Raw genomic sequence first — 115343 nt, forward strand, 5'->3', positions numbered from 1 at the left:
TTGAAAGCTCAAGTGAACCGTCATCCGGAATGAATTTCATCGGGTCGGTGTGCATAAATTCGCTAATCATCATTTCGTATGGTTTTTGAAGCACATGAGTGAGTACATTCAAGCGGCCGCGGTGAGCCATACCAATTTGGAGATTAGGGATATTTTCGTCTGCCATTAATGTGAGTAAATGATCCAGCATTGGGACCATTGTGTCCACACCTTCGATTGAAAATCGTTTGGCACCGACGAAGTTTTTGTGGAGATACTTTTCAAACCCCTGAACTTTTGAAAGCATTTTAAACAATTCAATTTTTTCATCTTTGCTGTAGTCAATCTTAGGTTGGTTCTCAATCGTCTCTTTCAGCCATTGGCGTTCCTTAGTATCATTAATATGCATATATTGGTATGCAATTGGACCAGTGTACACTTCATACAGATGTGTCACTGCATCATTCGCATTATCATAAAGACCACCTAAATGTGGACTGACTAGAGATGCAGGGAGTTTCTTAAGCTCTTCTGTTGAAATACCGTATTCTGCTGCATCAAAATTTGGGACATTTTCAAATTTAGGACGATAGACCGGATAAATATCAGCTTTTAAATGACCAAACAGCCGAATATCATCGAGTAATCTAAGCATCCCTTTCACACTTTGTTGATTATCTTTTGTCAGTCCGCCACCGCCTGCATTAAGTTCCCTGAACAATGTCTGCATTTCTTCTGAGACACTGTTCGGATCATCTTGATACATATCGTAAAGTTCCAGAACCATACCTAAGTTTGTTCCGAACCTCAGCGGGGCTTCTTCAAAGGACTTACCTTCCATTTTCACTGCACCCTCTTTTGTATATTCTTTAATTTATACAATACTATTTTAGCATTATATCTGCCCGTTTTAAAGCCGATGTATTCACTATTTTCTCATTCTATTGATTATTCGGGGAAATCTTACAATTACTTTTGTAAACGCTCCCTTCTCTGATTCAACCCAGACACTTCCGTTGTAATTTTCAACTAATTTTTTAGCAATTGACAAACCGAGACCATTCCCGCCCTGCTGTCTGCTTCTGGATTTATCAACCCGGTAAAACCGGTTGAATACATTTTCAATATCCTCTGAAGGAATGCCGATGCCGTGATCTTTAATGATGATATCAAAAGTATCTTTCCCGCTTTCTGTGGAAATCTCAATATACTTATTTTGCTGATCGTATTTAACCGCATTATCGAGGAAAATTGTCAGCATTTGTTCAAAGTGATGAGTTGCTGTTTTTAAATAAATTTCATCTCCATCAAGGTTAATATCAAAAGTGTAATCCGGATGTACCTTTTTCAGTGAATTAACTCTGCTTTCTATTTCTCTGTTCACATTGACTTCATCGAGAGATTCAGCGACCTTCTCCTCGTTTTTGGTTAATATTAAAAGTTCTTCAACAAGTTTATTAATCCTGTGAAGCTCATCAATCGAAATATCCAGGGATTCATCAAGAACTTTCGGATCATTCTTACCCCATCTGCTGATTAATTTCAAGTGTCCCTGAATAATCTGCAGCGGTGTTCTTAACTCATGAGAAGCATCTTCAACAAACTGTTTCTGCTGATTATAGGATCCTTCCAGGCTGTCCATCATATTGTTGAATGACTCGACCATATAATCGGTCTCAGAAGCACCGGTTTTGAATTTCAGCCGTTCTGAAAATCCTTCATTTTCAATCCTTTTCAACTGGTTTGTAATACTTCTTAGAGGTCTCACCATCTGCGTTGAGAAAAAATAACTGATAATGGATGTAAACAAAATAGATAGAAATCCTATAAATAATGCAATCAGAATCATTGTACGGATAATCAGATTGTAATTATCGAGTGGATGAATGATAGTAACATAGCCGTCCCAGAACCTGGAATCTATTCTTGCGCGGCCGATTAAAAAGCTGCCCTCAGAAGTTTCCAGAGATTCAATTGTGTTTTCAAGCACCGGGACGAAACGTATTTCATCGGCATACTCAAAAGTTGACGGTTCAGTCTCTACCACATCCCCGCCGGCAGTATACAAAATCATAATTTGATTGTCGTAAAGACTCGTAATAATTTCATTTCTTGATATGGTGTTGCTGAACTGCGACTCATACAAATTTGTCACTTCATTGAGACTTTGATTCAGAAAGCTTTCTTCCTGATCCTTCAAATAAAGGCTCATAAAATAAATCAGAAGTGAGCTGAATATTAAGTAAGTAAAAGAAATGATTAAGGTCGACAGGCGCAGCCATTTATATTTAAGAGAATTTTTATTCATACCGAATCACATACCCTACACCACGTACTGTTTCGATTACTTTATGTTTGTCAAAAGGTTTTAACTTATTTCTTAGATACCTGATGTAGACATCGACAACATTCGTTTCGACCTCACTTTCATATCCCCAGACATGTTCCAGAATCTGCTCGCGCCGCAGAACGATTCCGACATTCTGTGCTAAAAGGTAAAGGAGCTCATACTCTGTTTTGGTCAATTCAAGTTCGTTATTATCGATCGTCACCCGATATGCCGAATGGTCAATGGTAATTCCATGTATTTCTATAGTGTCCGATGTATCTTCAGGGACCGGAGAACGTCTCAGAATCACGCGGATTCTTGCGAGAAGTTCCTCGATTTCAAAGGGTTTGACAATATAGTCATCGGCACCGTAATCAAGGCCGATGACTTTATCATATGTCTCCCCTTTGGCAGTAATCATTATAATCGGTGTATTTTTTGTTTTTCTCAATCTGCGGCATACTTCAAGGCCGTTTAATTCAGGCATCATTAAATCAAGAAGGATACAGTCATAATCATATGCGAGTGCTTTTTTTAAGCCATCCTCACCGTCTGCGCTGAGCGTGACCTCGTATCCTTCATGAGTCAGCTCAAGTTCTATAAAACGTGATAAGTTCAATTCATCTTCAACAACGAGTATATGTTTCATATAGTTCAACTCCTCCTAGCTATAGTACCATTTTTTTCTGATTACAAATAATAAAGACACACAGCATACGCACGGAAAATTTCCGTTGTGAACTGCTGTGTGTCCTGCATACTATTTAAATTTATTATGGAGCAGCCAGCTGGTACCGAAAACGACCGCTGTTCCAAGTGCGATTCCTGCCAGAATATCTGTCGGATAGTGTACACCGAGGTAGACCCTTGATGAAGAAATCATCAGGATAAAAAATCCGCATAAGGCATAAAGTATACTCTTGTGCTGCAAATTGGTTTTATTAATAATTGCAATTAACGATCCGAAAAATATTGTTGACCCTGTGGCATGGCCGCTTGGGAAGCTGAAGCCGGAAATCTCTATCAATCTTAAAAGTGACGGACGCTCTCTGTCGAAAGTGTTTTTCAGCAGTGGAATCAGTACACTTGAAGTGATCATGGAAATGACCAGAAATAATGTATGTGTTTTCAAACGGTATAACATTAAAATGGTAATCATAATCAGTGACAGGACAATCATCGTGAGAACTTCACCAATCTGGGTAAAACCAAGCATTACAGCAGTAGTAATAAAGCTCTCGGATGCATAAATGAACTCATATACTTCCCGGTCAATCCACTGGCCGATTCTGGATTCATGAAATACGGCAATGACTCCGAAAATTAGAGTAAAGACTAAAAATAAGGACAGTTTTTTCAACCGGCTCATTTAGTCACCCCCATGTTAAGCAGCTGGTTTACTAAGTCTTCTGATTTAAATCCGCCGTTAAATTGTTTCATTCTTTTAACGATTTCACTGCGGTTATTTTGAAGACTGTCTATTTTATTCTGGAATTCCTGAATTGTAAGATTTTCTTCATGAATTACTGCGGCATAGCCTTTTTCTTCAAAGAAAGAAGCATTTTCAATCTGATCGCCTCTGCTTTGTGAGAGCGGCAGCGGGATTAAAATCATCGGTTTTTCATTCAGCAGAAATTCAAAAATTGCGTTTGATCCGCTCCGACCGACCACAAAGTCTGATATTTTCATCAAATGTGCGAGTTCATCTTTTACAAATTCATACTGCACATACCCTTTTCGTCCTTGCAGGGATTCATCAATATTGCCGTGACCGCACAAATGAATTAGCTGCATTTCCTGTGTTAGTGTATCTATGTTTTCTCTGACAAATTGATTGATGGACTGTGAACCGAGAGAGCCTCCCATAATCAGCAGCACAGGTTTGTCAGGTGTGAAACCAGTCAGTTCGTAACCCGTTTTTTCAGAGCCTACAACTAAATCGTCTCTCGTGACAGGGCCAAGGTATTCTGTTTTTCCTTCCGGCAGCAGATCCATGGTTTTTTTAAAAGTAACGAAAATTTTGGTTGCGAATTTAGCCGCTATTTTATTCGCGAGTCCGGGTGTCAGATCTGATTCATGTATATATACCGGAATGTTGAGTGATTTACTCGCCAGTACAACAGGGACACTGACAAAACCACCTTTAGAGAAAACAAATTCGGGTTTTTCTTTTTTTAAGATTTTTCGTGCATCGAGAACCCCTTTTAATACTTTAAACATGTCTTTAAGGTTTTCAAGGGATAAATATCTTCTTAACTTTCCGCTCGATATTTCACGATACCGGATACAGGTTGAATTAATGATTTCTTTTTCAATTCCATCTTTTGAGCCGATATATACCGGTTCAGTATCCTGATTGATAAAATCCGGAATTAATAATTTGTTTAACATGACATGACCGACAGTCCCTCCGCCGGTGAGTACTACTTTTCTCTTCTTGGAATTCATGATATCCCCCATACTTTCTTTATGCTATTACTTTATCCTATTTAACTATTTAGCACAATAAAAAGCCGCACAAACTTTAAGAAGTCTGTACGACATATTTATTTATTCGGAATCTTCGTCTGAACTGCTGTCTTCTGTTTCTGCTGCTCCATCTTCAGAATTTTCATCGTCAGGATTGAATCTCTCAATTTCAATATATCTGGCGTTCTCTTCAGCGAGCGCTTCAATTTCAGGTTCTGTATATTCACCGTTAATGAAATCTACCAGGTAATCAACCTGTGCATCATTATCCCTGATATAATGGCGCAGTTCACTCATGAGAGTGAGTGTTGTCTCGCCTGTGACATCACCTGTCTGTTCCAAATTGTTATCTTCCTGGAAGTTTTCAACGGCCTCGGTTAATGATGAATCGAATGTTTCATTAATATCTCCCGGGTCGTAGCCAAGTGCTTCCAGTGCGACTTTAATCGAAATGACAGCTTCATTTGACTGATCTTCAGTATATACGTCTTCATCATTCAAAATCTGTACACGGGCATAATCCGGATTAACAAGTCTGACATCCGGTGTAATACCGGTACCATGTATCCATTCACCGTCAGGTGTCAGCCATTTAGTGTTGGTATATTTCAACATTGACTGGTCACTGAATTCATTTGTCTGTTGAACGACCCCCTTACCAAAGGACTGTGTTCCTGCAATAACCACTTCATCAAAATGATCCATCATTGCGCCTGTAAATACTTCAGAAGCACTGGCAGAACCCTCATTGATCAGGATGTAGACGTTAAAGTCTTCGGTATTCGGATTGCTGTCGTTCTCTGTTGGCACTTCTGTTTGTTCTCCGTCACTATTTTCGAAAAGAAGCGCAGTTTCTCCTTTGTCAACAAATTGATTAATCATTGCAACTGCTTCATGAAGCAGTCCGCCGGGGTTAAAGCGGAAATCAATAATGACATCTTCATTCTCGTTATCATGTGCGGTGTTCAGAGCATCCTCGAACTCCTCAGAGGTACCTTCCTGGAATCTGTTGATACTGATATAACCGATATTATCTATTTCTTCATATGTCACACTATCCACATGGATCTTATCCCGTGTAATGGTGATATCGACAGGGTCATCACTGCCCTTAACAATCGTCAGGACAACATCTGTGCCCTGCTCACCGCGGATGAGCTGAACAGCCTCATTGGCAGTCATACCCTCTACAGATTCACCGTCGACAGCAATAATTGAATCGCCCGGTTCTATCCCCGCTTCTTCAGCAGGTGATCCGCGCATCGGGGAAGTAACAACAATGCTGTTACCCTCCTGCATCACTTCAGCACCAATTCCTTCAAAGTCCCCGGTAACAGTTTCTTCAAAATCCGCTGTTTCATCAATATCCATATATTCACTGTATGGATCATCGAGTCCTCTTACAAGTCCGTCAATCGCCGATTCGATTAATTCATCTCTGTCAACTTCTTCATAAAAATCAGAAGTAACAGTATCATAAACTGTATATAATTTAGCGAATTCACTTCTTGTGTCTGTGCCGACATTTACTGCCCGCTCAGAACCAGCTTCCAGACTGAGTGCTGTAATAAGCGCAGTTGCGATAACCGCTGTCATAATAGTGATAATAAACCAGAACAGACTGATATTCACTTTGCGGCCGCCGCCGACTTTCTCCTCTTTTTTCTCTTCGTTCAAGTTAAACACCCAATTTCCAACTAAATAATAATTAATAGTCTATCAGTTTATGTAAATATTTAAAAGAAAAGAACAGTGGAAAAACACCACTGCTCAAATCATCACTTACTCACCTGCAAAAGGCAGTGCGGCATCAAGTGCCACTTCTATCATATCATTGAAAGTGGTCTGACGTTCTTCACTGGAAGTGACTTCACCGGTAAGAATGTGGTCTGAAACAGTTAAAATCGCGAGCGCCTTTGCATCAAACTTTTTGCTGATTGTAAATAACGCTGCAGATTCCATTTCAAGAGCAAGAATGCCGTATTTTGCCATTTGCTCGATATCACCGTTCTCATCATAAAATGAGTCTGCTGTAAAAACATTTCCGACCTTTACATCGAGACCTTTTTTCTTTGCTTCATTATAGCTTGCAAGCAGTAAATCAAAATCTGATGTCGGTGCGTACTCAATATTTTTAAACAGCTTTCTGTTTTGATTTGAATCTGTTGAAGCACTTTGAGCGATGATTACATCTCTGACTTTTACATCTTTTTGAATCGCACCGCATGTACCGACACGAATTAAGTTTTTAACACCGTATTCTTCCATTAATTCATGGATGTAAATAGATATTGACGGAACGCCCATCCCTGTACCTTGGACGGAGATTCTTTTTCCTTTATATGTTCCTGTAAAACCGAGCATATTTCTTACTTCATTGTAACAGGTCACATCTTCAAGGAATGTTTCAGCAATATATTTAGCACGAAGCGGGTCTCCAGGAAGTAAAATAGTATCTGCAATGTCACCTTTTTTTGCATTAATATGAACGCTCATCTTCATTCTCCTTTTGGTTGTTAATATAAAAGCCAGTTTTCAAAATCATTAAACGATGCATCAAAAATAGAAAGGGAGATACCGGGATACGGATTTTTTTCCAGATAGTCTGAGATTTCATCGTAATCCTGTGTATATTTTGGAAACATCGTATCACGGGTAATATATGATGCGAATGTTCCGATGTCCCCTTTCTCGCCGATACGGGTTTTCATATATTGATAATATGAACGGTCTTTCATTATTTCAATTCAACTTTCATTACTGAAGACTCTCCTGCGGTCACATCTGATGTAGAAATAAAGTCATAAGATGCAACAACATCATTGCTGTTTGTAATAATCACCGGAGTAATCGTACTGTTGGCTTCTTCTTTAACGAGTGATAAATCTACTTCCACAAGTGTATCACCCGCTTCTACACGGTCTCCTTCAGATACATGGCCTGTAAAGCCGCGGCCTTCCATTGCCACAGTTTCAAGTCCGATATGAATCAATACTTCAACACCGCTGTCGGTTTTAATGCCGACGGCATGGTTGGTTTTAAAGACCTGCACTACTTCTCCTGAAACAGGTGCAACGACTTTCCCGTTAGACGGTTCGATACCAAAGCCTTCCCCCATCATTTTCTCCGAAAATACAGGGTCCGGGATATCTTCGATTTTCACATATTTACCGTTAACAGGTGATTTAATTTCCAGTGGTTCTTTATTCGCTTCTTCTTTCTTTTTACCGAATAAATTTTTAAACATATCAAATCATCTCCTCAGAAATTTAGTTGTTTTCAAAATGTTTAAGGTATTCTCCGTAGCCCTTCTCCGACAGTTCTTCTTTCGGGATGAATGTCAGTGCTGCAGAGTTGATGCAGTAACGCATTCCACCGAGTGACTCAGGTCCGTCCGGAAAGACGTGACCAAGGTGGCTGTCTGAAGATTCACTTCTCACTTCAGTTCTTCTCATGCCGAAAGAGTCATCAAAATGTTCCGAAACATCATCAGAAGATGTTTTATAGAAACTCGGCCAGCCGCATGATGAGTCAAACTTATCATGGGAGGTAAATAATACTTCACCACTTATTTTATCAGTATATACACCTTCTTGAAAGTGATTCCAATATTCATTTTGAAACGGCGGCTCTGTGCCGGATTCTTTCATAACATTATATTCGTTCCCGGTTAGTTCTGAAATGTCTTTTTTTTGAGTCATTTTAATTCCTCCAGTGTGATTCGATAAATGCTTTTCTGCCGGACCCCTGGTAATACGCATTATAATGACCTGAGTTTTTTAAATAAAAATCCTGGTGCTCAGGTTCAGCGTCATAAAAGTTTTTATACGGCAGTACCGGTGTGTTGATTGGTGCATTAAATATACCTGCATGATTCAATGAATCAATGACACGTTCTGCTGATTCTTTCTGCTGCTCATTATGGTAAAAAACAGCGGGCATGTACTGCGGTCCCCTGTCACCGAACTGGCCGCCGGTATCTGTCGGATCGAATGTCTTAAAAAATACGTTTAAAATTTCTTCGTAGGATATTACAGATTCATCAAAATCAATCTGTACAGCTTCAATGTGACCGGTCGCCCCGCCTGCTACTTCACGATAGGTTGGGTCCGGTTCGTCACCGTTGGAATATCCGGAGACTACTTTATTGACACCGTCCCATTTGTGGAACGGTTTAACAAGGCACCAGAAACAGCCGCCTGCAAGTGTTGCTTTTGCCATTCTTATCACCTCAATTTATCTTTCTATTGAAAAATACCATGCATCACTGCCGTAATCAATTGTTTCAATCTGAATACCCTCAGGGAGGTCTTCTTCGAACAGTGAAGGATCAATGACTAAAGCTTTTGTGTCTTCACTGAAACTGACACCTTCCGGCAGCTCTGCTGCCCGGGTGATGACAGTGTAGAGTGCATCCTGGGATAACGGCAGACTGCCGATATCAATGTTGCTGATATGAAATATGATGTTGTCACTTTCGATATCCGGTTCAATATTAAAAACGGTATTTACCGATGCACCAAAAATCTGATTGACTGAATGAAGTGTGATTTCTTCAGTGCTGATATCAACAGTAATGTTGTCACTGCCCGATGTCCTTAATGCATCGTTGATAAATGTTTCGACTGTTGCATTCGGAAGGATAATCTGAAGTCCTTGTGCCTCACCGTGAGAGTCCCCTGCTTCAGGCTTATCATCATAAGTTCCAGACAGTGCACTGTACAGCCAGACAAAAAAGCCGATGTTCAGGACAATCAGTATAATGCTGAGCCATTTCCAGATATTCATGACTGTGTCTTTCTGACATAGTGAATAAATTCATGCGGATATTTATTCCGCGTGTTCACTTCACCTGTTTCTCTGTCAGAGACTGTCCATTCACTGATGTCATATTCCGGGAAGAAAGTATCCCCCCCGAATGTTTCATATATCCGGGTAACATACATCTCATCCACTAAATGCATCGTCTCTTTGTAAATATTACTGCCTCCGAATATAAATACTTTTCCGTCGAGTGATTTAATATCATCCACACTGTGAATAATATCCACACCTTCTGCAGTGAAATTCTTATCGCGGGTCATTACTACATTCCTGCGGTTCGGCAGCGGCCGTCCGATTGAATCATATGTTTTCCTGCCCATGACGATGGTATTTCCTTCAGTTAAACGCTTAACATGTTTTAAATCATCAGGCAGATGCCAGGGCATACTGCCTTTAAAACCAATAACGTTCTGGTCTGCGTGTGCCACAATTAATGAAACCATACATTTCCTCCTATACCGCAATCGGTGCTTTAATATACGGGTGACTTTCATAATGCTCTATTTCAAGATCTTCAAAATTCAAATCAAATATGGACTGTTCACCGTGTATTTTTAACTGCGGCGGCTGATAGCTGTCGCGCCCGAGCTGGGTTTTTACGGCTTCAAGGTGGTTGCTGTATATATGGGCATCACCCATTGTATGGACGAACTCCCCTGCTTTCAGTCCGCATTCTTTTGCAACCAGGTGTAAAAGCAGTGCATAGCTTGCAATATTAAACGGTACACCGAGAAACACATCTGCACTTCTCTGATAGAGCTGCAGGCTGAGTATGCCGTCATTCACATAAAACTGAAAGAATGAATGGCACGGAGGCAGCGCCATGTTTTCAATTTCCGCCGGATTCCATGCCGTGACGATATGCCGTCTTGAGTCAGGCTGATTCTTAATGCCCTCAATCACATCATTTAACTGGTCAATGACCTGTCCATCAGCACCGACCCAGTGACGCCACTGTTTACCGTATACATCACCGAGGCTGCCGTATTTTTGACTGAATGCATCATCTTCCAACACTTTTTTCTTAAATGATGCCATCTCACCCTGGTAGATCTCATTAAATTCAGGATCTTTTAATGCCCTGCGGCCGAAGTCTGTCATATCCGGGCCGTTGTATTCTTCTGACTCTGTCCATTTTTTAAATGCCCATTCATTCCATATATTATTGTTGTACTCAAGTAAGTATTTAATATTGGTGTCGCCCCGGATAAACCATATTAACTCTGTAGCAATCATTTTAAAGAATACTTTTTTTGTTGTAAGGAGCGGGAATCCTTCACTTAAGTCAAAACGCATCTGGTGGCCGAATACTGAATATGTCCCTGTACCGGTACGGTCGTCTTTATATGATCCTTCATCCAGAATTCTCTGAAGCAGATCATGATAGGCACGATCAAAATTATTCATGGAACCCCTCTTTTCATTTCTGTATAATTTATATATAATAAGTTTAATGCTAAAACTATGAGGTGTTAATAATGGAAATCCTTATGACAATTGGTCTGACATTGATGGCGTGCTATTTTATATCAATGAGTATTTATGAATAAGAGAATATGCATGAAAATCTGGAAAGGCGTGCCTTTCCAGATTTTTTATGAACAATTTTCATCAAATGATGCTTTGATGTCCATCATAATATCATTGATGTCCCGGCCTTCAATATGTTCACGCGGTATAAAATGTACGAGGTCCTGCCCTTTGAATAAAGCCATTGAAGGGCTTGATGGTGCCTGTTTGATATATTCACGCATACGCTCTGTCGCAGGTTTATCCTGTCCGGCAAACACTGTGCCAAGGTAATCCGGTTTTACCGGGTTCTGAACAGCTACTGTTACTGCAGCGGGACGTGCAAGGCCTGCTGCACAGCCGCAGACACTGTTAATGACAACAAAAGCAGTTTCGTCATCTTTAATATCTTTCATAAAGCTGTCCACCGCATCTTCAGTTTCAAGATCGGAAAATGACTGGGAAGTCAGTTCTTCCCGCATCGGTTTTGCGATTTCTTTCATATATTCTTCATACGGATTCATATAATCTACCTTTCTCTTTCCTGAATCTGTTTCCACACACTGCCGAGTGCATCCTCGCCCTGTTCGATTCTCGCGATGGCAATCTCTTTTTGCAGACGAACATCGTACTGATCATCTTTTTGTGATTCGTAAAGGTAAGGAAGGCTCGTTTCATCGCCTGTTTCATAAACAAACATCGCAGCCCGCCATCTGACAATCGGACTCTTGTCCTTCAGAAGCGGATACATATCAGAAAGTCCTTCTTTCAGACCGAGATCACTGTATGCATCTGCGGCAGTTCTTCTGACCGGCACGGACCGGTCGAGAAGCCCCTGTTTTAAATAAGGCAGGGTGCCTGGTACTTCTATCATAGCAAGCAGGCTGACAGCGGCCCTTCTGACCTGCATTTTCTCATCTGACAGTGCTGTGTTTAAAGTATCATAGTCAGACTCTGTCGGTGTTTCCATGTGGTCAAGCAGGTTTAAGCGCTCTTTCCAGTCGGCTGCACGCTTTAAATCAGCTTCCGTTACTTTAAAGTAGCGTTTCGGTTCCGGTGTTTTCCGGGACTTACTTTCAGTGACCAGCGTTTTTAATCGTTCATCATTATACAGCGCATCGATTTCTTCTGTCACTTCAGTGAAAATGTCCTCGACCCGGCCGAAACGCACTCCGAGCCGCTGCCATTTCCGGGCCATGATAATGTTGTCTTCCGGCAGTGTTGCTTCTGCCACAGCTGTGATAAAACGGTTATCCAGCTGGCGGCGGTGTTCTGTACCGTCATTTAGTTTTAACTGGTACGGAATATTTTTAAAGGTCAGCATTTCTACACTGACTTCACCGTAAGGATCTTTATGTTCTAGTTTTTTTTTACATCACCGGATGCTTGATTGAATGTTTCTTCAATCTGGGGAATCACTACTTCCCAGTCTGCACGGGGACTCTTATCGACAGATACAAAGTCAAGTGCATGAAATACGCTTGTTACATCCTCAAGTTCTAAAATACTGTTAATAAAGCCCGGTGCATCTTCAGTAACCTCTTTATAAGTTGATGATTTCATATCACCTTTTTCTTCATTCAAAGTGATTTTCATAGTGTGCGGGTTTGGTGTCGGGTCTATTCTGACAATTTCCATTCTGTTCCTCCTATTGCAGCTGATTACCGTGGCTGCGTATTTTAAGTCCGACAGAACACTCGCTGATACAAAATTTGTGAGCCTGTGTTCTGCTTTCTTCATCACGTTTTATCTTTTTAATCAGACAATTTTTACAGTAACGTGCTTCAAGTTGGTTGATTTTTTCAAGTGTTTTAAAGTTCATGGTCAACCTCCTTTATTAATTATACAAAAGATAGCACTATAAAAAAAGAAATGACTTTAAAAGTCACTTCTTTTTTCTGCTGTACAGTGCATCTTTCGCAAGTCTGTCTGCATTCTTATTGTTTTTACGGGGCATATGACTGACGAGAAATAAATCAAACTGCGGCATCTCTTTTTTTATCCGGTCAAAGTATGGACGAAATTTCTTGTTCTTGACGTGATTTTTTTCAAAGCTGTCACTGATGATTTTTGAGTCCGTATAAATGATTAAAGAACGGATATTGAGTTCCAGAGCCTTTTCCACACCGAGTATCAATGCTGCCCATTCCGCTTCATGGTTATCGAGTGCACCGAAGTATTCTGAGTATTCTATTGTTCCGTCCTCTGTTTTAAATACTGCGGCACCTGCTGCTTCTTTCGGATCAGTCTTTGCGGCCGCGTCGATATATAAGCTTGCGATAACAGACACCTCTTATAAATTTAATGAATGCAGGTACTTCCGGCTGATTTTTAAGTCATGATTCGTAAGGACCTGATCGATATGTCCGGTATCCACTTGGTACGGACTGTGCTGCAGGTACTCATCCACCGGTACCGGTACATCAGTAATAATCGCTGCAAGCTTTTTTGATATCTGCAGTGATTCGAGATCATTTTCAATTTTATTTCTGACACTCGGTGTCAGTGCGCCGAGCGACTCAAGGAGTACATCCACACTGCCGTGTGCCTGAATCAGTTTAAGAGCGGTTTTTTCACCAATGCCTTTAACCCCGGGGTATCCGTCACTGGTATCCCCCATTAACGCCTTCACATCGATGAACTGCGCAGGTGTAATACCGTATTCGCCGGTAAAAATATCCGTTGTATACTGATGGTATTCGGTATAGCCTTTTTTGGTCAGCCAGATTTTATTACGGTTGTCCAAAAGCTGAAGAAGATCCCGGTCACCGCTCACAATGGTCATGTCTGAATCATGATTCATGGTACTGAGGGTACCGATGATATCATCCGCTTCATACCCGGTAATTCCAAGCTGATAAATACCCATGTCGTGAATGATTTCCTTAACATAGTCAAACTGCGGAATCATTTCATCAGGCGGCGCCTCACGGTTCGCTTTATATTCTTTGAACCATTCATTACGCACGGTTTCTCTGCCCATATCCCATGTCATTACAACATTTGTCGGCTGTATGGTCTCTATCAATTTCAGAGAGTGACGCACGACACCCTGAATACCGTTCGTCGGAATATTTTTTTCGTTATACATAAACTGGTTTCTGAAACTTGTGGCATAGAAATGACGGAACAAGAGTGCCATGCCGTCAATGACAAGTGTTTTTTTAGTCATAATAAAAATCCTCTACAATGTATTCTCTTTTGTTTCCACTGTGTTCGAAGCATCGGTAATCCATTCTGAAAAACTGCCGGCATAGAGTTTTACGTTGACGCCGTTTTCATAAAGCAGTGTGAACAGCGGTGTAGCACTCATGCCTGAACCGCAGTAGACAAAGACTTCATCATACTCTTTGATTTGTCCAAGCATATGATCCAGGGCATGCAGATTAAGGATACCGTCTGTATAGATGTCAGTATTCGGTATATTGACCGCACCCGGGATATGCCCTTTTTTGAAATCAATCGGTTCTGTGATGCCGAGATAGCGTTCCCTCGTTCTGACATCAATCAGCAGTACATTCTCTTTGTTGTCGACTGCAGCAGCTACATCTGACATTGAGCGGAAGATATCCGACTTGAATTCAGCCGTGTGTCCTTCTACTTCTTTCGGGCTGCCGTTAAAACGGGCAAATGATTCTTTCGTGTCTTTAATGTCCTGAAAATCCCCGTTATATAAGTAGGATTTTAAGCCGTACAGGTTAAACAGATAATAGAGACGTGTGTGATAGAAACTGCCTGCATCCGAGACGAGCAGAAGTTCATGTCCGCCTGATGTCAGTGCAAGGTGGAGTGATGTCACCTGTTCTTTGTATGGCAGCGGGTGCCGCCCGTTGTTAATTCCGTTCTCTGTAAACATAAACGGTGATTCCGGAATATGAACGGCAGTTTCAAGCGGCTGTTCTTTAATCAGCTCAAGCGTTTTTTCTTTATTGTCCATCACATTTCTGCAGTCAAGAACAATAAACCTCTTTAAATCGAATGTGTGAAGTGTCTCTTTATTTAAGATCATTTGATTCACCCTCTATTTGTTTTAATGACTTCAACAGTTTGCGGTCTTCCTGATAATCAGTTTCCTTAATTTCCTGAAGTGGCATAGTGAGCTCTGTTAATATTGTCTGAATCTCCGGTGTCAGATGACGGTCTTTTTCTTCTAAATAATGATTAATCAGCTGCTGCATTTCAGTTTCCAGTGATTCCAGATGAATTGAGTCAATCAGAGAGCCGGACAGTTCGAGCAGTGTATTTCTAAAGTCGCGGGTATTTTTTCTTGTCTGATACAGCGTTTTTGAAAAATCTTTGAACCTGGATGCTTCGACAGTGATTTGCGGTTCGCTGCCGTCTGTCTCCGGGACAGAAAGTGTATGAGCGGTACCTGCATCTTTCAGTTCATCATTATACTCAGAAACAAGCTGTACTAAAAGGTCATCTGCCAGACGGTAAACGCTGTTGAACACAATTGAAGTTTCCAGTGTTAAAAAGTCATTAATACGTCTTGAAAAAATCGATTCATGCTTCGTCAAATAATTCTTTTCAGCGGCATCTGCTGCGGTGATTAACCCTTTTAAATAGTCATACAGCTTTAATTCAAAACGTTTTTTGATAAATGACAATACCACATCAATCTCTTGGAAAAGCTTCGGAGAGACGTTTTTTGCATGCAGCGTGCTGAGTGAAGACGTCAGCGCCGTCCGTTTAGACATCAGGCGCGCCTGTTCACTTTCCCTGTCCTCATACTGCCGGATATTACTTTGAATGCGGGACAGGAGCTGGCCGGCTGTTTCAGTGAGTGAATGGTACTGGACCATTTTGACATGATCATCTGCGATCTTAATAATATTTTCTTTCGCTGCATTAAAATCTGCATCATCATTATTCAGGGCATTTTTACTGGATACAGGATAGATGACATGGTTAATCTCCATGCCGGTCAATGCATCCGACATGTAGCGCATCACTTTTTCCCTGTCGCTTTCATCCTTCATTAAATCAACGGCATTAATGATGAAAATAATCGGGAAGTCCTTCCCTTTAATGGAACGGATGTATTTAAGAAATGATTCATCACTCCTTGAGAACACATGATTATAGTAGGACACATAAATCACAAGGTCACTGTCTGCAATAATATTCCGGGTCTCTTTTGTATGACGCTGGTTCACTGAATTGATTCCAGGGGAGTCAATCAGATTATAACGGCGCGTCAGATCATTTTTAATCGATACATCCGCTTTATGAATAAATGTCGCGTCTTCATCAGTTGAAATTTTTTGAATTAATTCATCTGTATCAATTTCTACTGTTTTGCCGAGATTATCTTCGTATTCCTGAAGGTGATTTAAAATGCCGTTTAAAAACGGCTTATATGTCTCAGGTACAGTGCCGGCATTTTTCTTAATCCATTTTGTGTAGTCTTTAATATGACTGTACTCAAGGTTCGATAACGTACTCAAGGTTTCAATCAAATCCGCTTCATTTTTGTAAGTGACGCGGCTTGAATCGTAATCATTGATTTCCGTGATGGTGGCTGTCGTTGGATTCGGGCTTGTAGTCAGCCTGTTCTCCCCCATCAGCGCATTGATAAATGTTGTTTTTCCGGCACTGAAACCGCCGAATACACTAATGTTTGCTCTGCCTTTTGTGAGACGCTGCAGTTTATCATCCAGTACTCTCGAAAAATCATTGTAACGCGGTACATCATCAATAATGTTCTTTATCTTCATGATGAGCGACAAATCAAACTTCTCTTCATACTCGAGCTGGAAATCCCTTTGTCCCTGATCCAGGCTGCCTTCAGATTCATCGAGTTCAAGTGTGACCGCTTCAGTCAGATCAAGCTTCTCGATTTCATCATCCATATGAATATAAAAATGACGGTAATTCATCGTATCAATGGACTCGATTAAGTTAAACAGGTTAAGGGCTGCCTGATATAACTCCCGCTCTTCAATCAGATGCTGCCGGTCTTTTATACTTTCCGTATTGGAGTATGTGAGAATGTCTGTATGGCTGACCGCAGCTTTTGAAACGTCCTTAACGAGAAAGGATTTCAGTTTATCCAGATAATTCATTATAAAACTGCTGGAAATCGACGGAATACCGCTGTCGTCAAGGTTTTCATTGGACCATGTGTACTTAAATGGTCTGCCGGTTAAGCCGATGTTTGAAAAGTAACTGTTCACCGGTGCATTGATTTCAGTGGATATTACACTGTCAAACTGTCTGTTAATATTTTCGCGTGCATCCTTAAGGAGCTGTGCTTCTTTTTTCTTTCTGCCGAATAATCCCCCGGCCTTTACTTCGCCGGCCCTGATTTTTAAATATTCCGTGATGGCAGCTTTTACTTCATGCGGGAAGATATAACTGTCTTTAACAATTTTCTTCACAGAATCGGTGACGTGTGACTTTAACACATCTTTGTCCTGATGCAGGGCGTTCACATTGCTTTTTTCAATCTCGCCGTCGAGGAATTTAATCTGTGATGTGCATTTGTCATGTGTCAGAGGCGTATCTGTATCTAAGCGGGATGAAATATCTTCAAGCTCACTCTGTAAGTATTCAATCTGTTCTCTCTCGATAATCGCTGTAATTCTTTGATAGAAGCTGTTCTGGATACGGTCTTTCTCTGATTCAAGACTGTGAATGAACGATTTGAGGTTTTCTATTTCATTATAAGGTGAACTGTAGATAGAAGTCGTAAAAATATTCTCAAGCTGGATACCCCAGTCACTGATTGTCTCTTTAATCCGGGATAAAAAGGTTTCAAATGACAGTTCACTGTCATCATGCTTATCCACCTGATTAATAATGAGCGACACCGGTATATTTAAGTCGGATATATTTTTCAACATCTTCAGGTTCTGTTCACTCTGTACATGATTATATTCCACAGTAAAGAAAATATAGTCACTGTTCAGAAGGAAGCGGTTTGTTGTTTCCTCATGGGCATCGGTTTTGGAATCCACCCCGGGTGTATCCTGAAAGACTGTCCGGTGATTGAAATCATCATGTACAATATCCATGTTGATTGCCGTAATGTCGATGTCTTTTGTGTTCAGACGCTTCAACTCATCATAATTATCGAGCGGTACATACTGATACTGATTTAAAAAGGCTTGAATGTTTTCATCCGTATTGACCTGTACCTGGACAGTATTACTTGTCGTCGGCACAGGAGATGACGGTAGTATTTCTTTTTTGAGAAGATAATTAATCAGACTTGATTTACCGGCTGAGTAATGGCCGATAAAGCTCATGACCAGCTGATCATTATATGTTTTCATAATCGCATGATCAATCTGGGATACCAGTGTTTCATTATCAGATTTCAGAATCTCTTTTTTCAGTTTATAGATTGTATTCAGTGCTTCTGTGTTAAAGGACAAATCGATTACCTCTTCCCCCAGTATTGATAAAAAGTCGTCTCGATATAACCGTTAAATAATTTTCTGCGCTTCGTCGCTTTTTTGCCGACGATATGTTCGAATTCCTTATTCGATGTCATTAAATACACACTCAGTGAGGCATCATGGGACATGAAGCGGCCGATAGTCCGGTACATCTCCTCTACTTCTTTAGCCTCCCCGATACGTTCTCCGTAAGGCGGATTTGTTACGAGCTTTACATGGTCGTGTTTAATGTTCAAGTCATGGACATCTTCAACTTCAAAATGAATGTTGTCCAGCAGTCCGATTTCAAGTGCATTTTCTTTTGCGGTTTCAATCATTTGAGGGTCGATATCTGATGCATAGATCACAAATTCCTTATCATATAATACATTCTCTTCAAGGGTGTTTCTTCTGTTGTCCCACTGTTCGAGCGGGATGATATCCCATCTTTCACAGTCAAATGAGCGGTTGACGCCGGGTGCCATATTGAGTGCGGTCATCGCCGCTTCAATTGCGATGGTGCCGGAGCCTGTGAATGGATCATAGAGCGGCTCAGTGCCGTTGTAGTTGGCAAGTTTCAGCATACTGGCAGCAAGGGTTTCCTTGATTGGTGCATCACCCTGACGACGGCGGTATCCTCTTTTATGAAGGGCGTCTCCGCTTGTATCAATGGTAAGAAGTGCACGGTCTTTTAAAATATTCACATCAATTTTATAACGGGCACCGTTTTCCTGCAGGCGTCCCTTCATATTGAATGCTTCTTTCAGGTGTTCAACAACTGCCTTTTTAACGATTCTCTGTACGTCAGGCACACTGTAAAGCGTCGATTTGTGGGAACGTCCTGTAACTGGGAACAATGCATCAGCTCCCAGTATGTCACTCCAGGGCAGTGCTTTTGTTTGTTCAAATAAATCATCAAAAGTCGTGACGTTAAAATCACCGACAATAATCCGGATCCGGTCAGCGGTTCTCAGCTCAAGATTTGCGCGGATAACCGCTTCTTCATCACCCTCAAAATACACCCTGCCGTTTTCAATTGTCGTTGTATATCCGAGCGCTTCTATTTCATCCGCAACAACACGTTCAAGACCCATCGGTGTTGCAGCAAGCAGTTTAAATTGCATAATGTTTCCTCCATTGGTTAATATGTATCATTTGTTTTTATAAAATAAAAGCTCTCCAATGATGGAGAGCATCTCTAGTCCGGTATCTCTGTAAGCCATGTTCTGTCCCGACGTGCTGCATACGTGTACTAGTCACACTCGCACATTGGTGATAATCATCTGTCTATATTATATATAATATCTTCCATCCGGTTGAATTCCCATTTGGAAGTGCTCCTACCTAATTTGGATTGCTCACTCGAGGGGTTTACCGCGTTCCACCCTGCCCTTTTCAGAACAGGCTCGTCTCTGTGGCACTTTTAAAGTTACTCTAACCGTTTCTTTAGAAGAGGCAGGTTATTTCACAGCCGTCAGCATAAAGCTGCCTTAACTTATTGTTTCGTTAAGCACGAACACTACGCCCGTCTCAGGTGCGTGTGAGCATGGACTTTCCTCTATACTGCATTTAAAGTATAGCGATTATCCGAGATACCGTTGTATTATTTAATTAACTTTTGACTGACCAAACACCTTTTTTTCTAAGTTAGACAGTCGTTTCAAAATATCAATTTGATGATTTTGTGTCTGGTTGTCCGTGGAACGTGAGTTGGTAGCGACACGGATTCTAAGTTCTTCAACTTCTTTTTTCAGTCTGGCATTTTCTTCTTCAAGTCTTTTTACGTTATTGTTCATATCCGCCATTTTTTGATAATCATTGATTACATCATCTAAAAAGCTGTCCACTTCAATGGGTTTAAAACCACGCAGTGACTTTTCAAATTCTTTTTCAAAGATATCCTTGGCAGATAACTTTAAAGTATTATCACTCACTATATCACCTCTTAACTATCATAACTTAATTCTGCGAAAGTGTTGATTTCATCAAATTCTATTCTTTCAATATTATACGGATGATTACCGCTGAATTCAAGTATTTGCTCGTAAAGAAAACGGACTTTTGAATCAGCTGCATCATCGTAGACAATCAGCCCCTGATCGGTATTTGTGACCAGGAAGCGGTTAATCTGTTTGAACATTGCCGGATTCTCATACGGCTTTTTAAAAATATAGTCGTGGAAATCACAGCCGCTGATAATTTTTTGAAGCATTTCAGCATCCTCTTCTTTATACTTCGAATTAAATTCATAAAACGGCATCAATACTGCGAGACCGACTTCATACCCCTCATTTTTCAATTCCAGAATCATTTCACCGGCATAAAGCTCGATACCGGAATAGCCCTGTATAATAAACCACTCCGTGCCGCTCTCAATATATTCAAGCGCCTTATGTCTGAAGAGTGACTTCAGTACGGTGACTTCTTTCTGTGAAGATTTGAAAATTCCCAGTTCATACGGCCGGTAGCCGGCAATCAATGTTCTCATATTAAAGATTCCTTATAGGCATGGTCAATCCATACTTTAATATATTTCATTTTCTCCCTGTAGAGTTTCAAGCTGAATCTTGATACATGACAGGACATCAACAGCTCCATCAGCTCATCGTATACCTTTTCTCTTGATTCCGGGGTGAAGCGTGCATCTGTCTGAAATGAATTGACGGATGCTGCGAGTGTTTTATTTTTATTTAAAAAGGGTTCAATTTCTGTTTTGAAGTCAAACTGATAACCATTCCGTGCTTTTTCATACCGCGTTTCAATTTCCTGTACCAGTGCTTCAAGTTCATCATGAATATGATTTCTTGACAAAACCGTCACACTCCCTATAATAATGAATGTTTATGATATCTAATCTATCATGATATAATATATAATACTATAAACGTATTGTAGGTGCGATATTTATGAAATACCCAAAAGGTGTGAAGCCGAACAAAAATTATACTGTGACGTCCTCAAAGAAACGTACCGGCGAAGTAAAGTACGGCCAGCGGGGAATGACACTTGAAACAGATCTTGATAAAACCAATGCATATTATATAAAAATGAAATATGCAGTCATTCATAAAAAACCGACACCTGTACAGATTGTTAACGTAGATTATCCTTCCAGGAATAAAGCGAAAATCAGCGAAGCTTACTTTAAAGTGCCGTCAACGAGTGACTACAACGGTGTCTATAGAGGAAAGTATATTGACTTTGAAGCGAAGGAAACCAAAAACAATTCACGCTTCCCTTTTATCAATATACATGACCATCAGGTTCTTCATATGAGACAATGTACAGCACATGATGGTATTGTATTTCTAATCATACGTTTTTCCCAGTTGAAGGAAACATTTATGATGCCGTTTGAGCATTTTGATAAGTACTGGCAGAATTATCTGGACGGCGGAAGAAAATCTATTAAATATGATGACATAAAAAAAGACAGTATTTTACTTAAGGAAGGGATTAATCCCCGAGTGGATTATCTTTCGGCAGTAGATGAATTTTATTTTAAGAATGGAGCGTACTAATGGAAAATTATAAAAGGAGCAAAAAGCCGGCGCCTTCGAAAAAGAAGGAGAATAATGAGAAGAATAACGGTTCCAGAAAGAAACTGATCAAACACATTCTTCTTTATGTCGTAATGATTGGATTAATCGGGCTGGTACTTGGTGCCATTTTATTTGCCTACTATGCTTCACAGGCTCCGGCCTTCAGTGAAGAAAAGTTAAAAGACCCGGTGCCGGCGCGTATTTTTGATCAGAATGATGAATTGATTACAACGATACACCAGGGACAGAAACGTGAATTTGTAAGTATCGAAGATATCCCTGAACAAATGACTGATGCGGTACTTGCTGTTGAGGATAACCGTTTCTACAGTCACGGAGCCATGGATTTTATCGGCCTTGGGAGAGCAGTTTTAAATAATATTACAGATGGGTTCGGTTCAGGGGGTGCCAGTACGATTACCCAGCAGGTGGTTAAACGTGTATTCCTGACCGAAGAACAGACACTTGAAAGAAAAGCCCAGGAAGCATACCTCGCCTACAGACTGGAACAGGAATATTCCAAAGATGAAATTTTGGAAATGTATCTGAACAAAATTTATTACTCAGACGGTATTTACGGCGTAAGAACAGCAAGTATTTATTACTTTGGTAAGGAGCTTGCGGATTTAAATTTAGCTGAAGCGGCTTATCTTGCCGGTCTGCCGCAGCTTCCGAACCGGTATAACTTATATGTTGATCCGGAGCACGGGACAGACCGTGCACATATCGTTCTCCGTCTGATGCTTGAGCATGAACGTATCACACAGGAAGAGTATGATGAAGCGGTCAATACTGATATTACGGCAAACCTTGTCGAGCGTTCAGAGGAAGACCGGGCGTCAAATGATCCTGAAGATCCTGAATATGCAGCGTATATTGATGTGATGAAACGTGAACTCGGCCAGAATGATAATTTCGGAAATATGGATGTCAGTGAAATCTTGTCGAGCGGTGTAGATATTTATACAAACATGGATGCTGATATTCAGACCAACCTTCAAAACTTAACGGATAACCGTGATTATTACTATAATCCGAAGTTCCAGCATGATGATTTTGACATTGCGTCAACGATTCTTGATACAGAGACCGGTGCCCTTGTAGCAATCAGCGGCGGACGTGACTATCAGGAAGTTGTGATGCATAACCAGTCACTGACACAGAAAAATACCGGCTCCTCTATCAAACCGTTTACGGCATACGGACCGGCAATTGAGAACTTCGAATGGCGTACTGATCAGACGATTCAGGATGCATATGAGTATACACCTGAAGGAACCAACAATACGATTTACAATTATGATATGCAGAACCACGGCAATGTTACCATCAGAGAAGCACTCAGCCGGAGTTATAATGTACCGGCAGTCAAAGCTTTTGAAGAAGTGAGTGATGAATTTGGTGCCGATGTGCCGAAAGAATTTGCCGAAGGTGCCGGCTTGAATTACTCCGCAAAAGACGGCGGCGAAGATTACCAGCTGACATTTAACGATGTACTCGGCGGCGGCGATTATTCATTATTCAGCCCGCTGCAGATGGCTGAAGCCTACGCTACACTTGGTAACGGCGGTGAGCATAATACTGCACAGTCCATCAGACAGGTCGTTACAAGTGACGGAGATACGATTGAATTTGAAAATGACTCCGAACAGGTAATGGAAGACTCGACAGCATTTATGCTGACAGATATACTGAAAGATACTTTCAGAACAAACGGCAGTGCAGATTATATTCAGATGGACGGATTGAATATAGCAGGTAAAACAGGTACGACATCATATTCACGGGAAACACGTGAGCAGTATAACCTTCCGGATAATGCAGCGAAAGATGCATGGATTATCGGTTATACACCTGAGTATACGATGAGCGTATGGACCGGATTCACATCGACCCAGGAAAACGGTGAAACATCACTGGTCGGCACAGATGAACACATTACACCACAGTGGTTCTTCCGTGATATTATGCAGACCATCAGTTCATACAACGGCCAGGATTTTGAACAGCCTGACAGTGTCGTTGCTTTAAACAACGGTGAATTTGCGGTTGCAGGCAGTGAAGATATGCAGAATATCAGTAATTCCGGCGGCCGGAGTCAAAACAATCAAAACCAGAACAATCAGAATAACCAGGGGGGAAATGAAAGCAGCAATGACGGCAATCGTAACACCTGGTGGTATAGAACAGATGAAGACGGAAATGTGACAGAGTCTTCTGAAGATAGTGAAGAACAGCCATCCCCTGAGGAAGAGGTGCCGGTGACAGAAGAGGACCCTGAAGCGGCTGAAGAAGAAACACCTGCTGACGGGGAATCAGATAACGGCACATCAACAGAACAGGAAGAACAGAATAATACGACAGAACCTGATAACAGCGAAGGTTCCGATACCAATACGGATGATGGTACTGAAGAAACAACTGAAGAAGACGATGCAGCATAAAAATAACCCTGGATGAAATTAATCATCCAGGGATTTTTTTATGTTTTTCGTTAGATTTTATAGTAATTAACCATTCTTCGCACGGAATGCCGCATAACGTTTAACGAATTCTTCGTGTAGTGCTTTCAGTTGAATGATACTATGATATTGGTTCGGACGGCTTTCAATATATTCAAGCCTGGACTTAAAATTCATCGGATAAATATTTGAGTGAAAATTTTCAGGAATACCTGTAATTTTATTTTCAAAATCATCAATGATACTCTTGTGGAATTGTTGATAGTCAGAAGGATTGATATCTCTTGCAGTTTCGATTAAATGTTCATACTGTGAATCAATATCAATCATGGCAGTACCTTTAATTTTTTCATACGCTTCTGCCCTTCTCTGCAGTCTGCAAGGAGTGGACACTGGGGGCATTTCGGGGCTCTTGCAACACAGTGATACCTCCCGAAAAATATCAATTGATGATGGGTTTTGCTCCATCGTTCCTTTGGAACTTTTTTCATCAATGTCTCTTCTACTTCGATGACAGAGTCTTTGTATCTTGCGATGCCGAGTCTTTTTGATACCCGTTCAACGTGTGTATCAACAGCGATTCTCGGGACATCAAAGGCAACTGATAATACAACATTTGCTGTTTTTCTTCCGACACCGGCAAGGCTCACAAGGTCTTCATAATTATCCGGGATCTGCCCGTCAAAACGGTCGATTAAATCCCTGCACAGTTTTTGAATATTTTTCCCTTTATTTCTATAGAGTCCGATTGAACGTATATCATTCTGCACTTCCTCTAAGGGAACACTGAGAAAATCCTCAGGTGTTTGATATTTTTTGAATAATTCTTTCGTAACCTTATTGACGTGAACATCGGTAGCCTGCGCAGACAACAGGACTGCGATTGTGAGTTCAAATGAATTTTTATGAACCAGCTCACATTCAGCATCAGGATACATTTTATCAATGACATCAAGCATTTCGATCGTTTTTTTCTTAGATACCATCTTTACTCTCCTTTCAGCCAGTTTTTAAACGGCGGCCGTGATGTATGATTGTTATCCGGTTCCGGACTTTTAAGCATATTGTGAAGTACACGTTCTACATATGCGAGTGACGTGACTTGATTTCTATAGGCAATATCCACTGCTTCCTCAATCTTCCGGGCTGAAAATTTCGACTCATTCAGCCAGCTGTTCATCCGTTCAAATTCATTTGGATTCAATGTCCGTCCGTATAAATTTTCTACATAGGAAAACAGTCCCTTAATATCTTCCGGATCCGGTTTTTTTTCTGCCTTGTCGTCTTCTGTGATTGCTATTAATTGAGTGTACAGCGGCTCAAATGATACGACATCCATATATTTATCATTAACTTTGGATGTTTCGAGAGTCATCAGGTCACTTTCAATCAAAGATTGAATAATCCTTGAGATGTCATTTTTAGACAGCGTGGTTCCTTTCTGCAGTACATCCATGTCCGGCAGTGTTGAGGATGTTTTACTGTATTCCATAAGGCGGATCAGGATAATGAGGGATGATTCATTTAAGTTAAGAGCACTGTAGTTTTCAAACAGGATTTTATTCACAGGTATAGAAATGTCTTTAATATATTTTTTTAACATATATACTCCTTTTGAAAGATATAAAAAGTGTGCACTTTAAAATGCACACTTTAATATCAAATAAGATTATGGATATAATCTGTTCAAGAGTCTCGGGAATGGTGAAGTTTCACGTACGTGCTGTACGCCTGACAGCCATGCAACGGTACGCTCAAGACCAAGACCGAAGCCGGAGTGCGGTACACTGCCGTATCTTCTTAAGTCGAGATACCATTCATACGCATCAAGATCAAGTCCGGTTTCACTGATACGAGCTTTTAAAGTCTCATAATCATGAATTCTTTCACTGCCGCCGATAATTTCCCCATATCCTTCCGGTGCAATTAAATCTGCACATAATACTGTGCGCGGGTCTTCAGGATTTTCTTCCATATAGAAGGATTTGATTGCTTTAGGATAGTTGACGATGAATACCGGCTTTTCATAGTGACTTGCAATTTCAGTTTCATGAGGTGCACCAAAATCTTCACCCCATTCAATATCATCATAGCCCTTCTCTTTTAACAGTTCAATCGCTTCTGTATATGTGATACGCGGGAAAGGCGCCTCAATTTTTTCAAGAACAGTTGTATCTCTGCCGAGTGCTTCCAAATCCAGTCTGCAGTGTGTCAGGACTTCTTTAACGAGATAAGAAACGAAGTCTTCCTGAACTTTCAAACTGTCTTCATGTTCGTAAAATGCCATTTCCGGTTCAATCATCCAGAACTCAATTAAATGACGTCTTGTTTTGGACTTTTCTGCTCTGAATGTCGGCCCCATTGTAAATACTTTTCCGTGTGCCATGGCAGCTGCTTCTGCATAGAGCTGGCCGCTTTGTGAAAGGTAGGCATCTTCTTCAAAATATTTTGTATGGAATAATTCAGTAGTCCCCTCAGGAGAACTGCTTGTTAAAATCGGCGGGTCAATTTTCTTAAATCCGTTATTGAAAAAGAAATCGTGAGTGCTTTTAATAATCTGGTTACGGATATTCATTACGGCATGCTGTTTTCTTGAACGCAGCCATAAATGTCTATGATCCATCAGGAATTCAGGTCCATGGTTTTTCGGTGTAATAGGATATCCTTCAGCTGAATGAATAATTTCAATTCCTGTAACTTCCATCTCATAGCCGAATGAAGAACGCTCGTCTTCCTTGATCGTCCCTGTAACATACATAGATGTTTCCTGATGCAGTCCTTTTGCAGCTGCAAATAAGTCCTCATCATTTGCTTTTACGACAACGCCCTGCATAAAGCCTGTACCGTCACGTAATTGTAAGAACTGGATTTTACCGCTCCCGCGTTTTTGAAGCAGCCAGGAGCCGATTGTGACTTCCTGACCAACGTATTGTCCTGCCTGGTTAATTGTAATTTTCATGCTAAACTCCTTCTATTCTTTCAGTTACAAAATTCTTGATTCTTGTCATTGCTTCAGTCATCATCTCTTCACTGATTGAATAACTGATCCGGATATTATCATCGAGTCCGAATGCCGATCCCGGTACAACAGCGACCTGTTTGTCCTCCAGTAAAGCAGTAACAAATTTGTCTACTGTCTGAAAACCGCATTTAACAGCAGTGGTTTTAAAATTCGGGAATAAATAAAATGCACCTTCCGGTTTGATACATTCCACATGTGGCACTGTCATCAGCAGGTCATATGCATGATCCCGTCTGTTACGGAACGTTTCATTATATGAATCGAGAAATGTTTTGTCCATTTCATATGCAGCAACTGCCGCCCACTGTGCAGGAGTAGTCGGGTTTGAAGTGGACTGGGAAGCAAGACCCGTCATCCCTTTAATCAATGCACTGTCTGCACATGCATATCCAATTCTCCATCCTGTCATTGAATGGGATTTGCTGACACCGTTAATTACAACAGTCTGCTTTTTAATTTTCTCACTGAATGATGCGATGGAAATGTGTTCGCCGTCATAGACGAGAACCTCGTAAATTTCATCAGCAACAACGATAATATCTGTCTTTTCCAGATAATCGGCAAGAGCTTTTAGTTCTTCTTTAGTGTATACCATTCCTGAAGGATTGTTTGGTGAATTTAATACCAGCATCCGTGTCTTTTCATTCACATGCTGATCCAGGAGTTCCGGTGTTAATTTAAAGGAAGTGGATTCATCCGTCTCAATAAGAACGGGTGTCCCTTCTGCAAGTTTAACCTGTTCTGTGTAGCTGACCCAGTAAGGTGTCGGAACAAGAACTTCGTCACCTTCATCGAGGACAGCCTGGAAAACATTATACAGGACATGCTTGGCACCATTCCCGACAAATATTTCATCCATTGAATAATCGAGGTTGTTATCACGTGCCATTTTTTTAATGATGGCTTTTTTTAGTTCAGGTATGCCTGAAGCAGGTGTATATTTAGTCTCACCTTTTTTCAGTGATTCATATGTTTTTTCAATAATTTCATCCGGTGTATTGAAGTCGGGTTCTCCGGCTCCAAGACCGATGACATCAAGGCCTTCGGCTTTCAGTTCCCTTGCTTTGGCAGTGATGGCAATTGTTTGGCTCGGTGTTAAATTTTGAACACGTTGTGAGAGTTTCATAGCAGGACTCCTTTATTATTGATATATACATTATAAATGACTTAAGAAGGCTTTGAAAGTCTTCCTGTCCCCTTCTATTACATTTTCTGAAGGAAAATATTTTAAAAAGGCATTTTTATAGCTTTTTGACAATATCCGATTGTCCATCAGCAGTATCAACCCTTTATCATCAGGATGCCTTCTGACTCTTCCGATAACCTGTCTGAACCGGAATACAGCCTCAGGCAGGTCATTTTTGTGGAATGATTTAAAGTGATTGTCACTCGGTACAGGAAACGGCAGCTTCGGCAGCATAACACATTTATCTCCCGACCCTTCAATATTGATTCCTTCACTGAAGCTGGTCGTGGCAAGCAGCAGTGCACGGTCCAGCTGATTATACTGTACAAGGAGTTTGTGGGCAGATGTTGACTTTGTCTGTTTGAGGACAGCAAAATCATTAAACAGGCCGACTTCCTTGGTAAAATCATAAATCTTCTGAAGCAAATCATAGTTTGAGAATAAAACCATCAGTCTGCCGCCGGTTTCATACAAATAGATACTGATATACTCAACCAAAGCATAAAAATACTCTTCATCCTCTGTGTTATATTCAGGAATATCGGACGGAATGAACAGCTTTGTTCTGTCATGCAGTGAATCGAGAGACATCACTTTTGTGTCATACGGCAGGTCTTTGAACCAGAAATCCAAATGCTTAAAGCTTTCTCTGACTTCCAGAGTGCCTGAAATCAATATGATTGATGATAACTGCCCGAGATGATTGTGAATGGTCTCCATATCGGACTCTGTCAATATGACTTTAACCAGCTGAAAATTATGACCGCCTTTAATCTGATATATTTCATTTAAAAGGCCGTCCTTTAGTTCTTCCAGTGATTCACGGTAAAAATGGACATGGTTATACAGGGCCTGATAATTATTTGTACTTCTGATGGTACTTAAAAAGATTGAAGTAAACTGAATTCCTTCATCAAGTACTTTTACAGCCTTTTTAATATTTCCGGCCTGCAGCCGGCTGAAAAGAAAATCCACATTTTGATTCAGTTTATCTATTAAATCGACGAGTAGATATTCAGAAGCTGTCTGATTATCGGCAATATAGCCGGATAACAGGCGGTCCTGATCCGGAGAGCCGATTTGTCCGACAAAAAACTTCATATCCTGATACGTAAATACTCTCTTAAAGCGCTCACTCACGGCATTCTTTAATTGATGTGCTTCATCAACCACAAGTACATCAAGATGATCCAGCACACTGAGACAGTCCTGCAGAAAATAGTGGTTGGTGAATATTAAATGAGACATATTCGATTGATTGAGTGCCCGTTCAAAAAAGATATGCTTTGACGGCTGTCCCGACTGGATTCGTGCGGTTCTGTAATAGGCATTTTCAGGCCCGCGCAGTTCAATTTCCGACAAATCACCTGTGCTTGTTTCCAGAAGCCAGATCAGCAGTCTCATTTTTAATATATTGATTTCATGGTTGCGGTCATCACTGTTTAACAGGGCGTTGAAGGCTTCAAGGTCAATATAATTATCACGACCCTTGAAATTTACAGCAGTTACCGGCAGATCAAGCACTTTTTTCAGTTTCAGAAATGCATCTGTCATCATCTGGTTCTGCAGTATCTTTCTTGAGGTCGATATGAGTATTTTCTTTTGGTACATTGAATGATAACTGACCGCGGCTATTAGAAATGCTGTCGTTTTACCGAGACCGGTGTATGCTTCAATGGCGAGATGTGTTTTATTTTCAAAACGGCTGAATATTTCTCTCGAAAGAATCAGCTGGTCCTCACGGTATGTCTCATCGGATAAATCAATATACTTTTTATACAGTTCATCCACACTGACAGGTTCGAGATTTACATGCTCCACAGCTTCTTTTTTGAAATAAAAACCGCTGTACTGCTCAAGTTCACTGCCCGGCGGACACTGAATGTCTGCAAGAACAGAAAATAACAAGGCCTGCAGATCATATTTTAAATGTTTTGATAAGTGATATAGCTTTTTTAGTGTTTCTGAATTGGTTTCTGTCATTTTTTCAATGATATGTAAGAAAATATGAGCAGTTGCCAGTGCATCCGCATCTGCACGGTGTGCATTTGTCAGCTCCACACCAAGGGCATCCGTGATTTCAGACAACTGATACCGTATGAGTGAAGGAAGAAATATTTTTGATAATTCCACTGTGTCGATAATATTCAACGGCTGATAAGACATATTTACTTTTTCAAAATGACTTTGAAGAAATCTCAAATCAAAATCCACATTATGCGCAACAAAAGTATAGCCGTTCAGCATATCGAAAAGTTCCCCAGCTACTGTTTCAAACTTCGGTGCCCCTTCAAGCATTTCGGGTTCAATGGATGTCAGTTCGCGAATAAACGGAGATAATTCTGTTTCATCACTCAAAAATGTTGTGAATTGAGATGTAATCGTCATTTGGTCAATAAATACAATGCTCAGCTGTATGACAGCATCTCTATCTTTATTGTTGCCTGTAGTTTCTAAATCAACTACAGCAAATTTGCCTTTATACATAAAATCACCAGATTCTTAAAGTTCAATATCTGCACTGATTACTTTATGGGTCTCCCCTTCTTCATCAATGACAACCAGAAACCCGTCATCAGTAATATCCACGGGCTTGCCGTAATACGTCCGGGTCATCTCTGTAATTCTGATTGTTTTGCCGAAGATAATCGAGCGCTCTATCCAATCTTTCTTAATAATATCAAAAGATGAAGATAAAAACAGTTCATAATATTCATCGATTTTGGAAATAAAGGTGGAAAGAAAATGTTCGATATTGATGTTTCCTTTCCCACTTTCATTTTCAATGGATGTTGCGGTACCCAGTGACTTCAAATAATCGTTATCAAATAAATTGATGCCGATACCGCATATGATTGAAGTGACATGATGGTCCTCACTCAGCACTTCAGTCAAAAAGCCGCAGACTTTTTTATCATTAATGTATATATCATTCGGCCATTTAATACCGCTTTCGATATTAAAAGACTGATCGAGTGCTTCACTGATTGCGAGTGACATAAACAGGTTGAAACGTATAATCTCGGACAAACTGATGTCCGGCTTCAGAACGATGGATATATATAAACCATTATTCTTCGGTGATGCCCATGGTCTGTTAAAACGTCCCCTTCCCGCCGTCTGCTCAAGTGCCACAACGATAAACTGCTCATCTGTACGGTTAATCAGCGACTTTGCAAGGAGCTGGGTGGAATCGATACTCTCTTTAAAATGAAGGACATCAAAATGTCTGGAATACTCCACCATATTTAAGAGTGCACTGTGATTAATATGCGATGTTTTTTCTTTTAGAAGGTATCCTTTATTTTGTACTGATTCTATAATGTAGCCTTCGGATTTTAAATTCTGTACTGCCTTCCACACAGCAGTTCTTGATACTTCCAGCTCATCGGCCAGTTTCTGACCTGAAATGTGCTCATGGTTACTCAATAATTTTAATATGTCCGTCTTCAACGATGACATGTCGTTTCACCCACTCTAAAATTTCGTCTTGGTTATTTTGTAATCTGTTAAAGAGCACTTCATCTTCTAAACGGGAGAGAAGTGATTTAATCCACGGCCCGCCTCTGGTGTTAAACACAGTCATTAAAGTACTGCCGTTGACTTCTAAGTCCTGTCTGTTTTGAATCGGCAGTGCAGGATGACTGCTGACAGCAACAGACAGACTTTGAGCGGCAGATGCGTCCAATATATCATTATTATTATTAATGTACTGCAGTCTTTTTAACGTATTAAAATTGTTCTTAAATGCAATCTTTAAAGGATGGATATTGTTTTTAAGATCATCAGCAAGCTTCAACATGTTTGATACATCTGTTTTATCACTGTTCGGAAGTTTCAGTGCATTCAAGGAAGCCGCGAGTGATGACTCGAAATATACTTGAAGAAACAATTCATCCACCAGATGATTCACATCAGTCATTAGCAAATTAGGATGACAGTCTTTGAAAAATGGAATGTATTGTATTAACTTTGTGTCGCTCAGTACCTGCTTCGCATGTTTAATGTCCTCACCGGCATACATTTTTCTCATCTCAACAACAATACGTTCAACCGCCACATAGGAAATCGTCTCACTGTTTTTTCCGATTGCATCTATAACACTGTCCGCAAGCTTGAACTTGAGCGTGGACATAAATCTTACAGCTCTTAACATCCGGAGTGCATCTTCATTAAAGCGTTCTCCTGCACTGCCTACAGTATGTATGATTTTATTTCTGATTGAATCCTGACCGTTGTATGGATCATGAAGTGCATAGTGTTCAGTCATTGCCATCGCATTCATTGTAAAATCACGGCGCTGCAGGTCTTCATTCAAGTGTGAGGTGAACATGACTTTATCCGGCCGTCTGTGGTCGGTATAGTCGGTTTCTGTACGGTATGTGGTAACTTCAAACGGAACATGATCAATCAGGACGATCACTGTCCCGTGTTCTTTACCAACATCAATGGTATGAGGAAACAGTTCTTCCACTGTCTCCGGTTTTGCGTTTGTAGTGATATCCACATCGTGGATACTGCCGGACATCACATGGTCCCTGACGGCACCACCGACAAAATATGCCTCAAATCCTGCATTTTTTAATGTGTAGATAATCGTTTTTCCTGTTTCAAATAGTTGATTCATGAATTATTCTCCAGTTAATAATGCTTTATATATTTCTTCATACTGTCCGATAATATTATCAGAGTTAAAACGTAATTTGACATCTTCCAGCATCCGGCGTGACATGTTTTCGTACAGTGCACTGTCACTCAGCAGTTCAACTACATATTCAGCGGCACCTTTATAATCACCGACATCCACGACAAAACCGGTCTCATCATGCTTAATGACTTCTCTTATTCCGCCTGCTGTAGAACCGATAGGTACAGCGCCGCAGTTCATTGCCTCAAGTAAAGCGAGTCCGAAACTCTCTTTTTCACTCATCAGAAGAAAAATATCCGCGAGCTGAAAATATGGTTTGACGTCCGACTGCTGTCCGACGATATACACCTTGTCTTCAATCATCAGATCTTTAACGAGACTTCGTACACGGCTCATTTCAGGACCGTCCCCGACCAGTATTAACGCACTGTCTATTTTTTTCTGAACCAGATGGAACGTCCGTATGACATCATCGAGTCGTTTAATCGGTCTGAAGTTTGATGTGTGCATCAGTACTTTCGTAGAAGGTTTGATACCGTGGCATTTTCTGAGTTTCTCCCGCGCCTCATCTCTGCCGTCAGTATTAAACGTTGTTTCATCAATGAAATTATACACTGTTTTAAGTTCTTTATCCGGGTTGATTAATTGATAAGTATCTTCTGTCAGACTTTCTGATACAGATGTCGTAACATCAGATGCTTCAATTCCGTACCGGATTGCGGAGACCAGTGACATGTCATGTCCGAGAACCGTAATATCCGTTCCATGAAGTGTCGTGACAATTTTAACGTCTTTTCCTGACATTTCACGCGCTAAAATGCCACATACTGCATGTGGTACCGCATAATGCATGTGTATGATATCAAGATCGTAAAGTTTAATCACGTCCGATATTTTACTGGCAAGTGTAATATCATAAGGCGGATACTGGAAGACACTGTAGCTGTTAATATCAGTTTGGTGAATGAAAATATTTTCATGATTGAGATTTAATCTGAACGGCATATTTGATGTAATAAAGTGAACTTCATGGCCGCGTTCCGCCATTTTAATTCCGAGCTCTGTTGCGATAATCCCGCTGCCGCCGATTCCGGGATAACATGTTATTCCAATTTTCATTTAATCACTCTCTATCTAATTTATCGATTAGTAACAATACTGCCGCTGCCGTACCCTCATTGGTTGCGAGAGGTACATCATAGACATCAGACAGTCTTAATAATGCGGAAACATCCGGTTCATGGGGCTGTGCTGTCAGTGGATCCCTGAAGAAGAATATAGCATTAATTTCTCCGTTTGCAACAAGGGCACCGATTTCCTGATCACCGCCGAGCGGTCCCGATTTACAGCGGGTAACGTTCAGTCCGGTTTCATCAATAACACGTCCGCCTGTCGTTCCCGTGGCATACAGTTGATGTTTATTTAATAAGTCAAAGTTTTCCTGTGCAAATGAGACAAGGGCGTCTTTCTTTTTATCATGTGCAATTAAAGCAATATTCATAAACAATCCCCTCCTGTATTCATATTATCATTAATTGTCTGTCAGTAGAAAATAATTATCCGGGCAGAGAAAGAGCCGGACCAATAGTCCGGCTCAGAATGGGTATTTAGTTTTGGCTTCTTGCGATCAGGATGAATCTTACAAGTTCTGCTACGGCAACTGCTGTTGCTGCAACATAAGTCATCGCTGCTGCATTTAAAACCTTTTTAGCGTGTCTGTATTCTTTTTCATTTACAATATTGAGTGATTCAATCTGGTTCATCGCCCGTTTTGAAGCATCAAATTCGACCGGCAGTGTAACAAGCTGGAATAAAACAGCAAATGCCATTAAACCAATACCAACCCACAGAAGCGTGTTACCGAAACCGGAGTTCATGCCGAATGTTAAAAGCATACCGGCAATGATAATGATATAAGCAAAGTTACTTCCCAGCTGTGCAAGCGGGAATAAAGCAGATCTGAAATTTAAAAATGCATAGCCTGTAGCGTGCTGAATTGCGTGCCCCACTTCGTGCGCAGCAACTGCTGTACCAGCGACACTCGGCTTGTCAAAATTATCCGGGGATAATACAACTTTTTTATTTCTAGGGTCGTAGTAATCACTTAATACACCCTGTCCTCTTTCAACAGATACATCATAAATACCATTCTCGTGCAAAATTTCCTCAGCTACTTCTCTTCCTGTCATGCCACTTGTTGAACGTACTTTAGCGTATTTGTTAAACGTGGATTTGACATTCATTTGAGCAAGCATAGGAACAATCATTAATATGACAAAATAAATTAATATATACATGGCGCCTCCTAATATTACTTAACTTACATATATTTTACTTGAATTAACGGCTGTCAGTCAATCATTATGCCGCACCACAAGGCAGTGTAAAAGTACCAGCACAAAAACAGTCAGCCAGAAAGAAAAGTAACCGATGTGACTGCTGTAATCGGCTAAAGCACCGTATACCGGATATTGATTATACACGTAATCAATGACATCGTTATGAAACAGCCATATTGCAGTAATGTAAAAGTGTACAGGTTTGACTTCCAGGTAAGGAAGGAATAAAAAGGCCTGTACAGCCATGATACCGTGTGAAGCAATCAGCATAAGTCCAACCCATGAGATAAACCCTGTTTCCATAAAGGTGAGCATATTCATCACGACAGCCCATACACCGTATTTAATTAAAGTGGTAAAGGCAAGTGCATCAATCAATCCCCATTTTTTATTAAATAAAATCAGGACGATCAGGATACAGAGAAACAATGTGGCTGTCGGACTGTCAGGAACAAACGGGATAAAATACCAGTCTGTAATGGATAACTGTCCTTTATACCAATAGTATCCGTATATCGTTCCTAAAAAATTAGAAATGAGTAATATCACTAAAAATACTCTGTTAAACATCAGTTCAATTATTTTATTCACATTACACCACCTATTAAAAAAACCCCCTGTTACAGGGGGTTTTAACTATTCAGCTGATTCAGTATTCGTTGCTTCGTCAGCAGAAACTTCTTCCAAGCCTGCAACAAATTCAGCAATTTGTGAAATTTCATCTTCAGTCAGCTGTCCTTCGAACGCCGGCATATCTCCAGAACCGTTAGTTACAAATGCCTCGACTGCTTCCGGAGCAAGTTCCGGTGCGATGAGGTCAGGACCTGATCCTCCTGCAAGCTCACCACCGTGACAGCTTGTACAGTTTGTTCTAATCAGTTCATTAAACACAGGATCATCTGCGTCTAAGTTAGAGAATGTAATCTGCCCCTGTTGATGCTGCTGATCCCAGTCATGGTATGCAACAGATTCCCAGGTTGTGTAGAAAATAATCGCAATAGAAACAAGCATTAAGCCTGTTGCCACAGGACGTTTTTTCCAGTGACGTTCTTTCACACCGTCAAGCCACGGCGCAAGAAGAAGCGCAGTGAACGCGATACCCGGCATAATAATTGCACCAAGTATGTTAAACGGTCCAGAAGCATAAGTGTATTTCAGAATTTGGTACAAGAATAGGAAGTACCAGTCTGGTAAAGGTATATACCCTGTATCCGTTGGGTCGGCAATACGCTCAAGCGGCGCAGGATGCGCTACTGTTAAGCATAGGAAACCGATGAGGAATACAGCACCAGTGATCCATTCCTTTAAAAGGAAATCTGGCCAAAACTCTTCTGTACGACCTGGAAATTCTGAATAATCACGATTAAGTTTAGGTTTTTCATATTTCTGTATTCGTGAATCGCCGACAAATGTCAGCCCTTTTCCACGTTTCATAATCTTTTCCCCCCAATTTCCTATAGTGGTCCTGCAATACCTTGTTTACGTATCATGATGAAATGCACAGCCATCAACGCAAATAATGCAGCAGGTAGGAAGAATACATGGATGGCAAAGAATCGAGTCAATGTTTGAGCACCGATAATTGTAGCGTCACCAGCGAGCAGTGTCTTAATCCAGTCACCAATGAACGGCACACTGCCTGCAATGTCCAAACCTACTTTTGTAGCGAATAATGCTTTCATATCCCAAGGTAATAAATAGCCTGTAAATGCAAGGCCAAGCATTACAGCAAAAAGTAATACTCCTACGACCCAGTTCAGTTCTCTAGGTGCTTTATATGCTCCGGTAAAGAATACTCTAAGTGTATGTAGGAACATCATAACTACAACAAGACTTGCTCCCCAGTGGTGCATACCGCGGACAATCATACCGGCAGCAACATCATGCTGGAGATAATACACGGAGTTCCATGCATTAACGATATCCGGCACGTAGTACATTGTTAAGAACATTCCGGATAAAATCTGGATTACAGTGATAAAAAATGTTAATCCACCAAAACAATAGACGAAAGCTGAAAAGTGATAGGCAGGGTTAACATGCTCTGGCACTTCGTGATCGGCGATATCTCTCCAGATTGGAGTGATGTCCATGCGATCGTCTATCCAATCATAAATCTTATTGAACATTTAGTTTCCCTCCTATACTAATTCGTTTTCAAATACTTGTCCGATTGTAATAAAACCATCAGACACACCTACTTCAAACTGATCTAATGGTCCTAATGGAGGCGTTCCTGGAACGTTTTGTCCATTCTTCTCATATAAACCATTATGACAAGGACAGAAGAATCTCTCTGGATTTGCTGCATCGGCAGCCCATGTAACTGTACAGCCCAGGTGCTTACATACAGGTGAAAGTGCAATGATTTCATCACCTTCTCTGTAAACCCATGCAAAGTCAGTCACTTCACTTGTGTACCAGGCATCCTGCTGCTCAAAAGTAAAGTCAACTTTAGTTGGTTCTTCTGTTATTTCATCAGCAGTTACACTTGTTGTCACCATTGAACCCTCACTTGAATCTTTGAATAAAGGATCCAGGGCGAATCTACCCATCGGCAGAAGCATACCTGCAGCCATAAATGATCCTACACCCATTAAGGAATAGTTTAGGAACTGGCGTCTTGTAACTTTTTGCGACATCTATGTTTCCCCCCTCAAACGCACGCGTACTTTTACATAAAATATAACTAGGACAGTTCAATTTTAGCCTATTAAATTGAGCCGGTCAATAAGCTATCATAATTTTTGGGATAAGTGACTTGCGATTATTGTGTAATTATACTTTATTTTTATCTGTTCCATATCGAGATGATAGATTTCATCACTTTTTTAACTTCATCCCCGACCAGTTCATTGACCATATCAGCAGTCATATTTTCAAGCGGGATTTCATTCAGTCTGATTACGTCATGTTCTTCCAGTTCTGTTTTCAGATGTGTCAGAATGATAATCTTCTTAAAGCCGTATTCCAGGAGCTGCTCTGAATACTGAAGGGCAACATCCGTACGATGATTAATAGTGGTTACGAGCGGCGTGATTAACAGCCGCCCTTTGAATTGCTTTTCAATCTGCATTGTAACCATCTGCATCAATTCAATATTATTTGAATTTACCGGTGCCTGCTGGGTCATATCGATACTGACCAGCGGGATGACAGCAGTATCGATAAATTCTATTTCATCTTTTAATAATTTTATATCTTTAGCTGTATATAACATTTTTATTCACCTGATTTTATCTGTTGTAGTTCTTTTGTTAATTCAAGGAAAAGAGATTCATCACGCGCGCTTAATGCATCATCAATTTCATTTTGGAGGTGCATTATTCTGGCGGAGATTTCAGCATCTTTTTCCAGGATTTCTTCAGCCTTTACACGCTGGTATCTTTCATCAACACCCGAGAGAACAAGTTCGATATAAAGCATCTGATCCTGATGAAGATTAAGTTCATGAAATATGACTTCTCCGTCAGTTGTAATTACGCCGCCTTTTTCAAATACCAGAGTCGGCCGTCTGCTCCCGCTTTCGGCGATTCTGAGTTTTCGCGCAGTATCCACCTGATTAAAAGTAATGTTTTGTGAAATTACAGGGTGTGACTTAATAAAATTCAAAATCCAGACTGCTGCCCGGTCATTAAAGTCATAATGATAGAGCAGATAATTGAAAAAATCTTTTTTATAAGTAATCCTCTTCATCGACTACCCTCTCCTTTTCTAACAACCATTCGTCATTAGCGGGGTCCAACTGTATCAATTTATCCAGTACTGTCGTTCTTAAGGGTGACATAATTTCGGTTAAATAGTGATAATAATCAATGTAAAATTCCAATGAGTCACCGATCAAAGCAGCAGCATCTTCATAAAATTTAGAAGCATTTTCATCATTTTCATTTTCCTGTTCTATTTTCGCAAGGAGATATAATGATTCTCCTGACAGTGCGTGGGTATCAATTCCCGGGAGTATCTCATCAATTGCTTCTGTATCATCCGTCTTAAGCAGGGTTTCAAAAAGCATTAAATAGGCATCATCATAATCTCCGTCAAGCTCGACTGCTTTGAGGAAATAAGAAACAGCACTTTCACTGTTGTTCTGTCTGAAGTTTAACCGTCCGAGATGGAAATATACTAAAGGATTGGTGTCATCCTCTTTTATATAATTCTTGAGAACGGCTTCTGCTTCCGGAAGATTGTGTTCTGTTTCATGAATGTTCATGAGCAGAATGTATCCGCTGATGAAATACGGCTCATTTGAAATGACTTTATCAAGCAGTGACTTGGCTTTCTCATATTCCTTAAGCTGGTAATAAAGTAATGACTGCCTGTAAAAATCATCATTAGAGTAACTGTTGTCATCTGCAGCATTAAAATATGCTTCAGCAGTTTCCAGATCGCCTAAGTTCATGGTGACTTCAGCAAGTCTTAAGTTAATGTCAATATGATTAATATTATCGTGACCGAGTGAAAGAAGCAGTTGATAGTGACGGTTTGCTTCTTCTAAATCACCTTCATTAAAATAAAGTTCAGCAATGGCAAAATCTATCACCGGATCCTCATTCATTTCTTTTGCCAGAAATAAATTTCTTATTGCCACATCGGCCATATTCAGCTGCTGAAATATTTCTGCCTTGATTACAAGTGAGGTTGGTGTCTGTTCTGCACTATTAATCAGGCTTAATGCTTCATCCAGACGGTTATCTGCAATATACAAATCACACAGATACGCAAGAACTTCATCATCATGGCCCGTGAGGTTGTACAAATGCTTATACACTTTTTCTGCGTAATCATTCAGCCCGCTTGATACAAGTGCGTCACCGAGAATAAATAAGTGATCAAGGTCTTCCTCTTTTTTAATATCTTCAAGACTGTGAATGACCTGATTGATTTTTTTCTCGGGATACTCGCCGTTTCTCAGTGCGTCAATCACTTCTAAAATGGTCTGCTGCATTATTTATCTCCCCTAATACTTTTTAAATCATCGAGAAAATTTGGATAAGATATACTGATTGCAGAAGGGTCATCAATGTGAATTTCCTGATTTGAACTGATTGCCATAATAATCAGCATCATGATGATTCTGTGATCATGGTAGCCTTTAAAAGATATCTTTGAAATATCAGGTATCTCCGCCGGTTTCACAGTGTATCCGTCTTCACGTTCATCAAAAGAAACACCTATTTTATTCAGTTCATCAACAACAGCACGAATACGGTCTGTTTCTTTGAACCGGAGTTCTTCTGCATCATCCACCCTGCTCTCACCATCAGCGGATAAAGCGAGTAAAGTGAGGACAGGAATCTCATCAATCAATCTCGGAATCAAATCCCCGGAAATATTAAACGGTTTTAGATTTTCTGTGTATTTAACACGGATATCTCCATACAGTTCACCGGAATTGTTATGACGGGTAATCTCGAAATCAACCCCCATATCTTCAAAAACATCAATGATACCGGACCGTGAATCATTCAGGGATACATTATTCAATGTAATATCAGAGTCCGGAGTAATTGCTGCCAGCACCATTAGAAAGGCAGCAGAAGAAATATCTCCAGGAACGACAATATCACTGTTTACGAGTTCTCTGCCGCCGTTTAGGATAACACTGTTCCCCTCAGTTTTAATATCTGCACCAAACTGGCTCAGCATTAATTCACTGTGGTTACGTGAAGGGCTCTCTTCATGAATAATTGTTTTACCATCAAGAAACAATCCGGCAAATAAAATAGCACTTTTAACTTGGGCACTTGCTACCGGCATAATGTATTCAATTGTATGAAGCGGACTGCTTTGGATTTGAATCGGCGGGTATTTATCATCTTTTAAAGTGATGTCCGCCCCCATTTCGCGTAATGGAGCAGCGACTCTGTCCATTGGACGTTTTTCAATCGAAGAATCACCGTTCATCGAAGCATTGAGCCCGAGTCCGGTAATTAACCCTGTCAGAAGGCGTGTTGTCGTACCGCTGTTCCCTGTGTATAACTGTGCTTCCGGTGATTTCAGCTGGTCTCTTCCGGGTGATGAAATAATATAATCATTTTCTGTTTTCCGGCTTGTTGCACCAAGTGCTTCCATGCAGGCTAATGTTCTTAATGTATCATCACTTATAAGCGGCGCAGTAATTTTTGTTTCACCTTTTGTCAGGGCACCGAGCATCATTGCCCGGTGGGTAATTGACTTATCTCCTGGAACAGAAACACTGCCTGTAAATTTACTGTTTAATAATTCTTTCATATGGACTCCTTTAAAGCATTTAAATATTGACGAATTTTTATCTCCTCAATCTCTTTGAATTCCGGAGTATCATCATTCATCAATATAAAGCCGATATAATCATTTTTTTGATTTTTCTTATCCTGCTTCATTAAGCGAATCATCTCATCTATATCCATTTCTTTCAAGTAATGAAGCGGGTATCCAAGCTGATCAAAATACTCATAATAAAATGGAAGATCAAAAATGGATTTTTGATAGAATTCATTGGAAATAGTCATCATTGCATATAAGCCGAGAATCACTGCCTGGCCATGCGGGAATTTATATTTATATTCGAGTGCATGTGCCAGAGTATGGCCCAGATTCAAAAATTTACGTTTACCGCTTTCGTGTTCGTCTTCCGTCACAATGTCTCTTTTAATCTCTATACCTTTAATCAGATATTTTTTTAAATCCGGAATAAGAATGCCGTTTTCAGTATCTCTGATTAACGTTTTTGCCTTATCCCGGCTGTGCAGAAGCATATGTTTGAATACTTCTCCAAAGCCGCTGAGTAATTCACTCTCAGGGAGTGTGTTTAGAAAGTCCAAATCATAAATGACTGCTTTAGGACGGTGAAAAGTACCGATTAAGTTTTTACCGTGAGCAGAATTAATGGCAGTTTTTCCACCGACTGCAGAATCATGTGCCAGAAGTGTTGTCGGAACTTGTATATAATCCACCCCGCGTAACACTGTGGACGCAGAGAAGCCGCCGGCATCACCAGTAGCGCCGCCTCCGATAACAAATATGAGGCTGTTCCGTTTAATCCCTTTTTCAAGAAGAGACTCCACCACCCGGATATATTCTTCTGGTGTTTTTGAAGCTTCTCCGGATCGTGTAAGTACAGGTGACTTAATGAATGACAAAACTTCTTTATGAAGATCATAAACTCTGGAATCGATAATATAGAAAATACTGTCGTATTTTTTAGAATATGCTTCTATCTGATGATGAAGTATCGATTCACCAACGTGAATTGTATAGTTGTTGGAAGGATATGTTGTTTTTATATCCATCGCTTAATACTCTCTAACACGTGTTTTATACTGTTCAATAGACTGTTTCAGCTCTTCAAAATCATCATGTGGAAATTTATCCAGGATACTTGTGGCAAGTTCAATTGCGACCATATGCTCACACACAACAGAAGCTGCGGGAACGGCGCATGCATCACTGCGTTCAATCGTTGCTTTAAATGGTTCCTTAGTATTAATATCCACACTCATTAATGGTTTGTACAATGTAGGGATCGGCTTCATCACAGCATTTACCACAATCGGCATTCCTGTTGTCATACCGCCTTCAAAACCACCGAGATTATTTGATTTTCGGGTATAGCCTTCAGCTTCATTGTACAGAATTTCATCATGTACTTTTGAACCTGGTGTACTGGCCATTTTAAACCCGAGTCCAAATTCCACACCTTTAAATGCATTGATGCTGATAACACTGCCGGCAATTTTCGCATCAAGCTTACGGTCATAATGTACATGGCTGCCGAGACCGGGTACCGGATTATTTACAATCACTTCAACAATCCCGCCGATAGAGTCACCTTTCTTCTTTGCAGCATCTATTAATGCTTCACATTCCTTTGTCTTCGCTTCGTCAGCCATCCGGACAGATGATACAGCTGCTTTTTCAACAATTTCACTGTATGAATACTCACCTTCATCAACAACTTCCCCGATTTGTTTTACCCGGCTTGTAATATCGATATCGAGAGCATGGAGAAGCTCTTTACAGAGTGCACCAACTGCAACACGTGCTGCAGTTTCACGTGCAGATGAGCGTTCCAGAATATTTCGTAAATCTCTATGATTGTACTTCATGCCGCCGACTAAGTCCGCGTGTCCGGGACGGGGTTTTGTGATGACACGTTTTAATGTATCTTCTTCCTCTGGAGAAAGAGGATCACTGCCCATAATTTTAGTCCAGCTTTTAAAGTCATCATTTGTTAGTTCAATCATGATCGGGCTGCCGAGTGTTTTCCCGTGACGTACACCGCTGCCGAATTCAAAAGAATCTTTTTCAATCTGCATTCTCCGGCCGCGGCCGTATCCACCTTGCCTTTTAAAAAGTTCGCTTTCCATTCTTTCTTTATCTACTGGTAAATTGGACGGGAAACCCTCAATAATTGCAGTTAGTTTTGGACCGTGTGATTCACCTGATGTTAAAAATCTCATAAGTTCCACCTACTCCTTAAAATGATATGAAAAAAAGCTGAGTGACGTACCCAGCTTTAGTTGATTTTTATATTAGTAAATCCAGTTGCTGTTGGATAAATTATAATCGATGATTTCAGATTCATCAAAGAATAAATTAATTTCACGCTCAGCGCTCTCAGGTGAGTCTGAACCGTGAATAATATTTTTACCGACTGTAAGTCCAAAGTCACCTCTGATTGTACCAGGGGATGCTTCCTGAGGATTTGTGGAGCCGACGACGAGACGTGCTGTAGAAATTACATTCTCACCTTCAAGAACCATTGCAAATACAGGACCTGAAGTAATGAATTCTACTAGTTCACCGAAGAAAGGTCTCTCTTTATGCTCCTGATAGTGTGTTTGTGCAAGAGTTTCAGAAACCTGCATCAGTTTTGCACCTACAATTTTGAATCCTTTGTTTTCAAGACGGCTGACAATTGAACCGATTAAATTTCTTTGTACTCCGTCGGGTTTAATCATGAGAAAAGTTTTTTCCATTATGTTAATTGCTCCTTTAAGTAAATTCTATTATATTTTATCATTAAAGTTTTACTGTATTCAATTTTAATTTAAGCGGTTTTTTAATTTTTTTGATATTTCAAGAAAATATGCACGGTAAGGTTCTTCGATATTACGAATTGCATTGTCTGCTTCAGCGATATGATTGTTGCTGATTTCTACTGCATTATCAATCTCACTGCTCTCTAGTACACGTCTGGTTAATTCCTGGAGCAGTGTTGGATTATGCTGATACGACATTAATTTTTCCTTGAAAACATCATCTTTGTCACGGAGAAGTAATACCGGCAGAGTATAATGTCCGTTCTGTAAGTCTGAAAATTTCGGCTTCCCGAGAGATTTCTCATCTCCGATAAAGTCCAGACAGTCATCGATAATTTGAAAGCTCATTCCAATATGATAACCGTATTTAATCAGTGCATCGAGTACGGACTGTTCTACATTACCTGCATAACCGCCGAGCTTAACACTCATTTCAATAAGCAGTGCTGTTTTTCTATATATTTTACGGTAGTAATCTTCCATTGTCTGGAGGGCATCAAACTGCTGATTAAATTGAATCAGCTCACCTTCTACAATACTTTCAATGGCCTTTGAGAAGGTGTTGTGGAATTCATGATGTTTGATGTCACTGACTAAATAAATTGAATTTGCCAGTAGATAGTTACCAGTATTTACAGCCTGAAAATAGCCGTGTTTATAATAAACCGTTGACTGACCGCGCCTTAGATTGGAATCATCAATGATATCATCATGTACAAGAGTAGCCATGTGAATCAACTCCAGAGCAGCACTTGTATTCAGTACCTGCTGGTATTTTTCAGGATCCCCCAGTTTACCTGCAAGTAATGTGAAGGTCGGTCTGATTTTTTTTCCTCCTGATTTAAATAATTCATAGCTTTCATTATTAACAACAGGGCCTTCCGGAGAAAGTGTGTGCTTAATAATCTTGTTGATTTTATTAAAATCGGGAGAGAGAAATTTTTTCAGCGACATTAAAGTCATAAGTAATCCAGCGGCTTGTAGGCGATATGTGTCGCCGCTGTCCCTAAAGTATGGGGGATGACTTTTGTGTTGATATATCCTGTAGTGGTTAAAATGTCGGTTAGTGATTTTTTAGTCAGGAAGTCGCTTGTTGATTCATACAGCCATGTATATTCCTCTTTTTTATGTGCAATGACGCCGCCCATAAACGGCATGATTTTTCCAAAATAAAAATCAAAACCTGTATAGATTAATTTATTATCCGGGATTGATGTTTCCAAAATAACGAGCTGTCCGCCGGGAGCAAGAACACGATAAAATTCTTCGACAGCTTTTTTAAAATCGGGAAGATTTCTAAGACCGAAACCAATAGTTAATATATTAAAGGTATTGTCATCGAAAGGAAGTTCCATTGCATTCCCCTGAATCAGTTTAATATTATCGAATTCTGATACTTTGTTCTCAGCGACTTTCAGCATGTTCTCACTGAAATCAAGACCGGTTATTTCCGCATTGCCGTTTGCTGAAGCAAGCTGGATGGTCCAGTCTCCGGTGCCGCAGCATACATCCAGAACTTTACAGCCATCCTTAACAAAGATTTCAGTCATTGTTTTTTTTCGCCAGATGGTATGCTGATTCAGACTGATCAGGTTATTCATTTTATCGTAGTCTTTGGAAACAGCATTAAATATTTTATGTACACGGCTTACTTTGTCCATTAAATTCACCTTTATTCCTGATATAGTACGGTATATTTTCATCATACAAACGATTTACATACTCATCAATTATACTAGTTAAGTGATGATGTGCATAGCCGTTTTCAACTAAATATAAAAGCGGTGCAAACATAATGTGCTTTATATCATCTTTGGACCATTTTTTGTCCTGTTCAATCATCCGTGATTTTTTTGAAATCATTTCAGTGGATAACTTAGAGACATCATGCAGGACTTGAAATTCATTATTTGCTGATAAAATACTGTAAAATTTACTGAATAAATAGTCGCCGCTCAGAACATGATTTTCCCTGTTATTTCCGTCAGGTTCAAAGTCCAGCATATTCATGGCAACATTGAAGCATAGAACAGCATTTGAAACACCGGTATTATATATGTATTCCTGATTATTTTCGAAATAATTAAAAAAGGGATTTCCTCTTAGTTCTTCTGTAAAGTCATCACCCAGTACAACTGAAATTTCGTTCATCAATTCTTTCATAATATTAATCACCTTATAAATGAATAGGCCTAACAGATGTTAGGCCTATCGAGTGTAATTATTTAACTGCATCTTTGAGTGCTTTACCAGCTTTAAATGCCGGTACTTTTGATGCTGCAATTTCAATTTCTTCACCAGATTGTGGGTTACGGCCTTTTCTTGCTGCACGCTCACGTACTTCAAAGTTACCAAAGCCGATAAGCTGTACTTTTTCACCGTCTTTTAAAGAGTCTTGAATTGAATCAAAAACTGCGTCTACAGCAGCACCTGCTTCTTTTTTAGTTAGATCAGCTTTATCGCTGACAGCGTTGATTAAATCAGTCTTATTCATTAATAGTGCACCTCCTATATTGAGTATAATGATAATGTTTTATCACTATGTTTTGACTTTAACACAGTCGTTTATCGACTGCAATGGATTTCCCCTAGAATTTGGTGCAAAAAGGCTTCACTCAGGGCTTTTGTGTACATTTGTCATAAAAATTGGCTCATTATCCTCGTCGACAGTAATCTCTGGTGAATATATCGGCACAACAGGTGTGTGGTCGTATAATACATGCCGGACATCTTCACCGGTTTCAAACTCGAGCCCCTGCTCTTCAATAATTTGTCCGATATCCGGTCTGTAATCCACAATAAATTCTTCGCCGCCGTTATAGTAAACATTTAATGACTGTCCTGTATAAGGGCTTGTTATTGTCGGATTTTCATTTAAATTATAAAAATCCAAATCAAGCGGATAGACGTTTGGCCCTATTTGTTCACCCATCTGCACGTGTTCACCCATGCCGTTAATCCTCAGTTGAAGAGAACGAACCTCTTCGGTAATACTTAAGTCTGCAAGTTTCACTGTAGGATTATCTTCTGCATCGATTATGATAAACTGATACTTTCCTCCGGATTCAAAAGACAACTCCGGACGTTCATCAAGATACTCAGGTATCAGCCGTTCAAAGTCAACCTGATACTCAAAGTATTCTCTTGTATTTGAAACAGTTCTAATCGGCAGCAGACCGCCGGAGTCTTCTCTGAATGCCTCTACTGCATTTTGAACTGTATCAATTTGTGCCTCATTAGGCATTTGGTTTTCTATGCGTTCTGATTCCGGGTACAGACAGGCACTGAGGATAAATGTCACAGATAGAATTAGTGTAAGTTTTAGTATTTTCATTTATCCACTGCCTCCCAACACGGGAATCATCAGTATAAACGCGAGAATTAAAAGACACCATGCAATAATAGAAACAATGACACTCAGAATTTTAATTTTAATGACATATCTTGCCAGGTAAATTAATACTGCTCCAAGCGCCATTGAACCTATTGATATAAAAGATATCCACATTAAGTCCATTGCTGAAATCCCAAACATTTTATCACTCTCTAGTCCAATCTTTTAATTGATTTTCCAGTAAATCTTTAAGTCCGTCTGTTTCACTCTTCTTTTCACGCTGCATTAGTTTTGAGAATGCTTCCTGCTCGGAAATATCGTGGAATAAATATTGATATAAAACTTTAGTAATCGGCATTTCAACGCCGTACTGGTCACTGAGTTCATATGCTGCCTTTGTTGTATTCACACCCTCAACGACCATGCCCATCTTCTCTTCTGCTTCCGGTAGTGTAAGCCCTTCTGCAAGCATAATACCGCATCTGAAATTCCTTGAGTGTTCACTTGTTGCTGTAACAATTAAATCCCCCATACCTGTCAGGCCGAGAAATGTCAGGGGGTTGGCCCCCATTTTCACACCAAGGCGGGCGATTTCATGAAGACCGCGCGTAATCGTTGCAGCTTTCGCATTGTCACCGAACCCGAGGCCGTGGAGTGTACCAATCGCAAGTGCAATGATATTCTTCAGTGCACCGCCGATTTCAACGCCGACTAAATCTTCATTAACATAGACACGGAAGTTTTCATTCATAAAGACATCCTGGATGGTCTTTACACCTTCATTTTTAATAGACGCTGTACTGACAGTCGTCGGTGATTTTAATGCCACTTCCTCTGCATGGCTCGGGCCGCTTAAAACACAAATATCACTGGCTGTCTGGTCTGACATTTCTTCATTTATAATTTCAGAGACTCTTAAGTGTGTACCAAGCTCGAGACCTTTTGCTACATGGACAATAAGGACTTTCCTGTTTTGAAGCAGCAAAATTTTTTCAAGCTCTCTTGAGACCGCCCGTACGGCCTTAACCGGTACTGCAATGACGATGATGTCTGCATGGCGCACCACTTCTTCAAAATCAGTCGATGCCTTTACAGACGGATTAATTTTAATATTTTCCAAATACCTGCTGTTCGTATGATTTGTATTAATCTCATCCACAGTTTCATTGCTGCGGCCGTACATCATTACACTATGACCATTATCATCAAGTACCATGGATAAGCTTGTACCGAAACTGCCGGTACCAAGTATTGAGATATTCATCAATCAGTGACCTCCTAGTTTCTTGTTCTGCTTATAATATGAATCGGTGTGCCCGTAAACCCGAAGGCACCGCGAAGCTGGTTTTCAATATATCTCCGGTAACTAAAATGCATCAGCTCAGTATCATTTACAAAGAGGACAAATGTCGGAGGACCGACGCTCACCTGTGTACCGTAAAATATATTAAGTCTGTGTCCGCCCTTATCAGTCGGTGTCGGGTTCATGCTGACACTGTCTACAATTACTTCATTCAGTGTACTGGACTGAACACGTTTTTTATGGGAGTCGTTTGCTATTTTAACAAGCGGGAAAATAGTTGTTAAGCGGGATTTTGTTTTAGCAGATACAAACGCTATCGGTGCATAGTCCAGGAACTGGAACTGCTGCCGTATTTTTTCTTTGAATTTCTGCATGGTTTTTTCGTCTTTTTCAACAGCATCCCATTTGTTGACAACAATGACGACCGCACGTCCTGCTTCATGGGCAATACCTGCAATACGTTTATCCTGCTCAATAATTCCTTCTTCCCCGTTAATTACAAACAGAACGACATCTGACCGTTCAATCGCCCGGTTCGCACGAAGGACAGAATATTTTTCAGTATTTTCATAGACTTTACCCCGTTTTCTCATCCCGGCAGTATCAATCAAAGTATACTCATCATCGTCAAATGTATAGTGTGTATCTATAGCATCACGTGTAGTGCCGGCTATGTCGGAAACGATGACCCGGTCTTCCCCGAGGATTGCGTTAATCAAGCTGGACTTCCCTACATTCGGACGTCCGACCAGTGAGACTTTAATAGATGAGTCTTCTTCCTCTTCTATCTCAATGTCTTTAAAATAATCTGTCGCAGCATCGAGTGCATCGCCAAGTCCCAGTCCATGAGAGCCGGAAACCGGGAAAGGATCACCTAAACCAAGCTGGTAAAACTCGTATATTTCATTTCTCATTTCAAAATTGTCCACTTTGTTTACCATAAGAACAGTGGGTTTCTTTGATTTTTGAAGAATCCGTGCTACAAACAAATCATCTTCTGTAACACCTTCACGACCGTTTACAATCATCAGGATTACATCAGCCTCAAGTATTGCAATTTCAGCCTGCATTTTAATCTGTTCTTGAAATGGTTCGTCTTTAATTTCAATGCCGCCGGTATCTATAACGTTAAATTCATAATTCAACCAGTCTCCGGTCGCATATAATCGGTCACGAGTTACGCCTGGGGTATCTTCCACAATCGCTTTTCTCTCACCAATAATTCTATTAAACAATGTTGACTTCCCTACATTCGGGCGTCCAACTACAGCAATTGTCGGTTTATACATAAGTGTTGCCTCCTCTAATAAAATAATTTTAACATACAAACAAAAATAAAGGGCGATATTATATCGCCCTTTAAAAAGATAAATCTCGATTATAAATCCAGGTTTTTAAAACGATCACCGAATACATCTCCAAGTGTTGGACGGTCATCTTCTGTTTCATCGTTATATACTTTAGGTTCGTCTTTTGATTCCGGCTGACGTTCTGTGGTCTCTTTAATGGAAAGTGAGATTTTTTCAGAGTCCTCATTTATTGATAGAATTTTAACTTGAACTGACTCTTCTACTTTCAATACATCAGATGGAACAGCTACATGGTCGTGGCTGATTTCAGAGACGTGAACAAGTCCTTCAACACCAGGTGCAACTTCAACAAAAGCACCAAAATCAACAAGGCGTTTAACGGTTCCTTCTAAAGTATCGCCCACTGAGTTTTCTTTGGCAAAATCATCAAACGGGCTTGTTCCTGCCTGCTTAACAGAAAGGCTGACACGCTCATTTTCAGGATTTACATCCAGGACCTTAACTTTTACTTTATCACCAATGTTTACGGCATCTTCCACTTTTTCTACACGAGTGTAGCTGAGTTCTGAAATATGTGCAAGTCCGTCTACGTCACCAAGGTTGATAAAAGCACCGAAGTTTGTGATTCTCACAACTTCACCGTCAATTACAGATCCTTTTTCCAAGTTGGATAACTGTTTTTGTCTGTCCTGCTTTTTATCTTCTTCAATGATTCGTTTACGGTTTAGAATGACACGATTTTTTTCCTTGTCGATGTCTTCTACTTTAACCTGAACAGTCTGTCCTGCAAACTGCTCGAGATCTTCAACGTATTCATCTGAAAGAAGTGATGCGGGAATAAATCCACGGACACCTACATCAACAACAAGACCGGCTTGTACGACGTCCATTACAGTACCTGTAATTGTTTCATCGTTTTTTGCCGCTTCTTCAAGAGTATCATAGCTTTTCGTCTCTTCTAACTTACGTACAGAAAGGATGACGTTATGACGGCCCTCTTCTTCTTCAACTTTAATTACAACACCTTCAATTGTGTCATCTTCCGACACTACTTCATTCGGGTGTTCAATTCTTTGGTTGGTAAGTTGACTAATCGGGACAATACCTTCATATTCAGAGCCGTCTAAATGTGCTCTTATGAACTTATCCTCGACTTTGTAGACGGTACCTGAAACTTTGTCGCCTACATTATAGCCGCTGGAAGAGTTAACTTCAGTATTTTCATCTACCTCAGTATCACCCTCAGTTTGATTGTTAACTTCTTCGTTGTTTTCTTCATTTAAGATATCTTCTGTCGTCATGTGTCTGCCTCCAATTACATTACTATAAACTATATAACTAACTTCTTATAAAATAGTATATTTGTCAAGTGATTATTCTGAAAATAACAGATTATTGATGTCTTCGCGCAGTCTGAGTGTAATATCTTTGCGATTTTTTCCTTCATTTACCATTTCTTGAACATCGATTGGTTTTCCAAATACAACAGTGACTCCTTCTTTTCTGTTATATTTACCTTTAATCGCAGCAGGAACAATAACAGCACCAGCCTTAACAGCCATGAAACTTGCCCCCTGCTGGAAATCTTTGAGCTCTCCGTCCCTGCTTCTGGTCCCTTCCGGGAAGACAAGCATTGTACGTCCTTCTTTAAGAGCCTCTACAGAGTCTTTAAGCGCCTGCCGGTCACTTTTACCGCGTTCAACGGGAATGGTGTTCAGTCGTGATACGATGTTGCCGAAAACAGGGATTTTGAACAATTCTGATTTAGCAAAAAAGGACATTTCCCCTTTTAAACTGATTCCGATTAACGGTGGATCAAAATCGGAAATATGATTGGAACAGATTAAAACAGGACCTTCAGTCGGCACTCTGTCTTCACCGATTACTTTAATTTTAAATCTGGATTTATAAAATACAGTTACTAATTTTTTTGCCACATTGTACAGCATAATTATTCCCCTTCCACTTTCTCGAGTGCGAGTTTAATAATACATGATTCTACTTCTTCAATTGTCATCTCGCTTGTATCAAGTAAAAAGGCGTCTTCAGCCTGCACCAGCGGGGAAATTTCCCTCGACATGTCGAATTCATCGCGTTCCATAATCTGCTTAGTCAATGTTTCGAGGTCAACTTGATTACCGCGTTCCCGCTCTTCAATTAACCGGCGTTCAGCCCGCACTTTAGGAGAAGCCTGCATAAATATTTTCAGTTCGGCATCCGGCAGTACTGTTGTACCAACATCCCGTCCGTCCATCACAATCCCTTTTTCATCCGCCAGCTGCTGCTGCATATTAACCAGATATGTCCGGACTGCTTCATAGCTTGCAACCTTACTGACATTCGCAGTGACTTCTTTTGAACGAATGGCTTCAGTAACATCCTCATTATTTAATAAAACCCTCTGATTTCCGGAATCTTCATTTTTGAACCGGATATCTATTCGGTTTAAATTGTCGAACATTTGCTCCGTTCCATGATTTAAAGCATACAGAGTGACACTTCTGTACATTGCGCCTGTGTCAATATACATATAATTCAGTCTGCCTGCAACTCTCCGTGAAATTGTACTCTTCCCGGCTGCAGCCGGACCGTCTATTGCAATATTAATTATTTTCATATATACCCGCCTCAATTGATAGTTCCAGTACATTTTATCATATTTGCAGAAAATGAAGAAACGCTATTACTGATAAATAATATATTACTTGAAAATATCATGGAAATGATTTTATGTGTGTGAAACATGTTAAGATAATGAAGTATATTTTTAATTCTTCGAATTTAGTGGAGGTTGATTATGAAAAAGAATATTCTTGCCATCCATACCGGCGGAACAATCAGTATGTCTTCAAATAACGGTGTAGTAAGTGAACAGCAGAAAAACCCGGTCACGGTTGAAAATAACTTGGACCTTCCTGTCAATGTCACAGAAGTGTATCCGATTACGAAACCGTCACCGCACATTACCGTAAAAGATATGGACAGTATTAAAGAAATCATCCAGAAACATGAAAGTGAGTATGATGGATTCGTCATTACTCATGGAACAGATACTCTTGAAGAAACAGCCTATTTCCTCGAGTTATCAGTAAATACAAAACGTCCGATTGTTCTGACCGGTGCAATGCGGTCATTTGATGAACTCGGCAGTGACGGACTGTATAATTATCTGCTTGCTATAAGAGTGGCAGAAAATGAAGCTTCTTTAGACCGTGGTGTACTGGTTGTGTTTAACGATGAAATCCATACAGCCCGGTTTGTTACTAAAACACATACTTCCAATGTTGCGACTTTTCAAAGTCCAAATCACGGACCAATCGGTTTTGTAACAAAAGATGATGTGTATTATCATCACAGCATTCAGACTAAAGAAAAATTTGAACATGTAGATACAGATAAAAAAATTGCTTTAATTAAAGCGCATGTTGATCTGGACTCTTTATTTTTTGAGGCTGTCGTTGAAAATAACTTTGATGGTTTAATTGTAGAGGCACTCGGTCAGGGGAATATCCCGCCTTCAGCACTTGACGGGCTGAGGAAGGTTATCGAAGCGGATATTCCAGCTGTTGTAGTGTCACGGTCTTTTAATGGAATCGTCGGAGGCTACTATGATTACAAAGGCGGCGGAAGAGAACTTAAAAATCTTGGTGCTATTTTTTCAAACGGCTTAAATGGTCAGAAAGCCAGAATAAAATTATTAATCGCTTTATCCAATCAACTTGAATATGAAGAGCTCGCTGAATCATTCAGACAGAATTAAAAAAACGGTGCTATTTTTATAGCGCCGTTTTTTAATACCTTTATCTTTTTTTTACAATGTCTTTTACAATTTGAATACCATGGAACCTGCCGTTCTCTATGAATATTGTGTTGGCGTCATTGCCTGCTGCGATGACACCGGCAATATATAAATTGTCTACATTGGATTCCATCGTTTCTTTATCATGCTTCGGTGCTACACCGAATGCATTCGTATTGAGTTCAATTCCGAATGACTGCAGGAACCGGTAGTCAGGATGATAGCCGATCATTGCAAAAACGAAATCATTCGGCACTTCGAAGGTTTTCCCGTCCTTTTCAAGTACGACATACTTGTCTTTAATATCTTTGACCTCTGTGTTGAAATGCATCGTAATCTGCTCATTTTTAACTAATGAATCAAATTGAGGCAGAACCCATGGTTTCACACTTTTTGAATAGGCATCCTGGCGGTATACGACCGTCACCCCGGCACCGGCTTTTTCGAGTTCAATTGCTGCATCGACACTCGAATTTTTTCCGCCGATTACTAAAACATTCTGGTTGAAATAAGGATGTGCTTCTTTAAAATAATGGAATACTTTATCCTTTTTCTCACCCGGAATATCGAGTAAGTTCGGCTGCCCGTAGTAACCGGTGGCTACAATCAGATATTTACATTTGTACGTGTCTTTCGAAGTCTCAAGAACAAAGGAATCGTCTTCTTTTCTGCCGGAAGTGACTTCCTCATACGTATGAATATTTAAGTCGTAATGTTTAACCACTTCCCTGTAATAAACTAAAGCCTGATTACGTTTTGGTTTATGGGCCTCAGTGATAAAAGGAAAATCTCCGATTGACAGTTTTTCACTTGATGAGAAGAATGTTTGATGTGTCGGATAATTATAAATCGCATCAACAACATTCCCTTTTTCTATTACTAAATAATCAATATTATTTTTTTTAAGTTCTATAGCAGCGCTGAGACCGCATGGCCCCGCGCCGATTACTATTGCTTCAACTGTTGTCATTTCTGCACCTACTCTGGAATTACTATTGTTTGTCCGACTGATAAATCATTACCGCTGATGCCGTTTGCATCCCTTATCTTTTGGACATTATCAGGGTTGCCGCTGCCGTAATATCTAATGGCAATTTGATATAGATTGTCTTCGCCCGTTACTGTATGAGATGTACCACCTGATGGAACATCTTCAGATTCAACATCAACATCTGCATTTTCTTCTGTGTTTTCCTCTTCAGATGACTCTGAAGTACTCTCGTTTACGGATTCACTTTCTTCTGAAGTGTTTTCAGAAGAATCATTCGTTTCTTCTGTGTTTTCTCTGTCTTCTATAGCAGCACTGGCAGCTTCTTCCAGAGCTTCGGACTCTGCTTCACTAAATTCATGCTCTACATTTTCACTTGCAAGATCATCAGAGCTTTCAGAACTTTCTTCCGTATTATCTGCATTATCTGCTTCATCTGCAGAAGTGTCAGCATCTTCAGTTTCGTCTGCATTCTCATCTGAATTGTCATCCTGCGACTCAGCCATGCGGCGTTCCATTTCGAATCTCTGATCTTCAACTTCTTCATTCTCTTCATTACCTGCATCCGCAACTTCTTCCGTCTCATTTTCGGCATTTTCTCCGGCAATATCCATACCGTTATTTTCCGGCCAGAAGTTACTTGCGATCAGGACGAAGAGAATCACAGTAACAGGAACTAAAATAACACCGCCGATAATCATAGGCAGGAGGCTTCTCTTCCCTTCCTGCTTCTCTTTTTTGGGGGTTTCTTCAGACCCGGGGGACTCACCTTTTTGAGAGCGCATATCATTTATCTTTTCTTTAGTGGTATTCAGTTCAGAGCCGACACGTGATTTATAGCTGGAAAATTTCCCCGCAAAAAACGCCTTGGATTTATCGACATTTTCTTTGGAAAATATTTTTTTAGCACCTGCTACAAATTCACTTTCCTTTTTTTCTTCTTTCTCCTTTTCTTTAAGTCGATCTTTTTCCTCACGCTCTTTATATTTGGCGCTTCGACTTAGAGAAGGTTCTTCTTTTTCTGCTTTCCCGTCTTTTTTAGGCTCTTTTTTTGATGCCGCTTTTTCTTTCGACTCCTGAGCACGTTTATGTTCTATTTCTTTGTAAAAATTATCCTTCATTAGAAATTCTCCTCAACAATCCAACTTATATTAATTATATTATGATTATCATATAAATTAAAGTCTTATACGCCGTAAGTTTGAATGTTATTACATTTGTGTGAATTTATTTGAAAAAGGATATGATAGGACTTACAATATAATATGTATTTATGGATAAGAGGTGAAGATGAAAGTATGGAACTGAAGAAGTACACAATTGTGGATATGGATACTTGTATTGCCTGCGGTGCCTGCGGAGCGGCAGCACCTGATATATATGATTACGATGATGATGGTATCGCTTATGTTATTCTGGATGATAATAAAGGAATAAAAGCTGTACCTGAAGAACTATATGAAGATTTGGAAGATGCGTTTGACGGTTGTCCGACAGACTCAATTAAGCTTGCAGAAGAACCGTTTGACGGTGACGCACTCAAATTTGAATAATAAAAAGAGGCCGCACGGCCTCTTTTTTTATAAATTTCTTAACTTAGGGAGTAATTTTAAGTAGATAATAAATCCAACAACAGACACGAGAATTCCTTTTATAATATTAAAGGGGATAATCCCGGCAGTGATAATTACTCTTAAATTATTGATGATATCAGTCTGATCAATAATCATACCGTACATTGGCAGCAGTACAAAATAATTAAGTACAGCAAGCATTACAGTTAAAGCAGCAGTGCCGACGATAAAGCCGGTAATCAGTGCTTTTTTAGAAGGCCTTCTCATATAAATAAAATAAATCGGCAGTAAAAGTGAGAACGAAGCCAGCATATTCGCTATCGGACCAATGGGTTCACTGGCAGCGAGCAGCCCGTAAATCACAATTTTAAATATAATTACAAGTGAACCAGCAGCGCCGCCGAAAAGCATAAAGGCGATAAATGCCGGGATATCTGAAAAATCAACGGTCAGATACGGCGGCAGAAACGGAATCGGGAATTTGATAAGCATAAGTATAAATGATAAAGAAGAAAGTATGCTGATGATAATTAATTTTCTCAAACGTTGTTTCTCCATAGTTTTCTCCTCCTACTGTTTAGGAAATTTGATAATAAATGTAGATCCGACACCAAATTCACTTTCAAGTTTGATGCTTCCTCCATGACTTTCAATGATGCTTTTGACAATGTACAAACCGAGGCCGGTACCGTGTTTTCCGCGTGTTCTGGATTCATCCACTTTATAAAATCTTTCAAAAATCCGGTTTTGATGCTCTTTTTTTATTCCTGTACCTGTGTCTGAAATAAGAATAGTGATATCATCTTCTATACTTACATCTATAGTAATAGAATCCCCGGGTGATGTATATCTTATTGCATTATCAAGCAGGTTGTTCACCACATTTTCCATCTTATCATAATCAAAGTTGAAAATAACTGAGTCGTGAGGTGTATTTATATTAAGTGAAATGTCGTTTTCCTTAATATCATGCTTGAATTTAAAGGCAAGTTTTGAAAGCAGTGCCATGAAATCATTAGACGATTTATGAATCATGCCGCTTTCAGCTTCCATACGTGCGAGGCCGATTAATTCATTAACCATTTTATTCATTCTGTCAGATTCATCTTTAATGATACCGACCATCTCTTTAACCTCTTCCGGATCGGAAACGACATCATCAAGCAGTGCTTCTGAGTAGCCGCTGAGCATAACCATTGGTGTTTTCAGTTCGTGGGACACATTGGCAATAAATTCAGAGCGCATTTTCTCCGTATTTACTTCCTGGGTGATATTTCTGATTAATATGATGACACCATATGATGAATCTGTGATTTCAACCGGTGTGTAGGACAGTTGATAGTGATCTGAGTCTAATTCAATCCGCTCAATATGGCCTGACTTCTCTGTCATTACTTCCCGGACATTATCCTGTACTAAAGGTGCCTCTTCAGGATAAGATTTTAAATTTTCATACATTTCAGCGCCCTTTTGATTAGAGTACAGAAGTTCGAATGAATCATTAAAGTAAAGAACACCTTCATCCATGGAGTTGAAGATTTGTTCCCTCAGGTTTCGTTCGTGGACGACCATCGCAATATTTTTTTCAATATCATCATTCATTTTATTAAATGCGAGGGTCAATTCCCCGATTTCATCTCTGCTCAGAACTTCTAATTTATTGTATGTACCTTGTGCAGTTTTGAAAGATGAACGCTTCAAATTTATCAATGGACGCGTAATTCTGCTGATTAAAAAGAAGGCGAAAAATGTAGTCAGTATGAAAATAATACCGCCGCTGATAATTGTAATTAATGTAATGCCTATTATAGATTCATTAATGACTTCAAGATCCCGGTACTTAATAATTACCGGAGAATCATCCAGAAACGTATCCAAATATGAGATTTTAACCATATACGAATGATCAAAAATATCATCGATAATGACAGTCGTTTCCCTCGTATCGAGCTGCCTTACATAATTTTGAATTTCCTGTTCAATCTGATTTGTCGGGGTGATTGTTCGGTTGTCAGTGTAAAGAATCAGGTTATCTTCATGAAGCAGCTGTACTGAATCGAGCCCGTCTACATCATGCTCTCTCAAAATTAGTTCCTCTACACGGTGTAAATCTTCTTCAAGTATTGATTCGGTTGAGTTCAGCACATAGTTTCTAAAATAAAAGCTTAAAATGATTGTTAATATAATTAAAACTGCAGTTACCATCAGTATGATGGTGAACCACAGTTTTGTAACGACACTGTTGAAAAATTTCATGATTCATTAACCTCAAATTTATAACCGATACCCCAGACTGTATGAATCATACGGCTCGCCTCCGGTGAGACCTTATTGAGTTTTTCTCTAAGCCGTTTAACATGAGTATCCACTGTTCTTAAATCCCCGTAGAAGTCATAGTGCCAAACTTCTTTCAATAATTCCTCACGTTCAAAAACCTTATCCGGACTTTTAGCAAGAAACAGCAGCAGCTCATATTCTTTAGGTGTCAAATTAACTCGTTTATCATCTGCAATGACCCGGTGCGCATCGTTGTCTATAACTAAATGATCATAGACAATGACATCTTTCGCTGTCGCATCTTTTTCTATAAATGCTGTTTCTGATGAGCGTCTTAAAATTGCTTTGACACGTAAAACCACTTCTCTTGGGGAGAAAGGTTTTACGATGTAGTCATCCGCTCCGACTTCAAACCCTTCAACACGATTATTTTCTTCGCCTTTTGCCGTCAGCATAATAATCGGTGTGGATTTTTCTTTTCTGAGACTTTTAGCAACTTCAATGCCGTCAAGTTCAGGCATCATAAGGTCAAGCAGTATACAGTTGAACTCTTCATTTAAAGCAAGTTCAAGCGCCTGTTTTCCATTTTCAGCTTCAGTAATTTCATAATTTTCACGAGCCAAATACATATTGAGCAGTTTGCGGATACGTTCTTCATCATCCACAATTAATATTTTTTCTGTCATTATAACCCTCTTTTCATATTATGCGTATGAATGAAGACCTGCAACGATTAAGTTAATCGCGATTAAATTAAATATGATAAGCAGGAAGCCGATAACAGCAAGCCATGCGGATTTCTCGCCTTCATATCCCCTGTTCAAACGTAAATGCAGGAAAATAGTATAAAACATAAATGTGATAAATGCCCATGTTTCTTTAGGGTCCCAGCCCCAGAATCTGCTCCATGCGATCTGTGCCCAGATTGCAGCAAAGAATATTCCGCCGAGTGCAAATATCGGGAATCCGATAATGACTGAACGATAACCAATTTCATCCATCAAGTGTAAATCCGCTTTATTGGATAAAGGTTTTAACAGGGCAATGATTCGTTTTCTAAGAATCAGGCGGATAATACCATATACGATTACCCCAAGTATAATCGACCATACGACAGTGTTCAATGATTGTGCATTGATAATCGGAGGCAGGTCGATTCCTGTATGGAAGTGCTCAGTAGGTTCATAATTATTTTCCCCTGCATTTTCGACAGCAACAGCATCCTGATAGTTTACAAGACTCGGCAGATGATACTCTGCAACAACGTTTTGTCCCTGCTGGTCAGTGTAGTAGAATTCATCATTGTATCCGACAATTCCCTGCATGACAACAGTCGTAGCGATGTATACCAGAATAGTTACAATCAATGCCATAATCATTTCGAGTGCAGATGCACGTTTTGATTTTTCGTCGGCAGGTATTGCTTTTAAGAGATAAATTAAACCGGCAACAGCACTCATTGAGAGAATACCGTAGGACAATGTCACTGTAATAACATGTATCGCAAGCCAGCTGCTCTGCAGTGCAGGTATCAGTGGTGCTGCATCTGTAGAGAAGAGACTTCCGTATCCGATTAACAGAAGAGACAGCGGAATCGCAAATACACCGATAATTTTAGTCTTAAAATAAAAATAGGTGACTAAAAATCCGCCGATCATCATAATAGAGAACGTTGCGATAAATTCATACATGTTTGAAACAGGCGCATGACCGGTCGCAGTCCATCTCAAAACGAAATACAGTACCTGAAAAATGAAAGCAACTATAATCATTGTGATTGCAATTTTTTCAGGTTTTTTACTTCTGGCTTTGAAGCTTATTCCCAGCGGCACAAGTGACACCAGGAGAAGCAGGAAAGCGGTATATAAAAGCCAGTCGCTGGCTGATAGAAATATTGAATCCATTTGTTAACTACTCCTTACCCTCTTTATTATTTTCTTCTTCCTCAACTTTATCGTGAACCTCATTATAGTTATTTTCAGTAAGCGCAGTATTCAGATCTTTCTTCAATCCAAAATAGTTCTTATTTGTATGCGCACTTAATATAAAGCCGTCTTCAGCATTAATCCAGATTCTTCTGTGATTGACATAAGAACCAATGAAGAGTCCGATAAGGAAGATGATAAACCCTGTTGCAATGATCGGGATGGTTACATCCTTTTTCAAAGTTAATACTGAAGCCATATGGTTCTCTGCTTCAACAAAGCGTATGGAGTATTCATTACCTTCAGTAATTTCGTTTGAATTCATAATCTGGAGCAGACTGAGTTCGGATTGTTCGCCGTCAGTGACTTCAAAAACAAAAGCAGGATTTCTTGCAACAGGTGTTTCGGAAATCAATGTGCCGTTTTCTCCAATTTCCAGAAAGTCCGGTGCAAATGCACGCATTTTTATTTCGAAGCCGTCGCCGACATCGTAACTGTCTTCTGTATTATCAAGATCTACAGTAAACTGCTCACCGACATCATTACCCTCTGAATCTTCAAGTCTGAATGTCATGGACTTCATCTGTGAATCATCATAACTTGACTGATACAGTTCAAAGTTTTCAAATCGGAAAGGATGGTTCACACGGATACTGTCTTCAGCAATTTCAACTAAGTCCGGTGAAGCACCGACAACATCGTTATTTTGATTTTCATAAAATGTAATATCCGTCTGGAAATTACTGATGATCATTTCATTCGACTGCTGCAGTGTTTCATCGAACACTGTACCGCTGTCTTCATCATAAGTATCCAGAGTAAAACCATTATTTTCTACATAATACTGACCGTCAGTTTCCGGTACCTGGGCAGTCTCGCCTTCTTGTATGTATATGATTTCATCAATGTACATATCCGGAAAGAATCTGAGCATGCTGCCGATTAATAAAATAATCAGTCCGGTGTGGTTGATATAAGGTCCCCACCTCGACAGCCGCCCTTTCTCAAGAAGATGATGGTTTCCGTCACTGCGTATTTTATATCGCTTATTTTTTAAAGACTGAAGTACTGCGTCAACATTTGAACGATCAGTATCTTCGAAAGTGACACGCTGTCTTTTAAAATATGACGGGTGTTTTTTGACTCTTTGATTTTTCAATGATTTATACAGCGGAATGCCTCTGTCAATGGATGCTGCGATAATAGACAAAGCAAGCATACCGTTCATTAATATGAACCACCAGGAAGAGTATAAATTGTGGAATCCGAGTTCATAGTACAATCGTCCGAGAGTACCGTAATTTTCATCGTAGTAGTCGGCAGGGTTAACACCTATAGGAATAAAATATTCCTGAGGGAAAATTGTGCCGACTGCAGCAGCAATCGCAATCAATAAGATAATGGTCACACCGACTTTAATCGATGTAAAGAAAATCCATATTTTATCAAAAATACTTTTAGAACGTGTTTTTGAGCGGATGGCACTGCCGTCATAACGCATGACATCTTTTATTTTTTTCTTATCATAATCACTGTTAATCATCTTACCGCATGATTGACACAGCTGTGTACCGGGCGGATTGACATGTCCGCACGATTCACATTTGATTTCTTTCAGTTCCATTAAATCTCACCCTATTCTGAAGCTTCTTTAATAAATTCCCGGATATCTTCCTCAGTCAACTGATATTCCTGTTTTTTAACAACTGTGCCCTCTGAATCAATGGCCACAGTTGTTGGTAAAGGACCGATTTGATACGCACTGACGACATCTCTGTTTTGATCAAGTGCAATCGGGAATGTTAAATCAACCGGAAGACCGGATAAGAATTGGTTAATCTGCTGCGGACCTTCTGCTACATTGACAGCAATGATCTCTACATCTTCATGGCCTTCGGAATATATATTTTGAAGGTCAGGCATTTCTTCACGGCAAGGTTTACACCAGGTGCCCCAGAAATTTAAAATGACCCCTTTATCACCGAGTACTTCCGATAACTGCAGTTCTTCACCATCAAGTGTTTCAAGTTGGAAATCAACTGCCTCGTCACCGACAGCAACAGTCTGATTATCAGAAGTCAGATTAAACCATAATGTAAGACCGATAAGAACTAATACAACAACAATAATAATAATTCTCATTAAATTTCTCGTTTGTTTCTTCAATCTGTATCACACCTTTTTTCAGCCATTCATTCAATAATTATATCATTTAATAAAAATCACCGATATGACAGTATTATGACACTTTAATGATGAATCAGGCTTTTGCGTTGGCAACAAGCTTTTTAATTTCGTGTGGTTTTAAGTAGCGGTATTCTCCTTCTCCCAGTCCTTCAAGGTTCAGGAAATCATAATTTACGCGGGTTAACTTTAAAACTTTTAAGCCGAAGTGTTCAAACATGCGGCGTACCTGCCTGTTACGACCTTCATGAAGCGTTACTTCGAGAATCATATTTTTATTCTTTTTATCACGGATGACATTGACTTCGGAAGGTGCAGTTTTTCCATCTTCCAGCATAATTCCGGATTCCATCTGCTTTTGCTCATGACGTTTTAATATACCGTCGACTTTTACACGGTAAGTTTTTGTCACTTCATATTTGGGATGTGTCATATATTGCGTAAACTCTCCGTCATTTGTCAGGATTAATATTCCAGACGTATCATAGTCCAGACGACCGACAGGATACACACGCTTTCCGAGCTCGGTAAACAGGTCTGTTACTGTCGAGCGTCCCCGGTTATCTTCTACAGCAGAAATTTCACCTGCAGGCTTATAGTACAGAATATATACTTTATCTTCTTTAGTAATGAGGACGCCGTCCACTTCAATTTTATCACTGCGGGTAACTTTAGTTCCTAGTTCAGTCACGATTTCGTCATTCACACTGACACGCCCTTCAGTAATAAGCACTTCTGCTTTACGTCTCGAAGTCACGCCACTATTTGCTATTGCTTTTTGTAATCTGATTTCAGTCATTTTTTTCCTCCGTCTGGAGACTGTTGAAAAACAGTTCCATTTCTTCTTGTTCTTTTTCATCTTCCTGTTCCGGCAGATCGTTAATCGTTTTCAATCCAAATACCTGCAGAAAATGTTCCGTTGTAACAAAATAGTTTGCCCGCTCATCCTCAACCTGTGTTTTTTTGATTAGCCCTTTATTCACAAGTGTTGAAACCGGACCGTCAGATGCGATGCCTCTTAATTCTTCAACATCACTTCTTGATACAGGCTGATTGTAGGCAATGATTGATAATACTTCTAAAGAAGCCTGTGACAGTCTGCCCTTCGGTTTGTCTGAAAGGAGACGGTTTATATACTTCTCCATTGACTTTGATGTTGTTAAATAAAACATGTCGTCATGATATGAAATGAGTAAATGCGGTTTATTAAATTTTTCCACTTCATTGTATAGCTGTTCTCTTGTAATCGGCACATGTTCAATCAATTGTTTTTCATTCAGCCCGAGATCACCCGCAACATACAGCAGACCTTCAATAATATCTATCTTTTCCATACGATTATACCCTCTCAAATTCATAATTCCCATCGTCGTGAAGACTGATTGAAATATCTTTGCTTTTAATCATTTCCAAAATAGTGACAAATACTGCAACAATCATCGGTTTTGATTCATTGAATGAAAACATATCTGTGAAATGAATTTTATTTTTGGAATTGAATTTATTAAAGATAAAATGCTCAGCTTCTTCTCTCGAGATTACCTCACGCCGCACAGTAACAGCCCTCGGCACATCCAGGATAATACGTCTCTTCACTTTTTGATAGGCTTCGATTAAATCATTTATATCCAATGAAGAAATCTGGTCTTCCTCAGATTCATCCAGCTCATGGGGCGGTTTGATAAAAATCTTGTCCTGTTCCGCTTTCAGTTTCTCAAGTTCATTCGCATAGGCTTTAAAATTCTGATATTCTAATAATTGTTCCATCAACCGCTCTCTTGGATCTTCAAAATCCTCCTCAAGATGGGCAGGTTCCGGGAGCAGCATAAAACTTTTAATTTTAAGGAGTTCACTTGCCATAACCAGGTATTCGCTCGCGATATTGATTTCCAGATCTTTCATTTGTTCAATGTAATCCATATACTGCCGGGTTAAAACAGCCATAGGAATATCATTAATATCAATCTCAAGTTCCTTGATTAAATGTAATAATAAATCGAGCGGACCTTCGAAGACATCGAGCCTGACTTCATAAGTTTTCATAAAATATTACCTCAAATACTGGAGTGAGTCGTATGCATCAGACACACCTTTTAAATTTCTACAACGAATTTATTATAAAGCAAGATTACTTTGAATGCCATGAAATCATGGAAGAACAATGGAAAGAAAAAGAGAGATTCACTAAGAAAGATCCGGAAGTTTTTTTAATTTTGATTGCAACAGCAGAATATCATTACAGACGCGGTAACCTCTCTGGTGCAGAAACATCATACAAAAGAGCCTTAAAATTATTTCAGGAGGCCCCTTTTATACTGAGGAAGTACGGCTTGTCGGAAAATGCTGTAGAAGTTTTTGAAAATCGTTTACATAATATTAATTATGTAAACTTCAAGGTGATAGAGTTCCCTCTTTCGTGTGAATATTTCTTGATGCTGCAAGAATTGATAATGCCTGAAGCATCGCCTGAAACCTTTAAAGTGTTTATAGATAATCTGAAAGTTCTGGATGAACAGACCGTTCACAAACATAAAATGCGGGACAGAGCTCCGGTAATTGCGGAAAGGCTGCAGTCGCTTAAGAATAAAAACAGAGAAGAGTAAAGAAACAGCGGGCGCTGTCTCTTTACTCTTCATTTTCTTTCAATACTCTTTCAAGGAATTCAAGGTTAACCAGTCCATTAATATCATTTGTAGGGATATAATGAGCCTCATAACTAATATCTGCCATATCCTGCATTACTTCTTCATTGATATCATATGAAGGTGAAAGGCGTCTGGATGCTTTGAGTGTTTCATCAAAGTCCAGTTCCTCCCCTGTTAGTTCATGCATATGACTGATAAATATTTGAACAGCTTCCTCTTCATTTTCTTCAATAAATTCTACTGCTTTAATATGGGCTCTTGTGTAGTCTTCTGTAAGTCCTGGATTTGCTTCAGTAAAAGATTTTCTGGCTGCAACCACTGTTGTTGTGGATTCAGTGCCCCAGCCAAACTCTGTCTCATCCTGTATAATGTCAGCATTGGCCTGATGCTCCATATAGACACCCCACGGTTCCTGTGTTGCAGCAGCATCAACATTTTCCTGTATCAAAAGAGAAGATGTATCCGCCGGTGCCTGGGGGACAAGCTTAACTGTACCGCCGGCATCCTCGAGCTGAAGTCCAACTTCTGCCAATTCATACCTAAGTTGTATATCCTGTGTAGATCCGATAGTTGGAACAGCCACACGTTTGCCGTCAAGATCCTCTACACTCTCAATTCCTGAATTTTCTCCGGAAACCAGTACAGCACCTCCATTTGCGGCACCCAGAATAATTTCATGTTCCGGGTAGCGGGTATAAGTGGTTGTAGCAGGTGTTGGCCCGACAGTACCGATATCAAATTCGTTTGTGGACATTGCCTCCATAAATGAACTGCCGTTCGGAAATGTCATGGTTTCAATATTGACTGAGTGACCGAATTCCTCTTCAAAATAACCCTTTTCTAAAGCGACAATTGTTGTAATGTGTGTGAAATTTGGAAAGTATGCAATTCTGATTTCGTCATTTTTTTCTTCATAACTTCCGCATCCGCTAAGAAACACTGCAAGAGACAACAATATGAATATATATCTTTTTCTCATCTGTACTTCCACCCCCTCTTCTATCTACCAAGCCCGAATCGTTCAGATACTTTTCGTTCAATTCTCAGGAAGACAAAGTTATCAATGATTGTACCGATAATACCAATAATAATCATAATTGACAGAACAAGATCCATCGCCTGCAGTGAACGGCCCATATCAAGCAGGTAACCGAGACCGCCCGTTGAACCGAGAAGCTCCCCTGCCATAATAGCCCGCCATGCAAATGCCCATGCAACACGCAGTCCTGAAATAATATGCGGTAAAGAAGCCGGGAAAATGACCGTTCTTGCCAGGTGGAGTCCTGATGAGCCGAGTGTTTCTGCTGCATTCAAATATATTTTCGGGACATTTTTAAAACCTGTGCTTGCATTTACAGTCATTGTCCACGTGGCGCCGATTGCGACAATAAACAAAATCGCTGTGTTTCCAAGACCAAACCATACAATAGCCAGAGGGAACCATACGATACTCGGGATGGACTGCAGTGCGGTAACGAAAAAGCCAAGTGTATCGTCAACCCACTTATATTTTGCAATCAGAAAACCAAAAGTAAGGCCGAGAACAATGGCTATTGAAAATCCAATTAGAAGTCTGCCAAGTGTGATACCTGTTGCCGTAATAATCTGCCCGGAAATAATTCCACTGAATAAAGTTTTCAGGACTGTAACACCACCGGGGTCATTTGGTATTACTAAAGGTGGAAACATGAACGTCGGGAAAAACCCAAGTTTAGATATGACTTCCCAAATCGTAACGATCACGATCACGAATATCACGCGTCTTAAAGCTGTAGTCATCACCAAATTCCTCCTTCAGTACTTTCTGCATTTCTTCTTCCAGCTCATCCATTACTCTGCGTTCCAGGTCAACGATGACACTATCGGAAGGATCACGCGGTCGTGCAGACTGAACTTTAAATTCTTTTTTAATTCTTCCGGGGCGTGTGCTCATAAGCAATACTCTGTCACTGAGTGTCAATGCTTCTCTTATATTATGTGTGATAAAAATAATCGTTTTCCCTGTCTCTTCCCAGATTTTCTGTAATTCCTGATGAAGAACCAGCCGGGTTTGTTCATCAAGAGCTGCAAAGGGTTCGTCCATTAAAAGTACATCAGGATCCATAACGAGGGAACGTGCTATCGCGACACGCTGCTTCATTCCTCCGGAAAGCTCATGAGGATAGGCATCTTTAAACTTTGCAAGATGTACCATCTTAAGCCCGTCCATCGCTCTTTTTTCAGCTTCATGTTTTGAGATTTTCTTTAATTTTAGTCCGTACATGACATTGCCGATTACTGACATCCATGGAAACAAGCCGCCTTCCTGAAAGACGACGACCCTGTCGGTGCCGGGTCCTGTCACAGTTTTTTTATTTACTTCAATTTCTCCGGAAGTTGGTATATCGAGTCCTGCAATCAACTTTAGAATAGTCGATTTCCCGCACCCTGAAGGTCCGAGAATTGATACAAATTCACCATCTGAAATTGAAAAATCAATATTTTCAAGCACTTTCAGCGGCTGCTGCTTATTTTTGGAGAATGATTTATTTACTGCTGAGACGTTTACTTTCATTTAAAAATGTCCCTCCTCTAATATCCTACTAATTAAATATGGATTATACAGGTCATAAAATCACTAAGTCAATATTTTATTGTGAAAACTATTGAAATTAAAAACTATGGATGCTGAAGTAAATGATATAAACGACAATCCAGACTAAAGACCAGATGCCGATTTTCAGTTTCATGCTCAAATTTTTAAAAACGACGCGGGAGAGAAAAAAAGCAGTTAAAGAAACCAGTAAAAAGCGGATTAAACGTGCGGGAATACTGAAAAGGAGGAACATAAATATATTTGTATATTCAGGTGCCTCTGAAGCAAATAATTTATAAGGGAGACCAAATAACGGTCCGGTAATTAATGCATTAAAAGTATTTGATGCCATATTTTCATTGATACTGTCAAACATATATCCATGAACTGCAGGAATATAAAGCATGAGTGAACGGACAGTATCGCCGTTTAGAGAGCTGAATATGTATATGAATGCACCGCCGAGAAGCGCGCCTGAGAGACAGATGATGTTCGCAGTGAAAACACGTTGAAGTGTCCTGGAACGGAGTGCATATAAAGATAAAATAACGTCTGGTATGATGAAAAACCAGACAGCTTCGCTGAATCCCCATATAAAAATGATTAGAAAAAATATCAATGTATACGCCTCCCTATTATAATTGAGCCGGCTGACGGACTGTAGTAATTACAATATACACAATAAGGAAAACACTGACAAATTAAAAAGCACCCGGAGCGGGTGCTTTCAGCTATACAATAAATATCCAGTAAACCAGTCCCCAGATGATAGCGAAAACGAGGATAAATATAAAAGTAAAGTATTTATTTTTCATCTGCAGTCAGCTCCTGATACAAGCTGTCTCCATGTGTTTCATAATTGATGTTGAAATTTTCAGCAATTGTAGCAGCAAGGTCGGCAAACGTATTGCTTTGTCTGATTTGTTTATAATTCATATCACGGCCGGCCTTAATTAGAAGCGGTACGTATTCACGCGTGTGATCCGTTCCTTTATAGGTCGGGTCATTCCCGTGATCTGCAGTAATAATTAATAAATCATCTTCCCGCAGTTTACTGTAAATCTCAGGCAGCCTTTCATCAAAAGCCTCAAGTGCTTTACTGTATCCTTCAGGATCTCGGCGGTGACCGAACATTGCATCAAAATCAACAAGATTTAAAAATGACAAGCCGTTAAAGTCTGTGTCCAGGACATCCAAAAGTTTATCGACACCATCCATATTGTTTTTAGTTCGGACGGAATCTGTCACACCGGAACCGGTGAAAATATCATTGATTTTACCAATAGCGACAACATCATTGCCATTGTCTTCAAGTGCGTTCAATACTGTTTTTCCAAATGGTTCAAGCGCATAATCATGTCTGTTTTCAGTACGTGTGAACGTCTCTTTACTGCTGCCGGTAAATGGACGGGCAATCACTCTGCCCACTAAGAATTCAGGGTCTTTAGTCATTTCACGGACTTTCTCACAAATCTCATAAAGTTCTTCAAGAGGAATGACGTCTTCATTTGCAGCAATCTGCAGTACAGGGTCATTGGAAGTATAGACGATTAAATCGCCTGTCTTCATCTGTTCTTCTCCGTATTCTTTGATGATTTCAGTTCCACTGGCAGGTTTGTTGCCGACAATACCTCTTCCGGTTGCTTTTTTAATTTTATCAAGCAGTTCTTCCGGGAAACCGTCTGGATATACTTTAAATGGTTCCGTAATGTTTAAACCGGCAATTTCCCAGTGGCCGGTCATTGTATCTTTTCCGCGTGAAACCTCCTGCATCTTACTGTAAAAAGCTTCTGTTGTTTCCGGGCATCCAATTCCCGGCAGTGTATCAATACACCCGAGTCCCAGTGATTCAAGATTAGGAAGTTTAACAGGGAACGCGTTCAAAGTATGTTTTAATGTATGTGTCCCTGCATCACCAAACTCTTCGGCATCCGGCGCAGCACCAATACCGACTGAATCCAAAACAATTAAATGTATTCTATTAAACATATTATCTCCTACTTTCTGGGGTGAAACTGCTTGTACATTTCACGTATTTTTGTTGCAGATATCTGAGTATAGATCTGCGTGGTACTAATGTCGGAGTGGCCGAGCATTTCCTGAACGGCTCTTAAATCCGCTCCGTTTTCAATTAAATGCGTTGCAAATGAGTGCCTGAATGTATGGGGTGTAATCCTGCGGTCAATCCCGCTCAGTGTCTCATACTTTTTAATTGTTTTCCATAATCCCTGCCTCGTGAACCCTTTACCCCTGTTGGTAATAAAAAGGCTGTCAGTATTATCCTCTTTTAAAAGTGAGATTCGGACGTCCTTAATATATTCAGCAAGCAGTTTTGCAACATAATCCGTAATTGGAACGATTCTTTCTTTACTGCCCTTCCCTCTTACACGGATAAAGCCCATGTCATTATTAACTTCAGTGACAGCAATGCCAATGAGCTCACTGACACGTATCCCTGAAGCATATAAAAGTTCCATCATCGCCTTATCTCTTTTTCCTGCAAGTGAATCATCGGGTGTATTTAAGAGTGTTTCCATTTCTTCTACTGAGAGATACTCAGGCAGTTTTTTTTCTTCTTTAACTGCAAGAAGACGTGTAGCCGGATTATGTGAAGACAGGTTTTCATTCAGCATAAACTGGTGAAAATTACGCAGCGTTGACTGAATGCGGGTCACTGTTTTCGCACTCATTCCTTTTTCCCGCAATGACTTTAAAAATAAAATTAATGTATTTGAGTCAATATCATCAACATTTTTAATGTTGTTTGACTCAAGGAAGTGTAAATAATGTTTTAAATCCTGTTTGTATGAATCTATTGATGCAGTACTTAATCCCTTTTCAATTTTTAAAAAGGTAATATATTCAGTGATATTATGTTCAATCATTGTTGTCTTCCTCATTACTGCAGTTTCTGCATATCCCGTGAAAAGTTAAACGGTGGTCTGTAATTTGAAATTGATAATCCCGTTCTACAATATTTTCAACTTCCGGAAGGAGATCTTCTTCGATTTCCTCGACAGAACCGCATTTGATGCAGACGAGATGGTGATGTGAATGCTTTGCACCCTCTTTTCTGAGGTCATATCTCGCCACACCGTCACCAAAATTAATTTTGTCCAGAACTTTAAGTTCATTTAGTAATTCAAGCGTACGGTAGACGGTTGCAAGACCAATCTCAGGATACTTGTCTTTTACTTTCATAAATACATCTTCAGCGCTTAAATGATCACTTTCATTTTCAAGTAAGACCCTGACAGTCACTTCACGCTGTGGTGTTAATTTGTAACGAGCATCATGAAGTGCTTCTTTAATTTTTTGTATACGTTGTTCCACGACGCCACCTACTTTACTGTTTATCATCCATATTATAACGGAAATCGACGGTTTTTAAAAGTTTATTTATAATAATTATAAATAATAGAATGTTATCTTAATTGACTGATTACATATTGTACAGCAATTAACGTTTTAGCATCTTTAATTTTATTTTCTGTAATATAACCAGGCAGTTCATCTACATGAATTTTAACAACATCCAAAAACTCGTCATCTTCCAATGCCTGTGCTTCAAATGAAAGATTTTTTGCATGAAACAGACGGATGTATTCATTTGAAAACCCCGGTGCAGCATAAAATTCCGATACAAGCGAAATGTCTTCACTGACTGCCCCGATCTCTTCTTTTAGTTCTTTTTTTGCAGTTACTGATGGTTCTTCACCAATTTCTATTTTCCCGGCAGGCACCTCGAGAAGCACTTCACGGGTCGCAAGACGGTACTGTCTGACAAAGTACATGTAATCATTATAAACTGCAATCAGTGCAACTGCACCTTTATGATATGCAATTTCCCGGTAGGAAGTATTATTATCAGGCAGCCTTACTTTTTCATGTTTTACATCAATGACCCTGCCTTTAAAAATATCATTGGATTCAATAATTGTCTCAACCAAATGTGAATCATTACTCATGACTGCAGTCTCCTTACTTTATTACTTTCCATTATAAATATACCATTTTAAAAATAAGTACAAAAGAACTTATGATAAATGCATGATAAATAACGAACTGCTATAATTATAAATACCATTATATCAAATTTTAGGAGCTAATATTAAAATGAAAAAAATTGAAACCAGAGACGGCTTGTCACTCTCGGAATTATCATTGGGATGTATGAACCTGCCTTTAAATGATGAAAAAGAAACTGAAAAAATTATTGAATATGCCCTGTCTGAAGGTATTAATTATTTTGATACTGCAGATTTTTATCAGTTTGGTGATAATGAGTCTGTTCTCGGCAGAGTGCTGGATAAATACCGCAGCAGATATGATTTTAATATCGGCACTAAAGGCGGCAATGATTTTGATCGTATTAAGCGTGAACCTAAGGGATGGAATCCTGACAAAGCCTATATTAAAGAAGCAGCAAAAGAATCATTAAGACGTTTAAAAACGGACGTTATTGATTTATATCAGCTGCACGGCGGCACAATTGAAGATGACAAAGATGAAGTCATAAGTGCACTGGAAGAACTGAAAACAGAAGGTATTATTAGAAGCTACGGAATATCATCCATTCGGATGAATGTTATTGATTATTATAAAAAACACAGCAATATTAATACATTGATGATGCAGTTCAATCCGATAGACAACCGTCCGCTTGAAGTGATTGACGGGTTAGACGACATCACTGTCATAGCACGCGGTCCTTTATTTAAAGGTGTGTTCAGCAGTCATTCAGAAAGAGTATTAACAAAAAAATTCGAGAATGGGTTTCTGTCTTTAAATACAGATGATATGAGACAAGTTACTGAAGAGTTAAAGGAGATTGATTCTGATTTATCACGTCTGTCCTATCGTTTCCTATCCTATCATAACGCTGTTATTGCGAACGGGGTCAGCAGTCTTCAGCAGCTTGAAGAAAATATTAAAAGTTTTAACCAAAGTGAGCCGCTTTCAATAGACGAGTATGATAAAATATATCAGGCGTTAAAAATATTGAAATATGAGGATCACCGTTCATGAACAGTTTATGGAATTGGGTTTTAGTTTTAATTACAGCAGTATTGATGCTCCTGCTGTCACTTGCTTACTATGCATCGAGCAGGACATTATATTTTAAACTACTTGATAATGAGACAATCAGGAAGCGGGAAATCAGGCGTAAACGGCTTGATGAGAAGGAGTTTGATGCACTTCAAAAAGATGATGTCACTATTCCTTCAAAATACGGATACGGTATCAGTACAACATTTGTGTACCCGAATGATACAAATAAGTGGATTGTTCTCTGTCACGGACTTGCGGAAAATAAAATCAGTCAAGTAAAATATATGAATATGTTTATTGATATGGGATATAACTGTGTACTTTATGACGCGAGACGTCATGGAGATACTCCGGGGAAAAATACGACTTACGGCTATTATGAGAAATACGATCTTGAAACAGTGATAGAATATATGCTTGAACATTACGGAGAGGATATTAAATTCGGTATTCACGGCGAATCAATGGGTGCGGCAACATTGCTCCTTTATGCAGGTGAACTGTCCAATAAGGCGGATTTTTATATATCGAACGCATCATTCGCAAGATTTTCCGATCAATTAACAAGAATATTCAGTGGTTACTCGGAAATTTTGACACCGGTCGTTCTGCCGATTTCAAATATATTCTTCCTTCTACGGGGAAAGTTTTCATTATATAAAGTCTCACCGCTCAATATCATTGATAAAATTGAGCAGCCGGTACTGTTTATCCACTCTGTGAGGGACAGTTACATTCCTTATACGCAGACTAAGTTATTATTCGAGAAAAAAAGAACACCGAAGGCATCATGGTATCCTGCCCGCGGCGGTCATGTTGAAAGTTTTAACAGAAATAAACTCGAATATCAGGAGAAGATTACATCTTTTATCGAGAATCACGTGGAATGGTAATGTCGAGAAGATCATACATTAAAGTGACTTCCGACGGCAGTTTATCCTGAATCACTTTTAAATCATCTTCATCATATCGATTGCTGATATGGCTGATTAATAATTGTCCGTAACTAACATTATTAAAATTTTCAAGCACATCATCTATTTCCGAATGGAAATACTGATGTGCTTTTTCTTTTTCATTTGTCAGATATGTCGCTTCGTGGACAATCACATCACTGTGATTAATCAGCTGATAATAATCTTCAGAACAGATGACGCGTGTATCACCGTGGATTGAAATTTTACGGCCGTCTACCGGTGAACCCAGAAAATCTTCTGTCAAATATGTGGTGCCGTTATGTTCAAATGAAGTACTCTCTTTAATCGTTTTCAGTACCGGTCCCGGAGTGACTCCGATATCGAGAAGTTTATTTACATTTAATGATCCTTTTTTGACAGGTTCTTCGAATACATATAGAAATGAATCAATATTGTGGTCTAAAAGGAATGTTGAGACAGTAAAACCGCTGATATCAAAACAGTCGTTATGACTGACTTCAACGAATTCAATCGGATAATTTAAATGTGATGAAGTAATTTCAAAAGATGTCTCAAGCCAGTACTTCAGTCCTTTTGGACCGTAAATAGTCAAAGGGACACCCTCCCCGCCCTGGTGGGAACGGGATGACAGGAACCCCGGAAGGCCGTATATATGATCACCGTGCAGGTGTGTTATGAATATATTTGTAATTTTAGAAGGTTTAATATTCGTATTTAATATTCGGTGCTGTAAAGCTTCCCCGGCATCAATTAAAAAATATTCATTAATTTCTTCAATCAAATCAATAATAAAACTTTGTGTATTGCGTGTTTTGGAAGGCAGTCCCGCGCCGGATCCGAGTACCGTAATTTTCATTTTTATCACCTATCATTTCAGATTTAATAATTATATCACACTCATGTTTAATATTGTGTTTTTTGAATAAGCGTGAAATAATAAATAGTATGTGAAATTAAAGGTGGAATGGAAGTAATGGAAACAGTCAATTTTGTCGAGAAATTTATCGTATATATAGAAGATCATTTACGCGAATCGATAGATTATGATCAGGTTTTAATGAACCTTGGAGTGGACTCCAAATCATTTATGACAATTTTTACATCATTGACAGGTATGACACCTTTTGAGTACCAGGAAAAGCGCCGAATGACTGAAATTGCATATGAATTATATGAAGGACACCGGCGGTTAATTGATATCGCGAAATATTACGGTTACAGAGATGCCGAAGTATTCAAAGCAAAATATAGAGAGTATATGGGAATATCCCCGTACGATACTGAAAAACATATAAAAAAACTGGATTTAATGGAAAGAATTTCGTTTCAGGTTGTTCCGGTCGATCAACCGGGGTACGCATCCCGGATTATGACAATCAACGGTTTCAGAGTTATCGGTGTCACTAAACATTTCTTATTGAAAACTTATAATAAGGCTGAAAAATATGAGTTTATAAAATATGTTGAGACATCCGGTGTTACAGAAGAATTATTAAAATATAATGATGGGCCGGTAAAAGGAATTATACTGTATGAAAGGTATATAGACGGAGATCTCGTACTCATGGTCGGTGTTGCATCGAACCAGTCAGCACCCTTTGAAGAAACGTATACAGAATCCGGGGAATTTGCTGTTTTTAACGGTCAGGGCAATGCATATGAAACGATTGATGATATTTACCGTTATATTTTTAGAAGATGGCGTTTTAAAGCACAGCCTGAATTAGACTGTAACTTCTCTATAGAAGTGATAAAAAGTGCATATGACTTTGAATATAATGATACAAAAGTACAGGTATGGCAGGCACTCGAATATTAAACAGAAAAACAGCTGGAATCAAACGATTCCAGCTGTTTTTTTATTTGTCATACTGTACTTTGGCAATTTCTACGACAAGCTCAGCTGCCTTTTCAAGTTCTTCAACCGGCATCTTTTCTTTTGTAGTGTGAATATCTTCATAACCTATACCGAGAACAACAGTTTCTATGCCTTTTCCGTGAAAGACATTTCCGTCACTGCCGCCGCCGAGAGAAATAAAATCAATGTCTCTGCCGATGTTATTCAATGCTGTGTTCACAGTCTGTGCCACTTCGCTGTCATGTGCGACATTTAAAGCGTCATACATCAACTCAGTATTAACTTCAGCACGTCCGCCAAGCTCGGAAGCTGCTTCTTTAAAAGCTGCTGTCATATGTTCGACCTGTGCATTCAGACGTTCCGGCGTAAAGCTTCGTGCTTCTGCAAGAAGGTAAACATAGTCTGTAACAACATTGGTCGGGCCGCCGCCTTCAATTCTGCCGACATTGGCAGTTGTTTCAGCATCCACTCTGCCGAGATTCATTTTGCTGACAGCCTTTGATGCGATAGTGATGGCACTGACACCTGCTTCAGGCTCCACTCCGGCATGGGCTGTTTTACCGTAAATATGTGCTTCCACCTTACTTTGTGTCGGCGCCTGTGAAACGACAGTACCGACTTTTCCTGTAGAATCCAAAGCATATCCAAATTTACTGTTCAGAACAGATGTATCAAATGCTTTTGCACCGACCAGTCCGGACTCTTCACCGATAGTGATAACGACTTCAATGTCACCATGCGGAATATTGTCATCTTCAATGGTTCTCAATGCTTCAATAATTGCAGCGATACCCGCTTTATCATCACTGCCGAGGATCGTTGTTCCGTCACTCACGATATACCCGTCTTTTATAGAAGGTTTGATACCCACGCCCGGTGTCACAGTATCCATATGGACAGTAAAGTATACCGGTGCAGCATCCGCATCACCTTCAGCCTTCACAAAAATATTTCCGGCACCGTATCCGGTTTGATCTGCAGTATCGTCTTCAAAGACTTCAACGTCCAGATTTTTGAACAGATTTAACAAATAATCGGCTATTTCTCTTTCGTTTCCCGTTTCCGAGTCAATTTGTACCATTTCCATAAATTGATCCACTAATCTTGTGCTATTCACTTAAATTCCTCCGTTAGTCAGTTGATTGCTGTTATAAGGTATATTATACTTATGTCAGTATATTAAAAGGATGATTTTTAATGCAGAATAAAAAAATTCAAAAATACGTGATTTGGTTCATGGTATTCTTAATTGTGGTTTCCGGTCTGTTAATGGGCCTTGGTATGCTCACACAACTTTAAAGAAATTAAAGAGGTCCTGTACAGGACCTCTTTTTTAGATTTCATCACAATACTCTTCAAACCAAGCCTGAATGCCTGTAATGACGCTCATAGTTTCATGTCCTTCGATTTCATGACGTTCAATCATATCCACCACTTTACCGTCCTTAAAGAAAGCAAATGACGGTGAAGACGGAAGGTACTCAGTTGCACGGTCTCTTACTGCTTCAGTTGCATCTTTATCCTGACCTGCAAATACAGTTAAAAGCTGATCCGGCATTTTGTCATAATTTAAAGCATGTTTAGCAGCAGGTCTTGCGATTCCTCCGGCACATCCACAAACTGAATTAACCATAACAAGTGCAGTACCCTCTTTGTTTAAATGCGTGTCAACATCTTCCGGTGTTTGTAACTGAGTGTATCCAGAATCTGTCATCTCGTTACGGGCCTGATTGACAATGTCATTCATATATAAATTAAAATCCATATTCATAATTCCTGTCTCCTTTATTAAAATAAACCCTATCAAAACGATAAGGTTTATATCAAATATCATGTTAAGTGTATCGACAAAAAGCGTCTTTGTAAAGTTTAATACACTGAAGTATGTTCTACAGACATTGCTTCAATTCTCTCTTTAACGCGTTTTAAAAACTGTCCGGCAACCAGTCCGTCAAGTACTCTGTGGTCAATTGACAGGCATAGATTGACCATATATCTGCTCGCGATCATGTCATCAATAATGACAGGACGCTTAACAATCGACTCAACCTGCAGAATTGCAGCCTGCGGACGGTTAATGATGCCCATGGACTGTACAGAACCAAATGCACCGGTATTATTAACAGTGAATGTTCCGCCCTGCATATGTGCAGTTGTTAATTTATGGGCTCTGCCGAGTGAAGCCAGTTCATTAACCTGCTTTGCAATCCCTTTAATGGTGAGCTCGTCTGCGTTTTTAATCACGGGAACATAAAGTTTGTCATCGCTGGCAACAGCGATATTAATATTAATATCTTTATTGACTGTGATTTTATCACCCTGCCATGAACTGTTCAGCATCGGATACTCTTTTAAAGTTTCTGCAACAGCTTTTACGAAAAAGCTGAAAAAGGTTAAGTTAAAACCTTCATTATCTTTAAAAGCAGACTTATGTTTATTTCTCACATTGACTAAGTCAGTCGCATCCACTTCCATCATAAGCCATGCATGAGGGATTTCCTGAGAAGACTGCACCATATTTTTTGCAATGGCCGCACGTACTCCATTAACAGGAATTTCATCGCCGCTGTTGATGGTTGTTTCCGGAACCTGACTCATTGCAGGTGCAGAGTCCTCAGATTTTTCCGATTTTTCCGGTTTGGAAGCTGGTCCTTCGTCAATGACTTTAAGTATATCTTTTTTCGTAATCCGCCCGTTAAAGCCGGTTCCTGATACTGTATTCAAATCAATGTTGTTTTCGCCGGCAAGTCTCATAACAACAGGAGAAATACGTGCTTCTTTCTTTTCCAGTTTGTCGGGACGGTTGACCGGTTCTGTTTGTTCTACTGTCTGTTCAACCGATTCTTCATCAGTTGTGTCCGGTGTACTGCCCCCGGAATCTGAGCCGCTGTCAATCGTACAGATGGACGTTCCCACTTCGACAGTATCTCCTTCTTTTACAAGCAGTTCACCAATGACACCGTCGAATACTGACGGCACTTCTGCAGTAACTTTGTCAGTGATAACCTCACAAATCGGGTCATATTCTTCAACTTTATCCCCTGGAGAGACAAGCCACTTTTCAATAGTACCTTCAGTGACGCTCTCGCCCAGTTTAGGCATTTTTATTTCTTCCACAATATAACCTCCTAGTGCTCTATGAGTTCAAGCATTTTATCTTCAATTTTTTCAGGATTCACCATAAAGTAATCTTCCATAGGCGGAGAATACGGCATCGCTGGTACATCCGGACCTGCAAGTCTCATTATCGGCGCATCCAGATCATAAAAACAATTTTCGGAAATGACAGCAGAAACCTCGCCGATTACACTTCCTTCAAGGTTATCCTCGGTAATAATCAATACTTTTCCTGTTTTTCTGCTTGATTCAATAATGCTTTCTTTATCCAGCGGATATAAAGTTCTTAAGTCCAGCACTTCAATACTGTGACCGTCCTTAGACAATCTTTCAGCGGCCTGAAGTGCATAATTTACACATAGACCATAGGTAATGACTGTAATGTCACTGCCTTCTCTTTTGACGTCGGCTTTTCCTATCGGAACAATATAATCGCCGTCCGGCACCTCTTCTTTTAAAAGACGGTATGCTTTTTTATGTTCAAAGAAAAGTACAGGGTCATTATCTCTGATTGCTGAAAGCAGCAGCCCTTTCGCGTCACTCGGAGTGGATGGGACAACAACTTTTAACCCCGGTGTTGATGTGAAGATGGTCTCAATCGACTGTGAATGATAAAGCGCACCGTGTATACCGCCCCCAAAAGGAGCACGAATCACAATCGGGCAGTTCCAGTCACCGTTTGAACGATATCTGATTTTTGCGGCTTCACTTAATATCTGATTGGTAGCGGGAAGTATATACTCTGCAAATTGAATTTCCGCAACAGGACGTTTCCCCATCATTGCAGCACCGATACTTGTTCCTACGATATTGGATTCTGCAAGCGGTGTATCGAGGCACCGCAGTGCACCGTATTTCTCCTGCAGTCCTTCAGTTACTTTGAAGACGCCGCCTTTTTTTCCTACATCTTCTCCAAGTATAAATACATCTTTATCCCGTCCCATTTCAAAGTCAAGGGCATTTGTGATTGCCTGGAGATAAGATAATTTAGCCATGTTGTACCTCCTCGTATACGTTGAGCAATGCATCTTCAGCCTTTGGATATGGTGCCTTTTCCGCTTTTTTAGTCGCATCAGTGACAATCTGTTTGATATCTGCTTCCTGACTGCTGAACCATTCTTCATCTGCGACCTCATTTTCTATGAGGTAGTTTTTGAATGAAATCAGACAGTCTCGTGATTTATTTTCTTCACGTTCCTCTTTTTCACGGTAGCTGTCATCATCATCAGAAGAATGTGCAGTCAGACGAATAGAGAGTGCCTCAATTAAACTGCTGCCTTCTCCGTTCACAGCACGTTCACGTGCACGCTTTACTGCCGAATATACTGCAATCGGGTCATTACCACCCACCTGTTCCCCATGTATTCCGTATCCTAAAGCTCTGTCAGACAGTTTTTCCGCTGCATACTGAAGATTTTTCGGAACGCTGATTGCATAGTCATTGTTTTCCACGAGACAGATGAAAGGCAGTTTATGAACACCGGCAAAATTTAAACCTTCATGGAAATCACCTTGGCTCGTCGAACCTTCTCCAAGTGTAGTCAGTGCAACACGTTTTTCATCGTCCAGTTTAAATTTATAGGCTGCACCTACAGCATGAAGAACCTGGGTGGTGACTGTCGAACCTTGAGTGAGTATATTATTTTCTTTTTTGCTGAAATGGCCGGGCATCTGTTTGCCGCCGCTTTGTATATCCCCTTCTTTTGCAAAGGCGGAAAGCATTGTTTCAAGCGGTGTAATACCAAAATGAGTGACTAAAGCAAGGTCACGGTAGTACGGGCTAAGTATATCCTGCTCTTTATCGAGAGCAAAGCCGGTGCCGACCTGTGTCGCTTCCTGTCCCTGGCAGGAGATAACAAAGGGCAGTTTTCCGGCACGGTTCAACAGCCACATCCGCTCATCTAATTTACGTGCAAGTAACATAGTATAGTACATTTCTTTTAAATTTTCTTTTGTTAAATCTGTTTTCCTATAGTCAAGCATTTCATTTCCCCCTTAAACGTGGATTGCGACACCCTCTGCATCTAAGCCGAGTTCCATCAATATTTCTGAAATGGATGGATGTGCATGCACAGCAGAGCCCAGTTCAAGTGCGGAAGCATCAAGAAACTTAGCTAATGATACTTCATTAATCAGTTCTGTAACATTTTCCCCGATTAACTGAACACCGAGTATATCTTTATTAACAGGGTCTGTAATTATTTTACCAAAACCATGGCTGTCTCCGCCAATAACTGCTTTTCCTATGGCAGCCATCGGTACTTTATGAACGTCGTACTCAATATTTTGTTCTTTTAATGACTGTTCAGTTTCCCCGATTGCTGCTGCTTCAGGTGAAGTATAAATACATCTCGGTACGTTATTATAGTCCATTATAATCGGGTTTTTATCAGCCATATGTTCTACGGCAGTGATTGCTTCCTTAGTCGCAGCATGTGCGAGCTGAAGATGACCGATACAGTCCCCGACTGCATAAATATGACTGTCTTTTGTCTGATAAAATTCATTGGTCTGAATGATGCCGCTTTCAGTCCGTGCCTTAGTATTTTGAAGCCCGATATCATTAATATTCGCTTTTCTGCCGATTGCAACAAGGACTTTATCAAATTTAAAAGATTCGTCCCCGAGTTTAATCTCAGCATGGTCTTCATTTAATGAAATATCATCTTCACTTAGAGACATGCCGATTTTAAATGCAATGCCTTTCTTTTCCAAAGATTTTTTCAAAGCGTCTGCTGTATCTTTATCTTCATGAGGAATCACCTGGCTGCCTGCTTCAATAACGGTAACATTACTGCCGAGGTCATTCATCAGGCTGGCAAATTCAAGTCCGATGACACCGCCCCCGATAATACCGAATTCTTCTGGAACAGACTGTAGATTCATCATATCATCACTGGATAAGATCAGTTTTGAATCAAACGGCAGGAAAGGCAGTTCTGCCGGTACTGAACCGGTGCTGATTAACACATTTTGATTAACCAGTATTTCGCTTTCCGCTTCTTCATCATGTGGATCTTCTACAGCAATAGTTCCCGCCATCGGTGAAAAAATGGATGGTCCGAGAATCCTTCCTGTTCCTTGAAAAATATCAATTTTGTTCTTTTTCATTAAGTATTCAATACCACTGAACATTTTACTGACAACATCATTTTTACGTTCTACAATATTGCCGATAGTGAACGTCGGTGTATGCGTATCAATGCCGTATTTTTCAGCATTTTTCATAATATTAATCACTTCAGCTGATTTCAGCATGGATTTTGTCGGGATACAGCCTTTATGCAGGCATGTTCCTCCAAGTTTGAATTTTTCAACCACAGCTGTTTTTAATCCGAGCTGGGATGCTTTAATTGCCGCTACATATCCGGCAGTACCGCCGCCGAGAACGACTAAATCATACTCATGTGCCATAAAAATATTCCCCCTAAGTGTAGGTTTGTACTTCTTCAGTACCGGTCATTACACGATATGCACCAAGAGCAAGTGCCTCCATCTCTTTCTCGCCCGGATAAACCTTTGTTTCTGCGATAAACGAAATGTAAGGTGTGATCATATCAATTAGATAATTACTGTAAGCAAGACCGCCTGTAAATAAAATTGCATCAACGTTTCCTTTTAGAACTGCAGCCCGTGAGCCGATTTCTTTTGCAATTTGTACAGCAGCAGCTTCATATATTTCTATGGACTCCCGGTCTCCGTTTAATGCCTTCTTTTCAATCTCTAAAGCATCTTCAGTACCGGCAAGGGAAATAAATCCACTGCCCCTTGATAGTATATTATAAACCTCATCGTAAGAGAGTGCATTATCTATGATATATTTTGCAAATTCACTGCTCGGTAATGTACCTGCACGTGTCGGACTCATCGGTCCGTCTCCGGCAAGACCATTATTGACATCAATGACTCTGCCCTGCATATGGGCACCAGCTGTAATTCCGCCGCCCATATGGACAACAATCAGATTCAGTTCATCATATTTCTTTGATATGGATTCTGCATATTTTCTTGCCACAGCTTTTTGATTCAATGCATGGAAAATAGATATGCGTTCTATGCCTTTAATTCCGGTCATACGAACCGGATCAATTAATTCATCCACAACAACCGGATCTGTAATAAACGCCTTCACTCCGTACTGCTGCTGATATTCGTAAGCAATCATCGTACTTAAATTGGAGGCATGCTTTCCGTACTTAAACGTTTTTACGTCTTCAACCATTTCACTGTTTACTTCATATGTGCCGCCCTGAATCGGTTTTAATAATCCGCCACGGGCGCTCACGACATCAAGCATTTCAGGTGATAAATCATTGGCTGATAAAAAGTTGTTGACGGCCTTCATTCTGTCTTCAATCTGATCAATCATTTCCTTTTGAACGATTTCTTTGGAATGTTTAATATTTTCACCGGCAACAGCTGTTGTATCTTCATAATAGGCCACTTTTGTTGAAGTGCTTCCAAGATTTACAACCAGTATTTTCAGCATAAGACTTAAATCCCCCTGCGGAACTGGTTTTTTTCATTAAGTGAAAATGTGCTTTTCACTCTCATCATCTGATTGATTCTATCTTCTGCCATGTGATTCGCTGCTTCAGTTGTAGAGATATTTTTTTCTTTTGAAATCGTGAAGATTTTATCCATTTGATAATAAATATCTTTAATCTTCTTTGTTGCCCTTTCAGAATTATAACCTTCCAGTTCATCGGCAACATTAATCACACCGCCGCTGTTTGCAACATAGTCCGGTGCATATACAATGTTTCTTTCATCGAGCATTCTGCTGTGTACATCATCATCTTTCAACTGGTTATTTGCGCTTCCGCAGATGGCTTTCACTTTAAGAGCTGGAATTGTTTCATCATTTAAAATACCGCCGAGTGCGCAGGGTGCAAAAATATCTGCATCTACACTGTAAATGTCTTCAATTGCAACAGATTCCGCCCCGAAGTCATTGACTGCCCGGTCTACTGATGCCTGATTGATGTCAGTGACAATCAGGTGTGCGCCTTCTTCGTGAAGGTATCTGCATAAATGATAAGCCACATTTCCAACACCCTGAACAGCGACTTTTCTGCCTTCAAGTGAATCACTGCCGAATGCTTCCCCCGCGGTTCTTTTCATAGCCATATAAACGCCGTAGGCTGTTTTAGGACTTGGATTTCCGCTTGAACCGTAAGATTCACTGACACCGCAGACAAAAGGTGTCTCCTGATATATATAGTCCATATCCTGCTCAGTTGTATTAACATCCTCAGCTGTAATATATCTGCCGCCGAGACTGTTTACATACCGGCCGAGAGATCTGAAAAATGCTTCTGACTTATCTTTTGACGCATCACCGATAATCACGGTTTTACCGCCGCCTAAATTCAGTCCGGCCGCTGCATTTTTGTAGGTCATTCCGCGTGCGAGACGCAGTACATCATCCACCGCTTCCTCTTCTGTTGCATAGTCCCACATTCTGACACCGCCGAGTGCCGGTCCGAGAGTTGTATCGTGTACACATATAATTGCTTTTAAACCGCTGGCATTGTCCTGACAAAAGACAAGCTGCTCATAATCATTTTTTTCCATTCTTTCAAATATCATTTCAGAACACCTCTGTTTTAATATGTTTTCATTCTTTTTTAATTATATTTTATTATTGATTGAATAAACTGCTAAACAAATTGAGTGGTATTTATCTTCACTGCTGTCAGACCTTGACGTCAGTACAATGGGTACTTTGGCACCGGTAACCATTGCTGCAACTCTTGCACCGCCGGTATACACAAGAGATTTATAAAGTATATTTCCAACATTAAGGTCCGGGACAATTAAAACATCCGCATCACCTGCGACTGTGGATTTAAACCCTTTCTGAACCGCCGCCTTAGCGGAAACAGCAAGGTCATACTGTAAAGGTCCGTCAACTGTAAAATCATTGCTGTTTTTGTAGTATGACGTTAAAGATTCTGCTGAAACGGTAGCCGCTATCCTGCTGTTCACCTTTTCAACTGCACTGAGCAGTGCGATTTTAGGATGTGTTATTTTCAGTTGATGCGCAGTACCGACTGCATTATTTATAATGGATTTCATCGTCTCTATATCGGGATCGATGTTCATTCCGCTGTCTGAAAGCAAAATAGACTTGTGATAATTCGGTAAATCAAATAATGCGATATGGCTCAACAAGTTACCTGACACCAGCTGATGATCTTTCCGCAGTACTTCCTTCAAAATAACAGACGTTGACAACATCCCCTTCATCAACACATTACATGTACCTGCCGCCGCCAGCGAGACTGCAATTTCTGCCGCCTCAATATCACCATCTGCATGATGCAGTACGATATTCGGTGAAGATAAGTACGCCTTATCAAGTTTTGAAATCATATCCTTTAGATGCTTTTCATCATCAACAAGGTGCGCAGTAATATTTTTCTCGTCTATCAGCCTGAAAATCTGAGCTAATATTTCGGTGTCTGCAGCCCTGCATATTGAAAGCGTAATCATTTCATCGTCTGTCGTGTTGAATATTTCATTAAACTGCATAATTTGAATCCCCCCTTCATGTTCAATTATACATATAGTCACTTAAAATAACATAGAATATGGGAAACGTAGAATATTAAGAAGTTTCTGATGAATTGTGAATATTTCATTAACCGGTTATAATAAGAAAGGACTATTTCGAATGGGTGGTTATATGAGAAAAGTATTAGCTTTAGTAATTCTGGTAGTACCCGGGGTACTTGCCGCAGTCGGTGTAAAATATATGCGTGACAGCATGTTTGGTATTGTTAATGAACCGTTCACACTGACAGTGGTACAATTCATTATCGGCTTATTGATGGCTGTTTTCGGTATTTGGTTTATCGGCGGCTATATATTAAACAGAGAAAAGAAAAATAAGAGAGTTCAGGAGAAATTTCTGGAGAAAGTAAAGCAGGATAATGAGAAAAAGTCAGAGTAAATTGATGTTTGAAATATAATTTGAACACAAAGACAGACATGAAAAATTCGGTGTGAATTTTCATGTCTGTCTTATTTTTATTGAAATGAAGAAATCAAATGATCCGCATTATTTTGTGCAGCTTCTGTAATGTCTTCACTGCTTAACATGCGTGCAATTTCGTCTCTGTGCTCATTTTTGTCAAGATAATGCGCAACAGCAACCGTCCGGTTATTGTCAGTTTTTTTATTGATATATAAATGGTGGTCACTTGCTGCAGCTGCCTGCGGCAGATGAGATATGACAAATACCTGTCTCGCTTTTGAAAGGAGCCTCATTTTTAATGCCATTTTCGTAGCCACCTGCCCGCTTACGCCTGTATCAATTTCATCCAGAATTAAAAGAGACTGGGAATCAAACTCTGTGAAAATTGTTTTTAAGGAGAGCATGACTCTTGCCATTTCTCCGCCGGAAGCGACTTTATTCATTTCTTTTAACGGTTCGCCTTTATTTGTAGAGATAAAGAATTTGACTTCAGTATATCCGCTGCGTTTGAAGCCGTTCTCTTTTACTTGAATTTCAAATTCTGCATTCTGCATATCAAGATCCTGAAGCTCTTTTCGAATTCTATTTTCCAGAAAGTGCTTTTGATTAATTCTGATTTGATGCAGTTCTTTGGCGTACTTTTCCATATTTTGAAATGCAGTATCTTTCTCCTGCTTTAACAAATCAAAAGATTCGTTAATATTATCAAGCTCGTTAATACTCTCCATCAATTCATTTTGAAGTTCTATCAAGCCTTCAAATGTCCGGTTGTATTTACGTTTCAAATGATTAATTGTATTTAACCTTGATTGAATATCATTCAGCCGTGATTCATCATATTCTACATTTGTCCGGTCGCTCGAGACTTTAAAAGATAATTCATTTAAAAGGTGATATAGGTCCATCACCTCGGGAGAAAAATCTTTATAGGACTGATCATACGCGGACAGGTTCTCAAGATGATTATTCAAATCATAAAGCATTCCCTGTGGATTGTATTCACTCGACAGCACAGTATGAATCATTGAAAGAGACTCATGTACTTTTTCATAATTGCTTAAGTAGTCCAGTTCTTCTTCAAGCAGTGTCTCTTCGTTATCTTTCAGTTCCAGAGAAGACAGTTCTTCAAACTGAATCCTGTAATTCTCCAGTGACTGGAGTCTGTTTCTATCCTTATACTCAAGGTCACTTATCTTATCACTCAGCAGACGGTATTCTTTATAATGCTTACGGTAGTTTTTAAACGCCGGATCATTGGAAATACCAATATACTTATCTAAATAATTGATATGCATACTTTCATCGAGTGCGTCTCCCTGTGAACTTTGTGCGTATATACTTAAGACTTCATTCATAATTGTCCGAAGTGTATTTAAAGTGATCAGACGGTGGTTGATTTTGATGATACTTTTTTTATTCTGCATAATTTCCCGTCGTACAATGTAGAGTTCATCTTCTTCTATTTGGAATTCTTCAAGCAGGTTTTTAAGTTTCTTTGATTCGGGAAAATCAAAGACACCTTCAATCACAGAACCGTCTGTATCATAACGGATATCGTCAACAGAAGCACGTTTGCCGTAAAGATAATTAACAGCCTCTATCACCATTGACTTTCCAGCACCGGATTCACCGGAAATCACCGTTAACCCAGAATTAAAATCGAGTTCAATGTTCGATAATATTGCGAAATTTTTAACGCTCAGCTTTAAAAGCACTCAGCAACACTCCAATTAAATCAGATTAAAAATCCGATCTCTAATTTCCCGTTGTGCTTCTTCATTACGGCAAATCAGGAGACAGGTATCATCCCCACAGATTGTTCCGATTACTTCCTCCCACTCCAGCTGGTCGATAATTGCACCAATGGACTGTGCGTTCCCGGGAAGGGTTTTTAGCACTAACAGATTATCAGTATAGTCTAATTTAACAAAACTATCCATCAAATACCGTCCAAGTTTTTCAAGCGGATGGTACTTTCTGTCTTTCGGCAGACTGTATACATAAGCACCGCTCGGTGTCGGCACCTTGATTAACTGAAGCTCTTTTATATCTCTTGATATGGTTGCCTGGGTGACATTAAAATTATAGCCGTTCAGCATGTCTACCAGTTCTTCCTGAGTTTCAATTTTATTATTTGAAATAATCTCCCTGATTTTAATTTGTCTGATTGATTTATTTGACATATGATAGCCTCCAAAGATTCTGTATATTTATACACATAATATCATAAATTATATGACAAGTGCACTATAAAACGACGTTCAGTCAAAAATAATCGAATGAACGTCGTCTTTATTAAACATATTGTTTTGTGTATTGGATTTTAAATGCAGGAGATATTCAATATTTCCTTTTGTACCTGTAATCGGTGAACGGTCAAAGTGACAGGGTGCAAGCTCTAAATCACTGCACTCCTCGAGTACCCGCCCTACAACACTTTCATGTGTGTGGAGGTCTGTAATGATTCCGTTTTCTTCAACCTCTTCAAGATAGCTTTCGAACTGCGGCTTTATTAAAGCGATGATTTCAAATTCATGGCTGAATAAAGATCTGATATGGCGCAGAATCGGTACAACTGAAGTAAACGATACGTCAATTGTAAAGATATCAGGCGGATATTTGAAATTTTCACGGACCGTATGTTTAAAATTAGTCTGCTCCATAACAGTCACTCTGTCATCTATACGAAGCTTATAGTCCAGCTGATTGGTGCCGACATCTACTGCATAGACATGTTCAGCACCATTTTGCAGTGCACAGTCTGTAAATCCGCCGGTCGATGAACCGATATCTGTCACTACTGTTCCCTGAACATTCAAATTGAAGTGGTCAATCGCGTGTTTTAATTTAAGTCCGCCTCTTGAAACAAAAGTTTTAACATTTTTAAACCGTATGTCAGCAGTTTCTGGTTTAATCATCTCTGAGGATTTATACACCGGCTGATTATTGTTTAATACTTTTCCAGCCATTATAATACGGTTGATTTCATCTATAGTACCAAGGTTAAAATGATTGAAAATATATTCATCAATTCTCACTTTTTTCATCTGAAATCTCCAATAATGATTGAGCAGATTCAACAATACTGCTGCTCGAAATACCAATATCCGATAATAATTTATTAACATCACCGTGTTCTACGTATATTCCGTCAATGCCGATTCTTTTCATATTATTTTTAAAGCGCCAGTCGGCAAAGAAACCTGCAATCATACTTCCAAGTCCGCCGTTCAGCATGGATTCTTCAACTGTAATCACTGGAATATCGGAACTGCCGATATCTTTAAGCATATTTTCATCCATTGGTTTAATAAATCGGGCATTAACCACGCGGGCATCAATTCCCGCTTGTTTAAGTTCAGCAGAGGCTTCCATTGCAATGTCTAATGTCGGACCGAAAGAAATAATTGCAATGTCTGTGCCTTCTTTTAAAACTTCCCAACTGCCTTTTGTTAAAGCGGGTCTTTCAATATTCATATCAATTCCGGAAATATTGCCCCGAGGGTACCTCATAGCAACGGGACCTTCGGCATTCAGTGAAAAGTCAATCATCTGTCCCGCTTCCTTCTCATCTCTCGGCATCATTAATGTGATGTTCGGGAGCGTTGATATAAAGCTGATGTCAAATACACCTTGATGCGTTTCACCGTCGGCACCAACAAGACCGCTTCTGTCTATGCCGATAAATACATTCAGGTTCTGACGGTCAACATCATGCAGGAGCTGATCATAACCGCGCTGTAAGAAAGTCGAGTAAATAGCCAGATAAGGCTTCATACCGCTCGCTGCAAGCCCGGCTGCCATTGTCACGGCATGCTGTTCTGCAATACCGACGTCAAAAAACTGTTCCGGCAGCTCATTCTGGAATTTTGTGAGTTTACTTCCGACAGGCATAGCCGGTGTCACAGCCACAATTCTTTTATCGTTTTTGGCATATTCGAGGACAGTATTGGACATAAATTCGCTCCAGGAAATACTGCTTTTTGTACCAATCACTTCACCGGTCTCAATTTTATACGGACCGAGGCCATGCCATTTACCGATTTTGTCATCTTCTGCGGGATGATACCCCTTACCCTTTTTAGTGATGACATGGACAATGACGGGGCCGTTATAATCTTTTGATGATTCAATTGCACGTGCCAAATCATCAAAATCATGACCATCGACGGGACCGATATATTTAATACCAAGCTCCTCAAAGAAAATACCGTCAACAACCAGATATTTTAAGCTGTCTTTAAGTTTATCAGCGACATCACGCAGTTTTGTACCAACCTGAGGCAGTCTCTGAAGGAAGTCCTCTGCATCATGCTTCACTTTATTGTACTGTGTATTGGTTCGTATTCTGCCAAGCATGTTATGCATTGCGCCTACATTCGGAGCAATACTCATTTCATTATCATTCAAAATGATGGTCATGTTGGTCCGGTCGGAACCGATATGATTTAACGCTTCCAGTGCCATACCGCCTGTAAGCGCACCGTCACCGATAATTGGAACGACATGATAATTATCTTTATTGATGTCTCTTGCTTTTGCCATTCCCATGGCGGCGGACAATGATGTACTTGAATGGCCGGCTTCCCATACATCATGTTCAGATTCACGCAGTTTTGGAAATCCGCACAGTCCTTTATACTGTCTCAAAGAATCAAACTGGTGAATACGTCCTGTAAGAATCTTATGAATATACGCCTGGTGACCGACATCAAACAGGAATTTATCAATTGGAGAATTAAAGTGTTTGTGAAGTGAAAGTGTTAATTCAACAACTCCCAGATTGGCACCGATATGGCCGCCTGTTTCCGCACAGGACTTTATTAAAAACTCACGAATATCCGCCGCGAGTGCTGTTAATTCATCATTATTCAGGTCTTTTAAAAACCCCGGATCATTTATTTTATAAAGATTCATCTACATCCAACCTTTAAATTTACTGATTTTCATTATAACATTACTTATTTAAAGTCAAAAATAAAAATGATAATCCACTATAGTGAATTATCATTGTTCGCGGATTGCAAACCTGTTAAGAACTTCATTCAGGCTTGCCGTGTCAATGTTATTTCCTATACTTTTGAGCAGTTCTGCTGCTTCCTGCTGCATAAGGTCAAGCTGTGCTCTTGCACCTTCAAGACCAAGTTCACTCACATATGTTGTTTTTTCTTTCCGCTCGTCACTGCCTGTATTTTTTCCGGTTACTTCTACGTCACCTGTGACATCTAAAATATCATCTCTAATTTGAAAAATAATACCCAGCTTTTCTGAGAAACGGCTTAATACAGAAGCAGTCTGCTCCTCTGCGTTTACAATAGTACAGGCCATCTGTACAGGTGCACTAATCAGATGCCCGGTTTTGAATCTGTGTATATTTTCAAGTTCTTCGAGAGAGACTGCCGCGACCTCGCCTTCTATATCAAGCATCTGACCGCCTATCATACCATTCTGTCCTGCACATTCCGACAGAATGCGAATCAGTTTCAGCCGGGTACTCTCTTCAAGAGAAGTATCATTTGATAACAGATTAAAACTTTCTGTAAGAAGGTTGTCCCCTGCAAGAATGGCTGCTGCTTCACCAAAAACAATATGGTTGGTCGGATTGCCCCTTCTGAGTTCATCATCATCCATTGCAGGTAGATCATCATGTATGAGTGAATACGTATGAATCATTTCCAGCGCTGCTGCCGCTTTAACTCCAAGCGAAAGGTCGGCGTTTAATGATTTCAATACGCTGAATAAAAGATAAGGTCTAAAACGTTTCCCGCCGGCATTCACAGAATACAGGCTTGCATTCCTGATTGTTTTTGAGACTCTGCCGTTGTCTAAATGCGTTTGAATTGCTTCTTCGGTTTTAGAAAGCCAGTGCTTAATCTCATTATTCATTATTACTGCTGTCCTTATTCAGTGATTCTACCTCAAGTTCCGCATTCTTCAGAATTTTATCACAGTCTTTAGAGAGTTCGACACCCTGCTTATATAATTTTAGAGACTGTTCGAGAGATACTTCATCTTCATCGAGCTGACGGACAATCTCTTCAAGGTTTTTCATTTTCTCTTCAAACGTTTCTGTTTTCTCAGTCATTTCTATTCACCTCTGTTATTTGTGATGTCACAGTACCTTCTCTAAAAGTGGTTTTAATATAATCGCCGTTTTTAACATCATCAGTACTTTTAATCAGCTTATCGTCTTTTGTCGTAAATGAGTATCCTCTTTTTAAGACAGCAGTCGGACTGAGGGAATCAAGCATTTCAAGTATCTGTCCGAGATTCCTCTGACTCTGTTTAAGAACGGAATTCATTTGAGTATTCAATGATTTATCAAGGTGATGCAGTTGTTCCCTGAAAGACCGGATTTCAGGTAAAGGACTTAAATAACGAAGGTTTCTGTCAAGCCTCTCACTGTAATACCGTGCATCCTTCTGCCTGTTTCTCATCCGCTCGTTTAATTGTGTGTTTAAATGTATTAACCGCTGTGTTTCCTGATCATACAGCAACTCAGGACTGCGTAATTTATAGTAGTTGCTTAGAGAGGATAGATTATTTCTGCTGTCTCGAATTTTATCGAGAGTCCTTTTATAAATATAAAGACGGGCCTCTTCTATTTTTATCAAAAGGTCGTTCATATCAGGGACAGCAATTTCACTGGCAGCGGTAGGTGTTGCAGCTCTCAAATCAGAAACATAGTCCACCAGAGTCGTATCTGTTTCATGGCCGATAGCTGTAATGATTGGTGTGTTTGTGTTAAATACATTTACAGCAACTTCTTTATCATTAAAAGTCCACAGATCTTCAATAGATCCGCCGCCTCTTGCCAGTATAATGACGTCAGCATTTAATTCGTCTGCTTTTTTAAGGTTTTGAATGACATTGTCTCTGCTGCCGGACCCCTGCATTAATGTATTTATAATAGTGAGTTTGGCTACAGGGTACCTTCTTTCAATAGTAGTCAGCATATCCCTCATTGCTGCACTCGTCTCAGATGTGACTACAGCTATATGGGAAGGGTATTTCGGCAGCGGCTGTTTATGTTCGGCATTAAAAAAACCTTTCTGCTGCAGTTCTTTTTTATCTTTTTCAAGTTGTTCAAACAACATACCAATACCATCAATCTGCATAGAATCTGCATAAATCTGGTATTGTCCGCTGGTTTCAAAAATACTGACTCTGCCCTCAATTAAAACACTCTGTCCTTCCACTGGATCAAATGACAGGCGCCCTGCTTTCTGCTTGAACATCATCCCTCTTATGACGGAAGCATTGTCTTTAACGGCAAAATAAATGTGATCGCTCGTGTGTTTTTTGACATTCGAGAGCTCACCTTTTAGAAAGACCCGTGTTAAATACGGGTCCTGGTCAAATTTATATTTTAAATATTTAGTCAGTGCTTGTACTGAAAGATAATTACTGCTTTCCATACTTTAATCATCCATTCTTGTCGGCAAAATTCTTAAGGACGCCATTTACAAATCGGAAACTGTCATTTTCACCGTAGAGTTTTGACACTTTAACAGCTTCGTTTATGATGACTCTGACAGGTGCATCTGCTACATTAATTTCAGAAACTGCCATACGGAGAATATTACGCTCCACCTTTGAAATACGCTCCAAAGTATAATTTTTCAAATGGGCGCTGATTTCATTGTCCACAGTTTCTTTATGATTTAAAAAATAGTCAACTGTACTTTTAATGTAGTCCTGTTGATTGTATAAATCATAAAATGACGCATTTTTAATTGAAACCGCATCATGGTCGATTTGGAAAAGCAACTGGAATATTTTTTTCCTTTGTTCATGTCTGTTCATTTAAATAAAACACCTATCTAATTTATTATTTGACGATATTTACGATGTGTACATTGACTTCATCCACTTTTGCATCAAGCATTGTTCTAATTGCATGACTTACATTTTTCTGGATACTTTCTGCGACCTTATGCACATTGTTGTCTGTATCCAGTGTGACATATATAGACAACTTTAGACTGTCTTCTCTGGTATCGACTTTTACCCCGCGCCCCCGGTATTTCTTACCGATTTTTTCAAGATTCCCGCTTGCAAAATTATTGAGCAGTCCCTTAACACCTTTTGTCTCGGTAACTGCAATATTTGCAATGACCTCAATGACTTCCGGGGATATGTCGATGATTCCATAAGAACTGTTTTCAGATTGAATATTCAAATTTACCACCTCGTCCATCTATTATTATATCACGCAAGAATAAGAATTTTATAGATAAATTTATCATATCATAAAAGTCAGACATTTTATTGTGGGAAGAATTTTATTCATTATAAAAAATAATTATTAAAACTGTATCCGAATAAAAGCACCCCTACCCTGTCAAAATTCGCAGAATACGGGTGCTTCATATTAATCTTTCATTACATCATTATATGCCAGAAAGTTTGTATTATAATCGTTTGATAAAAATGCATCATTTTTAAGCAGATTCATATGGAATGGAATTGTGGTTTCTATTCCCCCGATAATAAATTCATCCAGGGCGCGTCTTGATGCAGCGAGTGTTTCTTCACGCGTATTATTGTAAACAATGAGTTTAGCAATCATTGAATCATAATAAGGCGGGATAACGTATCCTGAATAACATGCTGTATCCATTCTCACACCATATCCGCCAGGTGTAATATATTCAGTGACCTTACCGGCTGACGGCATGAAGTTTTTATATGGATTTTCTGCGTTAATCCGGAATTCCATCGCATGGCCGTTGAACTCAATATCTTCCTGCTTAAATGGTATTTCTTCACGGCGTGCAATTTTAATCTGCATTTTAACAAGGTCAATTCCAGTAACCATTTCGGTAACCGGATGCTCCACCTGAATTCTCGTGTTCATTTCCATGAAGTAGAACTGATCTTCATTTAAGTCATATATAAACTCGATTGTTCCGGCACCAATGTAATTAATGCTTTTAGCAGCTCTAACAGAAGTCTCACCCATTTCTTTCCTTTTTTCAGGTGTAAGGATTGGGCTCGGTGCTTCTTCAACCAGCTTCTGCATCCGGCGCTGTATTGTACAGTCGCGTTCTCCAAGATGAACAACATTCCCGTGATAATCGCCGAGAACCTGTATTTCAATATGGCGGAAGTTTTCTATATATTTCTCAATATATAAACTTTTATTGCCGAAAGCACTTTCTGCTTCCTGTTCAGTCATTTTATAATTCTGAACCAGTTCTTTCTCATCTCTTGCTACACGAATCCCTTTACCGCCGCCGCCGTGGCTTGCTTTAATAATTACAGGATATCCGATTTCTGCTGAAATGACTTTGGCATCTTCAATTGATGCAACTACCCCGTCACTTCCCGGAACAGTAGGAACATTTGCTTTAATCATTGTATCTTTAGCAACGTCTTTTACACCCATCAATGAGATAGTTTCATGCATCGGGCCGATAAATATTAAGTTTGAAGCTTCGCATAACTCTGCAAAATCACTGTTTTCAGCAAGAAAGCCGTATCCCGGGTGAACAGCATCACAGCCTGCTTTTTTGGCAATGGTAATAATGCTGATCATATCCAGATAACTGTTCTTGGAAAGTTTTGGTCCTACACAATAAGATTCAGTTGCGATTTTCCGGTGAAGGCTGTCTGCATCTGCTTCAGAATAAATACTCACAGACTCAATGCCCAGATCTTTACACGCACGGATAATTCTTACTGCGATTTCCCCACGATTTGCAACGAGTACTTTTTTAATCATCGTACTCTGAACAATGGTTGATTGTATTCAACCATGTCTCCGTCTTCAACCAGAATCTCAACTATTTCACCGGAAGTTTCAGCTTGAATCTCATTGAAAAGTTTCATTGCTTCTAAAATACACACTACAGAGTCATTAGAAACAGAGTCTCCGACCTGGATAAAAGGATCCGCTTCAGGTGAAGCAGCCTTATAGAACGTTCCAACCATCGGTGCTTTTACAAATTTTCCTTCAGGTACAGGTTCACTTATTTCTTCAGGTGCAGATGTCTGAACCTGTTTTGGCGCTTGCTGAGGGGCTTCAACTGCTTGTGCAGTTCCCTTTTTAAGTTTAATTTCTACATCACTGTCTTTATAGGACAGTTCAGTTAATGATGCTTTTTCCATTTTATCAATGAGTTGATCTATATTATCTAAATTCATAAAGCAATACTCCTTAACAATAATTTATTATTTAATTGTACTGAAGTGGTCGTACCAATTCAAGACAAAAAATAAAGCAGATGTTCATCTGCTTTATAAATCCTTACGCGCGGGAAACATAACTTGCATCAGAAGTACTTACAACGAGAACGTCACCTTCGTTGATGAATAAAGGAACTTGAATGATGAGTCCTGTTTCAAGTGTTGCAGCCTTAGTTGCCCCTGTCGCAGTATCGCCTTTTATTCCGGGCTCAGACTCTGTCACTTTAAGTTCAACGTTTTTAGGCAGTTCAATACCAAGTGTTTCACCTTCATAAGTGATGATGGAAATATTCATATTTTCTTTTAAAAATTTAAGCTCATATTCCAGTTGTTTTTCAGGTATTTCCAACTGTTCATAAGAATGGTTGTCCATGAAGACATGATCTGTTCCATTGGCATACAGATACTGCATTTTATTATTATCTATTTGCGCACGGCCGACCTTCTCACCTGCTCTGAACGTTTTTTCCTGAACTGCACCTGTACGTAAATTTTTCAATTTACTTCTGACAAAGGCAGCCCCTTTCCCCGGCTTTACATGTTGAAAGTCCATTACTCTCCAAATACCGCCGTCAGTTTCAATTGTCAAACCTGTTTTAAAATCATTTACTGAAATCATGTTTTACCTCCTAAAATAATTACCTTTAAATAATAAATAAATCTTTTGAACTATGTGTTAGTTTTTTCAAACCGTTCTCTGTAACGATGCAGTCATCTTCAATTCTGACACCGCCGACATTATCAACATAGATTCCGGGTTCCACAGTGAAACACATACCTTCTTCTAAAATAAACTCACTTTTTTGTGCAAGGCCTGGACTTTCATGAACTTCCAAACCGAAGCCGTGACCTAGAGAATGACCGAAGTTATCACCGTAACCATATGATTTTATCACATCTCGGGAAATTTTGTCTGCTTCACTGCCGGACATGCCGGATTTTATTTCATCAAGTGCTTTCAATTGAGACTCTAAAACGATATTGTAAATTTTAGTCATTTCATCAGAAAGTGAACCGACACCAAATGAACGTGTGATATCAGAAGCATAACCCTGATAATAGGCTCCGAAATCCAGTGTCACCATATCTCCGGTTTCAATTACTTTATCGGATGCCACTCCATGAGGAAGCGCACCTCTGTATCCACTCGCTACAATTGTATCAAAACTTGGTCCGCTTGCACCAAGCTTTGTCATATAATTTTCCAGTTCATTTTTCACTTCGAGTTCAGTCATACCCGGCTGAATGTATTTCAAAATATATTCGAAGGATTCATCTGCAATTTCACATGCTTTTTGAATCAAAGTCAGCTCGTCTGATGTTTTGATCATACGGATTTTCTCTACTTCGCCTGTCAGAGGCACAAGTTCAAAATGACTTTTTAAATCTTTATAGGTATTAAAATTTACATGCTGTCCTTCAAAACCGATTGTTTTTATATTTTTGTCTTGCAAAAATTCAATTACAAAAGGCAGCAGCCCCTTTGTCTGTAAGACGAAATCAAAATGCTCCGCCTGCTCTTTTGCCTGGCTTTTATATCTAAAATCAGAAATTAAATATTGATTGTTTTTTGTGATGATTACAGCACCGCTCGAGCCCGTAAAACCGGATAAATATCTTCTGTTGTAATCACTCATTATCAGCAGTGCATCCAACTGTTGTTTTTCGAGCAATGCTCTTACCTTGTCATACTTAATCATTGAGTCACCCCTAAATTAATTTTCAAAAATTTAAATATATAATAAAATTCTTATTATATTATCTCAAACCTTATAGAACTTTACAACGCACCATATCAAAGGAAAGATACTTTTAGCTTAAATATTGATATCGTTTTAAAGTTCACCATATACATGATAAAATAATATAATGAAATTAAGGAGAATTAAATTGAAAAAATTAACGATGCCGATACTTGCTTTACTTTTGTTATCCGCCTGCGGGAATAACAGTCCGGAAGATCAGCTGATGCAGGCTGAGGAACATAAAAAAGAACTCGAAAGTATGCTGCAGACTGAAGAGGTCAAGTTTCAGCGCAATACTTTAAAATTGGAAGCGCTGGAAGACAGTATTTCCCAGCATCAGCATGACGGCAGTGATGAATCTGTAAATGCATATGTAAGAACAGTGGAAAACTACTCAGCTGCTCTCAAAGAGGAGCTAGATCATCTGTCAACTCTTGTTGTTGCTGCGAAAGAGAATAATGATTTGAGTGAAATAAACGATGAAATCGATACAATTATAGACAATGTGAATGATGCAATCAGTGCGTATGATGAAAGTACTGGTAATATTGAATTGAATGAATCCCTTGATCGTAAACATAATGAACTTCAGATTGCGAACAGTGAACTGCCGGAAGCATTGGAAAGTATAAAAAACAGTGCCGAAGCAGGCAGCATGGAAGCACTTGATGAAGGTCTTGAAATGTTAAATAATGTGAGTGAATACTACTAATAAAGAAAGAAGTTATGTGGATGGAGAAACCGAAGTACGGCGGACAGGCAGTTATTGAAGGTGTGATGTTCCAATCCCCCCGGAACATGGTCACTGCTATCCGTCGAAATGACGAGACGATAGAATATTTTGAAATGAAACGCCCTGAAAATAAATGGGCGGCACGACTTAAAAAAATCCCCGTAATCAGAGGGAATGTTGCAATTATTGAATCCAGTATATACGGCATGAAACATATGGAGTTTGCATCAGACCGATTTGACAGAAATCCGGAAGACGATCAGGAAATTGAAACAGAAAAGCAGGATACGAATACCACAAAGCTGGTGCTTTCAACTATTCTCGTAGGTATACTTTCTTTTCTTGTGGGTAAATTTTTATTTACACTTATTCCTGTTTTTACCGCAGCAATTTTTTCTGGTGTGGTTACGAGTCATTTCGGACAGGTTCTTTTGGAAACTATATTTAAATTGATTTTATTATTCGGCTATATTTATTTTATATCTTTAACACCTATGGTTAAGCGTTTGTTTCAATACCACGGTGCTGAACATAAAGTGATTAATGCTTATGAAAATAACAAACAGCTGACTGTCGAAAATGTACAGAACAGTTCAAGGCTCCATTACAGATGCGGCAGCTCATTTATATTATTCACTGTATTAGTTGGTTTTATAGTGTATATGTTTGTACCTGTTGACCCGTTCTATGTTAGGGTGATTAACAGAATTCTTTTAATTCCTGTTGTCCTGGGGCTTTCATTTGAAGTACTTACCCTGACCAATAAACTGAGGGATATTCCAGTATTGAAATGGCTTGGTCTTCCCGGGCTGTGGCTTCAGTATTTAACTACAAAACAGCCTGACAACAGTCAGGTTGAAGTGGCAATTCATTCATTTAATCATTTGTTAAGGAGTGAAAATAAGTGAAAAAAGCAATCATCTATATCGTCCTGGCTGTTGCATTAATCGGCCTTTTGTTTAATATGGACTTAGTATTTAATATGATTTTAAGTACTATCATTTTTCTGGCAGTTATCAGTGTAATATTATATGCAGTTTATTATTTCTTTTTATTAACACCGAGTCAGCGGGAATATAAACGTGCACTGAGAAAAGCGAAACGAAAAAATCCAAAAAGATACAAAAAATAAGCATTGACCGCCCTTAAGCGGTCAATGCTTATTTTTTAAAGTTCCACTCCTCGGAGCGGTATTTTTCCATCAGTGTTTCCAATCTATCCTGATCATTTTCTGTTAATGTATAATCCTGAAAATTAATATCCAGACCTTTCTTAAACCCTTCTTTAAATGGCAGGTATAAATCCGCTACATTAAAACGATGGTTACTGATATCATTGATTGCGACAGCTTTCTCGGTAAATGCAGCTTTCATTTTTTCCTTCAAGCGTTCGTTGCCGTATTTAAACATATCAAACAAATGATCAATATCTACATCAAGAAGAATTGAGCCGTGCTGGAGAATCACGCCTTTTTTTCTCGTTTGGGCACTTCCTGCTATTTTTCTGCCTTCAACGACAAGTTCATACCAGCTCGGCGTGTCAAAACAGACACTGCTCCTAATTTGTGTCAGTTCCTGTTTCTGCTCTTTTGTTTTTGGGATACTGAAGTCAGCCTCAAGTCCAAGATTTCTAAAACCGTATAGAAGACCGTGGGACAAAATTTTATAACTTTCTGTTACTGATTCAGGCATTCCGTCATATTCCTCAGGAATAATGACACTGTATGTCAGTTCTTTATCGTGGAGTACTCCCCGTCCGCCAGTCTGTCTGCGGACCATCTGGTAATTGTACTCCCTGACTTTATCAGTATCAATTTCTTTCAATACTTTTTGAAAGTAGCCGAGAGATAAGGTCGGTGTCTGCCATTCATAAAACCTTAAGGCTGCATTAATTTCACCCTCCCTGACTTTATCCATCAATAATTCATCAAGGGCCATGTTGTAAAAAGCATCCTGTCTGCCGCTGTTGATGAAAATCCATTTTTGTTTCTCCATTTTCAAGCCCCCCATTTAGTCAATCAAATTATAGCAGACAATAAAGCAGTTTTAAATATAATAAGATATCTATTTAGAGAGAAAAGTCTCGAATTATAATTGTGTTTACTCTGAAAAACAGGTTATAATATCTAGTATGTGAAGTTTTAGAGGAGGAAATATTGTGGACACTTGGTTAATTATTTTACTCGTGTCAATCGTTGTAATATTACTACTGGTATTGAACGGTTACTTAAACATGCGAAATGTAAAGTCATTGAGTGAAGAAGAATTTAAAAAAGATTTAAGAAAAGTACAGTTAGTAGATTTAAGAGAGAAAGAAAAATATGAACATGGTCATATTATGGGAGCGAGAAACATCCCGATGATGAACTTTTCTATGAAATTGCAGTCTTTACGTAAAGATACTCCGATTTATCTATATGATCAAACCGGCCGCTTATCAATCCGTGCAGCAAAAATGTTAAAGAAAAAAGGTTATACGGATGTTTACATGCTGAAAAATGGTATCAGTAAATGGACTGGTAAAATAAAATCTAAAACGAAATAAAATAAAAAAGCCGAGATTTCCTCGGCTTTTTTTGTGCTTAAGATTCGTCTGCTTCATAACGCAGTACAGGTTTTCTTGCTGCAAGTGTTTCATCAAGACGCCCGATAACTGTCGTGTGCGGTGCTTCTAATACGATATCAGGATCATTTTCAGCCTCTTCTGCAATTTGAATCATTGTGTCTATAAAACCGTCCAGAGTCTCTTTAGATTCTGTTTCTGTAGGTTCAATCATCATACATTCAGATACATTCAGCGGGAAATAAATCGTCGGCGGGTGATAATTGAAATCCAACAGTCGTTTAGCAATGTCGAGAGTTCTTACACCGAGCGCTTTTTGTTTAGAACCGCTGATAACAAATTCATGCTTGCAATGTTCATCGTAAGGCAGTTCAAATGTTCCCTGAAGACGTCTCATCATGTAATTTGCGTTTAATACCGCATTTTCAGATACATGTTTTAAGCCGTCCGGCCCCATTGAACGTATATAAGTATATGCACGCAGATAGATTCCAAAGTTGCCGTAATACGGCTTTACCCGTCCGATACTTTTCGGCATATTATATTCAAAACCGTATGTTTCATCATCTTTTTTGATAATTAAAGGTTTAGGCAGAAATTCTGCCAGCTCAGCATTCACCCCTATAGGTCCTGAACCGGGGCCGCCGCCGCCATGTGGTCCGGTGAAAGTCTTATGAAGATTCAAGTGAACTGCATCAAATCCCATATCCCCCGGTCGTACTTTAGACATAATAGCATTTAAATTTGCACCATCATAATAAAGTTTTCCGCCTACACCGTGAATAATATCACGGATTGTAATAATATCTTCTTCAAACAGTCCGAGAGTATTCGGGTTTGTCAGCATAATTGCTGCGGTATCTTCCCCCGCTACACTTTTCAGGTGCTCAATATCAACACGGCCCTTATCGTTCGATTTTACTGTCACTGTCTCAAACCCTGCTACTGTTGCGCTTGCCGGGTTGGTTCCATGTGCAGAATCCGGAACAATAACTTTCGTTCTATTGCTGTCACCGTTTGCATCATGAAATGCTTTAATCATTAAAAGTGCAGTCCATTCTCCTTGTGCACCGGCTGCAGACTGCAGGGAAATTTCATCCATACCGGTAATTTCTTTCAGATGCTCCTGGAGGTCATAAACAACTTCGAGAGAGCCTTGAATTGAACTCTCATTTTGAAGCGGATGACTGGATGCAAACCCTGCCATCCTTGCAACTTTCTCATTGATTTTAGGATTATACTTCATTGTACATGAACCGAGCGGATAAAAGCCTGAATCAATACCATGGTTTTTATTAGACAGTTCTGTATAATGCCTCATTAAATCCAATTCACTGATTTCAGGAAGTTCAGCTTTCTCTTTTCTGATATATTTATCTTCTAAAATATTTGTTAAATCCTGTCCGGGCACATCCAATTCCGGCAGAGAATAAGCGATTCGCCCTTCTACACTTCTTTCGAATACTAACGGACTCGCACCTTTAAGCATTATACTCACCCAGCCTTTCAACTAATTCGTCAATCTCTTCTTTTGTACGGAGCTCTGTTACTGCTATCAGCATATGATTCTTAAAGTGTTCATTATCACGGCCGAGATTATATCCGCCTATAATCCCTTCTTTTAGTAATTCTTCATTAATCTCGTCAATATCAGAGGAAAGTTTAACGACAAATTCATTAAATACCTGGTGATTCAGGACATCAAAGCCATTTTCTTTAAATGTATTCTTAGCGTAATTTGCTTTTTGTATATTTTGTTCTGCCATATTTACTGCACCGTCTTTTCCAAGTGCACTCATACATACAGAAGATGCGAGTGCGTTCAGTGCCTGATTTGAACATATATTACTTGTCGCTTTATCACGTCGGATGTGCTGTTCTCTTGCCTGCAGTGTGAGAACGAAGCCCCGGTTTCCTTCATCATCTGTAGTCTGTCCGACCAGACGTCCGGGCATTTTTCTCATCAGTTTTTTTGTAGCAGAAAAATATCCGCAGTGCGGCCCGCCGAACTGCGCAGGGATACCAAATACTTGAGTATCACCGGTAACAATATCCGCCCCGAAATCACCTGGAGGCGTCAGCAGACTGAGTGCGAGCGGATTACTGTTTACAATAAACAGTCCTTTATGTTTATGTGCGATTTTTTCAATCTTATCAAGATCTTCTATAGAACCGAAGAAGTTTGGGTACTGGACTAATACGGCTGCGGCTTCTTCATCCGTAACACTTTCAAGATAGTTTAAATCAGTCTCGGTTCCTGTTAAATTAACCTCAACCACTTCAATATTTTGTCCTTTACAGTATGTTTTTAATACATCAATCGTTTCCGGGTGAACAGCTTTTGAAACAACAACTTTTTTTCTTTTAGTCTGCCCCGCTGCCATAGTTGCTGCTTCTGCAAATGCAGTCGGACCGTCATACATGGATGAATTTGCGACCGGTAGTCCGGTCAACTCGGAAATCATGGTCTGGAATTCAAAAATTGCCTGCAGTTCCCCTTGTGATACTTCAGGCTGATACGGTGTATAAGCAGTATAAAATTCAGACCTTGAAATAACATGATCAACGACAGTAGGGATATAGTGATCATAAACACCTGCACCCAAAAAAGATGTATGTGTTTCCGGTGTTATATTTTTATGGGAAATCTTTGAGAGTTCCCGCAACAGGCTTGTTTCAGATTTTTTTGGTTTAATATTCAGTTCACCCTGGAATCTCACTTCCGAAGGAATATCCGCAAAAAGCTCATCAATATTGGATATGCCGATTGTTTCCATCATTTCTGCCTTATCTTTTTCGGTTAATGGTAAATAACGATGACTACTCAAATTATTGCACGCCCCTTAATTAATTTTTATGGAATGGTGTTTTCACAAATACTGCAGGTACATCTTTACTGCGGACTTTAATTGTAAATGTCTTATCCAGTTCAAAGAAATCACTGTCAATCAGTGCAAATCCAATTGATCGTTTTGAAGAAGGTGACTGTGTACCGCTTGTCACCGTTCCTTTTAGACCATCCTCTGAGAAGACTTCATAACCGGTTCTTGCAATTCCTTTGCCGGTCAGTTCAAAACCGGACAATCTCCTTTTTGGACCTTCATTTTTTTCACGTTCAAGGACTGCCCGTCCGATGAAATCTCCTTTATTGAGCTTAACAGCGAATCCCATATTTGCTTCAATCGGTGTAATTGACTCAGAAAGGTCCTGCCCGTGAAGTGGAAGCCCCGCTTCCAGCCTTAAAGTATCCCTTGCTCCGAGACCACATTCCAATACACCTTCATCTTTAAAAAGTTTCCATAGAGCAGGTGTGTCTTCACTGGAGCAGTATATTTCAAAACCATCTTCACCTGTATAACCGGACTGGGACAAAATAACTTTCATACCGTTAATCTCGATGTTTTGTTTGAACGAAAACAATTTCATCTCTGAAAGATCTTCATGTACTACTTTTTGAACTAACTTTCGTGCTTCTGGCCCCTGCACAGCAATTTGACCGTACTTTGAGGATACATTTGTTACGGCCACATCAAAGCCATCGATTTTTGACAGCCACTCATAATCCTTATCAGTGTTTCCCGCATTCACTACAAGTAAATATTCTTCCTTCTCGAGTCTATAGATTACAAGGTCATCTATTGCTCCGCCGTGTTCGTTGCATAAAAAGGTATACTGGGCTTTGGTGTCTGAAAGTTTTGATACATCATTTGTCAGAACATAGTTTAAAAATTTCTCAGCATCATTTCCGGAGACTTTAATTTCGCCCATATGGCTGACTTCAAACATCCCTGCTGACTTTCGGACTGCATTATGTTCATCTTTAATACTGGAGAATTGAACCGGAAGTTCCCATCCCCCGAAATCAATTACTTTAACACCTGATTCATGGTAGTACGGATTGAGAGGTGTTTTTTTTAATTCGCTCATATTCTTCCCCCTTAAAATAAAAACAGGGCAACATAAAAATGCTGCCCTGTTGAGTTTCCTTCAGGAATGCGTCACAATACCGTTCTTTTGCCTGAGAGATTCACCTGCATCAGGCTTGCTCCTTCGGCGACGTAAAATACGTTCTCTCGAGTATTGATCATTCGCACAATATTTAATTAATTGAATACGTTTTAATTATAGCAATATAGAATTCAAGTTTGCAAGAACGCTTTTATTTAATTTTCATATTTTAAAATTTCTTTAATAATTTCCGGAATTTCCTGTTCAGTATTAATAATATAATCAGCTGCATCATGATAAAGTGTCTGTCTGTTTTTAAACAGTGCTTTCACTTTATCTTCATCCTGATTTGCAAGCGGACGCGATGTGTCTCCTTTGATCCTCTCATATAGTACCTCAAAAGGTGCATCCAAATAATAAACATTGTGGTTCTTTTGGGATCTAAGAGACTTTAAAGAATTTTCATATGTAACTACACCACCGCCTGTAGAAATGACAACATTGTCATTGATGTTTTTATCAATATGTTGCTTCAAAACTGCATATTCTTTTTTTCGGAATCCCGCTTCACCCTCTTCAGCGAAAATGCTGCTTATTGTTGTTTCATAGGTATTGATAATCGCCTCATCAATATCAATACTTTTTATACTGAGCTTATCAGACAGTGCTTTGGCAATCGTTGTTTTACCGCTGCCCATAAAGCCGATTAAAATCATATATTCCCCACCTTACTTCATTAACTGAAATATGTATTCCTGATAGACTGATATCAAGTTAGACCGGATATCCACAACCATCATAACTCTATTATAAAAGTGGATATATATACTTAGCAAATAAATTAAAATGATATATGCTGAAAAACTGATAAATCCATTAGTGTTTTTGAAAATGAACGGTTTCATTGAACCCCCCTGTTGTATTTATGTCTATTTTATAGCTGTCCGCTGTTTCACTGATATCAAATGTATCAACATTAAACATCATCGTGACAAACCCCTTACCATTGATTGATTTAATAATCCTGTCATTATAGAGACGGTATTTTACTTCACCCTGCTCAGTCTTAAAGATTATTTGATGAGAATCTGTAATCAATATATCTTCTGATGTTTTATATATTTCGATGGTATCTATAATAAATAAATCCCCGTCAAAAATATCTTCCGGCAGACTGATATCGTTGAACAATTTCATTACTGAGGGCGTGATAATTACTATAATACTCATTACTGACAACCCTATTAAGGCCTCGATATATGTAAACCCTTCATTTCGTTTTAAAGCAGTTCTGCAAATTGGAATTCTCACATATTTCACCGCTTTTCACTTTATATTTAGTATTCTTTTTCAGAAACTGATCATAGGACTCATATCTTGAGATTTCAAGATACAGCTGTCTGTGGACTTTTAATTGCTCACTGCTCGCATTATCTATTTGTTCAAGCATTAATACTGCCGGCATTAATATCGTAACAACCAAAGTGAAAATCATTACAGAGAGCATTGAATCAAGCATGATAAAACCATTATTATTTTTCAATTCTGAACCTCCCGTTGTTGATCTGGAATATAAAGGACACTTTTTTTCCTTCACAAGTCATTCTGATGGTACCGAAGGCAGAAGTATCACCGTTTTTACGGTAAATAAAGCGGTCAAGACCGCCTCTGTTTAATTCGCAGCTGATCAGAGAGTATGTATTTACTTTATTACCTGAATTATTTTTAACATTAATCAAATTATTAATATAATCCATTTCGACAATGTACGGCTTCCCTTCCTTAATAGCAGTAGTCTGTGCAGACTGAAAAATATATCCTATATTTAAAATTTCATCTTCTGGATCTGCGGTATTTCTATTTGGCAGATGAATGACACACACCAGTAAAATGATGCTGACGATCATTAACGTCAACATCATTTCCACTGCTGTGAAACCATTACTGTTTTTCAGCATGGCCGTTTGTCACTACAATTTTTGTCCCGTTCGCACAAGATGTCTGCTCAGTCGTTAAGTAGCCTGGAACTAAAGCATTAATAGAGCTTGGTGATGTACCTTCATTCAAAGTATAGGCTTCAACCTGCCCCTGAACCATTTTCACCTGAGCGTCACAGCCTGTATCTTGTACATTTGCGCTCTGGGCCGCAATATTAGGAATGATTAAGATAATGAGTACTGAAATGACCAGCAGTACAAGAAGCATTTCGATAAGGGTAAAGCCGTCGTCATCTTTTTTGATTTTCTTTTTGAATAAGTGTTTTGTCATTTTTGTTTCCTCCATATATTTAAATTTGGGACATCATCGCAAAAACCGGCAGTATAATTACGAGGTACAGGCAAATAATAAGCAGTCCGAGTATAAAAAATATTACCGGCTGGATTTTTTTAGTTATATTTTCAGTTTTCATAATCATCTTTTCCAAGGTGTAATCGCTGTACAGCAGCAGCTCCTTGCCGACACTGCTGCTGTACTCACCGTGACTGATAAAGGTACAGATTCTTTCATCAAGAAATTCAACATGCTTCACCGCCTGACTCAGCGAACTTCCCTGCATTAATTCCTTCTCTATCTGGGCAGCGGCATATTTTAAATAAGGATTTAAGCTCTGCTGATGAAAGAGCCTCAGAATATCCTTCACTTCGAGGCCGTTGTTGATAAAATATCCGAATTCTCTGCTGAAATGCATTGTATGGTAATTCATAAAATAAAAGCGCACAAGGGGTACTTTTAAAATGATGGAGCATTGTTTTTGAATATCCCGCCATTTAATTACTGTTGTTACCACCAAGGTGAAAAATAAAACAGTTATCAAGCCTCCGAACACCATTACAGGCAGGTATTCAAGAATGATTGTCAATGATTTTACAACGCCCTCAATCTCTGTCCCCATTGCGCTGTATAAGGTTTTGAATTGAGGAATCACCGTATAATTTAATACAATCAGCATGACGATAAAAATACTGACAAGAATTGCCGGGTATTGTACTGCTTTTAATAATTTCTTAAATGTTTTTCTCTTTTCGGAGATATACTTTGACGACTCAAGAAGATTCTTTTCTACTTCCCCGTGAATTTCAGAGAACTCCATTTGAACGATAATAGAATTTCTGTATCCTAAGAATCTCAATAATCCGCTGATTGATATGCCTTCCTCCACCTTTTTCAGGGCTGCCGTTTTTACTGAAGGCTTAATCACTTCATACTGTTCAATTAAAAAGGTTAAGGCGTGCTTCATGTTAAACCCGCTGCTGATTAATAAAGAAAGTTTCTCTAAAAAATGTGCATCATATTTCCCAAGTTTATTTGAATTTTTTCTCGTAGTTTTTATATTCTTCATCAGTCAGCATCCCCTCTCTGTGAAGCTTTGAAAGTTCATCACTTAAAGTGGATATACTGACAGACTCATTATTTAAATACTGTATGATTTCTTTTTTTGTCATGTATTCATAAATAATAAAACTCTTGTTAAGTGAGTGAATGAGACGCTGATTAATAATCAATGAAAGGCTCTCGATGAGCTCTTCTTTCAATATGTTATACTCTTTTAATCTATTCAGTGTCGTTTTTGCTGATTTACTGTGAAAAGTACTTAATACTAAATGACCGGAAAGACTTGCTTTAATAAGTTCATCAGCCACTTTTTTGTCCCGAATTTCCCCGAACATAATAATATCCGGGTCACACCGGAGCACCCCTCTTAAGAGCGGGGTGTAATCAAGCTGTGCCTTCTCGTTGATTTCAACCTGTACTATGCCGTCAATATCAAATTCCACCGGATCTTCAATACTGATAATCTGGCGGTCACCCTGTCTGATTAATTCGTGAATCAGACGGTACATTACAGTCGATTTTCCCGATCCGGTCGGCCCTGTAAACAGAATCAGCCCCTGATTTTGAGAAAGATAATCTGTAAAAAATGTATACTTTTCAGGAGTGTGAAACAGCTCTGTTGATTTTGTCGTTTCCAAAGCATCCAGTATCCTGATAACGATGATTTCGTTCATCAATGAAATCGGCAGAGTGCTGATTCTTACACTGATGATTTCATCTTCGATTTCAAAATGGGTTTTCCCGCTTTGAGGTATTTTATGTTCATTAATATCCAGTTCAGCAGTAAATTTTAAATAATTAATCCAGCGCTTATATTCATCAATCTCAATAGTACCGTATTCCTCCATAACTCCTCTCTTTCTGAATTTGATTAAACCGCAGGAACTTTCCAGTGTCAGATGAATATCTGTAATATGAGACTGGCAGGCTTCCTTTAACATTTTCAGTATGGATGTTTTCACAATTTTTACCTCCTTACTTATATATGCCGGAAAATCTGTATTTTACTTTTTTCATCACATAAAAACCTTGATATTCAATTTCTGGTATTAAAATTGTATGTATGGACTGTTTTTTGGATAAATATAGAATGAAATTTAATATAAATACTATTTACTTTGACGGGGTCTTTATTTATAATTAACTGTGATGAAATGTTTAGAGAGATAAAGAAAGAAAGGACTGTTCCTATGGATAAGGTTTTTAAAACTTTAGGATTCTGGACAGGGATATTTGCAATCTTGTTCTATGTCGGCGATATGATGGAGATGACATTATTCTTCCTAGCGCAAACAGGATTCTTTATATTAATTGGTTATATGAAACTGACTGAAAGAATGTATATGTATGTATTTGCGGCTTATTTAGTCCTTTTCTTTGTAGGATTTACTTACTACACTACATTTTTGCTGGAACCAACATTTGGCAACCAGCATTAAAAAAGTCAAACCGTCTGACGGTTTGACTTTTTTATTTTGACTATCTTACAAATGGATTGGTTAATTTTTCTTCGCCAATCGTGGTTGGAATACCATGACCGGGATAAACTGTCAGATTATCATCGAGAACATACAGTTTATCCTTGATTGAGTGGATTAATGTATCGTAATCACCCTGATGTAAATCAGTACGGCCGATACCGCCGCTGAACAGAACATCTCCCGACACAAGAGCGTCATCTTCATTAAATAAATAACTTAAACTTCCTGGAGAATGTCCGGGTGTATGAATCACCTCAAATGAAAAGCTTCCGATTGTATGATGTCCTTCAGAGAGAACTGTACTTTCTACAGAAGATTGAATCGGCGTCATCCCCATGCCTGCATATTTTCCAGAGCCGTTAAGATCAGGATCTTTCAACCAGTGCTGCTCCTCTCCACTAACGTATACGGGTGCACCAAATTTTTGATGAACCTGATCCAGAGCACCGATGTGGTCATAATGCGTATGTGTCAGAAGTATTGCCTCGACAGGCATTCCAATATCATCAGCCTCATCAATAATTGCTTCGGCGTTGGCTGAAGGGTCTACAATGATTGTCCCTTTTCCATTAGATAAAAAATAGCAGTTTGTATCTACTAAACCAAGTGTTAAACTTCTTATATTCATTTTATCCATCACTCCTTAAAATGTACTCGACAAAGTTCCATATTAATTATACAATATATATGAGTTTAAAGAGAAATATTGGGGGTTGAAATAATATGCCTTTTTTAGATACTGGTGAACTATTTCAAATTGGCGGCGTGTCCATACATATTGGTCTAAACGCATTAGCCTTATTAATGATTATTGTATCTGCCTTCTCAATCTGGGGGCTTGTCAGATCATTAAAAGCAAAAAATCTGCTGGCAGTTCTTTTCAGTTGTGCAGCATCTTTAACATTCGGGTTCTTTACAGTGGCAACAATTTTCACTTTTGGATACCCAAATTTAGTACATTAAAATGATTATTTTTGAAGACTGGTTTATCCAGTCTTCTTTTTTATGAAGAATAACCCCCTCAAAAACCTGGATTTAATCAGGCATCAAGGGGGTGAATCCAGAGCTTTGAATTTACTCATTCATCGTTTGTCCGGCAAGTTTAATTTGTTTCAGTACAGCCTCTGTCCCTGTACTTCCGTGACTGATGCGTCTGTTTACTACAGTTTCAGGACTGAGAATATGATAAATATCATCCTCAATTAAATCTGATGCACTTTTAAATTCTTCCATAGTCAGATCCTGGAGATAATGACCATCATTTACACACTTTAATACAAGTGTGCCGACAATTTCGTGGGAATCTCTAAACGGGACACCTTTGTTGACAAGATAATCAGCGAGTTCTGTTGCATTTGAAAAATCTTTATTTACAGTGTCACTTAAGACCTGTTGATTGATAGTCATAGTTTCAAGCATCCCGGACATCACTCTCAATGATCCTTGTACTGTTGTCAGCGCATCAAAAAGGCCTTCCTTATCTTCCTGCATATCTTTATTGTATGTGAGCGGCAACCCCTTCAATGTCATCAGCATTGAAAGTAATGCACCTGTTGTACGACCTGTCTTACCTCTTATTAACTCTGCCATATCAGGGTTTTTCTTCTGCGGCATCATTGAACTTCCTGTTGTAAAAGAATCACTTAATGTAACAAAACCGGCTTCTTCAGTTGTCCAGAAAATTAATTCTTCAGAGATTCTCGACAAATGAATCATTACAAGATTTATATTGGATAAAGTTTCAACAATGTAATCTCTGTCACTGACTGCATCCATACTGTTTTGATATATATCGGAGAATCCAAGTTCTGTTTGTGTATATACACGGTCAATATCGAATGTGGTGCCGCTTATTGCACCTGCTCCAAGAGGAGAAATATCAATGCGCTTCAAGGAGTCTGTAAAACGCTCCTTATCTCTTTTAAGCATCCAGAAGTAAGCCATAATATGATGTGAAAACAGGATCGGCTGTGCACGCTGGAGATGTGTATATCCAGGCATGATGATATCAATGTTGTTTTTCGCGAGATCTAAGATTACATTCTGCAGACTTTCGATGCTTAAAATGACTTCAGACACTTTTTCTTTAACATAAAGATGCATATCAGTCGCGACCTGATCATTTCTACTTCTTGCAGTATGGAGTTTCCCACCGACCGGTCCAATTTTTTGAATCAGCGCGCTCTCCACATTCATATGAATATCTTCATTGACAACATTAAGTTCAAGCAGATTATTATGATAATCTGCTTGAACTTCTTTGAGTCCTTTTATAATCGTTTCTTTTTCATCTTCACTGAGAATGTTACATTTATAGAGCATTTCAGCATGTGCAATGCTGCCTCTAATATCAACATCAATTAATATTTGATCAAAATGAATCGATGCATTAAATTCATCGACCCACTCGACAGCGTCATTTGTAAATCTTCCGCCCCAGGCTTTTTTAGTCATAAACATCAACCTCGTTATCAAGCATGGATTTTACTTTTGTCGGAAGACCGAAAATATCTATGAATCCGACAGACGACTCCTGATTAAATGCATCTTCACTTGTATATGTTGCAAGCTTTTCATTGTACAGACTCTTTTCGGAATGTCTTCCTGTTACGATAACATTTCCTTTGTAGAGCTCGACTCTGACAATCCCTGTTACATCTTTCTGCATATCTTTTAAATTATTTCTCAGTGCATCCGACAGTGGCGAGAACCATAAGCCGTTATACACCTGTTCTGAATATTTCTGCTCAACAACCGGTTTATAATGCGCAATATCTTTTGTCAGGGTGATTGTTTCTAAATCATGTTTTGCTGTTAAAATAACTTTTGCTGCAGGTGTTTCATAGATTTCTCTTGATTTTATACCCACAAGTCTGTTTTCTACATGGTCGATTCTTCCGATTCCATGTGCGCCTGCAATCTCATTTAATTTTAGAATTAATTCATCCAATGGATATTCAGTTTCATTCAAGGCTGTAGGGAGACCTTCTTTAAATGTAATCAGAAGCTCTTCTGATTCATCTTTTGCATCCTCCGGATTTTTTGTTAAATCATAAGCATCTTCCGGCGGCTTATTCCATGGATTTTCTAAAATACCACATTCATTACTTCTGCCCCATAAGTTTTGATCAATGGAGTATGGTGAGTCCAGATTGATTGGAATCGGAATGTTGTGCTTTTTAGCATAATCTATTTCTTCTTCTCTGCTCCATGTCCACTCTCGTACCGGAGCCAATACTTTCAATGTTGGATCCAGTGCTTTAATTGCTACTTCAAATCTTACCTGGTCATTACCTTTACCTGTACAGCCGTGTGCTACATAATCTGCGTTTGTTTCTTGAGCAACTTCTACTAATTTTTTTGAGATTAATGGTCGGCTGAGCGCAGAGACCAGTGGATATTTTCCTTCATACATAGAATTTCCATAAATTGCATAGCTTACAAAGTCATTTGCAAACTCTTCTTTTGTATCGACAACATAACTTTCAACAGCACCCATATCCAGTGCTTTTTGGTAAACAACATCCAAATCTTTACCTTCGCCGACATCTAAGCATAATGCAACAACATCATAGCCTTCATCTATAAACCATTTAATCGTTACACTTGTATCTAATCCACCTGAATATGCTAATACTACTTTTTCTGCCATTTCTTTCACCTCAAAAATATATTTAAACTAATGATTAATATCCTATCATTATAATTATGTTTTTTCAAGCATAAATATGCATATTTTATAAATTTACTTTGCTGCATCTTTAAATTATACTTATAAGGTGTTATAAATTTGATTCCGGGAGCGATTTTCAATGAGATATATTTTTATTACAGGGGCTTCACGCGGTTTAGGTGAGGCGTGTTTAGATGTATTTAGAGATGACCGTATCATCAGTGTTTCAAGAACTTCAATCGACAAATCCTATAATGTATACAAAGAATTTAATATTGATTTTAATGAAGAATCAGGGCTTGAAGAAAAATTAAATGAAGTATTTCAATCAATATCACCTTCTACAGATGATGAGATTTATTTAATAAATAGTGCCGGTACTGTCGCACCTGTTAAACAGGTTAGAGAATTGACAGCAGAAGATTATTTAAAAAATTATAAAGTGAATGTACTTGCGCCTGCAATGCTGATAAAGCAGTTTATCAATACATTTGAAAATCATTCAGGTAAAAAGCGTATTTTAACAGTTTCAAGCGGTGCAGCAATTAACCCTGTTGAAGGATGGGGTGCTTACTGCAGTTCAAAAGCAGCTGTAAACATGCTGGATTCAGTGGTCCGTCTTGAAACAGGCCGTCTTGATTATCCGATTCAAAGTGCTGTTTTCAGCCCGGGTGTAATGGATACCGATATGCAGGCTGAAATCCGACAGTCTGATGAAACATCTTTCCCGGATGTTGAACGCTTCAAATCATACAAGTCATCCGGGAAATTGAATTCGGCATTTACTGTTGCAGAAGTGGTAAAGAAAATCATCACAGCTGATGACTTCTCTGAAGAAGCAGTATATAATGTTTCAGATTATGTGAAGTAATTTCATATTAGATGTTTTTAATAGAAATCCCCCTTTATACAGTTTTATTGTATAAAGGGGGATTTCTTAAAATTAATTTTCTTCAATATATTGTTTTACAAGTTCCATGGCGCCGTAAATCCCTGCGTCATTACCCAGTTCAGCAATTTTAATCAAAGTGCCTTCTGCAGCGGGGCTGAAAGTATTCGGACGGTATTCCGCCTCTATTCTATTCAAAAGGAAATC

The 115343-nt window shown here is 39.4% G+C and carries 133 protein-coding genes, 1 other RNA gene and 1 riboswitch (2 of these 135 cut by a window edge); of the genes, 17 read left to right on the forward strand and 117 right to left on the reverse strand.

The window, feature by feature from the left end; translation table 11 throughout:
- The 27 genes from ACFSX4_RS02405 to ACFSX4_RS02535 form a co-directional block, all read right to left on the reverse strand.
- Positions 1 to 820, reverse strand: the start of a protein-coding gene (locus tag ACFSX4_RS02405) for a 2-oxoglutarate dehydrogenase E1 component (RefSeq protein ID WP_377771187.1). Its footprint begins 1952 nt before the window's first position; only the first 820 of its 2772 coding nucleotides appear in the window; it begins with the start codon at positions 818 to 820; the stop codon falls past the left edge of the window.
- An 87-nt stretch (positions 821 to 907) separates the two neighbouring features.
- Positions 908 to 2287 (reverse strand): HAMP domain-containing sensor histidine kinase, encoded by a 1380-nt coding sequence (locus tag ACFSX4_RS02410; RefSeq protein WP_377771189.1) that lies wholly within the window; start codon positions 2285 to 2287, stop codon positions 908 to 910.
- Entirely contained in the window at positions 2280 to 2957 is a 678-nt protein-coding gene (locus tag ACFSX4_RS02415; RefSeq protein WP_377771191.1) for a response regulator transcription factor, read from the reverse strand. The genes ACFSX4_RS02410 and ACFSX4_RS02415 overlap by 8 nt, the downstream gene beginning before the upstream one ends.
- Positions 2958 to 3068: 111 nt before the next feature.
- Positions 3069 to 3677, reverse strand: coding sequence for a phosphatase PAP2 family protein (locus tag ACFSX4_RS02420; RefSeq protein ID WP_377771193.1), 609 nt, complete (start codon positions 3675 to 3677; stop codon positions 3069 to 3071).
- Entirely contained in the window at positions 3674 to 4756 is a 1083-nt protein-coding gene (locus tag ACFSX4_RS02425; RefSeq protein WP_377771195.1) for an undecaprenyldiphospho-muramoylpentapeptide beta-N-acetylglucosaminyltransferase, read from the reverse strand. Before ACFSX4_RS02425 ends, ACFSX4_RS02420 begins: the two co-directional genes overlap by 4 nt.
- A gap of 102 nt (positions 4757 to 4858) precedes the next feature.
- Complete coding sequence (locus tag ACFSX4_RS02430; protein ID WP_377771197.1) at positions 4859 to 6463, reverse strand: S41 family peptidase; 1605 nt, start codon at positions 6461 to 6463, stop codon at positions 4859 to 4861.
- Positions 6464 to 6559: 96 nt separating this feature from the next.
- A complete protein-coding gene (gene deoD, locus ACFSX4_RS02435; RefSeq protein WP_377771199.1) occupies positions 6560 to 7273 on the reverse strand; it encodes a purine-nucleoside phosphorylase in 714 nt (237 codons plus the stop codon).
- Positions 7274 to 7293: 20 nt separating this feature from the next.
- Positions 7294 to 7515, reverse strand: coding sequence for a YozE family protein (locus ACFSX4_RS02440; protein WP_377771201.1), 222 nt, complete (start codon positions 7513 to 7515; stop codon positions 7294 to 7296).
- Positions 7515 to 8024, reverse strand: a complete 510-nt coding sequence (locus ACFSX4_RS02445; RefSeq protein ID WP_377771202.1) for a PTS sugar transporter subunit IIA — start codon at positions 8022 to 8024, stop codon at positions 7515 to 7517. The genes ACFSX4_RS02440 and ACFSX4_RS02445 overlap by 1 nt, the downstream gene beginning before the upstream one ends.
- A 22-nt stretch (positions 8025 to 8046) precedes the next feature.
- Positions 8047 to 8478, reverse strand: a complete 432-nt coding sequence (gene msrB, locus ACFSX4_RS02450; protein ID WP_377771203.1) for a peptide-methionine (R)-S-oxide reductase MsrB — start codon at positions 8476 to 8478, stop codon at positions 8047 to 8049.
- Position 8479: 1 nt separating this feature from the next.
- A complete protein-coding gene (gene msrA / locus ACFSX4_RS02455; protein ID WP_377771204.1) occupies positions 8480 to 8998 on the reverse strand; it encodes a peptide-methionine (S)-S-oxide reductase MsrA in 519 nt (172 codons plus the stop codon).
- 15 nt (positions 8999 to 9013) lie between these two features.
- Positions 9014 to 9565, reverse strand: coding sequence for a DUF2140 family protein (locus ACFSX4_RS02460; RefSeq protein WP_377771205.1), 552 nt, complete (start codon positions 9563 to 9565; stop codon positions 9014 to 9016).
- A complete protein-coding gene (locus ACFSX4_RS02465; protein ID WP_377771206.1) occupies positions 9562 to 10044 on the reverse strand; it encodes a dihydrofolate reductase in 483 nt (160 codons plus the stop codon). Before ACFSX4_RS02465 ends, ACFSX4_RS02460 begins: the two co-directional genes overlap by 4 nt.
- Positions 10045 to 10054: 10 nt before the next feature.
- On the reverse strand, positions 10055 to 11008 hold the full coding sequence (locus ACFSX4_RS02470) for a thymidylate synthase (RefSeq protein ID WP_377771207.1): 954 nt from the start codon (positions 11006 to 11008) through the stop codon (positions 10055 to 10057).
- A 188-nt stretch (positions 11009 to 11196) separates the two neighbouring features.
- On the reverse strand, positions 11197 to 11634 hold the full coding sequence (locus ACFSX4_RS02475) for a BrxA/BrxB family bacilliredoxin (protein ID WP_377771208.1): 438 nt from the start codon (positions 11632 to 11634) through the stop codon (positions 11197 to 11199).
- A 5-nt stretch (positions 11635 to 11639) separates the two neighbouring features.
- Entirely contained in the window at positions 11640 to 12434 is a 795-nt protein-coding gene (locus ACFSX4_RS02480; RefSeq protein WP_377771210.1) for a virulence factor, read from the reverse strand.
- A gap of 35 nt (positions 12435 to 12469) precedes the next feature.
- Positions 12470 to 12748, reverse strand: coding sequence for a NifU N-terminal domain-containing protein (locus ACFSX4_RS02485; RefSeq protein WP_377771212.1), 279 nt, complete (start codon positions 12746 to 12748; stop codon positions 12470 to 12472).
- A 10-nt stretch (positions 12749 to 12758) separates the two neighbouring features.
- Positions 12759 to 12932, reverse strand: a complete 174-nt coding sequence (locus ACFSX4_RS02490) for a zinc-finger domain-containing protein (protein ID WP_377771214.1) — start codon at positions 12930 to 12932, stop codon at positions 12759 to 12761.
- A 63-nt stretch (positions 12933 to 12995) separates the two neighbouring features.
- Complete coding sequence (locus ACFSX4_RS02495; protein ID WP_377771216.1) at positions 12996 to 13400, reverse strand: ribonuclease HI family protein; 405 nt, start codon at positions 13398 to 13400, stop codon at positions 12996 to 12998.
- Between the two features lie 3 nt (positions 13401 to 13403).
- Positions 13404 to 14282, reverse strand: a complete 879-nt coding sequence (locus ACFSX4_RS02500; RefSeq protein ID WP_377771218.1) for a 5'-3' exonuclease — start codon at positions 14280 to 14282, stop codon at positions 13404 to 13406.
- 12 nt (positions 14283 to 14294) lie between these two features.
- Entirely contained in the window at positions 14295 to 15119 is an 825-nt protein-coding gene (locus ACFSX4_RS02505) for a sulfurtransferase (RefSeq protein ID WP_377771220.1), read from the reverse strand.
- Positions 15106 to 18492 (reverse strand): dynamin family protein, encoded by a 3387-nt coding sequence (locus ACFSX4_RS02510; protein ID WP_377771222.1) that lies wholly within the window; start codon positions 18490 to 18492, stop codon positions 15106 to 15108. The genes ACFSX4_RS02505 and ACFSX4_RS02510 overlap by 14 nt, the downstream gene beginning before the upstream one ends.
- A 5-nt stretch (positions 18493 to 18497) precedes the next feature.
- On the reverse strand, positions 18498 to 19619 hold the full coding sequence (locus ACFSX4_RS02515) for a THUMP domain-containing class I SAM-dependent RNA methyltransferase (RefSeq protein WP_377771224.1): 1122 nt from the start codon (positions 19617 to 19619) through the stop codon (positions 18498 to 18500).
- Between the two features lie 86 nt (positions 19620 to 19705).
- Positions 19706 to 20090, reverse strand: an RNA gene (rnpB, locus tag ACFSX4_RS02520) — RNase P RNA component class B.
- A gap of 12 nt (positions 20091 to 20102) precedes the next feature.
- Positions 20103 to 20429, reverse strand: a complete 327-nt coding sequence (gene gpsB / locus ACFSX4_RS02525; protein WP_377771226.1) for a cell division regulator GpsB — start codon at positions 20427 to 20429, stop codon at positions 20103 to 20105.
- Positions 20430 to 20440: 11 nt separating this feature from the next.
- Complete coding sequence (locus ACFSX4_RS02530; protein WP_377771228.1) at positions 20441 to 20983, reverse strand: SLOG family protein; 543 nt, start codon at positions 20981 to 20983, stop codon at positions 20441 to 20443.
- Entirely contained in the window at positions 20980 to 21315 is a 336-nt protein-coding gene (locus tag ACFSX4_RS02535; protein WP_377771230.1) for a DUF1798 family protein, read from the reverse strand. The genes ACFSX4_RS02530 and ACFSX4_RS02535 overlap by 4 nt, the downstream gene beginning before the upstream one ends.
- An 80-nt stretch (positions 21316 to 21395) precedes the next feature.
- Between ACFSX4_RS02535 and recU the strand changes: the two genes are divergently transcribed.
- Positions 21396 to 22016 carry a Holliday junction resolvase RecU gene (recU, locus tag ACFSX4_RS02540; RefSeq protein ID WP_377773419.1) on the forward strand — a complete coding sequence of 207 codons (621 nt, stop codon included), beginning with the start codon at positions 21396 to 21398 and terminating at the stop codon, positions 22014 to 22016.
- Entirely contained in the window at positions 22016 to 24481 is a 2466-nt protein-coding gene (locus tag ACFSX4_RS02545; RefSeq protein WP_377771232.1) for a transglycosylase domain-containing protein, read from the forward strand. Before recU ends, ACFSX4_RS02545 begins: the two co-directional genes overlap by 1 nt.
- Before the next feature lie 66 nt (positions 24482 to 24547).
- Here ACFSX4_RS02545 and ACFSX4_RS02550 read toward each other — a convergent pair whose 3' ends face one another.
- From ACFSX4_RS02550 to cmk, 33 genes are all read right to left on the reverse strand, one after another.
- The gene (locus tag ACFSX4_RS02550; protein WP_377771234.1) at positions 24548 to 24829 is read right to left on the reverse strand and encodes a YpoC family protein; all 282 of its coding nucleotides are present in this window, start codon (positions 24827 to 24829) and stop codon (positions 24548 to 24550) included.
- Positions 24826 to 25485 (reverse strand): endonuclease III, encoded by a 660-nt coding sequence (gene nth, locus ACFSX4_RS02555; RefSeq protein WP_377771236.1) that lies wholly within the window; start codon positions 25483 to 25485, stop codon positions 24826 to 24828. Before nth ends, ACFSX4_RS02550 begins: the two co-directional genes overlap by 4 nt.
- Positions 25486 to 25487: 2 nt before the next feature.
- Positions 25488 to 26102 carry a DnaD domain-containing protein gene (locus ACFSX4_RS02560; RefSeq protein WP_377771238.1) on the reverse strand — a complete coding sequence of 205 codons (615 nt, stop codon included), beginning with the start codon at positions 26100 to 26102 and terminating at the stop codon, positions 25488 to 25490.
- A 66-nt stretch (positions 26103 to 26168) separates the two neighbouring features.
- The gene (gene asnS / locus ACFSX4_RS02565) at positions 26169 to 27458 is read right to left on the reverse strand and encodes an asparagine--tRNA ligase (protein ID WP_377771240.1); all 1290 of its coding nucleotides are present in this window, start codon (positions 27456 to 27458) and stop codon (positions 26169 to 26171) included.
- 1 nt (position 27459) lies between these two features.
- Positions 27460 to 28647, reverse strand: a complete 1188-nt coding sequence (locus tag ACFSX4_RS02570) for a pyridoxal phosphate-dependent aminotransferase (RefSeq protein ID WP_377771242.1) — start codon at positions 28645 to 28647, stop codon at positions 27460 to 27462.
- Between the two features lie 30 nt (positions 28648 to 28677).
- Positions 28678 to 31194, reverse strand: a complete 2517-nt coding sequence (locus ACFSX4_RS02575; RefSeq protein ID WP_377771244.1) for a helicase C-terminal domain-containing protein — start codon at positions 31192 to 31194, stop codon at positions 28678 to 28680.
- A gap of 15 nt (positions 31195 to 31209) precedes the next feature.
- Positions 31210 to 32169, reverse strand: a complete 960-nt coding sequence (locus tag ACFSX4_RS02580) for a biotin--[acetyl-CoA-carboxylase] ligase (RefSeq protein WP_377771246.1) — start codon at positions 32167 to 32169, stop codon at positions 31210 to 31212.
- Positions 32129 to 33334 (reverse strand): CCA tRNA nucleotidyltransferase, encoded by a 1206-nt coding sequence (locus tag ACFSX4_RS02585; RefSeq protein ID WP_377771248.1) that lies wholly within the window; start codon positions 33332 to 33334, stop codon positions 32129 to 32131. The genes ACFSX4_RS02580 and ACFSX4_RS02585 overlap by 41 nt, the downstream gene beginning before the upstream one ends.
- A gap of 3 nt (positions 33335 to 33337) precedes the next feature.
- Positions 33338 to 34474: an N-acetyl-alpha-D-glucosaminyl L-malate synthase BshA gene (gene bshA, locus ACFSX4_RS02590; protein ID WP_377771250.1), complete on the reverse strand. Its 1137-nt coding sequence runs from the start codon at positions 34472 to 34474 to the stop codon at positions 33338 to 33340.
- Between the two features lie 4 nt (positions 34475 to 34478).
- Positions 34479 to 34856 (reverse strand): methylglyoxal synthase, encoded by a 378-nt coding sequence (gene mgsA, locus ACFSX4_RS02595; RefSeq protein ID WP_377771252.1) that lies wholly within the window; start codon positions 34854 to 34856, stop codon positions 34479 to 34481.
- 106 nt (positions 34857 to 34962) lie between these two features.
- Positions 34963 to 35652, reverse strand: coding sequence for a zinc metallopeptidase (locus ACFSX4_RS02600; protein WP_377771254.1), 690 nt, complete (start codon positions 35650 to 35652; stop codon positions 34963 to 34965).
- A 57-nt stretch (positions 35653 to 35709) separates the two neighbouring features.
- On the reverse strand, positions 35710 to 36285 hold the full coding sequence (locus ACFSX4_RS02605) for a DUF1405 domain-containing protein (RefSeq protein WP_377771256.1): 576 nt from the start codon (positions 36283 to 36285) through the stop codon (positions 35710 to 35712).
- 45 nt (positions 36286 to 36330) lie between these two features.
- A complete protein-coding gene (locus ACFSX4_RS02610; RefSeq protein ID WP_377771258.1) occupies positions 36331 to 37128 on the reverse strand; it encodes a menaquinol-cytochrome c reductase cytochrome b/c subunit in 798 nt (265 codons plus the stop codon).
- 20 nt (positions 37129 to 37148) lie between these two features.
- Positions 37149 to 37823, reverse strand: coding sequence for a menaquinol-cytochrome c reductase cytochrome b subunit (gene qcrB / locus ACFSX4_RS02615; protein ID WP_377771260.1), 675 nt, complete (start codon positions 37821 to 37823; stop codon positions 37149 to 37151).
- Between the two features lie 12 nt (positions 37824 to 37835).
- Positions 37836 to 38336, reverse strand: a complete 501-nt coding sequence (locus ACFSX4_RS02620; protein ID WP_377771262.1) for a ubiquinol-cytochrome c reductase iron-sulfur subunit — start codon at positions 38334 to 38336, stop codon at positions 37836 to 37838.
- 149 nt (positions 38337 to 38485) lie between these two features.
- A complete protein-coding gene (locus ACFSX4_RS02625) occupies positions 38486 to 38914 on the reverse strand; it encodes a DUF2487 family protein (RefSeq protein ID WP_377771264.1) in 429 nt (142 codons plus the stop codon).
- A 2-nt stretch (positions 38915 to 38916) separates the two neighbouring features.
- Positions 38917 to 39390 (reverse strand): YpiB family protein, encoded by a 474-nt coding sequence (locus tag ACFSX4_RS02630; RefSeq protein WP_377771266.1) that lies wholly within the window; start codon positions 39388 to 39390, stop codon positions 38917 to 38919.
- The gene (locus ACFSX4_RS02635; protein ID WP_377771268.1) at positions 39371 to 40642 is read right to left on the reverse strand and encodes a tetratricopeptide repeat protein; all 1272 of its coding nucleotides are present in this window, start codon (positions 40640 to 40642) and stop codon (positions 39371 to 39373) included. The genes ACFSX4_RS02630 and ACFSX4_RS02635 overlap by 20 nt, the downstream gene beginning before the upstream one ends.
- A complete protein-coding gene (aroA, locus tag ACFSX4_RS02640) occupies positions 40642 to 41928 on the reverse strand; it encodes a 3-phosphoshikimate 1-carboxyvinyltransferase (RefSeq protein ID WP_377771270.1) in 1287 nt (428 codons plus the stop codon). The genes ACFSX4_RS02635 and aroA overlap by 1 nt, the downstream gene beginning before the upstream one ends.
- The gene (aroB, locus tag ACFSX4_RS02645) at positions 41925 to 42968 is read right to left on the reverse strand and encodes a 3-dehydroquinate synthase (RefSeq protein ID WP_377771271.1); all 1044 of its coding nucleotides are present in this window, start codon (positions 42966 to 42968) and stop codon (positions 41925 to 41927) included. The genes aroA and aroB overlap by 4 nt, the downstream gene beginning before the upstream one ends.
- A gap of 3 nt (positions 42969 to 42971) precedes the next feature.
- Entirely contained in the window at positions 42972 to 44138 is a 1167-nt protein-coding gene (gene aroC, locus ACFSX4_RS02650) for a chorismate synthase (protein ID WP_377771273.1), read from the reverse strand.
- A 72-nt stretch (positions 44139 to 44210) separates the two neighbouring features.
- On the reverse strand, positions 44211 to 44657 hold the full coding sequence (ndk, locus tag ACFSX4_RS02655) for a nucleoside-diphosphate kinase (protein ID WP_377771274.1): 447 nt from the start codon (positions 44655 to 44657) through the stop codon (positions 44211 to 44213).
- A 66-nt stretch (positions 44658 to 44723) separates the two neighbouring features.
- Complete coding sequence (locus ACFSX4_RS02660; RefSeq protein WP_377771276.1) at positions 44724 to 45683, reverse strand: polyprenyl synthetase family protein; 960 nt, start codon at positions 45681 to 45683, stop codon at positions 44724 to 44726.
- Positions 45680 to 46381: a demethylmenaquinone methyltransferase gene (locus tag ACFSX4_RS02665; RefSeq protein ID WP_377771278.1), complete on the reverse strand. Its 702-nt coding sequence runs from the start codon at positions 46379 to 46381 to the stop codon at positions 45680 to 45682. The genes ACFSX4_RS02660 and ACFSX4_RS02665 overlap by 4 nt, the downstream gene beginning before the upstream one ends.
- Positions 46356 to 46883, reverse strand: coding sequence for a hypothetical protein (locus ACFSX4_RS02670; protein ID WP_377771280.1), 528 nt, complete (start codon positions 46881 to 46883; stop codon positions 46356 to 46358). Before ACFSX4_RS02670 ends, ACFSX4_RS02665 begins: the two co-directional genes overlap by 26 nt.
- Before the next feature lie 58 nt (positions 46884 to 46941).
- The gene (locus tag ACFSX4_RS02675; RefSeq protein ID WP_377771282.1) at positions 46942 to 47214 is read right to left on the reverse strand and encodes an HU family DNA-binding protein; all 273 of its coding nucleotides are present in this window, start codon (positions 47212 to 47214) and stop codon (positions 46942 to 46944) included.
- Between the two features lie 117 nt (positions 47215 to 47331).
- Entirely contained in the window at positions 47332 to 48054 is a 723-nt protein-coding gene (locus ACFSX4_RS02680) for a hypothetical protein (RefSeq protein ID WP_377771284.1), read from the reverse strand.
- Positions 48055 to 48255 (reverse strand): DUF2768 family protein, encoded by a 201-nt coding sequence (locus tag ACFSX4_RS02685; protein ID WP_377771286.1) that lies wholly within the window; start codon positions 48253 to 48255, stop codon positions 48055 to 48057.
- A gap of 4 nt (positions 48256 to 48259) precedes the next feature.
- Entirely contained in the window at positions 48260 to 49318 is a 1059-nt protein-coding gene (locus ACFSX4_RS02690; protein WP_377771288.1) for an NAD(P)H-dependent glycerol-3-phosphate dehydrogenase, read from the reverse strand.
- A 14-nt stretch (positions 49319 to 49332) separates the two neighbouring features.
- Complete coding sequence (gene der, locus ACFSX4_RS02695) at positions 49333 to 50646, reverse strand: ribosome biogenesis GTPase Der (protein WP_377771290.1); 1314 nt, start codon at positions 50644 to 50646, stop codon at positions 49333 to 49335.
- Positions 50647 to 50735: 89 nt separating this feature from the next.
- A complete protein-coding gene (gene rpsA, locus ACFSX4_RS02700; RefSeq protein ID WP_377771292.1) occupies positions 50736 to 51968 on the reverse strand; it encodes a 30S ribosomal protein S1 in 1233 nt (410 codons plus the stop codon).
- A gap of 72 nt (positions 51969 to 52040) precedes the next feature.
- Complete coding sequence (locus ACFSX4_RS02705; RefSeq protein WP_377771294.1) at positions 52041 to 52616, reverse strand: lysophospholipid acyltransferase family protein; 576 nt, start codon at positions 52614 to 52616, stop codon at positions 52041 to 52043.
- A gap of 2 nt (positions 52617 to 52618) precedes the next feature.
- Positions 52619 to 53284, reverse strand: a complete 666-nt coding sequence (gene cmk / locus ACFSX4_RS02710; protein WP_377771296.1) for a (d)CMP kinase — start codon at positions 53282 to 53284, stop codon at positions 52619 to 52621.
- 180 nt (positions 53285 to 53464) lie between these two features.
- Here cmk and ACFSX4_RS02715 point away from each other — a divergent pair, with 180 nt between their 5' ends.
- The gene (locus ACFSX4_RS02715) at positions 53465 to 54427 is read left to right on the forward strand and encodes an asparaginase (RefSeq protein ID WP_377771298.1); all 963 of its coding nucleotides are present in this window, start codon (positions 53465 to 53467) and stop codon (positions 54425 to 54427) included.
- Between the two features lie 40 nt (positions 54428 to 54467).
- On the opposite strand, the gene ACFSX4_RS02720 is transcribed toward ACFSX4_RS02715, so the two are convergent.
- Complete coding sequence (locus ACFSX4_RS02720; protein ID WP_377771300.1) at positions 54468 to 55436, reverse strand: YpdA family putative bacillithiol disulfide reductase; 969 nt, start codon at positions 55434 to 55436, stop codon at positions 54468 to 54470.
- Between the two features lie 8 nt (positions 55437 to 55444).
- Positions 55445 to 56575, reverse strand: coding sequence for a LysM peptidoglycan-binding domain-containing protein (locus ACFSX4_RS02725; RefSeq protein WP_377771302.1), 1131 nt, complete (start codon positions 56573 to 56575; stop codon positions 55445 to 55447).
- 183 nt (positions 56576 to 56758) lie between these two features.
- Here ACFSX4_RS02725 and ACFSX4_RS02730 point away from each other — a divergent pair, with 183 nt between their 5' ends.
- Complete coding sequence (locus ACFSX4_RS02730) at positions 56759 to 57007, forward strand: ferredoxin (RefSeq protein ID WP_377773421.1); 249 nt, start codon at positions 56759 to 56761, stop codon at positions 57005 to 57007.
- Between the two features lie 27 nt (positions 57008 to 57034).
- Here ACFSX4_RS02730 and ACFSX4_RS02735 read toward each other — a convergent pair whose 3' ends face one another.
- From ACFSX4_RS02735 to ACFSX4_RS02775, 9 genes are all read right to left on the reverse strand, one after another.
- Positions 57035 to 57586: an ECF transporter S component gene (locus ACFSX4_RS02735; protein WP_377771304.1), complete on the reverse strand. Its 552-nt coding sequence runs from the start codon at positions 57584 to 57586 to the stop codon at positions 57035 to 57037.
- 12 nt (positions 57587 to 57598) lie between these two features.
- Positions 57599 to 59284 (reverse strand): HAMP domain-containing sensor histidine kinase, encoded by a 1686-nt coding sequence (locus tag ACFSX4_RS02740; RefSeq protein WP_377771306.1) that lies wholly within the window; start codon positions 59282 to 59284, stop codon positions 57599 to 57601.
- Positions 59281 to 59991 (reverse strand): response regulator, encoded by a 711-nt coding sequence (locus tag ACFSX4_RS02745; RefSeq protein WP_377771308.1) that lies wholly within the window; start codon positions 59989 to 59991, stop codon positions 59281 to 59283. Before ACFSX4_RS02745 ends, ACFSX4_RS02740 begins: the two co-directional genes overlap by 4 nt.
- Before the next feature lie 18 nt (positions 59992 to 60009).
- Positions 60010 to 61209 (reverse strand): c-type cytochrome biogenesis protein CcsB, encoded by a 1200-nt coding sequence (ccsB, locus tag ACFSX4_RS02750; RefSeq protein WP_377771310.1) that lies wholly within the window; start codon positions 61207 to 61209, stop codon positions 60010 to 60012.
- Positions 61210 to 61216: 7 nt separating this feature from the next.
- Positions 61217 to 62854 carry a cytochrome c biogenesis protein ResB gene (locus tag ACFSX4_RS02755; RefSeq protein ID WP_377771312.1) on the reverse strand — a complete coding sequence of 546 codons (1638 nt, stop codon included), beginning with the start codon at positions 62852 to 62854 and terminating at the stop codon, positions 61217 to 61219.
- 11 nt (positions 62855 to 62865) lie between these two features.
- Positions 62866 to 63396, reverse strand: coding sequence for a thiol-disulfide oxidoreductase ResA (gene resA, locus ACFSX4_RS02760; protein WP_377771314.1), 531 nt, complete (start codon positions 63394 to 63396; stop codon positions 62866 to 62868).
- A gap of 94 nt (positions 63397 to 63490) precedes the next feature.
- Positions 63491 to 64213, reverse strand: a complete 723-nt coding sequence (locus tag ACFSX4_RS02765; protein ID WP_377771316.1) for a pseudouridine synthase — start codon at positions 64211 to 64213, stop codon at positions 63491 to 63493.
- Positions 64206 to 64748 (reverse strand): SMC-Scp complex subunit ScpB, encoded by a 543-nt coding sequence (gene scpB, locus ACFSX4_RS02770; protein ID WP_377771318.1) that lies wholly within the window; start codon positions 64746 to 64748, stop codon positions 64206 to 64208. Before scpB ends, ACFSX4_RS02765 begins: the two co-directional genes overlap by 8 nt.
- A 4-nt stretch (positions 64749 to 64752) precedes the next feature.
- Positions 64753 to 65457, reverse strand: coding sequence for a segregation and condensation protein A (locus tag ACFSX4_RS02775; protein WP_377771320.1), 705 nt, complete (start codon positions 65455 to 65457; stop codon positions 64753 to 64755).
- A gap of 32 nt (positions 65458 to 65489) precedes the next feature.
- On the opposite strand from ACFSX4_RS02775, the gene ACFSX4_RS02780 reads away from it, so the two are divergent.
- Positions 65490 to 66017 (forward strand): DUF309 domain-containing protein, encoded by a 528-nt coding sequence (locus ACFSX4_RS02780; RefSeq protein ID WP_377771322.1) that lies wholly within the window; start codon positions 65490 to 65492, stop codon positions 66015 to 66017.
- A 22-nt stretch (positions 66018 to 66039) separates the two neighbouring features.
- On the opposite strand, the gene ACFSX4_RS02785 is transcribed toward ACFSX4_RS02780, so the two are convergent.
- From ACFSX4_RS02785 to ACFSX4_RS02820, 8 genes are all read right to left on the reverse strand, one after another.
- Positions 66040 to 67038, reverse strand: coding sequence for an ABC transporter substrate-binding protein (locus ACFSX4_RS02785; RefSeq protein WP_377771324.1), 999 nt, complete (start codon positions 67036 to 67038; stop codon positions 66040 to 66042).
- A gap of 20 nt (positions 67039 to 67058) precedes the next feature.
- Positions 67059 to 67838: an ABC transporter permease gene (locus ACFSX4_RS02790; RefSeq protein ID WP_377771326.1), complete on the reverse strand. Its 780-nt coding sequence runs from the start codon at positions 67836 to 67838 to the stop codon at positions 67059 to 67061.
- Positions 67771 to 68613 (reverse strand): ABC transporter ATP-binding protein, encoded by an 843-nt coding sequence (locus tag ACFSX4_RS02795; RefSeq protein WP_377771328.1) that lies wholly within the window; start codon positions 68611 to 68613, stop codon positions 67771 to 67773. The genes ACFSX4_RS02790 and ACFSX4_RS02795 overlap by 68 nt, the downstream gene beginning before the upstream one ends.
- A gap of 97 nt (positions 68614 to 68710) precedes the next feature.
- A complete protein-coding gene (locus tag ACFSX4_RS02800) occupies positions 68711 to 69253 on the reverse strand; it encodes a hypothetical protein (protein ID WP_377771330.1) in 543 nt (180 codons plus the stop codon).
- A 185-nt stretch (positions 69254 to 69438) separates the two neighbouring features.
- Positions 69439 to 70623: a phosphopentomutase gene (gene deoB / locus ACFSX4_RS02805; RefSeq protein ID WP_377771332.1), complete on the reverse strand. Its 1185-nt coding sequence runs from the start codon at positions 70621 to 70623 to the stop codon at positions 69439 to 69441.
- Positions 70624 to 70631: 8 nt separating this feature from the next.
- On the reverse strand, positions 70632 to 71516 hold the full coding sequence (xerD, locus tag ACFSX4_RS02810) for a site-specific tyrosine recombinase XerD (protein WP_377773423.1): 885 nt from the start codon (positions 71514 to 71516) through the stop codon (positions 70632 to 70634).
- Positions 71512 to 71967, reverse strand: coding sequence for a ferric iron uptake transcriptional regulator (fur, locus tag ACFSX4_RS02815; protein WP_377771334.1), 456 nt, complete (start codon positions 71965 to 71967; stop codon positions 71512 to 71514). Before fur ends, xerD begins: the two co-directional genes overlap by 5 nt.
- 92 nt (positions 71968 to 72059) lie before the next feature.
- The gene (locus ACFSX4_RS02820) at positions 72060 to 72602 is read right to left on the reverse strand and encodes an NUDIX hydrolase (protein WP_377771336.1); all 543 of its coding nucleotides are present in this window, start codon (positions 72600 to 72602) and stop codon (positions 72060 to 72062) included.
- 148 nt (positions 72603 to 72750) lie between these two features.
- Here ACFSX4_RS02820 and ACFSX4_RS02825 point away from each other — a divergent pair, with 148 nt between their 5' ends.
- Both ACFSX4_RS02825 and ACFSX4_RS02830 read left to right on the forward strand, forming a co-directional pair.
- Positions 72751 to 73662 carry an aldo/keto reductase gene (locus tag ACFSX4_RS02825; protein ID WP_377771338.1) on the forward strand — a complete coding sequence of 304 codons (912 nt, stop codon included), beginning with the start codon at positions 72751 to 72753 and terminating at the stop codon, positions 73660 to 73662.
- Positions 73659 to 74579 (forward strand): alpha/beta hydrolase, encoded by a 921-nt coding sequence (locus ACFSX4_RS02830; protein ID WP_377771339.1) that lies wholly within the window; start codon positions 73659 to 73661, stop codon positions 74577 to 74579. Before ACFSX4_RS02825 ends, ACFSX4_RS02830 begins: the two co-directional genes overlap by 4 nt.
- Here the strand turns inward: ACFSX4_RS02830 and ACFSX4_RS02835 are convergent.
- A complete protein-coding gene (locus ACFSX4_RS02835; protein ID WP_377771340.1) occupies positions 74554 to 75480 on the reverse strand; it encodes an MBL fold metallo-hydrolase in 927 nt (308 codons plus the stop codon). The two genes, ACFSX4_RS02830 and ACFSX4_RS02835, sit on opposite strands and share 26 nt — an antisense overlap.
- A 117-nt stretch (positions 75481 to 75597) precedes the next feature.
- Between ACFSX4_RS02835 and ACFSX4_RS02840 the strand changes: the two genes are divergently transcribed.
- The gene (locus ACFSX4_RS02840; protein WP_377771341.1) at positions 75598 to 76443 is read left to right on the forward strand and encodes a helix-turn-helix domain-containing protein; all 846 of its coding nucleotides are present in this window, start codon (positions 75598 to 75600) and stop codon (positions 76441 to 76443) included.
- Between the two features lie 40 nt (positions 76444 to 76483).
- On the opposite strand, the gene ACFSX4_RS02845 is transcribed toward ACFSX4_RS02840, so the two are convergent.
- Positions 76484 to 77599, reverse strand: coding sequence for a M20/M25/M40 family metallo-hydrolase (locus ACFSX4_RS02845; protein ID WP_377771343.1), 1116 nt, complete (start codon positions 77597 to 77599; stop codon positions 76484 to 76486).
- An 80-nt stretch (positions 77600 to 77679) separates the two neighbouring features.
- Between ACFSX4_RS02845 and prli42 the strand changes: the two genes are divergently transcribed.
- Positions 77680 to 77781 carry a stressosome-associated protein Prli42 gene (prli42, locus tag ACFSX4_RS02850; protein WP_377771345.1) on the forward strand — a complete coding sequence of 34 codons (102 nt, stop codon included), beginning with the start codon at positions 77680 to 77682 and terminating at the stop codon, positions 77779 to 77781.
- A gap of 34 nt (positions 77782 to 77815) precedes the next feature.
- On the opposite strand, the gene ACFSX4_RS02855 is transcribed toward prli42, so the two are convergent.
- From ACFSX4_RS02855 to ACFSX4_RS02890, 8 genes are all read right to left on the reverse strand, one after another.
- The gene (locus tag ACFSX4_RS02855; RefSeq protein WP_377771347.1) at positions 77816 to 78253 is read right to left on the reverse strand and encodes a BrxA/BrxB family bacilliredoxin; all 438 of its coding nucleotides are present in this window, start codon (positions 78251 to 78253) and stop codon (positions 77816 to 77818) included.
- A 98-nt stretch (positions 78254 to 78351) separates the two neighbouring features.
- Positions 78352 to 79584: a dihydrolipoamide acetyltransferase family protein gene (locus ACFSX4_RS02860; protein ID WP_377773425.1), complete on the reverse strand. Its 1233-nt coding sequence runs from the start codon at positions 79582 to 79584 to the stop codon at positions 78352 to 78354.
- A 26-nt stretch (positions 79585 to 79610) separates the two neighbouring features.
- Positions 79611 to 80594 carry an alpha-ketoacid dehydrogenase subunit beta gene (locus ACFSX4_RS02865; RefSeq protein ID WP_377771349.1) on the reverse strand — a complete coding sequence of 328 codons (984 nt, stop codon included), beginning with the start codon at positions 80592 to 80594 and terminating at the stop codon, positions 79611 to 79613.
- Positions 80587 to 81582, reverse strand: coding sequence for a thiamine pyrophosphate-dependent dehydrogenase E1 component subunit alpha (locus ACFSX4_RS02870; protein WP_377771351.1), 996 nt, complete (start codon positions 81580 to 81582; stop codon positions 80587 to 80589). Before ACFSX4_RS02870 ends, ACFSX4_RS02865 begins: the two co-directional genes overlap by 8 nt.
- Positions 81583 to 81594: 12 nt before the next feature.
- On the reverse strand, positions 81595 to 83013 hold the full coding sequence (lpdA, locus tag ACFSX4_RS02875) for a dihydrolipoyl dehydrogenase (protein WP_377771353.1): 1419 nt from the start codon (positions 83011 to 83013) through the stop codon (positions 81595 to 81597).
- A 13-nt stretch (positions 83014 to 83026) separates the two neighbouring features.
- Entirely contained in the window at positions 83027 to 84088 is a 1062-nt protein-coding gene (gene buk / locus ACFSX4_RS02880) for a butyrate kinase (RefSeq protein WP_377771355.1), read from the reverse strand.
- Positions 84089 to 84093: 5 nt separating this feature from the next.
- Positions 84094 to 85191, reverse strand: a complete 1098-nt coding sequence (locus ACFSX4_RS02885) for a Glu/Leu/Phe/Val family dehydrogenase (protein WP_377771357.1) — start codon at positions 85189 to 85191, stop codon at positions 84094 to 84096.
- A 42-nt stretch (positions 85192 to 85233) separates the two neighbouring features.
- Positions 85234 to 86136, reverse strand: coding sequence for a phosphate acyltransferase (locus ACFSX4_RS02890; protein ID WP_377771359.1), 903 nt, complete (start codon positions 86134 to 86136; stop codon positions 85234 to 85236).
- Positions 86137 to 86290: 154 nt separating this feature from the next.
- On the opposite strand from ACFSX4_RS02890, the gene ACFSX4_RS02895 reads away from it, so the two are divergent.
- The gene (locus ACFSX4_RS02895; RefSeq protein WP_377771361.1) at positions 86291 to 86557 is read left to right on the forward strand and encodes a DUF2627 domain-containing protein; all 267 of its coding nucleotides are present in this window, start codon (positions 86291 to 86293) and stop codon (positions 86555 to 86557) included.
- 77 nt (positions 86558 to 86634) lie between these two features.
- Here the strand turns inward: ACFSX4_RS02895 and recN are convergent, their stop codons facing one another.
- The 13 genes from recN to ACFSX4_RS02960 all read right to left on the reverse strand — a co-directional run bounded on the left by recN (position 86635) and on the right by ACFSX4_RS02960 (position 98472).
- The gene (recN, locus tag ACFSX4_RS02900) at positions 86635 to 88296 is read right to left on the reverse strand and encodes a DNA repair protein RecN (RefSeq protein ID WP_377771363.1); all 1662 of its coding nucleotides are present in this window, start codon (positions 88294 to 88296) and stop codon (positions 86635 to 86637) included.
- 15 nt (positions 88297 to 88311) lie between these two features.
- Positions 88312 to 88764, reverse strand: a complete 453-nt coding sequence (gene ahrC / locus ACFSX4_RS02905) for a transcriptional regulator AhrC/ArgR (RefSeq protein WP_377771365.1) — start codon at positions 88762 to 88764, stop codon at positions 88312 to 88314.
- 78 nt (positions 88765 to 88842) lie between these two features.
- The gene (locus ACFSX4_RS02910) at positions 88843 to 89628 is read right to left on the reverse strand and encodes a TlyA family RNA methyltransferase (protein WP_377771367.1); all 786 of its coding nucleotides are present in this window, start codon (positions 89626 to 89628) and stop codon (positions 88843 to 88845) included.
- Positions 89609 to 91498 (reverse strand): 1-deoxy-D-xylulose-5-phosphate synthase, encoded by a 1890-nt coding sequence (gene dxs / locus ACFSX4_RS02915; RefSeq protein WP_377771369.1) that lies wholly within the window; start codon positions 91496 to 91498, stop codon positions 89609 to 89611. The genes ACFSX4_RS02910 and dxs overlap by 20 nt, the downstream gene beginning before the upstream one ends.
- A 90-nt stretch (positions 91499 to 91588) precedes the next feature.
- On the reverse strand, positions 91589 to 92467 hold the full coding sequence (locus ACFSX4_RS02920; RefSeq protein WP_377771371.1) for a polyprenyl synthetase family protein: 879 nt from the start codon (positions 92465 to 92467) through the stop codon (positions 91589 to 91591).
- Positions 92460 to 92666: an exodeoxyribonuclease VII small subunit gene (gene xseB / locus ACFSX4_RS02925; RefSeq protein WP_377771373.1), complete on the reverse strand. Its 207-nt coding sequence runs from the start codon at positions 92664 to 92666 to the stop codon at positions 92460 to 92462. The genes ACFSX4_RS02920 and xseB overlap by 8 nt, the downstream gene beginning before the upstream one ends.
- The gene (xseA, locus tag ACFSX4_RS02930; RefSeq protein WP_377771375.1) at positions 92659 to 93999 is read right to left on the reverse strand and encodes an exodeoxyribonuclease VII large subunit; all 1341 of its coding nucleotides are present in this window, start codon (positions 93997 to 93999) and stop codon (positions 92659 to 92661) included. The genes xseB and xseA overlap by 8 nt, the downstream gene beginning before the upstream one ends.
- Positions 94000 to 94006: 7 nt before the next feature.
- A complete protein-coding gene (gene nusB, locus ACFSX4_RS02935) occupies positions 94007 to 94387 on the reverse strand; it encodes a transcription antitermination factor NusB (RefSeq protein WP_377771377.1) in 381 nt (126 codons plus the stop codon).
- 25 nt (positions 94388 to 94412) lie between these two features.
- A complete protein-coding gene (locus ACFSX4_RS02940) occupies positions 94413 to 94763 on the reverse strand; it encodes an Asp23/Gls24 family envelope stress response protein (RefSeq protein ID WP_377771379.1) in 351 nt (116 codons plus the stop codon).
- Between the two features lie 192 nt (positions 94764 to 94955).
- The gene (gene accC / locus ACFSX4_RS02945; protein ID WP_377773427.1) at positions 94956 to 96305 is read right to left on the reverse strand and encodes an acetyl-CoA carboxylase biotin carboxylase subunit; all 1350 of its coding nucleotides are present in this window, start codon (positions 96303 to 96305) and stop codon (positions 94956 to 94958) included.
- Positions 96305 to 96730, reverse strand: coding sequence for an acetyl-CoA carboxylase biotin carboxyl carrier protein (gene accB, locus ACFSX4_RS02950; protein ID WP_377771381.1), 426 nt, complete (start codon positions 96728 to 96730; stop codon positions 96305 to 96307). Before accB ends, accC begins: the two co-directional genes overlap by 1 nt.
- Before the next feature lie 103 nt (positions 96731 to 96833).
- Positions 96834 to 97391: an elongation factor P gene (gene efp, locus ACFSX4_RS02955; protein WP_377771382.1), complete on the reverse strand. Its 558-nt coding sequence runs from the start codon at positions 97389 to 97391 to the stop codon at positions 96834 to 96836.
- Between the two features lie 25 nt (positions 97392 to 97416).
- Positions 97417 to 98472: a M24 family metallopeptidase gene (locus ACFSX4_RS02960; RefSeq protein WP_377771384.1), complete on the reverse strand. Its 1056-nt coding sequence runs from the start codon at positions 98470 to 98472 to the stop codon at positions 97417 to 97419.
- Between the two features lie 190 nt (positions 98473 to 98662).
- On the opposite strand from ACFSX4_RS02960, the gene ACFSX4_RS02965 reads away from it, so the two are divergent.
- From ACFSX4_RS02965 to ACFSX4_RS02975, 3 genes are read left to right on the forward strand one after another with little or no spacing between them, the layout of a single operon-like run.
- On the forward strand, positions 98663 to 99229 hold the full coding sequence (locus ACFSX4_RS02965; RefSeq protein WP_377771386.1) for a hypothetical protein: 567 nt from the start codon (positions 98663 to 98665) through the stop codon (positions 99227 to 99229).
- Between the two features lie 20 nt (positions 99230 to 99249).
- Complete coding sequence (locus ACFSX4_RS02970) at positions 99250 to 100158, forward strand: DUF1385 domain-containing protein (protein ID WP_377771388.1); 909 nt, start codon at positions 99250 to 99252, stop codon at positions 100156 to 100158.
- Positions 100155 to 100382 carry an SA1362 family protein gene (locus ACFSX4_RS02975; RefSeq protein WP_377771390.1) on the forward strand — a complete coding sequence of 76 codons (228 nt, stop codon included), beginning with the start codon at positions 100155 to 100157 and terminating at the stop codon, positions 100380 to 100382. The genes ACFSX4_RS02970 and ACFSX4_RS02975 overlap by 4 nt, the downstream gene beginning before the upstream one ends.
- 28 nt (positions 100383 to 100410) lie before the next feature.
- Here the strand turns inward: ACFSX4_RS02975 and ACFSX4_RS02980 are convergent, their stop codons facing one another.
- The gene (locus ACFSX4_RS02980) at positions 100411 to 101244 is read right to left on the reverse strand and encodes a lipoate--protein ligase family protein (protein WP_377771392.1); all 834 of its coding nucleotides are present in this window, start codon (positions 101242 to 101244) and stop codon (positions 100411 to 100413) included.
- A 163-nt stretch (positions 101245 to 101407) separates the two neighbouring features.
- On the opposite strand from ACFSX4_RS02980, the gene ACFSX4_RS02985 reads away from it, so the two are divergent.
- The gene (locus tag ACFSX4_RS02985; RefSeq protein WP_377771394.1) at positions 101408 to 101794 is read left to right on the forward strand and encodes a rhodanese-like domain-containing protein; all 387 of its coding nucleotides are present in this window, start codon (positions 101408 to 101410) and stop codon (positions 101792 to 101794) included.
- 37 nt (positions 101795 to 101831) lie between these two features.
- Here the strand turns inward: ACFSX4_RS02985 and gcvPB are convergent, their stop codons facing one another.
- The 10 genes from gcvPB to comGA all read right to left on the reverse strand — a co-directional run bounded on the left by gcvPB (position 101832) and on the right by comGA (position 110055).
- Positions 101832 to 103301, reverse strand: coding sequence for an aminomethyl-transferring glycine dehydrogenase subunit GcvPB (gene gcvPB, locus ACFSX4_RS02990; protein WP_377771396.1), 1470 nt, complete (start codon positions 103299 to 103301; stop codon positions 101832 to 101834).
- Complete coding sequence (gene gcvPA / locus ACFSX4_RS02995; protein WP_377771398.1) at positions 103294 to 104640, reverse strand: aminomethyl-transferring glycine dehydrogenase subunit GcvPA; 1347 nt, start codon at positions 104638 to 104640, stop codon at positions 103294 to 103296. The genes gcvPB and gcvPA overlap by 8 nt, the downstream gene beginning before the upstream one ends.
- Before the next feature lie 19 nt (positions 104641 to 104659).
- Positions 104660 to 105739: a glycine cleavage system aminomethyltransferase GcvT gene (gene gcvT, locus ACFSX4_RS03000; protein WP_377771400.1), complete on the reverse strand. Its 1080-nt coding sequence runs from the start codon at positions 105737 to 105739 to the stop codon at positions 104660 to 104662.
- A 69-nt stretch (positions 105740 to 105808) separates the two neighbouring features.
- Positions 105809 to 105900, reverse strand: a riboswitch (glycine riboswitch).
- Positions 105901 to 105975: 75 nt separating this feature from the next.
- On the reverse strand, positions 105976 to 106476 hold the full coding sequence (locus tag ACFSX4_RS03005) for a shikimate kinase (RefSeq protein WP_377771402.1): 501 nt from the start codon (positions 106474 to 106476) through the stop codon (positions 105976 to 105978).
- Positions 106477 to 106636: 160 nt separating this feature from the next.
- Positions 106637 to 106990 (reverse strand): competence type IV pilus minor pilin ComGF, encoded by a 354-nt coding sequence (locus ACFSX4_RS03010; RefSeq protein WP_377771404.1) that lies wholly within the window; start codon positions 106988 to 106990, stop codon positions 106637 to 106639.
- 40 nt (positions 106991 to 107030) lie between these two features.
- Positions 107031 to 107303 (reverse strand): hypothetical protein, encoded by a 273-nt coding sequence (locus ACFSX4_RS03015; protein WP_377771406.1) that lies wholly within the window; start codon positions 107301 to 107303, stop codon positions 107031 to 107033.
- Positions 107293 to 107718, reverse strand: a complete 426-nt coding sequence (locus ACFSX4_RS03020) for a prepilin-type N-terminal cleavage/methylation domain-containing protein (protein WP_377771408.1) — start codon at positions 107716 to 107718, stop codon at positions 107293 to 107295. The genes ACFSX4_RS03015 and ACFSX4_RS03020 overlap by 11 nt, the downstream gene beginning before the upstream one ends.
- Positions 107702 to 108028, reverse strand: a complete 327-nt coding sequence (gene comGC / locus ACFSX4_RS03025; protein WP_377771410.1) for a competence type IV pilus major pilin ComGC — start codon at positions 108026 to 108028, stop codon at positions 107702 to 107704. Before comGC ends, ACFSX4_RS03020 begins: the two co-directional genes overlap by 17 nt.
- 19 nt (positions 108029 to 108047) lie before the next feature.
- Positions 108048 to 109100 carry a competence type IV pilus assembly protein ComGB gene (comGB, locus tag ACFSX4_RS03030; protein WP_377771411.1) on the reverse strand — a complete coding sequence of 351 codons (1053 nt, stop codon included), beginning with the start codon at positions 109098 to 109100 and terminating at the stop codon, positions 108048 to 108050.
- Entirely contained in the window at positions 109063 to 110055 is a 993-nt protein-coding gene (comGA, locus tag ACFSX4_RS03035; RefSeq protein WP_377771412.1) for a competence type IV pilus ATPase ComGA, read from the reverse strand. Before comGA ends, comGB begins: the two co-directional genes overlap by 38 nt.
- Before the next feature lie 228 nt (positions 110056 to 110283).
- Between comGA and ACFSX4_RS03040 the strand changes: the two genes are divergently transcribed.
- On the forward strand, positions 110284 to 110532 hold the full coding sequence (locus ACFSX4_RS03040; RefSeq protein WP_377771414.1) for a DUF2626 domain-containing protein: 249 nt from the start codon (positions 110284 to 110286) through the stop codon (positions 110530 to 110532).
- Positions 110533 to 110572: 40 nt separating this feature from the next.
- Here the strand turns inward: ACFSX4_RS03040 and ACFSX4_RS03045 are convergent, their stop codons facing one another.
- Positions 110573 to 111202, reverse strand: a complete 630-nt coding sequence (locus ACFSX4_RS03045) for an MBL fold metallo-hydrolase (protein WP_377771416.1) — start codon at positions 111200 to 111202, stop codon at positions 110573 to 110575.
- Positions 111203 to 111297: 95 nt separating this feature from the next.
- On the opposite strand from ACFSX4_RS03045, the gene ACFSX4_RS03050 reads away from it, so the two are divergent.
- Positions 111298 to 111537 (forward strand): DUF2759 domain-containing protein, encoded by a 240-nt coding sequence (locus ACFSX4_RS03050; RefSeq protein ID WP_377771418.1) that lies wholly within the window; start codon positions 111298 to 111300, stop codon positions 111535 to 111537.
- 111 nt (positions 111538 to 111648) lie between these two features.
- On the opposite strand, the gene argH is transcribed toward ACFSX4_RS03050, so the two are convergent.
- A complete protein-coding gene (gene argH / locus ACFSX4_RS03055; RefSeq protein WP_377771420.1) occupies positions 111649 to 113028 on the reverse strand; it encodes an argininosuccinate lyase in 1380 nt (459 codons plus the stop codon).
- Positions 113021 to 114226 (reverse strand): argininosuccinate synthase, encoded by a 1206-nt coding sequence (locus ACFSX4_RS03060; RefSeq protein WP_377771422.1) that lies wholly within the window; start codon positions 114224 to 114226, stop codon positions 113021 to 113023. The genes argH and ACFSX4_RS03060 overlap by 8 nt, the downstream gene beginning before the upstream one ends.
- A gap of 160 nt (positions 114227 to 114386) precedes the next feature.
- Here ACFSX4_RS03060 and ACFSX4_RS03065 point away from each other — a divergent pair, with 160 nt between their 5' ends.
- Positions 114387 to 115118: an SDR family NAD(P)-dependent oxidoreductase gene (locus ACFSX4_RS03065; protein WP_377771424.1), complete on the forward strand. Its 732-nt coding sequence runs from the start codon at positions 114387 to 114389 to the stop codon at positions 115116 to 115118.
- Positions 115119 to 115190: 72 nt separating this feature from the next.
- On the opposite strand, the gene ACFSX4_RS03070 is transcribed toward ACFSX4_RS03065, so the two are convergent.
- A protein-coding gene (locus ACFSX4_RS03070) for an ROK family glucokinase (RefSeq protein ID WP_377771426.1) crosses the window boundary here: on the reverse strand, positions 115191 to 115343 show its 3' portion. The gene runs 810 nt beyond the window's last position; the window shows 153 of its 963 coding nt (coding positions 811-963); its start codon lies beyond the right edge, outside the window — the gene reads right to left on this strand; the stop codon is at positions 115191 to 115193.

The sequence above is a fragment of the Corticicoccus populi genome (assembly GCF_042686195.1).
Classification (GTDB): Bacteria; Bacillota; Bacilli; order Staphylococcales; family Salinicoccaceae; genus Corticicoccus; species Corticicoccus populi.

Coding starts and splice junctions, on each gene's coding strand:
- ACFSX4_RS02410 (WP_377771189.1), bottom strand. CDS start 2,287: ATGAATAAAAATTCTCTTAAATATAAATGGCTGCGCCTGTCGACCTTA.
- ACFSX4_RS02415 (WP_377771191.1), bottom strand. CDS start 2,957: ATGAAACATATACTCGTTGTTGAAGATGAATTGAACTTATCACGTTTT.
- ACFSX4_RS02420 (WP_377771193.1), bottom strand. CDS start 3,677: ATGAGCCGGTTGAAAAAACTGTCCTTATTTTTAGTCTTTACTCTAATT.
- ACFSX4_RS02425 (WP_377771195.1), bottom strand. CDS start 4,756: ATGAATTCCAAGAAGAGAAAAGTAGTACTCACCGGCGGAGGGACTGTC.
- deoD (WP_377771199.1), bottom strand. CDS start 7,273: ATGAGCGTTCATATTAATGCAAAAAAAGGTGACATTGCAGATACTATT.
- ACFSX4_RS02440 (WP_377771201.1), bottom strand. CDS start 7,515: ATGAAAGACCGTTCATATTATCAATATATGAAAACCCGTATCGGCGAG.
- ACFSX4_RS02445 (WP_377771202.1), bottom strand. CDS start 8,024: ATGTTTAAAAATTTATTCGGTAAAAAGAAAGAAGAAGCGAATAAAGAA.
- msrB (WP_377771203.1), bottom strand. CDS start 8,478: ATGACTCAAAAAAAAGACATTTCAGAACTAACCGGGAACGAATATAAT.
- msrA (WP_377771204.1), bottom strand. CDS start 8,998: ATGGCAAAAGCAACACTTGCAGGCGGCTGTTTCTGGTGCCTTGTTAAA.
- ACFSX4_RS02460 (WP_377771205.1), bottom strand. CDS start 9,565: ATGAATATCTGGAAATGGCTCAGCATTATACTGATTGTCCTGAACATC.
- ACFSX4_RS02465 (WP_377771206.1), bottom strand. CDS start 10,044: ATGGTTTCATTAATTGTGGCACACGCAGACCAGAACGTTATTGGTTTT.
- ACFSX4_RS02470 (WP_377771207.1), bottom strand. CDS start 11,008: ATGAATAATTTTGATCGTGCCTATCATGATCTGCTTCAGAGAATTCTG.
- ACFSX4_RS02475 (WP_377771208.1), bottom strand. CDS start 11,634: ATGAATCCGTATGAAGAATATATGAAAGAAATCGCAAAACCGATGCGG.
- ACFSX4_RS02480 (WP_377771210.1), bottom strand. CDS start 12,434: ATGCTGACCTTTAAAAATATTCCGTACCAGTTAAAACTAAATGACGGT.
- ACFSX4_RS02485 (WP_377771212.1), bottom strand. CDS start 12,748: ATGGAAATTGTCAGAATAGACCCGACACCAAACCCGCACACTATGAAA.
- ACFSX4_RS02490 (WP_377771214.1), bottom strand. CDS start 12,932: ATGAACTTTAAAACACTTGAAAAAATCAACCAACTTGAAGCACGTTAC.
- ACFSX4_RS02500 (WP_377771218.1), bottom strand. CDS start 14,282: ATGACTAAAAAAACACTTGTCATTGACGGCATGGCACTCTTGTTCCGT.
- ACFSX4_RS02505 (WP_377771220.1), bottom strand. CDS start 15,119: ATGATCTTAAATAAAGAGACACTTCACACATTCGATTTAAAGAGGTTT.
- ACFSX4_RS02515 (WP_377771224.1), bottom strand. CDS start 19,619: ATGCAATTTAAACTGCTTGCTGCAACACCGATGGGTCTTGAACGTGTT.
- ACFSX4_RS02530 (WP_377771228.1), bottom strand. CDS start 20,983: ATGAGAACATTGATTGCCGGCTACCGGCCGTATGAACTGGGAATTTTC.
- ACFSX4_RS02545 (WP_377771232.1), top strand. CDS start 22,016: ATGGAAAATTATAAAAGGAGCAAAAAGCCGGCGCCTTCGAAAAAGAAG.
- ACFSX4_RS02550 (WP_377771234.1), bottom strand. CDS start 24,829: ATGATTGATATTGATTCACAGTATGAACATTTAATCGAAACTGCAAGA.
- nth (WP_377771236.1), bottom strand. CDS start 25,485: ATGGTATCTAAGAAAAAAACGATCGAAATGCTTGATGTCATTGATAAA.
- ACFSX4_RS02560 (WP_377771238.1), bottom strand. CDS start 26,102: ATGTTAAAAAAATATATTAAAGACATTTCTATACCTGTGAATAAAATC.
- asnS (WP_377771240.1), bottom strand. CDS start 27,458: ATGAAAATTACAATTAACCAGGCAGGACAATACGTTGGTCAGGAAGTC.
- ACFSX4_RS02570 (WP_377771242.1), bottom strand. CDS start 28,647: ATGAAACTCTCACAACGTGTTCAAAATTTAACACCGAGCCAAACAATT.
- ACFSX4_RS02575 (WP_377771244.1), bottom strand. CDS start 31,194: ATGTATAAAGGCAAATTTGCTGTAGTTGATTTAGAAACTACAGGCAAC.
- ACFSX4_RS02580 (WP_377771246.1), bottom strand. CDS start 32,169: ATGTCATCGTTGAAGACGGACATATTAAAATTATTGAGTAACCATGAG.
- ACFSX4_RS02585 (WP_377771248.1), bottom strand. CDS start 33,334: ATGAATCAACTATTTGAAACAGGAAAAACGATTATCTACACATTAAAA.
- bshA (WP_377771250.1), bottom strand. CDS start 34,474: ATGAAAATTGGAATAACATGTTATCCCGGAATCGGCGGCAGCGGGATT.
- mgsA (WP_377771252.1), bottom strand. CDS start 34,856: ATGAATATTGCTTTAATTGCACATGATAAAAAGAAAGACGCCCTTGTC.
- ACFSX4_RS02600 (WP_377771254.1), bottom strand. CDS start 35,652: ATGTATATATTAATTTATTTTGTCATATTAATGATTGTTCCTATGCTT.
- ACFSX4_RS02610 (WP_377771258.1), bottom strand. CDS start 37,128: ATGAAACGTGGAAAAGGGCTGACATTTGTCGGCGATTCACGAATACAG.
- qcrB (WP_377771260.1), bottom strand. CDS start 37,823: ATGTTCAATAAGATTTATGATTGGATAGACGATCGCATGGACATCACT.
- ACFSX4_RS02620 (WP_377771262.1), bottom strand. CDS start 38,336: ATGTCGCAAAAAGTTACAAGACGCCAGTTCCTAAACTATTCCTTAATG.
- ACFSX4_RS02625 (WP_377771264.1), bottom strand. CDS start 38,914: ATGTTATATACAGCTAAAGATATAAAATTATTAAAAGATGAAATAGAA.
- ACFSX4_RS02630 (WP_377771266.1), bottom strand. CDS start 39,390: ATGAAGAGGATTACTTATAAAAAAGATTTTTTCAATTATCTGCTCTAT.
- ACFSX4_RS02635 (WP_377771268.1), bottom strand. CDS start 40,642: ATGCAGCAGACCATTTTAGAAGTGATTGACGCACTGAGAAACGGCGAG.
- aroA (WP_377771270.1), bottom strand. CDS start 41,928: ATGAAAGAATTATTAAACAGTAAATTTACAGGCAGTGTTTCTGTTCCA.
- aroB (WP_377771271.1), bottom strand. CDS start 42,968: ATGGATATAAAAACAACATATCCTTCCAACAACTATACAATTCACGTT.
- aroC (WP_377771273.1), bottom strand. CDS start 44,138: ATGAGATTTTTAACATCAGGTGAATCACACGGTCCAAAACTAACTGCA.
- ndk (WP_377771274.1), bottom strand. CDS start 44,657: ATGGAAAAAACTTTTCTCATGATTAAACCCGACGGAGTACAAAGAAAT.
- ACFSX4_RS02660 (WP_377771276.1), bottom strand. CDS start 45,683: ATGACTTTAATGTCGCTGAAAAAATTTCTCTCTCCCGATTTTAATAAA.
- ACFSX4_RS02665 (WP_377771278.1), bottom strand. CDS start 46,381: ATGGACAAAGTAAGCCGTGTACATAAAATATTTAATGCTGTTTCCAAA.
- ACFSX4_RS02670 (WP_377771280.1), bottom strand. CDS start 46,883: ATGAAAGAATTGATGAACGAAATTTCAGTTGTACTGGGTGATGACTTT.
- ACFSX4_RS02675 (WP_377771282.1), bottom strand. CDS start 47,214: ATGAATAAGACTGATTTAATCAACGCTGTCAGCGATAAAGCTGATCTA.
- ACFSX4_RS02680 (WP_377771284.1), bottom strand. CDS start 48,054: ATGAAAATACTAAAACTTACACTAATTCTATCTGTGACATTTATCCTC.
- ACFSX4_RS02685 (WP_377771286.1), bottom strand. CDS start 48,255: ATGTTTGGGATTTCAGCAATGGACTTAATGTGGATATCTTTTATATCA.
- ACFSX4_RS02690 (WP_377771288.1), bottom strand. CDS start 49,318: ATGAATATCTCAATACTTGGTACCGGCAGTTTCGGTACAAGCTTATCC.
- der (WP_377771290.1), bottom strand. CDS start 50,646: ATGTATAAACCGACAATTGCTGTAGTTGGACGCCCGAATGTAGGGAAG.
- rpsA (WP_377771292.1), bottom strand. CDS start 51,968: ATGACGACAGAAGATATCTTAAATGAAGAAAACAACGAAGAAGTTAAC.
- ACFSX4_RS02705 (WP_377771294.1), bottom strand. CDS start 52,616: ATGCTGTACAATGTGGCAAAAAAATTAGTAACTGTATTTTATAAATCC.
- cmk (WP_377771296.1), bottom strand. CDS start 53,284: ATGAAAATAATTAATATTGCAATAGACGGTCCGGCTGCAGCCGGGAAG.
- ACFSX4_RS02715 (WP_377771298.1), top strand. CDS start 53,465: ATGAAAAAGAATATTCTTGCCATCCATACCGGCGGAACAATCAGTATG.
- ACFSX4_RS02720 (WP_377771300.1), bottom strand. CDS start 55,436: ATGACAACAGTTGAAGCAATAGTAATCGGCGCGGGGCCATGCGGTCTC.
- ACFSX4_RS02725 (WP_377771302.1), bottom strand. CDS start 56,575: ATGAAGGATAATTTTTACAAAGAAATAGAACATAAACGTGCTCAGGAG.
- ACFSX4_RS02735 (WP_377771304.1), bottom strand. CDS start 57,586: ATGGAGAAACAACGTTTGAGAAAATTAATTATCATCAGCATACTTTCT.
- ACFSX4_RS02740 (WP_377771306.1), bottom strand. CDS start 59,284: ATGAAATTTTTCAACAGTGTCGTTACAAAACTGTGGTTCACCATCATA.
- ACFSX4_RS02745 (WP_377771308.1), bottom strand. CDS start 59,991: ATGACAGAAAAAATATTAATTGTGGATGATGAAGAACGTATCCGCAAA.
- ccsB (WP_377771310.1), bottom strand. CDS start 61,209: ATGGATTCAATATTTCTATCAGCCAGCGACTGGCTTTTATATACCGCT.
- ACFSX4_RS02755 (WP_377771312.1), bottom strand. CDS start 62,854: ATGGAACTGAAAGAAATCAAATGTGAATCGTGCGGACATGTCAATCCG.
- ACFSX4_RS02765 (WP_377771316.1), bottom strand. CDS start 64,213: ATGACTGAAATCAGATTACAAAAAGCAATAGCAAATAGTGGCGTGACT.
- scpB (WP_377771318.1), bottom strand. CDS start 64,748: ATGGAAAAGATAGATATTATTGAAGGTCTGCTGTATGTTGCGGGTGAT.
- ACFSX4_RS02775 (WP_377771320.1), bottom strand. CDS start 65,457: ATGAAAACTTATGAAGTCAGGCTCGATGTCTTCGAAGGTCCGCTCGAT.
- ACFSX4_RS02780 (WP_377771322.1), top strand. CDS start 65,490: ATGCATCAGACACACCTTTTAAATTTCTACAACGAATTTATTATAAAG.
- ACFSX4_RS02785 (WP_377771324.1), bottom strand. CDS start 67,038: ATGAGAAAAAGATATATATTCATATTGTTGTCTCTTGCAGTGTTTCTT.
- ACFSX4_RS02790 (WP_377771326.1), bottom strand. CDS start 67,838: ATGACTACAGCTTTAAGACGCGTGATATTCGTGATCGTGATCGTTACG.
- ACFSX4_RS02795 (WP_377771328.1), bottom strand. CDS start 68,613: ATGAAAGTAAACGTCTCAGCAGTAAATAAATCATTCTCCAAAAATAAG.
- deoB (WP_377771332.1), bottom strand. CDS start 70,623: ATGTTTAATAGAATACATTTAATTGTTTTGGATTCAGTCGGTATTGGT.
- ACFSX4_RS02820 (WP_377771336.1), bottom strand. CDS start 72,602: ATGAGTAATGATTCACATTTGGTTGAGACAATTATTGAATCCAATGAT.
- ACFSX4_RS02825 (WP_377771338.1), top strand. CDS start 72,751: ATGAAAAAAATTGAAACCAGAGACGGCTTGTCACTCTCGGAATTATCA.
- ACFSX4_RS02830 (WP_377771339.1), top strand. CDS start 73,659: ATGAACAGTTTATGGAATTGGGTTTTAGTTTTAATTACAGCAGTATTG.
- ACFSX4_RS02835 (WP_377771340.1), bottom strand. CDS start 75,480: ATGAAAATTACGGTACTCGGATCCGGCGCGGGACTGCCTTCCAAAACA.
- ACFSX4_RS02840 (WP_377771341.1), top strand. CDS start 75,598: ATGGAAACAGTCAATTTTGTCGAGAAATTTATCGTATATATAGAAGAT.
- prli42 (WP_377771345.1), top strand. CDS start 77,680: ATGCAGAATAAAAAAATTCAAAAATACGTGATTTGGTTCATGGTATTC.
- ACFSX4_RS02855 (WP_377771347.1), bottom strand. CDS start 78,253: ATGAATATGGATTTTAATTTATATATGAATGACATTGTCAATCAGGCC.
- ACFSX4_RS02860 (WP_377773425.1), bottom strand. CDS start 79,584: ATGCCTAAACTGGGCGAGAGCGTCACTGAAGGTACTATTGAAAAGTGG.
- ACFSX4_RS02865 (WP_377771349.1), bottom strand. CDS start 80,594: ATGGCTAAATTATCTTATCTCCAGGCAATCACAAATGCCCTTGACTTT.
- ACFSX4_RS02870 (WP_377771351.1), bottom strand. CDS start 81,582: ATGCTTGACTATAGGAAAACAGATTTAACAAAAGAAAATTTAAAAGAA.
- lpdA (WP_377771353.1), bottom strand. CDS start 83,013: ATGGCACATGAGTATGATTTAGTCGTTCTCGGCGGCGGTACTGCCGGA.
- buk (WP_377771355.1), bottom strand. CDS start 84,088: ATGCTGAAAATACTGGTTGTAAATCTTGGAAGCACTTCAACAAAAGTG.
- ACFSX4_RS02885 (WP_377771357.1), bottom strand. CDS start 85,191: ATGATATTTGAAAGAATGGAAAAAAATGATTATGAGCAGCTTGTCTTT.
- ACFSX4_RS02890 (WP_377771359.1), bottom strand. CDS start 86,136: ATGCAGTTTAATGAAATATTCAACACGACAGACGATGAAATGATTACG.
- ACFSX4_RS02895 (WP_377771361.1), top strand. CDS start 86,291: ATGAGAAAAGTATTAGCTTTAGTAATTCTGGTAGTACCCGGGGTACTT.
- ahrC (WP_377771365.1), bottom strand. CDS start 88,764: ATGTCAAATAAATCAATCAGACAAATTAAAATCAGGGAGATTATTTCA.
- ACFSX4_RS02910 (WP_377771367.1), bottom strand. CDS start 89,628: ATGAAAAAAGTGAGAATTGATGAATATATTTTCAATCATTTTAACCTT.
- dxs (WP_377771369.1), bottom strand. CDS start 91,498: ATGAATCTTTATAAAATAAATGATCCGGGGTTTTTAAAAGACCTGAAT.
- ACFSX4_RS02920 (WP_377771371.1), bottom strand. CDS start 92,467: ATGAATAATGAGATTAAGCACTGGCTTTCTAAAACCGAAGAAGCAATT.
- xseB (WP_377771373.1), bottom strand. CDS start 92,666: ATGACTGAGAAAACAGAAACGTTTGAAGAGAAAATGAAAAACCTTGAA.
- xseA (WP_377771375.1), bottom strand. CDS start 93,999: ATGGAAAGCAGTAATTATCTTTCAGTACAAGCACTGACTAAATATTTA.
- nusB (WP_377771377.1), bottom strand. CDS start 94,387: ATGAACAGACATGAACAAAGGAAAAAAATATTCCAGTTGCTTTTCCAA.
- accB (WP_377771381.1), bottom strand. CDS start 96,730: ATGAATTTAGATAATATAGATCAACTCATTGATAAAATGGAAAAAGCA.
- efp (WP_377771382.1), bottom strand. CDS start 97,391: ATGATTTCAGTAAATGATTTTAAAACAGGTTTGACAATTGAAACTGAC.
- ACFSX4_RS02960 (WP_377771384.1), bottom strand. CDS start 98,472: ATGATTAAGTATGACAAGGTAAGAGCATTGCTCGAAAAACAACAGTTG.
- ACFSX4_RS02970 (WP_377771388.1), top strand. CDS start 99,250: ATGGAGAAACCGAAGTACGGCGGACAGGCAGTTATTGAAGGTGTGATG.
- ACFSX4_RS02980 (WP_377771392.1), bottom strand. CDS start 101,244: ATGGAGAAACAAAAATGGATTTTCATCAACAGCGGCAGACAGGATGCT.
- gcvPB (WP_377771396.1), bottom strand. CDS start 103,301: ATGCTTAAAGGTGCGAGTCCGTTAGTATTCGAAAGAAGTGTAGAAGGG.
- gcvT (WP_377771400.1), bottom strand. CDS start 105,739: ATGAGCGAATTAAAAAAAACACCTCTCAATCCGTACTACCATGAATCA.
- ACFSX4_RS03005 (WP_377771402.1), bottom strand. CDS start 106,476: ATGATTTTAATCGGCTTTATGGGCAGCGGTAAAACAACGATTGCCAAA.
- ACFSX4_RS03010 (WP_377771404.1), bottom strand. CDS start 106,990: ATGAGTATTATAGTAATTATCACGCCCTCAGTAATGAAATTGTTCAAC.
- ACFSX4_RS03020 (WP_377771408.1), bottom strand. CDS start 107,718: ATGCTGAAAAACAGTAATGGTTTCACAGCAGTGGAAATGATGTTGACG.
- comGC (WP_377771410.1), bottom strand. CDS start 108,028: ATGACAAAACACTTATTCAAAAAGAAAATCAAAAAAGATGACGACGGC.
- comGB (WP_377771411.1), bottom strand. CDS start 109,100: ATGAAGAATATAAAAACTACGAGAAAAAATTCAAATAAACTTGGGAAA.
- ACFSX4_RS03040 (WP_377771414.1), top strand. CDS start 110,284: ATGGATAAGGTTTTTAAAACTTTAGGATTCTGGACAGGGATATTTGCA.
- ACFSX4_RS03045 (WP_377771416.1), bottom strand. CDS start 111,202: ATGAATATAAGAAGTTTAACACTTGGTTTAGTAGATACAAACTGCTAT.
- ACFSX4_RS03050 (WP_377771418.1), top strand. CDS start 111,298: ATGCCTTTTTTAGATACTGGTGAACTATTTCAAATTGGCGGCGTGTCC.
- argH (WP_377771420.1), bottom strand. CDS start 113,028: ATGACTAAAAAAGCCTGGGGCGGAAGATTTACAAATGACGCTGTCGAG.
- ACFSX4_RS03060 (WP_377771422.1), bottom strand. CDS start 114,226: ATGGCAGAAAAAGTAGTATTAGCATATTCAGGTGGATTAGATACAAGT.
- ACFSX4_RS03065 (WP_377771424.1), top strand. CDS start 114,387: ATGAGATATATTTTTATTACAGGGGCTTCACGCGGTTTAGGTGAGGCG.